Source organism: Desulfovibrio piger ATCC 29098, assembly GCF_000156375.1.
Classification (GTDB): domain Bacteria; phylum Desulfobacterota; class Desulfovibrionia; order Desulfovibrionales; family Desulfovibrionaceae; genus Desulfovibrio; species Desulfovibrio piger.
Genome location: NZ_DS996355.1, coordinates 317,990 through 419,861, shown reverse-complemented (window position 1 = coordinate 419,861; position 101,872 = coordinate 317,990). Strand labels below are relative to the sequence as shown.

Below are 101,872 nucleotides of genomic sequence, written 5' to 3'. Positions count from 1 at the left end.
CTTTCGCCGCCGCCGAGTTCGCCACCTTCGCCAGGGCCGGGCTGTTCGCGGACTGGGCCGCCGGCCAGACCTACGCCAAGGGCTACCGCCTGGCCCACAAGGGCATCGTCTATGAGGTGATGCAGGAAGTGACCGCCATCGAGAATCAGCCCCCAGATGCCACCGGGATGCTGGCCGTGTACCGTCCGCTGTCCGTGGACCCGGAGACCGGTGACGAACCGGATGGCAGCCGGGAGCATCCCTTCGCCTTCCTCTACGGCATGGACGTGAAGAACGGCAGCTACTACAGCTACGAAGGCAAGCTCTGGCTGGCCAGGGCCGACATGCCCGCCTGCGTCTGGACGCCTGGCACGGAAGGCCTGTGGCAGTGGGAAGAGGCGGGCGCGATCTGATCCTGCACGGATGCTGCCATCGCTCGCGTAAAAACTTAAAGTAAAACTTTATATTTTCCTGCCTGCAGGCAGGGCATCACCGGTCTCAGGCCGGATGCCCTGCCACACAAAAGGAATAACGCCATGCAGAACAAAACGTCCGTCCTCAACACGGCCCTTGTCCGGGTGGGCGCCCGGATGGGCAATGCGGGTTTTCAGGACACGCCCGCCATGCAGGTGGCGGGGGCCGTCTATGACAAATGCCGTACCCTGTGTCTGTCGCTGTACCCGTGGTCGTTCGCCCTGCGCCGCCAGCGTCTGGCCTTGTCGGCAGAGGCCGCTCAGGGGCCGTGGCCCTTCGCCTTCGTTCTGCCGTCCGACAGTGTGCGTGTGGTGGGGGCGGCACGTCCTGACCCATTCACGGCACGACCGGGCCCTGACGTCCGTTTCGAGATCGTGGGGGACAGGCTGGAGACCGATGCGGATGGGGTGCTGCTGACCTATGTGAGCGGCCTCGTGACGACCTTTCCCGATCTGTTCGCCGACATGCTGGCCTGGCGCGTGGCCTTCGAGATGGCGCCCTACATCTCCCAGGGCGGCGCGCAGGCGGAAGGCTACCTGCAGATGTTCGAACAGGCACTGGACAGGGCCAAAGTGGAGGATGACGCCCAGGCGTCCCCGCCCGCGGCGCCGTGGCCGTCCGTGTTCCTTGGGGAACGGAGGGTGGGCTGATGCCGGTCTTCCATACCCAGAACGTCCTCAACGGCGGCGAGATCTCGCCCCTGCTGCGCGGACGCGTGGACCAGCCCCGCTACAGCACCGGCGCGCGGGAGATGCGCAACTTCGTGCCCATGCCGCAGGGCGGTGTCACGCGCAGGCCCGGCACACGCTACCTGGGAACGGCCCTGGGCGACGGCGGCAGGCTGGTGCCCTTTGTCTTCAGCGCCACGCAGGGCCGCATGCTGGAGTTCGGCGACAGGGCCATGCGGGTCTGGCTGCCGGACGGGCGCGTGGTGGCGGACGAGGAGGGCGCTCCCAAGATATTCGAGTCCCCCTTCGCCGCCGCCGACCTGCGGGCGGTGCGTTATGCCCAGTCGGCAGACGTCATCTACTTCGCGCATCCTGGCTATGCGCCGCGCAAGCTCGCACGCCATGCCGACGACGACTGGCGCTGGTCCGAGCTGACCTTCATGCCCGCCATTGCCACGCCCAAGAAGCCCGCGCTCTCCACGGTGGGCACCCCGGAGGGGGACAAGAAGACGGACTACACCTATTGCGTCACGGCCATCGACGACAAGGGGCAGGAATCCTCGCCCTCCGAGCCGGCCAGCATCTCGGCCCAAGCCCTCAACAGCGTGGATTTCCACATCCGCATCAGCTGGGAGGCTGTGGAGGGCGCCACGGGCTACCGGGTGTACAAGAAAAAGATGGGGGTCTTCGGCTACATCGGCAAGGGTGGCGCGGACGAGACCTACATCGACGACAAGAACATCGGCGCGGACACCGAAGACACGCCCCCAGAGTACGAGGACCCCTTCGAGGGCGAGGGCAATTATCCCTCGCAGGTTTTCTTCCATCAGCAGCGCCTGGGCTTTGCCGCCAGCAACAGCCGCCCCATCACCATCTGGCTTTCCCGCTCCGGCGAGTTCGAGAGCATGGCCAAGTCCACGCCGCCCAAGGACGACGACGCCATCGAAGTCACGCTGGCCGCCACCCAGGCCAGCCGCATCGTCTGGCTGCAGCCTGACCGCAGCGCCCTGGCCTTTGGCACGGAAGGCAGCGAATGGACGCTGGAGCCTTCCGAGGGCGTGGCCCTGACCCCGGCCACGGCATCCTTCCAGCTCCAGACCACCAACGGCGGCAGCGATGCCGTGGCGGCCCTCTCCGTGGGAGGAAGCGTGCTCTATGTGCAGCGCGGCGCCGGGGCCATACGGGAGTTCGCCTACAACTACAGCGCCGACAAATACCTGGGGCAGGACCTGAACATCCTGGCCCGGCACATGCTCAGGGACGTGGACGTGGTGGCCTGGAGCTGGCAGCAAGAGCCCTATGCCGTGCTCTGGAGCGTCCTTTCCGACGGCACGCTGGCCGGACTCACCTACATGAAGGAACAGGAGATCGTGGGCTGGCACCGCCATACCACGGCGGGGGATTTTGTGGACGTGGCCGGCATCCCCGGCACGCCCGACGACCAGGTGTGGTTCCTTGTGCGGCGGGGCGGGCAGGTCTTCGTGGAGCGGCTGGAGCCCTTTTTCGACAGCGACGATCTGGCCGAGGCCTACTATCTGGACAGCGCCCTGGACTATCAGGGCGAGGCGGCCGCGCGCTTTGACGGCCTTGCCCATCTGGCCGGACAGGCCGTGCAGGTCTTTGCCGACGGCGGCACCATCGACGGGCTGGAGGTCTCGGCCGACGGCAGCCTGACGCTGGGGCAGGCCGCCACGTCCGTCCATGTGGGGCTGCCTTACGTCTCGCGCGTGGTGCCCAACCTGCCCGAGCTCCAGACGCAGCAGGGATGGAGCCTGATGCATGACCGCAAGATCCTTGCCGTGCGGGCGCGGGTCTACCGCAGCATGTCCTTCCTGGCCGGGGTGGGCGACAGCCTGGCCCCCATCATCGACCGCGACATCACCGGCGGCCTGTTCGCCACCACACCGTTCTTCAGCGAAGGAACGGATCTTGACCTCGATACCTGTGCCGGCTGGTCGGCGGCCTCTCCCCTGGTGTTCCAGGTGCAGAGCGCCACGCCCCTGACCATCCTGGCGCTGGTCACCACCCTGGAGATTTCTCCCTATACCGGAGGAGGGACGTTCTGATGGGAGCCATGACCCTGGCCCTGACCATGGGCGGCCTGTCGGCACTGAGCAGCATCGCCAGTACCAGCCAGCAGAACCGGCAGGCCCAGTACAACAAGAAGATGGCCGAGGCCCAGGCCCAGGCCGCACGCAACCAGGCCAAGGTCACGGCGGAGAAAGGCCGTATCGAGGCCGAGAACCTTGACCGCGAGCGTAACGCCCTGACACGGCAATATGCCGACCTGCAGGCCGGGAACGTGGCCAGCTTTGGTGCCCTGGGCGTGGACATGAGCAGCGGCAGCGCCATGGACGTGCTTTCCGGCAATGCGTCCCGCTATGCCGGGGATGTGGGCCTGAACCGTTACCAGAAGGCCGTCAACCAGTGGGAGACGGACGAGAACGTCAAAGCCAGCCTGACCAACGCCGCCAACTACGACGCGGCCGCCAGCTGGTACGGCAATTCGGTGAAGGGGCTGGGCAGCACCCTGCTGACGGCCGGTCTTTCCGGCCTGGCCAGCGGCATCGGCGCCTACGCCACGGCGGGAGGCTTTGGGGGCGAAGGCGGTTTCTTTGGAGACCTGTTCAATGATCCGGTCAAGGACGCGCTGGAGTTCTCGAAGAAGGCTCGCGGCACGGTGTGGAAATAGGGGGAGACATGGCCATCAGGGTACAGACCTACGACTCCGGCCCCCGGCGCATCCAGGCGGGCCCCATAGACCCCGGCGCGCCGCGCGGAGCCATCCGGGACGTGCGCGGTACGGCGCAGGACAGCCTTTTGGCGGACGTGCTGGCGGCGGGGAAGCAGCTCACCGGTATCGCCATCCAGGAATACGTCAAGGACGAGACCACGCGCGTCAGTCAGTCCTTGCTGGGGATGCAGCAGGAACTCAATGCGGAGCGCGACCGTTACATGGCCGAAAACAAGGGGCAGGATGCCATTGGGGCCGGGCAGCATTTCGAGCAGTTCGCCCGTGCGGCCGTACAGCGTCGCCTGCAGGATGACAAGTTTTCCGGCCGCTTTGCGGAGATGTTCATGAAACAGGCGTCCGGGGCGGCCCTGCACTTCACCGAACAGGGGCAGGCCTATGGCCGGCAGCAGAAAAGCGCCTGGGAAGAATCCGTGCTGCAGGGCGATATGGAGGAGTTCCGGAAGCTCGTAGCGCAGAACTACGACAACCAGGAACTGATCGAGTTCAACCGGGACGCCCTGCGCCAGCGCATCGAAGGGATGCGGCCAGGCATGGACAACCGGGCGCTGTTCTCCCGCCTGGACAGCCAGACGGCGGGCAGCATCATCGAAGGCTATCTTGCCCACGATGACATCAGCGGTGCCCGCGGGGCGCTGGACAAATATCGTGACCTGCTGGGCGGGGAGGTGAACCGGGTCGAGGCATCCATCGCTTCCCATGCCAGGGCACTGGAGAGCAGGGCGCGGGCCGAGGCGGAACGTGCCAGAGCCGAGGCCGTCACCAACAGGGTCGGGCAGTGGATCGCCGAGACAAAAGGGCTTGCGCCTGAAGAGCGGACGGCGGAACTGTACAGCCGCCTTGACGGCATTGCGGACATGAAAGAGCGGGCGCAGATGGCTGGTCTGGTCAATAGCGAGCTGGCTTTTGAAAAAAGGCGGGATGATGCCAAGGTCATGGGAGAAGCATACGAGCTGGTGCAGGCCGGGAAACAGGCCGGGGAATCTCCTCTGGTGTTCCGGCAGCGGGTGCTGTCCTCTTCCGCCTCTGAAGCGGCCAGAAAGCAGGCATTGGAAGACTACAATGGGGAGCTGAAGACCAATGAGCTTAACATGCGCGCCCTGGATGACCTGCGTACGCAGATAGACACGCGGCAGACGCTGGGGGATCCCATGACGCGGGATGAGGTCTATGCCTTCGCCTATGACAGACGCATGACGACGGAACAGACGAACAAAGCTCTGACGTATCTTGATGACGGCGGCAATGCCGGACAGCTCAGGCAAACATCGGTCAATGAGGCTTTCCTGACGCTGAATCCCGACAAAAAGAAAGCTGATGTCCCCGAATGGCTGTATGAGGCCGTGCGCATGCAGTTGCAGCAGGAGGGGGGAGGCAAAGCCCTGACACCGGCCCTGATACGGCAGTATGTAGCCCGTGCCATGATGCAAGGTACGCTGAAAGGTGGTGGCTGGTTTGGTGCCTGGGACAGTGGCGGCGTCCGTTACGGCAAGGCGCTGACGGAAGGTACAGCCCAAAACTGGGAACTTCCTGTGGAAGGAGATGATGCATGAGCCAGACCATGCCCCCCGAGCTTTTTCCGTCGCATGGACCGTCCATCCGTGCTGCCCTGGAAGTGGCCGATGCCGACGGCGTGACCGCGCAACGTGTGGCCTCCGCCCGCGCGACCGCCCTGCAGCTTGGCCTGCCCGACAGCGTGGTCGAGGCTGACCTGCAATACGCGCAACGCGAAGCCCAGGCCCGAAGGATAGAACAGAACAGCCCCTTTGCCCTGTGGGCCGCACGCTCCAAAGAGCGGGCCGCCCTTGCCCGTGACGATACGGACGGGCTGGCCGGTGTGTTCTCCACGGCCAAAGCCTTTGGGGAAATCAGGCAATATGAGCCAGGATTTTGGGAGGCCTTGGGAACATATTTGAAAGAAGGTGGCGAGGATACCGCTGAAAATATCGTTGCTACGGTTGGGGCTATCGCGGGCAAATTGGGCGCGAATGATTTTGCCGATCAAGTGGAGCGACTTGCGAAGCAACGTGAAAAGCGGCGGCCTGCCCCCCTGGAGTCTAACTCCGCCGTACAAAATTATGCAGGGGACGTAGTCAGAGCCCTGCCGCAGTTCGCTGGTGGCGTCTTGTCCTATATCGCCGGTGGCCCCTTGGGTGCCGTCATGTTTGGCGCGGCCCAGACAGGCGGTTCGCAATATCGCTCTTTGCGTCAGGAAAATGTCGAAAGAGACAGGGCTTTCATGGCCGCTGCGGCAACAGCCGGGCTTTCTGCTCCGCTTGATGCCCTTGGCACAGGGAAGTTCCTCAATATCTTCAAGGCATCAGGTGCCCGGCAAATTTTTCAGAATGCTGGCATAGCAGTCGGTACTGACTTCGTGACAGAATGGCTGCAAACCTACCCGGAAGAAGCCGCACGTATTTGGGGCCTTGCCGAGAAAAACGGAACGACTCTTGAGGAAGGGGTAAGGCTTTTTTTTGACAACTTCTGGGAGATGACCAGGCAAGGATGGTATGAGGGATTTGTCTCCATGCCTTTTGGCCTAATTGGTGGAGCTGGAAAGATTGCCGCCGATCGTCGCGCATCTAGGGATGCCCAGGCATTCGCCGAACAGAACACGGTCCTGCATGACGCCGTGGAAGCCAGCCAGACAAAACAGATAGCTCCGGATTACATGGAAGATGCGCTGGACCACGCTTCCGACGTTCTGGCGCAGTCCGTGTACATCCCGGCTCAGGCGGCACTCGATCTGGCCGGACAGGGGCGGGACGTGCTCACGCCGCTGGGCATCACGCTTGAGGAAGCGCGAAAGGCGGCCGCAAGCGGGGTCGATCTGGAAGTCAAGCTTTCCCGGGTGCATGCCCGTCTGGATTCCGCAGGGATGACGGCCGTGAACGATATCCTGCGCCAGACACCGGGCGCTCCGAACCTGCGGGAACTCAGCCTGATCGATGTCAATGACGAAGTGCAGGCGGCCCTTTCAGACGCGCGGCAGCGTCGTCGCAGGACGGATGCCGTACGGCAGGAAGAGCAGCGTCTGGTACGGGAGATGGTGCCACTGGTGGGCAAGGAGGCCGCAGAGATCTACGGCAAGCTGAACACCGCGCAGGCCCGTGCTTTCGAGGCGGCTTACGGCGTGGATGCCGCCGGATTGATGCGGCGGAGAAGCGTGGGGCTGGCGGGTGAAGACACGGATGGTGATGCCTTGAGGCAGGCCGCGCTGTACGAACAGACGCCCATGGGGGATGCTGCCCGCGCCAGCCTGGAACGTGACGTCCATGATTTCGGTGTGGCCGTGGACAACATCGTGGCGGCGGGGAAACTTCCGTCCGATCCGGTAAAGATGCTGGGGCAAACGCCGCTGGTCATGCAACTGCTGGGCAGGGATACCGTGACCGGCAAGGCCGCTGCCCAAGGCGGCATCTATGCCGCGCCGCACGTTTTTGACGGCACGCATCCCAACATGACGCCGGAGATGTGGAAACAGATCCCGGCGGCCATGGCTGACCCCATCGCCGTGTTCGATTCCGACAGCCCGGCGGGCAGGGCCAAGGGCGACCTGGTCTTCATGCTGGAACTCACCGACGCCAACGGAGCGACGGTGGTGGTGCCGGTGGCTCTGGATGTGGCGAAGGGAAGAAAGCAGGCGCATGTCAACATCGTAAAAAGTGCCTACAGCAAGGAAAGCGGCGGCGTACCTTCCAACCATTGGTTCATGCGGCAGCTCAAAAAAAATGCCCGTTATGTGAACGGGCAAAAAATGGAGCCTTGGCTGCGGGCCGCCGGGGCTGCTTCCCCTTTGGGGTCTTTGAAAGACGTAGCCGCAACCAATACTTCCGATAACAGGATATATACAGACGCCGACCTTGTCAATTTGCGGCAGGGCAATGCGGCGCTGTATCAGCCGTCTGCGGAGGCGCGAGACCTCAAGCAGCGCTTTGCGGCCATGCCCCTGATCGAGGCCGACAGCACGCAGTGGTTCGGGCCGGGAAAGGCTATTGATGCGGACAGCCGGAATATGCGCAAGGCCGTCCATGACTGGGCGCGTACCGCCTTTCCCCAGGGGACGACGGTCGCCAATGCGGATACCGGCTGGGGGGTGCAGGTAACGCCATCTGGTATCAAGGCCAGTCTTCATCATGGGTATGATGAGCTGCTGGCCCGATCCGTGCCCTTCATCCCGCAAATCATCGAGAGCGGTATCCATCTTGATTCCATAGAGAAAAAGCCTGGTCTTATGTCGCATATCTTTGCGAACAAGATCAGGCTGGACGGTCAGGATTATGTGGTTGGCTTCGTGCTGCGGGAAGACAGAACCGGCAACCGTTTCTACGATCACGAGCTGACAAAAATAATCAGCCCCGACTGGCTAAAGCCGGGCCGAGACACTTCCGAAGAAGCCTTGGGACACCGGACCAATCGGGGCATTTCCCCCGACTCGCTCAATGCGGACCGCTTTCCAGATGGTAGTGTGGTACACGCAGCCCGAGCGAACCGGGGTGATGTGATGAATATACTCCGGGAACGTTTGGGCGTCAATGACGGGACGGGGCAGATATTGTTCCAGCCTGATACCGCCGGAAAAGACCGTGCCCGGATCAGGCTCGATTCCCGGACAGCGGCCATCCGCATCTTCAAGGGCGCGGACATGTCGTCCATCCCACATGAGACGGCCCATATCTTCGTGGATGATCTGCGGCGCGTGGCGGCGGATGACGGCAGTATCGCCCGTGATCGTCTTCGGGCCGATCTTGAGCAGTCCGGGCGCGATGCGACGCCCTTTGCCACCATCCTGTCCGGTGAGGTGGACGCCGAAGGGGCCCGAGCCATGCTGCGGGATGTCCGTGAAGAGCTGGCGTCCCTGGAAGACAGCGAGGCCGGTCTGCGTGACGCTGCCGCGGCTGCCGGAAGGGGAGCTGACAGTGCCTCCATGCGTGAGGACATCGCCGCTGCACGCAAGCAGAACACGGAGCGCCGACGCGAGCTGCTGCCCGTGGAGCGGATGCTGTCCGGCTATGTGCGTCATCTGGATGGTCTGGCGCAGGCCCGGCGGGATATGGCGACCTTGCGACGCTTTGCCGGCATGGCCGAAGACGGCGGCCTGACCGCAGAACAGTGGCGCGAGGTACAGGAATACGCGGCACGTGGCTTTGAACAGTATCTTGGGGAAGGCAGGGCCCCTGTGAAGGAGCTGGACGGCGTGTTCTCCCGCATGATGCGCTGGCTGAAAAATCTGTATGCCAGCTGGCGCCAGTATGTCGGCGCTGACCTCGACGACGACGTGCGCCGCGTATTCGACCGTCTGCTGGCGACGGATGAACAGATCCGCAACGATCCTTCGCTGCGGGCCGCCCTTGAGCTGGAACAGGAGTTCCTTGCGGATGCCGGTTTGACTGCCGCGGAGCGCCGGGAGCTTGAAGACCTGCGTGACAGGGCCGAAGCCGAAGTGACGGCCAGGATGGACAGGGCCGTGGCCCGGGAGCGCGGCAAACGGTATCGTGCGGCGTTCGCGCAGGCGAAGGAGAGTTTGCAGGCCTCGCCTTTCTGGACGTTCATCCGGGAAGTGTCCCGCAGGGACAAACCCCTGACGGACGGCGAAGCCGGCACAGGCGGCATCAACCGGGATTCCCTCGTGGAATACTTGGGCGAAGACATGGTAAAGGACATCGCCAGAAAGATGCCCAGGCTGGTGAATGCCAGGGGGCGGGGGGATACGGTCGATTCTCTGGCCATGCAGTACCCCTTGACGGACGGTGATGCCGACGCTTTGGCAAACCTGATCTATGACGTCATCGTCGTGCAGGACGGCAGCGTGAACAAGCTGGCGGCACGTCAGGCGGAACAGGCCCTGGCGGAGCAGGACCGTGCCATATCGCCCGAGGACGGTCTGCTGGCCGGCGATGCCTACGGTCAGTACCTTGAGGCAGTGGAAAAGGCCATGCGCAGGCTGGGCAAAGACCGGCAGGCGCAGAACGAGCAGGACGCGGCGCGGCGCATGGAGCAGGAGAGCCTGCCCGAGCGGTACTACAGGGACCTTGCCCGCCGGGAAGTGGCGGACATGGCTGTGGCCCAGCTCGATGCGCAGCGCTTCGTGTCCGCCCTGCGCCGGGCCCTCAACGAGCGTTCCCGTGCCGTGCAGCGTGGCAAACCTGTTGAAGCCGTGCAAGCCATGCAACGGGCGCGCTTCGCCTTTGCCATGATGCAGGAAGTGCGCAAGGTCCGCGAGCTGGTGGACACAGTGCAGAAGAAGGCGCGCAAGGCGGCCCGCGTCAAGCCGGGGACGTATCCTGCGGCCCAGACGGAAGCCATCCGCAAGCTTGTGTCCGCCTTTGGCCTGCCCGCGCCGCAACAGGCCTGGGATGCCCAGTCCGGCGATATGAAGCTGCGCGATCTTGTGCAGCAGAGCGTGGACGATACGGAAGCCATCGACCTCATGCCCCTGTTCCCGGACTGGCTGCTGGATCTGGCAAATCCTGATCCAGCGGCAGCCCGGCGCGGCATGGCGCTGGACTGGAAGGCGCTGCGTCCGCTGGAGGTGGAGCAGGTGGGCAATCTGCTGGATTTCTTGGTGCATTCCGGGCGTGAGCAGAGCCGCACCGGCAAGGAGAGCCTGCGTGCCCGTGTGCAGGCCATCGCCGATGAGGCGGCGGCATCCATGAGCGGCATGAAGACCAACTACGCCAGTCGCCGGGATTCCTTGGGCGACGATCTGGACAGGGGCTTTTCCTCCATCGACACCATCGAATGGCAATGCCGCAAGGCCGACGGGTTCCAGAACGTCATGGGCCGTGACGGCAGCACGGAAGGCGTCATGGAGCGTGAAGTCTACGGTCCGTTGCGGGCGGCCACGGACCGTTACCATGCCCGCCTGAACAGCATGCACAAGGCCGTCATGCCGCATCTGGTGCGTCTGTTGCAAAGCGCCAAGGCCTGGGAAAAGAAATACGGCAGCAAGACCCTGAACGTCCGGGACGAGAAGGGGGCCGTAGTGCCTGTGCCCGAGGCCATCAGGCAGGCAGGCGATCCTGGATGGACGGCGGAAATGGTCATCGGCATGGCTCTGAACATGGGCAATACCGGCAACCGGGAGCGTCTGCGTTCCAGTTACATCGATGGGAACGGGAAGGGCGGGCTCACCTATGACATGGTGTCGCTGCTGCTGGGCGATGATGCGGCGGCCACGCTCTTTGAGCTGGACGCGGCGGCCATGGGGCAGATGACGGCCGGCAGGGCGCGCCGGGACGGTATCCTTTCCGCCGCTGACTGGCAGGCCATCCAGGGCGTTTGGGACGTGCTGGGCAGCCAGTGGGCCGATACGCAGGCCGCGCACAAAAGGCTCTACGGTTTCGCCCCACAGGGTATCGAGCCCGGGGCCTTCGCCGTGCGCGTTGGGGACGAGACCGTGCGGTTGCCCGGCGGCTATTATCCCATCAAGTACGATCCGCGTCTGGATATGAAGATGCGGGCGCAGGAAGGCAAGGAAGACGTGCTCGACCGTTCGGAAGGCATCTTCGGCATCCCGGCGGCCCGCAAGGGCTTCACCATGGGACGTGTCACGCATACGGGCCGTTCCCTGCGGCTTGGCGTCCAAGCGCTGCAGAAGCATCTGGTGGATTCCGCCCGTTTCATCGAACTGGGATACGACGTGCGCATGGCGGACAGGATCATCAATAATCCGACGTTCGCTGCCGAATACCAGCGGGTGTTCGGCATGCAGGATTACGACCGGTTCCGGCCCAACCTCAAAGGCCTTGTCGTGGATGAAGCCGTGCCTGACAGCTCGCTGCTGAAGGCGGCTGAAAAGGCCCGCAAGCACCTGGTCTACTATGCGCTGTCCATGAACCTGAATACGGCCCTCATGCAGCTGACGGCTGTCTTCCCGGCCGTTGGCGACGTGGGGCTGGTCAACGTCTCGCGCGGGCTGGCCCAGCTCGGTACACGGGGCATGGGCCTGGTGCGGGAGGTGTTCGCGGCCAGCCCCTACATGGAGCGCCGCTTCCGCAATATCGACGATGACCTGGCCCGCAAGGCCATGAAGTTCGAGCCGGGGCGGGGCATGACGCTGATCCGTGACGGCCAGGTCTATACCTGGGAGGACGTGGCGAATCTGGGCATGCTGCCCATCGCCGCGGCGGACTGTGCTGTCACCACGGCCATCTGGGCAGGGGCCTACCACAAAAAGATGAAAGAGCTGCGGGGCACGGCGGGCTGGAAGATGGACAGGGATTCCGAGTACCACAGCCAGGCCGTGGCCTATGCGGACAAGATCATCGCCCAGTCCAACCCGGACAACGACGCCCTGAGCAAGTCGGCCTTTGCCCGTGACAAGGGCATCGTCCGGCTGTTCAACGCCTTTTCCGGGGCCACGACGAAGTTTGCCCAGCGCACGCGCTACATGTGGCAGGGCGTGAAGCGGGGCCGGGTGACCAAGTGGGAATTTGCCCGCATGGAGCTGTACGACATGCTGCTGCCTGCTTTGGCCATGGTGGTCATGAAGGGACTGGCGCAGGGATTGTTCACCGGTGAGGATGATGACAACGAAGAGCTGGCCAAGCTGGCGCTGTCTACTACGATGGGGCAGTTCGCCATGGCTTTCCCTGTTGTTGGCAACCCCGCTGCCGACATGCTCGTGGCTGCAATGGGGGCAGGCGGCGGACGCCGGGCCGGTCTTTCGACGGCGCTGGATACGCCTCTGCAACTGGCGGGGAAGATGGCAGGGCTGGGCGGCAAGGCTACCCGTGGCGGAGATATTGACGGGGAAAAGCTGGTGATGTCCGCCCTTGATCTGGGCAGCTACATCTCGAAGATCCCTGTCGGTCCGGTGACGCGCCGGGCAGAGCGTGGCTATGAGCAATGGATGAAGGGCGAAGGAACGCCGCTGTCCCTGATCATGCCGCGTTCCGGGAATTGATAGAGGCTAGAGGCGGGGGCGCTGCAACGCCCCCACCGGCGCGGCGAATAGGCACCGCACCACGGCCCCACACGGGAGGACCGAACCCGTGCAGGGTATCCGCCTTTGATGTGCTCCAGTGGACCGAAGCGGAGACTTGATTGCGTTGCGGCGGCTGTGGCTTTTTGGTATCAGGCTTGTGTGGGCGCGTTCTCCGAAAGGAGGATACACCCATGAAGCACTTCCTCCGGGATGTGCTGGCCGGATTCCTGGCTAGCCTTCTCGCGGCGCTGGTAGCACATATGTTGACCAAATAAACGCCGCACCCCGGTAGAGGTGCCACTCTGCCGGGGTGCTAAAACCGATGTTGTGAAAATGTCGGGGGACGTGCCCCACGGGGCGGCGGGTGTTACCAGCACTCACCACCCCTTTCTTTTTAGATAGTCAGCTTCGGGAGAGAAGTCAACGGGGCCGTTGGAATGTTCTTGAAGGCCCCGTCGCTTTCCCCTATACTCCGTCTGCCTCCCCAGACAGCGCGAAGTCCTGCCCCGTGAGGAGGTGGTGTGCATGCTGAAGATCAGCGTGTCCATCAAGGTCACTGCCGGAGCTGTGGCCCTTCTCCTGACTGTCCTGCTGCGTTCGTGCAGCTAGCGATATTGGATAAGGTTCGGCCCCGGTAGTTTTTGCCGAACTACCGGGGCCGCTTGCTCAAATATGTTCCACCATGTTTGGGGAGGCGCGGGGTTCGCGCAGGGCGGATGGTGTTACCAGCACCTTCCGCCCTTTTTTTGTAAGCATCCTAGCAATATCGTGTCAAGTGTTTTTACTTTGGGTAGCTCTTGTCAAAACATTTAACGGCTAACGGCCTTCAGCGACAGCATGGCCCTTGCCGTGGATTCCAGGGCAGCATCCCGCCCCTACCTTCCCAGCGCCACGGCCATGTTAAGGCTCAGGCGCAGGTGCAGTCTGGCGTCATCCAATGCCTGGCTGAAGCGTTGTTCGGCTTCCGTGCGGCTCTGGAACAGGCTGTCCAGCAGGCACTGCGGGCTGAACATGGTATCAGCATTGCGGCCCAGGTCGGACACGGCGTAGCTGAACAGGTCGCCGCGGCGGGCGTCCAGTTCCCGCAGCATGGCCATGAACTCTTGCCGGAGGTCGGCTTCGCGCCGTGTCCAGTCCTGCCACAGCTCCAGCAGCGCGGCCTCCTGTGGGCCGGGGACGTGGCTCCGGTCGCGGTGCGGCGGGTAGAAGCAGCCGTTGCGGTACAGGGGCAGGCGCTCCGGCTGCGGCGGCAGGGCCTTGGGCAGCGCGTCGATCTTGGCCTGCACCCACGCCAACGCATCCGGTATCCACTCCTGCGGCAGCTCCTTGATGTTGGCGAGGTTGAAGGCGGCCTTGAGCTGGTTCCAGCAGGCATCAAAGGGCGCGTTGGACAGCTTTGCCCACGAGCCTACCAGCGCCCGCAGGGGCTTGCGGTCGGCCACGCTGGACGGCGTGATGGAGAGGGTGCCAGGAAAGTCCACGATGTCTTGGGTGATGTTGCGGGCGGCTTCCTTCTGCCGGGCCAGTTCCTCTTCCATGCGGTTGAAGGCTTCGATGTAGGCCAGCTTCATGGCCAGGGCCTTCTTGCCGGTATAGCCCATGACCAGCAGCATGAAGCCGTCGCGGTAGAGGATGAACATGGGCAGGGAGCGGCCTGTTTCATCGATGTATTCACTCACCCCAAAATTGGGGGCAGTAAATTTTCCCGGGCAGTTATCCATCAAATCTCTGACAGAGCGCATCACATGGTCGTGACGCTTTCCAAAAAACTGAGCAACCTCAAGGGACGTGGTGGCCGGGCGGCCGGAGTGGAGAGAGACGGAAGGGGAAAATGCTTCGGGAATGAGTTGGGCCTGTGACATGGTAAACCTCTGTGTGTTTTCTCATTGGCCCTTGCAGAATAACAAAGGGCCGGGAGCTGAGAACTGCACACAAACAGCCAGGCCTATTCCCCCGAAGGGTATTGTATTAGCCTACTCCCGACCCATGATGGTCATAGCATACACCACTCCCAAGGCGTTAGACAGCCTTGACAGGGCACAAAAATAGCCAAAGCTCACGGGTTGGCGTCCGTTGTGTGGGAGTTTCTCAGGCTCCGTAGGGAGAGGACGCCATAAAACGCTGGTGATGTCAAGGGTTAATAAGAGAATCTATGGATTTTTTATATCCTTCAAGACGCCATTGAGGTAACTCTTCTGTGGATCCAGGAAGTCGCATATTGATAAGGCTAAATATGTCTGCAACAATGATTATTATGGATAGCATCCATAAAATAGAAAAGAATTTTGCTATTGCTGCCCATATGAAATGGCCTGTATATTTATTCGCACTTCTCCATACACCAATACAAATAATTATTGTATATACAATTAAAAATGTATCATATGCTATTCCAACAACTTTTACTCCAATTAAATCATAATTATGATATATGGTTGCAAAAAATCTTTCTGCAAATTTTGATTTTATAAATATTTTACATATTGTTGATACAGCAACGCCGTATATCCAAAATATGATTGGAAGTGACACATCTCCATTTATAATTTTGTGAAAAAAATTTTTATCATTTATACAAATATCTATTTCACGAGCATCAACTTCTTTTGTATGTTTTTTATTTTTAAAGTAATTTTGAAATGATGATGTGACAAAAAAGGCTATTATGAGTGGTATATACCAAAAAAATAAAGCGATTGAAGGTATTAAACCTCATCCCCATGCATAATAGGCACCTGCGACACCGCATATACTGCCAATAAGAGGAAAATATCCAAGAATAAAAGCAAGGAAGCCAGCGAGCAGACCATCCCATCCCAACCAAGCATGGATGCCGTCTGCAATAGCGGATATTTGGACAATCCCCATTCCTAAATAGGCGATTCCTAGTATTATGCTAAAAAATTGCATTTGATCTTCCCCCTCAGGATAATTCTTGACGATAGCGGCAGGCTACCATGTCGGCTGGGCTGGGGCAATGGGCTGGGAGAGGAGAAGTGAAGGAAGGAAAAAAAGAAGGCGGCCCCGAAGAGCCGCCTCTCGTAGACAAAAGAGCTTGTCAACGCAGGTAGACAGCGAAGGCGAAACCTTCAGTAGTGGTAGCGGCACTGGAGGACGATCAGGGCCGCCCCCTGCTCGTCAAGGCGATACACGAGGCGGTCCTCCTGATTGATGCGGCGGGACCAGCATCCCGCAAGGTCAAAGCGGAGCGGCTCCGGCTTGCCAAGGCCTTCAAACGGATTGCGGAGCGCATCACGCAGCAGCTCATTGATGCGCTTCACTGTCCGTTTGTCGGTCACCTGCCAGTACAGATAATCTTCCCACGCTTGGGGCGTCCAGGTCAGCAGCATGGTCAGTCCTCAAGGTCATGCTGTACCGTCTTGCCCGCGTCAGCGGCGTGCAATGCTTCCCGCAACCGGGCGGCATTGGCCGGGGAACGCAGCAGGTAGGCTGTTTCCATGATGGCGTTGTAGTCCTCCAGGGACATCAGTACCACGGAGGGAGACTTCTGGCGCGTGATGATGACGGGTTCGTGGTGGTCACAAACCCGGTTCATGGTTTCTGCAAGGTTCTGCCGTGCCTCGGTGTAGGTGATGGCCTGCGACATATGCGCCTCCTTTTGTACAGATATAAGTACATATTTTATCAATTCTGTCAACACGCCATGGGGAGTCTGTGCTTAAGGCGCTTTTGACCCGCAGAAGTCCCTTTTGGGAAATTCCCAGAACTAAAAAAAGCCCATTTCGTCAAAGCGCTCCATATTTTCGTTCTAGGGAGTTTTTCGTATTTTTCCATACCACGTTGCAGAAAAATTTTTTTATGGGCTTAAAATCGAAATTTGAGCGCTGAAAAAAATTTTTCGCTCATTTCGATCACAGTTTCTTCCTTCGAAGGGGGCAGGGGAGTTGAACCCGTATAGCGGGCAAAGAGACGGGGTACATTCGGGGGTATCGAATTTGATATATTTTAAAGATATTCTTGTATTATAAATAGTTAAGCATGTTGTTCTATGTCCCCCGCCTCCACCATCAGCGCATGTCCCAGAGGCCCACAGTGCACCAAAATGCACCGTGGGCCTTTTCTTTTCGCGGGGTTACACAGTCCTTTGCCGTCATAGAGCATATTTTTCTAAGGCCCCTGGATAAGGCAGGATGAAGACGGTAAAGTCTTTGGGATATGCCCTCCGGTTGCCTATTATGGTTTGATGGATTTACCTACTGGCTCAGGCTGATTTTGCCCGGGATTACCTAGACACTGATAGGTGACTTCAGCTTGCATCTGGTAACAAACAACAGAGTATCCATTGTGCCCCATTTGAGTACAGCGCTGTACAATAGAGCCGAACGGTTCCGCTCCGGTATATCCCCATACTCTACACTTTGCCGCTGCCAAGGCGTCTGCTTGTTCACGATCTGCCTGCGGTATTTCCATTGCAGGATTCCACGTGATAGCCAATTTTACAATGGCATCAGAACGGCTTCCATCATGAGCAAACCAGTCCTTATGAACTTTTTGGGCACATCTAGCTCCTAAAGATACGCTTAGAAGTAGACAAACAAGTAACAGTTTTTTCACTCCTTTATGTATATAATTATATATGCACTTTATTTTACTCATTATTTGGGGAAGGGTGCTAGGGAATCTGAAGAGTTGCGTTCGTATCATCTTTTAACTCCGGAACAGATAATTCCGTCTTTTGGAAGGATCTTTGGACAGATTATCTTTCAAGGCAGATGTAAAGGTGATCGCATACTGCGATGGGGGATGATGTGAAACAAGATAAGATGCTCGTGGACATCCTGGAAAGGTGCGTCATACAGCTTGGCATCCTTGTAGCCCAGGGCCAAAAAGGCGGCCCTTTGACGACGCGGGAATATGTCCAGACGCAACTGGATATGTTGCAGGCTGTGGGAAGGATATATGCAACACGGCAGGAACGCAGGCAGTTTCCTGCATGGGAGGAAAAGCCGCATAGGGGACGACCTCGCCGTTTGCAGCATGCCGCAAGTGGACGGAGCAGACGGCGTCCGCTCCGAAGAGCCTCGTCTATCCCGGTATCTGCTTAGGAAGGAGGCAGGATTCTCAGGATGGTCCCACTCGTGCGGGCTGACGAAGCCGAAGAAAAAAGCTATGCTGTCCCAAAACTCCAGGAGCAGAATGTGCGTTGACTATCCTGGAGTGCCGGGAATGTGCCGGAGCTGTGTGTCCGCTTCCCGTGCAAACATTTTGAGCAAGGTTGGATATTATGTTTGAATCGGCAGCCCTTGGCAGAGCATGCAGTAACAAAGAGTTTGAAGAAAAAGCCCCCCAGCTGCGCATGCGTCTTTTCAATGCGCAGTTGCAGTGCATCGAGCGCAAGATCCCTGTCCTGATCACGGTGGCCGGCCTGGTCGGTTCCGGACGCGGCGCCATCATCAACCTCCTGTCGGAATGGATGGACAGCAAGCATGTGCAGAACCATGTTTTCTGGCTGGTGACCGACGAAGAAAAGGCCCGCCCCTGGCCCTGGCGTTTCTGGCGCCAGCTTCCGGCTGCCGGACAGACGGCGGTCTTTTACGATGGCTGGTACGGTGAGGCCATGCGGCAGCGCTGTTGCAAGGATGTGGGGGAAAACGAGTTCACCGCCAGCATGCACCGCTGGCAGGCCCTGGAATCCGGGTTGGCGGAATCCGGGATGGCCATCATCAAGCTCTGGCTCCATCTCAATAAAAAGGACCATGCCCGTGCGCTCAAAGAGCGGCAGGAGAACCGGGCCCTGGTGCATTTTTCGCCGTCCGACAAGAAGATCGCCGCGGATTACGATGGCATGGTCAGCGCCGCGTCCCGGGCCATCATGCTGACAGACCGGGACAACGCTCCCTGGAGCATCATCGACGCCGCGGATCCCAATTTCCGCAACCTGTCTGTGGTGAAAGCCATCATCGCAGGTATCGAGCGGACCATTGCCGCACATGATGCCCGCGCCGCCCGCCTCAAGGTGCTGGAATCCGTGCCCGAAGTGGAAGAAGATGCCCGTGAATCCCTGGTCTCCACCCTGGATGCCATCGACCTTTCCAGCGTGCAGGCTCCCGAGCATTACCAGAAAGAGCTGAAGCGCCTGCAGAAGGAGATCTACCAGCTCTCGTACCGGGCATACAAAAAAGGCATCTCGTCCACCCTCATCTTCGAAGGCTGGGATGCCGCCGGCAAAGGGGGAGCCATCCGGCGCCTCACGGCCGGGACGGACGCCCGTATCACGCGCGTCATCCCCATCAGCGCGCCTTCAGATGAAGAGCTGGCGCACCACTACCTGTGGCGTTTTTGGCGGCACATCCCCCGTGCCGGTTTCATCACCATCTATGACCGCTCCTGGTACGGCCGTGTCCTGGTGGAACGCGTGGAAAAGCTGACCCCCAAGGAAGACTGGGCTCGTGCCTATGCCGAGATCAATCATTTTGAGCATCAGCTGACCAACAACGGCAATATATTGCTCAAGTTCTGGCTGCACATCTCGCCGGAGGAACAGCTGCGGCGTTTCCGGGAGCGTGAGGCCATTCCGTGGAAACGCTACAAGATCACCGATGAAGACTGGCGGAACCGTGACAAGTGGCCCGAATATGCCCGTGCCGCGGACGAGATGTTCCTGCGTACCAGCACGGAAGATGCCCCCTGGCATGTGGTCCCTGCGGAGAACAAGAAATATGCCCGTCTGATGGTCCTGCGCATCTACAGGGATGCCCTGAAGCGCGCCCTGCGCGGATAGCTTCTTTGCAACGCTTGGATACAACGAGCCGGAGATCGCTCCGGCTCTTTTTTTATGTCCGGTGGCTGCGGCAGGTGGACGGCACGATGACAGGAAGGATGCCGATGGTTTGGCTTTTCTGGGGAAGGTTGCTGCGCGGCTCTTCCGGGAGACGAAGACTGGCTGGAGAGGGCGCATGGGAAAAGGTTTGAAAAGAGTTGCCCACCTTGCTGCACATGGAGCTGAATTGTCACCGGGCGCTCACAGCGTTGACGAAAGGACAGGGCAGTCTGAAAGCACATCCGGGCAGGAAGCAGACCGGCGGCAAGATGCCGTCTTTTGTCCTCCTTGCTCGATCCTGTCCGGCACCCAGCCCCTTTCAGGGAGGTGGCGCATGATTTCCTCATTTTGTCCCGTCATTTGCACCCGTTGTGGTCGTTCTTTCATTGCTCCCGGGCCCCGTGGGCATATCTGCCCCCAATGCCAGAAGGAACGGCGCATGAACCGGGAAAAAGCGTCGGCCAGAAACAGCCGGAGAATCCCCAGGACAGGAGAAAACCGAGGCCGGACGAGCAGGGAGGCCCGTCCTTCCAGGCCCGTGGAACCGGTGCGTGTGCCGGTGCAGCTTGTGGAGTCCCGCTGGCAGGATATGCTGGACCAGGGGATCCTGGCCACCTGCCCGCGCATGCACCTGACGGCATCGCGTCTTCCCTGCGGCGAGCGTTCCGAATGCTTTGGCCTTTCCCGCTGTCAGTTCGTCCCCCAGAACATGAACCGTCCTTTGCGGCGTAGCTTTTTCTGATATGTTCGAAAGCATCATGTCCCAGCCGGAATTCACGCGTGTTTCTGTGGAAAAGATGATGGCAGGCAGCCCGGATCTTCCGCCCCTGTATCGGGCCTGCCCGGATTATGAGCGCCGGTGCGTCATCTGCGGGCATGGCCCTGTGGTCGATTTTTATACTGCAGACGGCCGTTTCGTTGACAGTTCAGACATGTGCGGCGTCTGCACCTTCGGGCGGCAGGAATGCCGCGATCCCAGCCGCTGGTAAATCTGAAGCTTCTTTTATCTGACTGAAAACAAAAGGCATCCCTCCCTTCGTGGAAGGATGCCTTTTGTCGTTGGAGGGTACAGGGGATGCTTCCGAACCGTCACATTCCCTCTTGCAAACGGTGACGCAAACGTTGGGCTTTCATCATGGACGCGTCACCGTTTCGCCATGCGTTTCGCCCATTGTGAGCCAGTCAACTTCAACGGGAGCATTCGCATGATCCACATCAGCAATCTCAATAAAACGTTCGGCAGCAGCAAAGGTCTTTCCCACATCAACCTGCATGTGGCCCCGGGAGAGATGGTGGCCCTCATCGGCTCTTCCGGTTCCGGCAAATCCACGCTCATGCGCCACATCTGCGGTCTGACCGCCGCGGACAAGGGCGAGAGCCTGGTGCGGGTCGATAGCGAGATCGTGCAGAAAAACGGCTTCATCAGCCGGGACATCCGACGTATCCGCGCCGGTATCGGCATGATCTTCCAGCAGTTCAACCTGGTGGAGCGCATGAGCGTGGCCCGCAATGTCATGCTGGGGGCTTTGGCCCGTACCAGCCTGTGGCGCAGCCTGACCGGCGCTTTCCATACGGATGACAAAGAGCTGGCCCTCAGGGCCCTGTCCCGTGTGGGGATCGGGGAAAAGGCCTGGCAGCGCACCGGTACCCTTTCCGGCGGGCAGCAGCAGCGTGCCGCCATCGCCCGTGCCCTGGTGCAGCGTGCCCGCGTGCTGCTGGCTGACGAGCCCATCGCCTCGCTGGACCCCGAATCGGCCCGCAATGTCATGCAGACCCTGCGTGACCTCAACCAGAAGGATGACCTCACCGTTGTGGTGACCCTGCACCAGGTGGACTACGCCATGCGTTTCTGCCCCCGTACCGTGGCCCTGAAAAAGGGCGAGATCGTCTACGACGGCCCCACGGAACGTCTGACGCCCCAGTTCCTGGCGGAACTCTACGGCGCTGAAAGCGATGAGCTTTTTGCCGCCAAGACCAATACCCAGGAAACGATGCCGTTGCCCGGCAGCCCTGTCCGCGAGACGTCCCGCGCTGCCTAGTGCTCATCCTGATCCCTTTGCCTCACCATTTTATCCAAGGAGAAAATACATGTTTTCCCGTCTTCTTTCCGGCCTGCTGGTCTCTGCCATGCTGCTGGGCAGCGCGTTGACTGCCCAGGCCCAGCAGACCCTCAATTTCGGCATCATCTCCACCGAGGCCAGCCAGAACCTCAAGGTGCTTTGGGATCCTTTCCTCAAGGATATGAGCAAGGCCCTCGGCATGGAAGTCAAAGCCTTTTTTGCCAGTGACTATGCCGGAGTCATCGAAGGCATGCGCTTCAAAAAAGTCGACCTGAGCTGGATCGGCAACAAGGGCGCCATGGTGATGGTGGACCGCGCCAATGGCGAAGTTTTTGCCCAGACCACCGCTCCTGACGGCAGCAAGGGCTATTACTCCTGCCTGATCGTCAACAAGAAGAGCCCGCTCCAGAACCTCGACGACATGTTTGCCCAGGCCTCCAAGCTGAGCTTCAGCAATGGCGATCCCAACTCCACGTCCGGCTTCCTGGTGCCCGGCTATTACGTCTTTGCCAAAAACGGCAAGGATCCCCAGAAGATCTTCGCCCGTACCGTGTCCGCCAACCACGAGGCCAATGCGCTCTCCGTGGCCAACAATACCGTGGACGTGGCGACCTGCAACAACGAAGGACTGGCCCGCCTGGCTATCACCGCTCCCGAAAAGGCTAAGGAACTGCGCGTGATCTGGAAGTCTCCTCTTATCCCCAGCGATCCCCTGGTCTGGCGCAAGGACCTGCCTGACGAGACCAAGAAAAAGATCACGGACTTCATCTTCAGCTACGGCGTGAAGGGCGAGAACGTGGAGCAGGCCCGCAAGATCCTGACCGCCCTGCAGTGGGGCCCCTTCATCAAGTCCGACAACAGCCAGCTGATCCCGCTGCGCCAGCTGGAGCTGTTCCGTGCCAAGACGGTGCTGGAAGGCAACAAGGATATGGATGCCAAGGAAAAGGCCGCCAAGATCGCCGAGATCGAACGCAAGCTGGCCGAACTCGGCAAGTAAGCGGGGACAGGGCACAAGGAACGCATCGTTATGGAAGCTGAAATGAAAATGGCCCTGCAGCCGCCGCGCGATCTGCGCGCCGAGATCTTCCGCCTGGTCATCTGGGGCCTTGTCCTGGCCATGTTGGCCTGGGCTTGGCGCGGCGCCGAGATGAAGCCCATGGCGCTGGTGGAGCAGGGCGGCAACATCCTTACCCTGATATCCGATTTCTTCCCGCCGGACTTCACGGACTGGCGCATGTATGTGGAAGAAATGATCGTCACCCTGCATGTGGCGATCTGGGGCACCTTGCTGGCGGTCATCTGTGCGGTGCCGCTGGGCATCATGTCTTCCGAGAATATCGCCCCCTGGTGGATCTGCCAGCCGGTGCGCCGTCTCATGGACGCGGCCCGCGCCATCAACGAGATGGTCTTTGCCATGATGTTCGTGGTCGCCGTGGGCCTTGGCCCCTTTGCCGGTGTGCTGGCCCTTTGGGTGCACACCACGGGCACGCTGGCCAAGCTCTTTTCCGAGGCGGTGGAGGCCATCGAGGTCTCGCCGGTGGAAGGCGTCCGTTCTACGGGGGCCAGCTTTCTGGAAGAGATCATCTTCGGGGTCATCCCCCAGGTGTTCCCCCTCTGGATATCCTACTCCCTGTACCGCTTCGAAGCCAACGTACGCTCTGCCACGGTGGTGGGCATGGTCGGTGCCGGCGGTATAGGCATGGTGCTGTGGGAACTGTTCCGCAGCTTCAACTTCCAGCAGACCTGTGCGGTCATGGCCATCATCGTGCTGGTGGTGACCCTGTTCGACCTGCTTTCCCAGCGTCTGCGCAAAATGGTGCTGTAAGATGGCCGCCCGTTACGCTCTTTATTACGCCCCGCACAGGGACGAGCCCCTATACCGGCTGATGGCCCCCCTGTTCGGCCGGGACTGCCGGGACGGCAGCAGCCTGCCGGGCGGCCCCGTGGCCCCTGCGGGGGTGGAACACGGTTTGTGGACATCCCTGGCCAAAACGCCGGCCCATTACGGCCTGCATGCCACTCTCAAGGCGCCGTTTGAGCTGCGCTCCACCTCGGAGAGCATGCTTGCCGCCTTGAAGGATGTCTGCCGGAAGGTGGCGGAACGCCATGCATCCTGGCTGACGGCGCCGCTGGGTTTGCAGCGGCTGCCCGTCCACTCGGGTGCGCGCCAGGCCTATTTTCTGGCCCTGGTCCCCCGGCAGGGGGATGCCGCATCGGAATCGGCCATGGCCGCTCTGGAGCGGGATTGCGTGACGGAACTGGACCGCTTCCGGGCCCCTCTCGACCAGAGGGACGTGGACCGGCGGGAACCCCTGAGCCGTGATGAACGGCGCAACCTCCTGCGCTGGGGCTATCATCATGTGTTGGATCTGTTCCGCTTCCATATCACCCTGACAGGCCCTCTGCCTCCTGAGAGGGCCGCGCAGGTGGAAGCGGCCCTGAACCAGTATCTGGAGCCGGTCATCGACAAGCCCCTGGCCATGGATTCTGTGTGTCTTTTTTGCCAGACGGACCGGGCGTTGCCCTTCCGCCTGACGACCCGCTTCGCTCTGGCGCGAACCGGGAATGCCTAACACAACGACTATTGGAAGTATCATGAACATGAGTTTGCGGCAGGAACGCATGCGCCTGCTGGCGCTTGCCCCGGAGACCTGCCTTGCTGAGGCACTGTCCGGGATCAGCCTGCCTGGCTACCGCATCGTGCGCGGGCCCGAAACGGGGCTCGTGATGGCCCGGGGACGCGTCGGCAATGTCGGCGATGTCTTCAACATAGGGGAAGTGCTGGTCACCCGCTGTGTCGTCCAGCTGGAAGAAAAGACGTTTGGCCATGCCTGGATCATGGGGGAATCGCCCCGCCATGCGGAACTGGCGGCCCTGTGCGACGCCCTGTGGCAGCAGGAAAGCTACGCGGTGCTGCTGGACGAAAAGCTGCGGCCTTGCCTGGAACAGGCCATAGCCGAAAAAAGAAAGGCTGCCGCCCGCGACGCGGCAGGTACGAAAGTCAACTTTTTCACCTTTGTACGCGGAGAAGACCAGTGAGCGATCAGCAATGTTCCCGCCTGTCCTGGACGGATCCCGTAGGGCAGGCACAACAGGTGTTCCGTCTGGCCCTCACCGCGCTGTCCCGGCCTGCCCAGGCGCATACCTTCGAGCCCGGTCCTGTGGATGCCGCCGCGGACGAGCTGCCTGCCGGGCTGAGCCCGGAACTGGCGGCCCTGGCCCTTGCGCTGTGCGATAACGAGACCACGGTATGGTTGGCGCCCGGGCTGGATACGGAAGACGTCAGGACCTGGTTCCGTTTCCATTGCGGCACGGTCCTGGTGGCCGAGCCCGATCGGGCCGCGTTCGCCTTTGTCCCCGGTGTGGAAGCGCTTCCTGACCTATGCTGTTTTCATCAGGGAGAGGCTGAATACCCGGATCGCTCCACGACCATCTGCCTTGGCGGGGTAGAGGAGAGGGAAACGGCCGCCATCACCGCTTCCGGCCCCGGCATCGTGGGCAACTGTGATTTTTCCTGCCGTATGCCGGCTGGTTTCCTGGCCCAGTGGCAGCGCAACCATGAGCAATTCCCGCTGGGTGTGGACATGCTGCTTTGCGGGCCGGGCCGCCTGACCGGCCTGCCCCGTACGACCTGCCTGAGCCCTGCCGCAGACGAGGTGTCCCAATGTATGTAGCTGTAAAAGGTGGCGAAAAGGCCATTGCCGCGGCGCATGCCCTGCTTGCCCGGGAGCGGCGGGGCGATGTGCAAATTCCTGAAGTAACACTTGAACAATTGGCAGGGCAGCTCAAGCTGGCCGTGGACCGCATCATGGCCGAAGGCTCCCTGTACAGCCCCGAACTGGCCGCGCTGGCCTTCAAGCAGGCCCAGGGCGACGCTGTAGAAGCCATCTTCCTGTTGCGGGCTTACCGTACGACCCTGCCCCGCTTCGGTGTCTCCGAGCCCATGGATACTTCCCGCATGCGGGTGGAGCGGCGCATCTCCGCCACGTGGAAGGATCTGCCCGGCGGCCAGATCCTGGGATCCACCTTTGACTACACGCACCGCCTGCTGGATCGCGGTCTGGCCGTGCCCGGGACCGCTCCCCGGGACGTGGAGCCCGAAAGGACGGAGGAAGATCTGGTGATGGTGGCGGCCGACACGCAGGCCCTGCTGCAGGAACCGCTGCCCAGAGCCATGGAGGCTCTTGGGCGTGAAGGCCTGATGGAAGCCGTGGCCCCTTCGCATGAAGGCAATGACTGCCTGGACATCACCCGTCAGCCGCTGGAACTGCCGGCCGACGGCTCCGGAGACCGGGCCGTGCGCCTGCAATCCATGGCCCGTGCCGATGAAGGCTTTTTGCTGGGCATGGCTTATTCCACCCAGCGCGGTTACGGCGCCGTCCATCCCTTCACCGGAGAACTGCGCCGCGGTTTCGTGGAGCTGACCATCATCCCGGAAGAGCTGGGCTTTGCCATCACTCTGGGCGAAGTGGAGCTCACCGAATGCGACATGGTCAGCCGGTATACCGGCCGTGCCCTCGAGCCCTGCTTCACCCGCGGTTACGGGCTCGTCTTCGGCAACAACGAACGCAAGGCCCTGTCCATGTCCATCGTGGATCGCGCCCTGCGCGCCCGGGAATTGCAGGAAGACCAGATAGGCCCTGCCCAGAATCCCGAATTCGTGCTCATGCATGGGGACAACGTGGATGCGTCCGGTTTCGTGCAGCATATCAAGCTGCCGCATTATGTGGACTTTCAGGCGGAGCTTTCCCTGATCCGCCAGCTGCGGGAACGTAAGCACGCGGAAGAGCAGGCTGCTGCCGCGTCCGAAAAACATGCGGAGGCCAGCCATGCCTGAGAACCTGACGACCACGCCTGTGGCCTCCGGGCTGGAAGGCTACAATTTTGCCTATCTCGATGAAGGCACCAAGCGCATGGTGCGCCGGGCCCTGCTCAAGGCGGTGGCCATCCCCGGCTACCAGGTGCCCTTTGCCAGCCGTGAGATGCCCATGCCCTACGGCTGGGGGACGGGCGGCATCCAGGTCACGGCCAGCATCATCGGCCGCGACGACGTGCTCAAGGTCATCGACCAAGGCTCGGACGATACGACCAATGCCGTTTCCATCCGCCGCTTCTTCGAACGCACCGCGGCCGTGACCACGACCACCCACACCGGGGAAGCCAGCATCATCCAGACCCGCCATCGCATCCCCGAGCAGCCCCTGCGCGAGGATCAGATCATGGTCTACCAGGTACCCATGCCGGAGCCCCTGCGCTGGCTCGAGCCCAGTGAGAAGGAGACCCGTACCCTGCATGCGCTGGAAGAATACGGCATCATGAGCATCAAGCTGTATGAGGACATCATGCGGCATGGCGATATCGCCACCGGCTTCGATTATCCCGTGAAGGTCAATGGCCGCTACATCATGAGCCCGTCGCCCATCCCGCGTTTCGACAACCCCAAGATGCATCAGTGCCCGGCATTGCAGCTTTTCGGTGCCGGCCGGGAAAAGCGCATCTACGCCATCCCTCCCTATACGGATGTGGTCAGCCTCGACTTTGAGGACTACCCCTTCACGCCCCAGAGCTGGGATCAGTGCTGCGCCATCTGCGGTGCCACCGATACCTATCTGGATGAGATCGTCATGGATGACGCCGGGACGCGCATGTTCGTCTGTTCCGATACCGACAATTGTGCCCGGCGCGTGGCCGGACAGGGCGGCGCTGCCGCTTCCAGGGAGGAGAAATAGCCGTGAGCCTCTTGGATACCAATCTTGATCCCGTCCTTTCCGCCCGCCGGCTGACGCGGCGTTACGGCAGCCGCATCGGCTGCAGGGACGTCTCGCTGGATCTGTGGCCCGGGGAAGTCCTTGGCATCGTGGGAGAATCCGGCTCCGGCAAAAGCACGCTGCTGAACATGCTTTCCGGCCGTCTGGAACCTTCCGCCGGTCATGTCCATTACACGGCGGCTGACGGCAGCGTGCTGGATATCCACAGCCTTGATGAAGCCCATCGCCGCCGTCTGCTGCGTACCGAGCTGGGCTTCGTCCATCAGCATCCTCGCGACGGCCTGCGCATGTCGGTCAGCGCCGGTGCCAATATCGGCGAACGTCTCATGGCCAACGGGGCCCGGCATTACGGGAACTTGCGTGCCACGGCCCTGGACTGGCTGGAACGGGTGGAGATCCCCGTGCAGCGCGTGGACGATACGCCGTCCCAGTATTCCGGCGGTATGCAGCAGCGCCTGCAGATCGCCCGCAATCTGGTGACCACGCCGCGTCTCGTCTTCATGGACGAGCCCACCGGCGGTCTGGATGTGTCCGTCCAGGCCCGCCTGCTGGACCTGCTGCGCCATCTGGTGCGCGACATGGGGCTGGCCGTGGTGCTCGTGACCCACGATCTGGCCGTGGCCCGGCTGCTCTCGCACCGCCTGATCGTCATGTACCACGGTGAAGTGGCGGAGACCGGTCTGACGGATCAGGTCCTGGACGATCCGCAGCATCCCTATTCCCAGTTGCTGGTCTCTTCCATCCTGCAGTGCTGACAAGGAGCGTTCTCATGCATCAGTTCAATCATCCTGCCGGCGACGCTCCTGTGGTGGAGGTGCGCCACCTGTGCAAAACCTTTGTCCTGCACCAGCAGGGCGGCATCCGCATCCAGGCGCTGCAGAACGTCAATTTCGATGTACGTGCCGGGGAGTGCGTGGCCCTGCACGGGCCTTCCGGGGCCGGCAAGTCGACCCTGCTCAAGACGCTGTACGGCAACTATCTGCCCAGCTCTGGGCAGGTGCTCGTCTGCTGTGAAGGCTGCGAGACGGACATGGCCACGGCCTCCACGCGTGCCATCAGCCGTGTGCGCCGGGAATGCATCGGCTATGTCAGCCAGTTCCTCCGTGTCATCCCGCGCGTGAGTGCCCTGGATCTGGTGGCCGAACCCCTGCTGGACGCCGGTGAAGACCATGAGACGGCCCTTGATGCCGCGCAGGAGATGCTGGCCCGCCTCAACCTGCCCGAACGCCTCTGGCATGTGGCCCCGGCCACGTTTTCCGGCGGGGAACAGCAACGTGTGAACATCGCGCGCGGGCTCATCCGGCCCATGCCGTTGTTGCTGCTGGACGAACCCACCGCCTCCCTGGACGGCATCAATCGGCAGGTGGTCATCGACCTCATCCATGAGGCCCGGGAGCGGGGCAGCGCCATCGTGGGCATCTTCCATGATGACGTGGCCCGCAATGCCGTGGCGGACAGGATCGTCCCCATGGACAGGCCGTAAGCTGAGACGGATCCCCAAGAACCAACGATCAGAGAAGCATAATCGGAGATCATCCATGAAAGAATATGTGTTGCGTAACGCCCGGGTGGTGACGCCCACCACCGTGATGCAGGGGCATGTGCTGGTGCGCGACGGCCTGGTGGCCGATGTGGACGAAGGCGACATCCAGCCCGCGGCCGGTCTGGAATGCATCGACTGCGAAGGGGATTATCTGCTGCCCGGTTTCGTGGAACTGCATACCGACAATCTGGAAAAGCATCTGGTGCCCCGTCCCAAAGTGGTCTGGCCTCAGGCGGAACCCGCCTTTTTCGCCCATGATGCCCAGATCGTGGCGGCCGGTATCACCACCGTGTTCGACGCCCTGTCCGTGGGCGAATATCATGACAAGGGGCGCATCGCCATGCTGGGGCGCGGTGTGGACGCCCTGAACCACTGCCGCCGGTCGGGCATGCTGCGTGCCGACCATTTGCTGCACCTGCGCTGTGAAGTGGCCGATCCCCGCATGCGTGACCTGTTCTTCCCGCTGTCGGACACGCCTTGCCTGAAGCTGGTCTCCCTGATGGACCACACGCCCGGGCAGCGCCAGTGGCGTGATACCACGGCCTACCGGACCTATTACAGCAACATCAAGTCCTGGACCGATGAAGAGTTCACGGCCATGATGCACGAACTGGAAGAGGTCCGGGACAGCTGCGCCAACGACAACGCCGCCTCGGTCATGGAATTTTGCCGCCAGCACCACCTGCCCATGGCCAGCCATGACGATACGCTGGTGGAGCATGTGGAAGAGGCACTGAGCAACGGCATCTCCATCAGCGAGTTCCCCACCACCACGGAGGCCGCCTGCTGTGCCTCGGAAAACGGGATGCTGGTCATGATGGGGGCCCCCAATGTCGTGCGCGGCGGATCCCATTCCGGCAATGCCTCGGCTCTGGACGTGGCGAAGGAAGGGCATCTGGGGGCCCTGTCTTCCGATTATGTGCCCGCCAGCCTGCTGGCCGCGGTCTTTGAACTGGCCGCCAAGGAGATCATGCCGCTGCCCGCAGCCGTCAATCTGGTCAGCGCCAATCCGGCCGAAAGCGTGGGTCTGGATGACCGCGGCCGCATCGATACCGGGCGCCGCGCGGACATGGTCCGCGTCCACCATATGGACGACATGCCGGTGGTCCGCAATGTCTGGCGTCAGGGCGTGCAGGTGTACTGATGCGCGGCACCCTCATCTATGTCATGGGACCGTCGGGATCCGGCAAGGACAGCCTGCTGTCGGCCCTGCGGCCCCGGTTGCGCGGTCTGCCGGTGGCCTTTGCCCGGCGCTATATCAGCCGTCCGGCCTGCGCCGGAGGGGAACAGCATATGGCGCTTTCCGCCGGGAGCATCCTTTCCCTGGAGGCCCAGGGGCGTCTGGCCATGCGCTGGAGCAGCCACGGCTGCCAGTACGGCATCGGTCGCTCCATCGACGGCAGCCTGGAACACGATATCTGCGTGATCGTCAACGGTTCGCGGGAATATCTGCCGGAAGCCCTGCGGCGTTATCCTGACCTTATCCCCGTGCTGGTGGAGGTTGAGCCGGCCATACTGCGGCAACGCCTGCTGGCCCGGGGAAGAGAGCAGGGCAAGGATCTGGAAGAACGTTTGCAGCGTGCGCTGGCACCGCTGCCTGCCATTAGTCTGGAACGGCTCGTGCGTATCGACAATTCCGGGAAGCTGCCGGCAGCGGTCGATGCTCTGGAAAATGTCGTGCGGGCGGCCCTGCCGGTGCGCGGCATGGCGCATACGCTTCAAGGAACGCAGGGGAGTGCGGCCTAAAAAACTTTTGGGCCGGATCTGAAAAAAAAGGGCTCCTTCCCAACAGGAAGGAGCCCTTTTGCCGTATGTCTTCGTGCCTTGCCTGCAGCCAGATACGCTTCTTGCGAGCGGCGTGAAAGCCGGGCATGCGCTGGAGAAACTATGGAAAAAGTTCCAGCAGGTTATGATGATATCTTGCAAAAAACTTAAAGCTAAACTTTAAGAAATGAATGTTTAGAACATCGTCAGCTGATAGCTGCGCCCTTCAAGGCTGGCTGCCAGAGCCTCACCTTGCTGGCCCCCACCCGCCATACGCACCAGTTCCGCATGGCGCTGGCGGGCATCGAGCGGGACACAGGTCGTGAAGGTGGCGTTGTCCCGGATGGTCTTGCTGATCTGGAAGTGCTTTTGTGCCCGGGCCGCCAGCTGCGGCCAGTGCGTGATGACAAGCATTTGTCGCTGTTTTGCAAGATTTTCCAATTTTTCCGCCAGTTTGTTTAGCGTAAGGCCACCTACGCCGGCGTCCACTTCGTCAAAGATATAGGTCGCGCTTTCCGCCTTGGGGCGGACACTCATGAGGGCGAGCAGGAAGCGGGAAAGCTCGCCGCCCGAAGCGATCCTGTCCAGCGGCTGGGGGGCCTGCCCGGGGTTGGGGGCCCAAAGGATACGCACCTTTTCATCCATCAGGCCGGGCCAGACTTCCTGTGGCATGAAATCAGGGATGACCCGGACCTGCTCGGAGAATCCCAGCTGGCGCAGCTCCTCTTCCAGCTGCCGGGCGAAATCCGCGGCAGCTTCGCGGCGCTGGGGGAGCAGGGCGGAAAGCACTTCCTGCAGCTGGGCCGCCAGCTGTTTTTCTTCCTTGTCCAGCAGGGTGATATCCAGCGCGCAGGCATCGAGGAAGGAGATGTTTTCGCGGATCTCTTCGCGCAGCTCAAGGATCTCGTCCAGCGAGCGGTGCAGCTTGCGCTTGAGCTGGGCCAAAGCATAGAGCCGTTCCTCCATCTGCTCCACATCGGGCATGTCCTCCGGCAGGGGAGGACGGCGCAGGCGGCCGCTCAGATGGGAAAGCTGCTGACGCAGGGCCGTAACGGCATCGGCATCCTCGCTGACGGAGTCGTCTGTCCGAGCCATCTGGTGCAGGCAGCGCTCCAGCCGTCCCAGCATGTCGAGCAGGCCGGGTTCTTCCTCGCCATGCAGCAGGCCCAGTGCCAGCTCATACTGTTCGCGGGTCTGTTCGGCGGCACGGACGATGGCCCGCTGCTCTTCAAGGCGCTCTTCTTCACCGGCCTCAGGGGCGACGCGGTCGATCTCCTGCTGCTGCATCTCCAGGATGTCCCGGCGCTCCAGCAGGTGGGCCTCCCGGGCCCGCAGTTCCTTGCGGCGGGCCTCCACGGAGCGCAGCTGTTCAAGCAGTTCGTCACGCCGGCACAACAAATCGGGATCTTTCAGCGTGCTTTCCATGAGGCGGGCCTGAAAGGCAGGCTGCAACAATTGCTGCTGTCCGTGCTGGCTGGCATGGGCCAGCAATTGTTCCCGCAGGGAACGCACGCATTCCTGAGAGCGCAGGGCATCATCCACATACAGGCGGCTGCGGCCGCTTTCGGCCAGCAGACTGCGCCGGATGACGATCTCCCGTCCGTCCATCAGGAACTGAGCTTCGACCTGGGCCTTTTCCGCTCCCTGCCGTACCATATCGGCGCCCAGCCTGTCGCCCAGCAAAAAGCCCAGGGCTTTAAGGATAAAGCTTTTGCCTGCCCCTGTTTCGCCGGTGAGCACGTTCATGCCCGGGGCAAAGTCGAGTTCGGCGTCTTCGATGAGAGCGAGATTGCGGATACGCAAATATTCCAGCATGGATAGGACCTATTTTTTGAGACGGGGATCAAGGAGGTCACGCAGGCTTTCACCCAGCAGGTTATAGCCCAGCACGGTCACCAGGATGGCGACACCCGGATAAAAGGAAAGCCAGGGGGCATCTTCCAGAACGGTCTTGCCTTCCATGAGCATGTTCCCCCAGCTGGCCGTGGGCGGCTGAACACCAAGCCCAAGGAAGCTGAGACCGGATTCCACCAGGATGGCGCCGGCCACGCCCAGCGTGGCGGAAATGAGCACCGGGGCCAGCGTGTTGGGCAGGATGTGGCGCAGCAGTATCCGGCAGGTGGAGCAGCCGGACAGGCGCGCCGCCGATACGAAATCCCGCTGGCGCAGGCTCAGGGTCTCGGCGCGGACCAGACGGGCGACCCCCATCCAGGATGTCAGGCCGATGACGATCATGATGTTGGTCAGGCTCGGCTCCAGAAAAGCGATGACCGAGAGGATCAGGAAGAACGAGGGGAAGCAGAGCATGATGTCCACACCGCGCATGATCCCTTCATCCACCAGACCGCCGAAATAACCGCTGATCAATCCCAGCCCCGTCCCGATGCTGACGGAGATGCCTACAGCGACAAAGCCGACCCACAGCGAGATCTGGCCGCCGTAGAGCAGGCGGGAAAAAACGTCCCGCCCCAGGCGGTCCGTACCCAGCCAGAACATGGAGGACGGCGGCTCCAGGATGTGGTCCAGATGCAGGGCATTGGGATCATAAGGCGCGAGCAGGGGAGCGCACAGCGCTGCCAGCGACATGACCAGCACGATGCCAAGCCCCAGGCAGAGCATGAGATGACGGCCGAGAAAGCGACGCAGCAAGGGACCACACATATCAGCGAACCTCCCGGCTACTGCGGATGCGTGGATCGGCCAGACCGTAGCAGACATCCGCCAGCAAATTCCCCAGCAGGGTCAGCACGGCCCCCAGGACCAGATTGCCCATGATCATGGTATAGTCACGGGCCATGACCGCCGCATAGAACAATTGCCCCAGCCCCGGCAGGGCGAAGATGGACTCGATGATGACGCTGCCGCCGATGAGTCCGGGGACAGAGAGGCCCAGCAGGGTGATGACCGGGAGCAGGGCATTGCGCAGGGCATGGCGCCAGATGATCGTGCGGGGGGACAGGCCCTTGGCCTGGGCGGTCAGGATGTAATCCTGCCGCAGGACTTCGAGCATGCAGGCCCGCATGTAGCGCGACATGCCCGCCAGACTGCCGATGGTATAGACCAGGATCGGCAATGCCAGATGGCGTGCCAGGTCAAGCACCTTGTCCACAGGGCCGAGGCTGTCGAAATTCATGGAGGTCAGGCCTGAAATAGGCAGCCATTGCAGATGGATACCGAAAAACAGCATCAGCAGCAATGCTAGCCAGAACGAGGGCATAGCAAAGCCGAGATAGACGAAGACCGTCACGCCCCTGTCCAGAAGGGAATTCTGGCGGCAGGCCGAGAGGATGCCGATGGGGATGGCGATGACGAGCGTCAGGATCAGGGAGATGACGTTCATGCCCACGGTCAGGGGCAGCCGCTCCATGATCTTGTCCAGCACGGGGCGCCCGTCCGCTGACATGGACAGACCGAAATCCAGACGTACAAGGCGTGAGAGCCAGTCCAGATATTGTACATGCAGGGGTTTGTCCAGGCCGTACAGGGCCTCCAGGCGCTGGCGGGCCGCCTCGCCGGCCAGAGGATTGAGGGTCGTTTCCATATCGGTGGGCGAACCGGGCGCGAGATGGATGACCCAGAAGCTGATGAGGGTGATCCCCCATAAGACAAGCAGCATCCACAGCAGTTTGCGCACGATGCGCAACGTCAGCTGCAGCAGGGCCGCATTGCGGGATGAACAGACCGCCTGCACGCATATCCTCCGTTACTATTCCGTCCGGGTCATCCACTGCCGCATGTCGGCCACTTCCTGCTGCCATTGCGGCGAAAGGCGCAGCTGGAGGAACCGGTCATACAGGCTGTCCAGGAGGCCGAGGCAGACTTCCATCAAATAAATCTTTTCCAGCAACATGGCGTCCGGATCATCGTCCTCTTCAGGCTTTTCCACCTTGGGGGGCTTCAGGCTGCCCAGGGTGAAGTCCTCGGCCTTGAGGGTGAACTGGAAGGCCAGTTCTTCCTTTTCAAGCCGGATGAGGGCGCGAGTGACTTTCTTTCCCGTACCGAGACCGAAACGGGCTTCGCGAAGAGGGGAGAGCGTGCCGGCGACGGTGGCCGTTTCTTTGGCGTCGCCTTCACCGCCCTGGACGACGATACGTTGTTCCATGGATACGGAGAACGGCTGGCCTTCCTTGTCCACAAAGGCTCCGGGCGCCACATCGCTCTGGTACCACAGCCAGGTAAGGAACTCCTGGCCAAGAATGTTGTCCGTAGAATCCAGACAGGGTGTATCACTCATGGGATGACCTCGCGAATCAGGAAAGGGCGGCGAACTGGGTGGCCTCGATACGATCCAGGCGGCTCATGGCCGCTTCGTCGAGCATGGTCTCGGCCAAGCTGTACGGAGTGATCTGCTCAAGATGCAGTTCAAAGGAGTTAAGGAATGCCTCCATGAACAGATCGATCATCTTCCCCTGGGTGGAGGCAAACCAGACCTCATTGCGATCCGTTGCCCAGATGACGTTGAACTCGGCCGGGATGGGCAGGAAGCGCTGACGCAAGCGGAGCATGACCTGTTCTTTGAGCTCCTTCTTGCGTTCACGGGAAATGAACTTTTTGCCCTGTTCCTGCATTTTTTCCTTTTCGGCCTTCAGGGCCAGGGTCAAATGCTTTTTAATGACAGCGGCCGGGATGCGCCGGGTATCCAGGCGCAGAGAAAAGAGCAGGTAGGCTCCTTTATGTGGGGGGCCGTCCGCCATTCGGAGTCCAGCATATCCTCGAAGCATACCCAGCCATAGGCCTGCATCTCGGGCAGGTCGTCGATGTCCCGAAAGGCGAACTGGCGCAGCTTGTCGGGGATCTGCGTCCAGAGTTCCGAAGGGATGGGGTCGATGATCCTGAAACGGGTAAAGCTGCACGAAGCATTACAAAAACCCATACTGGCTCCTTTCTGTGATATCCGCCAAGAGGCGTGTCATTCTTGTACGCAGTGCGGCAGATTCTTGCAAGCCCGAAGCCGTGGATTTCTGTGGGGCAGGGCAGGTGCAACATTATATAATATACGCAGTGGATATGGCGGCAGGCAGCCTGCAGAGAAGATCCCTGACAGTATGGCCATGGGCCCCAGACCGGGACTGGGTGAGGGAAGTTCCGGCTATGGACATCGTGAGGGGCGCAAAATCCGGTAGGAAGTCTTTTTACCGCCAGGGAAGATGGAAATGTAGGAATTAATTTAGATAATATTTATTACTAATAAAATTGCATAAAAAAATGGAAAGATCGAAGGTTCCGCATGGATCAAGATCTCAGTCCTGCTTTTATCTGAAGGCATTGCATCGGCATGACCAGATCCGGGGAAAGGCACAGACGCAGGCGGTGCGTCAGGTCAGATGTCAGTATCCGTTCTTCCATGTCCCATATGGGAATCTCTGCTTTGGTCTTTATCCCGGCAGACACGGAGTTTGGGACGAGGACATCCTCGTAGAGACCCTTATCCAGTAAATAGCTTCTTACCATTTGGAATACCTATGAATTTTAATTGTCCCATAATGATAATTATGTAAACTTTTATCCATGTAAGAACGAAAACAGCACTCCTCTCTCCCAATCAGGCAAACAAATTTTTCGATAGCCATTTTTCTCAAGCAGCACTTGAAGGATACTTCCATGACACCAGCTTGAGCTGATACCTTGTTCGCATCATTCCCCCAGCTGCCCTCACAGGCATATTTCCTTGAGCTTGACATGGCTGTTTTTTTGCCACACCTCTAAGGCATGCACGCCAAATCCTCTTTCCATAGTCATGATGGACGCTCCCAACGCCGCTCAAGTCGGCCTGTATCCAGATCGCCCCAAGGCGGTCATTCCTCCCCTGCTCCACGGAACAAGCCGGTTCCATCCGGGCTGGAGGATGACCTGCAGGATGGGGTCCGGCTCAACAAATTCATCGCTGCCTCCGGTTACTGTTCCCGCCGCAAGGCCGATGAGCTCATTTTTGCCGGGGCTGTCCAGGTCAACGGGATGGTGGAACATTCTCCCGGCAGACGCATCCTTACTGATGATGTCATCCAGGTCGAGGGACAGCGGCTTGCGGCTCTGCCCACCTCTTTTTCCTATATCATGCTGCACAAGCCTATCCAGGTCATGTGTACGGCGCACGATCCGCAGGGGCGTCCTACGGTTTTGGATTGCCTGACCACAGAGATGCGGCGAAATAGAGTTTATCCTGTTGGAAGACTTGACTATTTTTCTGAAGGCCTGCTGTTGCTGACCAATGATGGCGAGCTGGCACAGCGCCTGATGCACCCTCGGCACCATCAACCCAAAACCTACGACGTCCTTGTGCGCGGTATTGTCCCGGCCTCAGCTCTGGCAACCATGCGCCGTGGCATGACGTTGGCTGAGGGAGAGCAATTGCGTCCGGTCGAAGTGGAAAGCCGCTTGCAGGCCAATGGCCATACGCGGTTGCGAATGGTGCTGCATCAGGGGGTCAATCGCCAGATCCGCCGAATGTGCCGGGATCTTGGGCTGACCATCCTGCGCCTGAAGCGCATCAGCCTGGGCCCCATCGGCCTTGGAGATCTTCCTGTGGGGAGCTGCCGTTTCCTGTCTGCTGCGGAAATCACTGCTCTGCTCCAGGCTGCGGAGATCCGGCGCTAAGTAAGGGACACCACGCCAGTTGTCGTTGGGCTATGCTTGCAAGACCGCCTGGGGAAACAACGTGGCTTGCTTGTGGGAAAGGCCGGATGGCAGATGCCGTGTGGGCCGCATGCAACATGATATGAAGCTAAAAAAGGACGCCTGACGGCGTCCTTTTTTTATGCGATCCCAATTTTCGTATCTGTTAGGCCAGCAAGCGCTGCAGCAAAGCCTGGGCTTCTTCATGCAGGGCATGCAAGTGCTGTTCTCCGAGAAAACTTTCCGCATAGACCTTGCAGATGGCCTCAGTTCCGGAAGGCCGGATGGCAAACCAGCCATTCTGGCTGCAAACCTTGACCCCGCCGATGGCGGCACCATTGCCCGGTGCCGTTGTCAGTATCTCGGTGACCGGGGATCCCGCCACTGTCCGCATCTGGACATCCTCAGCCTTCAGGGACTTGAGACAGGCACGTACATGATCATCAGCCGGGGCATCCTGACGCTGATACAGCGGAGCACCGAACTGCTCCGTCAGACTGCGATAGATCTCGTCCGGACCACGTTCTTCGCGAGCGGCCATTTCCGCCGCCAGCAGGCAGAGCAAGGGACCGTCCTTGTCCGTGCTCCAGGGGCTGCCGTCAAAGCAGAGGAAGGAGGCACCGGCACTTTCCTCACAGCCCATGCCGCAACTGCCGTCCGTCAGATAGGGCACGAACCATTTGAAGCCGACCGGGACTTCGATGACCTTGCGTCCCAGCTCCTGGCCTACTCTGTCCAGCATGGCACTGGTCACCAGTGTTTTACCGATGCTGGCATCGGCCTGCCACTGGAAACGGCTGCGGAACAGATGCCAGGCAACGGCGGCCAGGTAGTGGTTGGGATTCATCAGGCCGCTTTTTGCCACGATGCCGTGGCGATCCGAGTCCGGGTCACAGGCAAAGGACAGATCGAAGCGGTCACGCATTTCAAGCAGGCCGCTCATGACATACGGCGAAGAACAGTCCATCCTGATCTTGCCGTCCTTGTCGCAGGGGACAAAACGGAATGTGGGATCGATGGCCTTGTTGACCACGGTCAGGCGCAGTTTGTAGCGCTCGGCTATGGGTTCCCACAGCGAGAGGCTGGCACCACCCAGCGGGTCGACCCCCAGAGCGATGCCGGAAGCCGCGATACTGTCCATATCCAGGATGCGCGGCAGATCTTCCACATAGCGGGCAGTAAAGTCATAGCCTTGCACAAGAGAAGACCGGCGGGCACTGCTGTACGGCAGGCGGCGGACGTCGCAATTGAGGTGGTCAAGATACGCATTGGCCTGTTTCTCGATCCAGGCGGTCACCGCGGTTTCGGCCGGACCGCCATGCGGCGGATTGTATTTGAAGCCACCATCCGCCGGAGGGTTGTGGGAAGGCGTGATGATGATGCCGTCAGCCAACGCCTGCTCACCGTGTTCACTGTTCCAGCACAGGATGGCGTGGGAGACCGCAGGAGTCGCGGTGGCGGAACCGTCGTGGGAGATGCGGACCTGGACGTCATTGGCTGCCAGGACTTCAAGGGCACTGCGGAAGGCCGGTTCAGACAGGGCGTGCGTATCCCCCCCCATGAACAGAGGGCCGCTGATGCCGTGCTGTTTGCGGTAATCACAGACGGCCTGGGTAATGGCGTGGATATGGCGTTCGTTGAAGGTCTGTTTCAACGAAGAACCACGGTGCCCGGACGTTCCAAAAGACACACGTTGTGCGGCCTGATGCGGATCAGGCGATTCCGTATAATAGGCACTGACGAGCGCGGGAATGTTTTCCAATGTCTCGGGCGCCGGCAGTTTGCCGGCATGGGGATGTACTGCCATGATGTATCCTCCTGCCCTTTTCTATCGTTTACCCTATCGGCCCGCAAGCCCCGGGCAAAAAAAAGAGGGGGGCTTCAGCCCCCCTCTTTCGATCACATATCGGGATTATTTCCCGCTGCTGACAGGTACCGCGCGGAAGATGTTCTCCCCACGACGGTTGATCTGCAGCATGACAGCGCCGCGCTTGCTGCCTTCGCCTGCCACGATCTTGGACAGGTCTTCGGGCGAAGACACAGCCTGACGGTTGGCCTTGACGATGACGTCACCGGGGCGGACTCCGGCTTCGGCAGCGGGCTTGCTGGGATCCACATCCAGGACCAGCAGGCCTCCCTTGCCTTCCAGCTTCAGTTCGCGGCGCTCCTCATCCTTGATGGGACGCACGGTCAGGCCAAGCTGGCCCTGGTTCTGCTGCTTCTGGCCAGCTTCGGAAGGCTTGCCGTTGTTGACGCCGGACTGGCGATCGCCCAGCGTCACATCCAGATCCACAGCCTTGCCGTTACGCCACACGACCAGGGTCACCGAAGTGCCGGGCTTGTGGGCCGCGATGGCTCGCAGCAGGGCCGAGGCATCTTCCACGCTCTTGCCATTGACCTTGGTGATGACGTCACCGGCTTCGATGCCGGCCTTGGCCGCCGGTTCACCGTCCAGGACGCTGGCCACCAGGGCACCGGAGGGATGTTCCATGCCAAGGGCCTTGGCCGTGTTTTCATCCACGTCCTGGATGGTCACGCCGATCCAGCCGCGGCTGACCTTTTTGCCGCCCTTGATCTGTTCCACGATGCCGGCCGCCATGTTGCTGGGGATGGCAAAGCCGATCCCCTGCCCGCTGGCGATGATGGCCGTATTGATGCCGATGACCTCACCCTTCATGTTCAGCAGCGGCCCACCGCTGTTGCCGGGGTTGATGGAGGCATCCGTCTGCAGGAAGTTGTCAAACGGACCGGCATGGATATTACGGTTCTTGGCCGAAAGGATACCAGCCGTGACCGTGTGGTCCAGAGCAAAAGGATTGCCGATGGCCAGCAGCCACTCCCCTACCAGCAGGGCGTCGGAATCGCCGAACTTGAGGAACGGCAGATCCTTTTTGGCATCGACCTTGAGCAGGGCAAGGTCGGTGTCTTCGTCCGTTCCCACGACCGTGGCCGTCAGCGGGGCGGTCTTGCCGTTGCTTTCGTCCAGTGTCACCTGGATGCTGTCGCCGTCAGCCACCACATGGTAGTTGGTCACGATGTAGCCGTCGGGCGAGATGATGAAACCGGAACCACGCGACATCTGTTTTTGCGGAGGACGCTTTCCGCGCGCATTGGGACCGCCGAAGAATTCGAAAAAGCGGTCCGCTCCCGGCGGCATGCCACGGAACATCTCGCCGAAGAATTCCTCAGGACCGGCAGCAGCCGGGGAGGTACGCTCCGCACTGATGTTGACGACAGCCGGGCCGCATTTGGCAGCCAGTTCACTGAACTCAGGAAGGCTGGCCGCCTGGGCGAATTGCGCTGCCGTGAACAGGACCAATGTCAGCACGGCAGGGAGAAAGTGTTTAATCCTCATACAGGGCACACTCCTTAGCGTTTGTTTTGCAGAGCCTTCTGCAAAGCCTGTGCCATGATGCTCATACCGGCATCCTTGGGAGCGGAGCTAGTGTGCTGTTTCCAGGATTTGTCTTCAGCGGCGGAAGCCTCTTCCATACCTTCGGGGGCCAGGCTGATGCGGCGGGCAGCCGTATCCACGGACTGCACGACCAGGGTCACGCTGTCGCCCTTGTCCAGCTTGGAGAAGTCACCGCTGTTCTTGGCATTCTTGATGACGCCGGCGGGCAGCAGACCGGTGATGCCGGGAGCCAGGCTCACGAACAGGCCGAACTGGCTGCGGCTTTCCACCGTACCGGTCACCACGGTACCGGCAGCGAAGCGCTGGCCGGCATCCTGCCAGGGATCGCCTTCGGCGTCACGCAGACTCAGGGAGATGCGGCGGCTTTCCACGTTGATCTCCTTGATCTTGACGGAGATCACGTCGCCCACGTTCACCACGTCCTCGGCCTTGTTCACGCGCTTGGTCCAGGACATTTCGGAAAGGTGCACCAGGCCTTCCACGCCGGGCAGCAGTTCCACGAAGGCACCGAAGGGAGCGATGCGCACGACCTTGCCTTCCACCACGGTACCGGCGGCCAGACGGTCAGCGGCCTGCAGCCAGGGATCGCCTTCGGCCTTCTTGCGGGACAGGGAGATACGGGTGCGGCCCTTGTCGTCCTTGCTGACGGACAGGAGCTTGGCGCGCACCACGTCGCCCACGGCCACAGCTTCGTCAGCGCTGTTCACGCGGGACCAGGACAGTTCGGAAAGATGGATCATGCCTTCCACGCCGGGGGCCAGTTCCATGAAGGCACCAAAGGAGGCCAGACGGGTGATGCGGCCTTCCACGGTATCGCCCACATTGAGGGAAGCCAGGACCTTTTCCAGGTTTTCCTGACGTTCGCGATCCAGCAGGGCACGGCGGGAAACCACGATATTGCGGCCGCGGTTTTCCACACGGATGATGAGGAACTGCATGGTGCGGCCCACCAGGGCTTCGGCGTCGGCCACGCTCACGCTGTCCATCTGGCTGCCGGGGCAGAAAGCGTTCTTGCCCATCACGCTGACGGTGTAACCGCCCTTGCAGGTACCGGTCACGCGGCCGTCCACGGGCACACCGGCGTCACGGGCGTCTTCCAGGGCGGCCATGCCGGCGCCACTCATGGAGCGGGACAGACGGATCTCACCAGCGGAGGTACCCACCACATAGACTTCGATGCTGTCACCGGGGGCAACGCTTTCGTTGCCTTCGGCATCGAGGATGTCCTTGCGGTCCATGATACCATCCAGCTTGATGCCCACATCCACAAAGACAGAGTCACCGGTGATGGTGATGATGGTGCCCGTCACTTTCTGACCAGGCTGCAGGCGCACAGTGCCGGCTTCCTGGGCCGCGAACATGGCGGCGAAGTCTTCGCTGCCTTCTTCGAAGGTGGACAGATTCTTTTCGTCAGTCATGGTATATTTGCTCCTTAAACAAATAATTTCCTGTGAAGTCCCCTTGTATAGCGCATTCAGCGCCAGAAAACAACAAAGATGCTGACGGCAATCCCGGCACGGGATATGGCTAATTTTTGGACAGGTGGACAATTTTTGGACGCTGCTCTCTGACAGAGTGGCAGGAGGGAAAAATCCTCCATAAAGTTCATGTAAAGCTTTAAATAATTGGCTTTCAGGAGGTAATTTTTGCAGTATACTGCCTGTGCCTGCCTTTCGGAGGCTTTTGAAATAAATTATCAGGAATGACTTTCAAAAATGTACAGCTCAAATTTTGATTTTAAGCCCTTAAAAATTTTTTTTCGACCCAATAATCATAAACTCCTGAAAACGGCTTAAAATCGATTTTAAGCCGTTTTCAGGAGTTTTGTCATATGTCACGCTATTAACAGGATATATTATCAATTATCAAGGTCAGCTTTGTTCTGACATCCGGGGCCAAAGATACGACTTCTGCCACCACCGACGGGAAGGACTTCGATCTGGGTGGGGACCCGTTCCTTCAATCCCTGCACATGAGAGATGATGCCGATGAGCTTCCCCCGCTGTTGCAGACTGGCCAAAGTACTCAGGGCCGTATCCAGGGCATCTTCATCCAGCGTGCCGAAGCCTTCATCAAGGAACAGGGAGTCGACCCGCGTGGTACGGCTGGCCATCTGGGAGAGCCCCAGGGCCAAAGCCAGGCTGACAAGGAAGCTTTCCCCCCCGGAAAGATTCTTGGTACTGCGCAGCTCCCCGGCCTGGTAGTTGTCGTGGATATTCAGCTCCAGCGGCCCGTTGCCCACTTCCAGCACATAGCGGTCGGTCATTTTGACCAGCTGGCGGTTGGCATGGGCGACCATCAATTCAAGATTCATCTGCTGGACGATATTACGGAATTTTTTTCCGTCAGCGGAACCTATCAACTCTTGCAGCGCGGACCATTGCTCGAACACGCGTTCCTGCTGTTCGATGCGTTCCACGAGCAGGCGCTGCTCCTGCCGCACGCGCTCATTGTCCGCCAGCCGTTGCAGGCATGAGCCCTGTTCCTGTTGCAGGGCTGCCTGCTGGTGTTCCAGCGTTGCCAGCTCCTGCCCCAGCTCTTCCCTGTTTTTTGTCGTCAGGGCCTTGGCGGTCTCGGTGGCCAGATGCTCCCTGGCCGCCCTGCTCCGTCCTGCCAGTTCCATGCGGACTTCGTGCAACTCCTGCGACAAGCGCTCCAGCCCTTCTCTTTCTTCCGCAGGCAGACAGGCTTGCAAAAAGCTCCGTTCGTCGGTGAAGGCTTCCTGCTGCAGGCCCTGTGCGAAGGCCTGACCGGCGTGCACCGTCTGTTCGGCGATACTGGCCAGCAAGGCATCTTTTTCTCTGATGGCGGACTCTGTCATGGTGACCACATCCGACATCCTGCTGACTGCGGCCGTCTGATCGGCAAGCCGCTGCTCATCCCGCGTCACCGCCTGGGCCAGATCGGCCTCGACTTCCTGGACATCTTTTTCAGCAAACAGGGCCAGGCGCTGCTCGTGCAGCTTTTTCCACTGCCCTTCGCGCTCCCGGGCTTCCCGCTGTTGCGACTCCAGGTGCGCCTGTTGCGACTTCACTTCCTGGTCATGCTGGCTTGCCGCCAGCTCGAGCTCCTGCCGGGAAGCGGCCAGGCGTGAAAGGGCAGCCGTCTGACGTTCCCATTCCGTGCGGCGTGTCTTCAAGGCAGATGATATATGCAGGAGTTCCCCTCCGGCGATGCCGAGACCATAGGCAGCCAGCATCGTGTCGAGCGCCTGTCTTCCCTGCTCTCCCTCTTGCCGCAATTGCGCCAACTCCTGCCGCATGCGCTGCTGCTCGGCAGTGGCCAGAGCCAGCTCATGTTTGAACTGCTCGACGGCCTGATCCAGCATCGTCTTCTGTTCCTGCATGCGGGGAACATTGCTCTCCAGCATCCGGCAGGTTTCTTCAAGCTTGCCTGCTGCGGAGATCCGCTGATAAAGCTGCCGCAAAAGTTCGGTCAGCCGCTCCTGCTGTTCCCGCACGAAAGTAGCGGCACTTTCCGGAGGTTCCCGCAACAGGGAAGGCAGACCGGCCTTCTCTGCCAACTGGGCAAGATATTCTTGTGATCCCTGGAGCTTGTCCTGAAGCGAGCGGGCGTTCTCCATACCGACGAGCAGGTTTTGCTCCAGACCTGTCAGCCGTTCCCGCAAGGCGGCACACTGCTGATCCGTCATTGCGAAGCGCCGGCGGACGTCCTCCACCTGCTGCCAGTTATCGGAAGCCGGCAGCCCCTGCAAAAGGTAGGGATGCTCCAGCGAACCGCACAAGGGGCAGGCATGTCCTTCCTCAAGCGAAGCACGGTGCTGCTCCAGGCTGGCGATGCGCAGAGCCAGCATGCGTTCACGCTCCAGGCTGGCCAGTGAGATCTCCAGGGCATCCCGCAAGGCCTGTTGCTGTTCCAGCAAGGCTTTGCTTTGCTCGCGCTGCTCCTGCCATTGCTGCAGCTGCTGCCGCCAGCGCTGCAACTCGGCATGATACAGGAAAACATCCTTCAGGGATTTCTCAACAGCCTGCAACAGCAGGATCTTTTTCTGGATACCGTTGTATTCCTCCTGCCATTGAAGCAGGGAGCGCCCCTCCAGAAGTTTTTCCTTTTCCTCCACCAGCTGCTGGCGTCTGTTCTCCACCTGAGCCAGTTCTGCAGCGGCGACTTCCTGATGCCGGAGACGTTCGGCCAGTCGCGCGTTGCCCTTCTCCAGTTGCTGGCTGATCTGTCGCAGGGCCATATCCCGTTGCTGCTGCTTTTGCTCCAGATCATGCGCCCGCTGGATACCGGCCTCGATACCGCTCAGCTGCTCTACCAGTCCGGCGTCCGCCGCATGCTTTTCCAGCCAGCTTTCCACGGAGGCCTGCTGTCGAAGGATATCATCAAGCGCCTGCCGCCGACTGTCACAGCGAGCTTTCAATGAAGCAAGGGCCTGTTCCTGCTGGCGAACTTCCAGCAGAACACGGCGAACTTCCTTTTCCGAGCTTTCCAGCTGGATGTCGAGGGCCCTGACCTGGTGCAGCAACGGTGTCTGGCGGGCCTGCTCGGCCTTGGCCTGCTCGAGCTGGCGGGCGCATTCATCCTGTTTGTGCCGGGCTTCCTGCAATTTCTCCTGCAAGCGGGGCAGTTCCGTGGCATGGTTCTGCCGCTGTTCCGTCAGCAGGTTTTGCTGATGGCGCAGTTGCAGCAAGGCAGAGTAGCTGCCTTCCAGCCGGGCAGCCCTCTGCGCCTGCTCCAGCCGCAAAGCCTGCGGACGAAATGCCTGCTCCTTGAGGACGAGTTTTTCCTCTTCCGCTTCTATCTGGGCCAGTTGTCCCCGGGCCGTATCGAGCCCCTGCAACCACTGCAAGGCTTGCTGCAGCTGCTGCAGCCGGATTTTGGACTGGCGGCTCTGGTCTTCCAGGCGGGATAGCTGCTGCCGCAAAGCCTGTTCTTCGTCTACAGGCAGCAGGGGCTTACCGGCCAGTTCCTTGCGCATGTCTTCCAGCAGGAGCTTTTCCTGCCGGTGCCGCTCGTGTACCAGCATGGAGATACGGCTGTACTTCTCCGTGCCGGTGATGCTCTCAAGAATGGGGGCCCGGCTGTCGGCCGAAGCATCGAGGAACGCCGAAAAACCGCCCTGCGCCAGCATCATGGAGCGGGTGAAGCGGTCAAAATCCAGCCCGGTGATTTCGGTGACCACCCTGGCCATATCCCTTTTTTGAGCACAGATGATCTGGCCGCTATCCGCGTCCGCGATCTCGTGCCGGGCCGCCTGGAGCCTGCCTTCCGGGGATTTCCGGGCCCGGCGCTGGCTCCAGTGGCAGCGGTAACGGCGCCCGGAGGCGATCTGGAAGACCACTTCCGCCATGCATTCCCCGGTCTGACGGGACATGATCTCGTTCTCGCTGTCGCTCAGGGTCTTGAGCCGCGGCGTCCGCCCGTACAGGGCCAGACAGATGGCGTCCAGGATGGTCGTCTTGCCGGCCCCCGTAGGGCCCGTGATGGCAAAGATACCGGCGGAGACGAAGTCGGGTCTGGTAAGATCTATCTCCCAGACACCGGTCAGGGAATTGAGGTTCTGGAAACGTATGTTCTGGATGCGCATGGCGGCCTCTATTCGGCGTTACTGTCGGTTTCGTGCATGGCGGTGAGGATCTCGCCGTACAGGCGCATGAGCAGATCGGCCTGGGCGCCTTCTATCTTCCGGGCGGCAAGACAGCGCGAAAAAACTTCCGTCTCGCTCAGTTCTTCAAGGTTCCTGCCCGTATCGTCCAGGCCCGGCTGGCTGTCCAGCAGACGCGCATTGCGAATCTTCAGGACGCGCAGCCCGCTCCCGGCCACGGCCGTCTCCACCTGCTGACGCAGGCTGCCCTCAAGGTCATCGCCGGTATAGACCACTTCCAGCCAGGCGGAACTGCCGCTGTCCCGCAGCGCTGCCAGGCGGCTGCGTATATCGCTCATGGAACCGCTCACTCGCTCCAGCTTCTGGAATTCCGGCACAGGCAGCAACTCCACACGGGCCGAACGCCCGGCAAAGTCTATCAGGCAGACGCTTTTGGACTGCGAGGCTTCACCAAAGCCCATGGGCAGGGGCGAGCCGCTGTAGCGCATATGCTCCATGCCCCCTACCCGCTGCGGCACATGCAGATGCCCCAGGGCCAGATAATCGACGCACGGCGGGAAGATGGACGCCGGGACATGCGCCAGCGAGCCCACATAAAGATCACGCACGCCATCGCCATCAACGGTCTGGCCACCGGCAGTGAACAAGTGCCCCATGCAGAGCAGGGGGACATCAGGCGCCAGACGATCCCGCAGCGCCGCCGCCTCTTCCAGGACCTGCGCGTAGTGCCGGCGGATGGCCTCCTGCATCTTGCTTTCCTTGTCGCCGCTGCTCTCCCCTTCTTCCACCAGACGCATGTCGGCATCACGCAGGAAGGGGACGGCGCAGACGATGAGGGCGACCTTGCCCTGGGCATCACGCAGGACTTTGATCTCTTCCTCAGGATCTTCGGGAAGGTTGCCTACCACATGGACGTCCAGGACCTGCAGGATCTCGCGCGAAGCCCCCAGCATGGACGGAGAGTCATGGTTGCCGGCAGTGATGACCACATGCCGGCAGGAGGAAAGATAGACCTGCCGCAAAAAACCATAATACAGGCGCTGGGCCTTGTTGCTGGGCGTGCCGCTATCGAAGATGTCCCCGGAAACGACCAGGACATCCACTTCTTTTTCCTGCAATGTGCGGGCAAGCCAGTCCAGGAAAGCCGAAAATTCCTCGTAGCGTTTCTGGCCGAAAAGCGAGCGGCCAAGATGCCAGTCCGATGTATGAAGTACGCGCATGAGTAAAGGCCGGTTTGATCCCGGATACGGCAGTGTGGAAAAATGGCAAAACTGACCGCCATGCGGCGGTCCTTTTAGTTATAAGGCCGAAAAAAAGGCCTGTGAAGGCCCGGAAATGCAGAAAAAAGTATAAAGAAACGCCCTGCTTGCGCAGGGCGTCCTTGTTAGTAAGCGCTGATGTATTCGTCCAGGTTGCCGGCGGAACAGTTCCGGCTCACCCAGAAAGCCGAGGCCCAGACCATCAAGGCTGTGGCCTGGGTATCATCCAGGCTTTTGAGCTTGCTCTCCAGACTGGAGCGGCTGGCGCCATGCCGGGTGTGCAGGTTGTTGAGCTCACAGGCATCGCTGACCCGCAGCAGCAGATAGGACAAACGCGTGTGGTCAGGCAGCAGGCGCGTATCCTTGTGCGCTTCCACGATGGTCTTCAGTTCGCCCACGGTGAACATCTGCTTGATGTTGGCCATGGCGCGGAAAAACGTATCCACGGCCCAGGGCAGGATGAATTCAGCTCCGGCGCTCTTGGTACGAAAGTAATCCTTGAGCCAGCGTTCCTGCTCGTCGTTGATGCGTGCTGCTACCTGTGGCATGGGGCCCCCGTAGGCGTCTGCGACGCCATTTTCCTGCGTGATTTGTGTAGAGCCTACCGCAGGGCCCGTCAAAATTCAAGATATTTTCTAGAAAATGTCTTGCATTCCGTACAGACGTCCCGGCTGCTGTCCGCACAGCCAGGCAGCGGCCCGCAGGGCCCCCTGGGCGAAGGTCTCGCGCGAGTGGGCCTGATGGGTCACTTCGATGCGCTCGCCGGGGCCCATGAAGTAGACCGTGTGCACACCGACCACATCGCCGCCGCGAATGGCCTGGATGCCGATCTGCGCCTTGGGGCGCTCACCGATGATGCCGTCACGGGCGGAACAGCGGACGTCATCCAGATCCCAGCCACGGGCTTCGGCCAGGCATTCGCCCAGACGCAGGGCCGTACCGCTGGGGGAGTCCTTCTTGCGGTTATGATGCAGCTCCACCATCTCGATATCGTACTTTTCACCAAGGGCACGGGTCAGCTCGGGCAGGACCTTGAGCAGCACGTTGACGCCGATGCTCATATTGGGGGCCCAGAACATACGGCAGCTTTCGGCCAGCTTTGCCAGTTCCTGCTTCTGTTCATTGGTGAAGCCGGTGGTGCCGATCACATGGGCCGCACCGAACTTGGCCACACTACGGGCCGTGGCCAGGCTGACCTCGGGAGCGGTGAAATCCACGACGACAGCTTTGCCGTCCAGATCCTGCAGCAGATCTTCCACATTCTGGCTCACCGGGCACGGCAGCGCGGCCAGACCGGCAGCAAATTCGCTGCGTTCCACCACGCCCGCAAGCGTGAAGGCGGGGTCTTCCTGCACCAGCGTGCAGATGGTCCGGCCCATACGGCCATTGGCACCCATGACGATGATCGGCGTGCTCATTGCTTCACCTGTCCTGTTCTGTTGAAAGTTATGCGTCCGTCCTGTCAGCAAGCAGATCCAAAAAAGCTGCTTCATCAAGAACGGTGATCCCCAGGCTTTGGGCTTTTTCCAGTTTGCTGCCCGGATTTTCGCCCACCACAAGGATGTCCAGTTTTTTGCTCACACTGCCCAGCACCACGGCACCGGCCGCCTCGGCCAGCTGTTTAGCCTTGCCTCGCGCCATGGAAAGCGTGCCGGTGAAGAGGATGTTCTTTCCCTGCAGGGGGCCCTCCCCGGCTGCCTCGGCAGGTTCCGCCGCAGCCACGGGCCACAGGCCTGCCTCGCGCAAGCCGGCCAGCATGTGCTGATTGGCCGGGCTTTCAAAAAAGCTGCGGATGGAGCTGGCCACTTCGGGCCCCACGTCCGGCAGCTCCAGCAGACGCTGGGTATCGGCGGCCGCCAGGGCATCCATATCATAAAAATGCGCCGCCAGCATGCGGGCGGTCTGTTCGCCCACATGGCGGATGCCCAGAGCACTGATGAGGCGGGCCAGCGTGGCATTATGGCGGGCATCGTCGAAAGCATCCACGATCTTGCGGGCCAGCACGTCCCCCATACGGTCGAAGGGCAGCAGATCCTGTACCGTGAGCCGGAACAGCTGTTTCGGGCTGGTGACATGCCCGCTGCTGACCAGCTGCTCTATCCATTTCTGACCCACGCCCTGCACATCCAGACCGGCTTTGGACACGAAATGGCAGATGGAGCGCAAGCGCACCGCCGGGCAGGAGATATTGCCGCAGCGCCAGGCCGCCTCACCGGGTTCGCGATGGGCGGGCTCGCCGCAGACGGGACAGATATGCGGGAATTCGAACGGTCGTGCGCCCGAAGGACGCTCCTCCAGCACCGGGCCCACCACTTCGGGGATGACATCGCCTGCCCGCTGCACGATGACCGTATCCCCTACCCGTACGTCCTTGGCCAGGATCTCGTCCTCGTTATGCAGGGTGGCGCGGGTGACCATGACTCCGCCCACGGCCACCGGTTCCAGCTGGGCCACGGGGGTCAGGACACCGGTGCGCCCCACCTGGATCTCGATACCGGTCAGACGGGTATGCACCTGCATGGCCGGGAATTTGAAGGCGATGGCAAAGCGCGGTGCGCGGGCCGTAAAGCCCAGGGCCTCCTGCGCTTCCAGATCATCCTGCTTGGCCACGGCACCGTCGATCTCCATGGGAAAATCCGCCCTGCCCTGACGCACGCTTTCCACATAGGCTTCTACAGCGGCCGGATCGGCGCAGAGTTTGCCGTCAGGCGGCGTCAAAAAACCGTAGTCACGCAGCCGGGCCGCCAGTTCATGCTGGAAGTGGCAGGGTTCCGCCTGTCCCCAGCGGGCTTCGCCCAGGCTGTAGGCCAGGAATCGCAGGGGCATCTGCTGGGTGTTGGCGACATCCAGCTGGCGCAGGGCCCCGGCAGCGGCATTGCGCGGATTGGCCAAGAGCTTCTGGCCCAGGGATTCCCGGCGCTCGTTGATGGCGGCAAAATCTTTTTTATAGATGACCACCTCGCCGCGTACTTCCAGCCGTTCCGGGAAGGGGCCGGTCCCGCGCAGTCGCAGGGGGACCGTACGGATGGTACGCACGGCCTCGGTGACCACTTCGCCCTCCTCTCCGTCCCCACGGGTCAGCGCCTGTTGCAGGACGCCATCCTCATAGATGATCTCCAGAGCAAGACCATCCAGCTTGGGATCGCACCAGAAGGCCAAAGGTGCTTCGGGAAGGGCGCGCTGCATGCGGGCCACGAATTCCTGCCATTCCTCGGCGGAAAAGACGTTGTCCAGACCATACATGCGCTGACGGTGACGCTGTTTGGGCAGGCCGCCCAGCAAACCGCCGCCCACACGCAGCGTGGGCGAGTGAGGGCTGCGCCATTGCGGATAGTCTTCCTCCAGCGCTTTCAGTTCCCGGAACAGGGCATCGTACTGGTCATCGCTGATGACCGGTTTGTCCAGCGTATGGTACAGATAGTTGTGATGCTCCAGGATGGTCGTCAGCCATGCCATCCTTTCCTGGGGCCTGTCCCTGGGCGGTTCGGGCAGGCTCAAAGGATCCGCAGGCGCAGAGGCTGCGGACGCGGCAGACGACACGACGGCTTTTCCCGCCGTCTTCTTCTCGGCCTGTTTTTTAGGGGCGGGCGCGGCAGGTGCACCGAAAAGGGAAAGCTGTTCTGGACTCATGATCACTCCGGCAGGGCGATAAGGCGTTCACGCAGGGCCCGGATGCGGTCCCGCAGGGCAGCGGCACGCTCGAACTCCAGTTCCCGGGCCGCCTCGCGCATCTCTTTTTCCAGACGCTGGACCAGCGCCGCGGTATCTTCGGCAGTCAGGGGCACGGCATCGTCCTGACGGGACGCACGCCCCTTGCCCTTGCCCCGGGACGAAGAGCTGGTATCCACATACAGGGCATCCAGCGGAGATTCAAGACTTTTCCGGGTGCTCCGGGGGGTGATGCCGTGCTCCGTGTTATAGGCGGTCTGCTTGGCCCGGCGCCGTTCGGTCTCATCCATGGCCGCACGCATGGAGGCCGTGACCGTATCGGCATACAGGATGACATGCCCGTGGACGTTACGCGCCGCACGGCCAAAGGTCTGGATGAGCGAACCTGTGGAGCGCAGGAAACCTTCCTTGTCGGCGTCCAGGATGCACACCAGCGAGACCTCGGGGATGTCCAGGCCTTCGCGCAGCAGGTTGATGCCCACCAGCACGTCGAACTCCCCTTGCCGCAGGGCCCTGATGATCTGCAAACGCTCCAGGGTATCGATATCCGAATGCAGGTAGCGGGCATTGACGCCCATATTGCAGCAATACTCGGTCAGGTCCTCGGCCATGCGCTTGGTAAGGGTGGTCACCAGCACCCGTTCCCCACGCCGGATGCGTTCCCGGCATTCTCCCAGCAGGTCTTCCATCTGCCCCTTGGTGGGGCGTACCTCCACTTCCGGATCCACCAGCCCTGTGGGGCGGATGATCTGCTCGGAAATGATGCCCTGGGACTGGTCCATCTCGTATTTGCCCGGTGTGGCCGAAACGTAGACCACCTGATGCAGCAGGGAACGGAACTCGTCGAACTGCAGGGGACGGTTGTCCAGGGCCGAGGGCAGGCGAAAACCGTAGTCCACAAGGGTCTGCTTGCGCGAGCGGTCACCTTTGAACATGCCGCCCACCTGCGGCACGGTGATGTGGGACTCGTCCACGAACAGGATGAAGTCCTCGGGAAAATAATTGAGCAGGCAGGAAGGCGGTTCCCCGGCCTTGCGGCCATCCAGATGGCGGGAATAGTTCTCGATGCCGTTGCAGTAGCCCAGCTCCTCGATCATCTCCAGATCCAGCTGGGTCCGCTGCTCCAGACGCTGCGCCTCCACCAGACGCCCGCTGGCCTTGAAGGCCGTCAGCCGTTCCAGCAGCTCCTGACGGATGTCGGCCGTGGTCCGCTTGAGGTTGTCCTGGGCGGAAACGAAGTGGCTGGCCGGATAGATGACGGTCTTGCCCACTTCCGCCAGCACATCCCCGGTCAGCGGGTCCACCTCGCGCATGGAGTCGATGTCGTCACCGAAAAACTCGATGCGCAGGGCCCGTTCGTGATGGTAGGCGGGGATAATCTCCAGAACGTCCCCGCGCACACGGAAGGTACCGCGATGGAAGTCATAGTCGTTGCGTTCGTACTGGACTTCCACCAGACGGGTGATGAGGGCATCCATGGACATATGCTGCCCCACTTCCACCGGGATGATCATGCGGGCGTAGAACTCGGGCGAGCCCAGACCGTAGATACAGGAGACCGAAGCCACAATGATCACGTCACGCCGGGTCAGCAGAGCATGGGTCGCGGCATGGCGCAATTTGTCGATGTTGTCGTTGATGGACGAATCTTTCTCGATATATGTGTCCGAGGCGGGCACATAGGCTTCCGGCTGGTAGTAGTCGTAATAGCTGACGAAATACTCCACAGCGTTCTGCGGAAAAAATTCGCGGAACTCGTTATAGAGCTGGGCGGCCAGCGTCTTGTTGGGGGCCAGCACCAGCGCCGGACGGCCGCAACGGGCGATGACATTGACCATGGTGAAGGTCTTGCCGGAGCCGGTCACGCCCAGCAGGATCTGTTCCGGCACGCCGGCTTCCAGATTGGCCACCAGGGAATCGATGGCCTCCGGCTGGTCACCTGTGGGGACATAGGCGCTATGGAGCTTGAAAGGAGACTGGTTCATCATCGCTCGTCGGGAAGCCAGCCCAGGGCAGCATCATAGCGGAAAGGCATCCGCCACGGCTGCCACGGCAGCTGGGAGACAGGTTCAGGATCAGGGACAGGCACCGCCTGCCGCAGGAGCCCCAGGAATTCCTTGCGGGGGATGTCCCGCGCGCCCATGGCCAGCATATGGGGCGTGGCCTGCTGGCAGTCCAGCAAAAGGAAATCCCGCCCGCGCAGGAACGCCACCAGGCCCGCAAGGGCCGCCCGCGAGGCCTCGGGGCAGCGGTGGAACATGGATTCCCCGAAAAAGGCCCGCCCCAGGGCCACACCGTACAGGCCGCCCAGCAGCTCCCCATCCCGCCAGGCTTCCACGGAATGGGCATAGCCCAGGGCATGCAGACGTTCATAGGCCGCTATCATCTCGGGCAGTATCCAGGTCCCCTCTCCGTCGCGTCGCGGCGCCGCACACGCCCGGATGACGCGGGAAAAAGCCGTATCCATCCGCAGCTCGAACGGATGGTTGCGCAAGGCCCGTGCACTGCGCCGCGGCAGCTGGAAGGCATCCAGCGGCAGCACGCAGCGGGGATCGGGGCACCACCACAGCAGGGGCATGTCTTCACCGTACCAGGGGAAGATGCCCCGACTGTAGGCTGCCAGCAGACGTGCCGGCAGCAGATCGCCACCGGCACACAATATCCCTTCTGCGGTGCAGCATCCCGGCGAGGGGAACTGCGCCGCATACAGAGCTATCTGCTCACGCATCTTTGCGGCTGTCATCCCCCTCCTCCGCTTCCGCGCCCTGTGCAGGGGCCGCGTCAGGGAACTGGAGCACGAGTTCATTATCCTTGACCCCCAGGCGGACGAGACCGCCGTGGCGCAAACGGCCAAAGAGCAGCTCGCCGGCCAGGGCGTCTTCCACCCGGCTGCGCAGCAGACGCCGCAGCGGGCGCGCACCCATGGCGGGATCATAGCCCTTTTCCGCCAGCCAGGCACGAGCACGCGGCGTAGAGGCCAGCGTGACCTGCTGCTCCGCAAGGCTGTTCCCGATCTCGCGCAGGAACTTGTCCACGATGCGCTGCATCATGGCAGGCGTGAGGGCCCGGAACGGGATCATGGCGTCGAGACGGTTGCGGAATTCTGGCGTGAACAGGCGTTCCACCGCCCCCAGAGCCTTGCGGGCCGCATCTCCGGGCGCAGCCTTGCCAAAGCCTATGCTGGCCTTGGACATCTCGAACGTTCCGGCATTGGAGGTCATGATGAGCACCGTATGGGAAAAGTCCGTCTTGCGGCCGGAATTGTCCGTCAGGGTACCGTAGTCCATGACCTGCAACAGGATGTTGAAGATGTCGGGGTGGGCCTTTTCAATCTCGTCCAGCAGGACCACAGAATACGGGGCCTTGCGCACGGCCTCGGTCAGCAGACCGCCCTGGTCGAAGCCCACATAGCCTGGCGGCGAACCGATGAGCCGCGAGACCGTGTGCGGTTCCATGTATTCGCTCATGTCATAGCGCAGGAACTCCACGCCCATGGTCTGGGCCAAGCCGCGGGCCAGCTCCGTCTTGCCCACGCCGGTGGGGCCATAGAAAAGGAAGGCGCCCGTGGGCCGCTGACGCTGCCCCAGGCCCGCGCGCGAACGCAGGATGGCGCGCACGGTCTGCTCCACGGCTTCTTCCTGCCCGAAGACGATCTGCTTGAGGTTCTTTTCCAGATTGGCCAGGCGATTCCGCTCCTGGCCCGAGACCGTCCTTACGGGCACACCGGCCATGCGGGCCACGATGCGTTCCACGTCGGACACCGTGACGGCGGCCATCCGTTTTTCATCCTTGCGGCGCAGGTCAACGGCGGCCCCCACTTCGTCCATCACGTCGATGGCCTTGTCAGGCTGCAAACGGTCACGGACATACCGGTTGGAAAGGTCCACGATGCTGCGCAGCACGGTCTCGCTGTAACGCACGCGGTGATGGCCCGCGTAATGGGTCTGCAAGCCGTTGAGGATGGCAAAGCAGTCCTCGGCATTGGGTTCCCCCACGTCGATACGCTGGAAACGCCGCGTCAGGGCCCTGTCTTTTTCCAGATGGTTACGGAACTCCTCATGGGTGGTGGAGCCGATGCAGCGCAGCTCCCCGCTGGCCAGCACGGGCTTGAGCAGGTTGGAAGCGTCCATGGAACCGCCGGAAGTGGCCCCGGCCCCCACGATGGTATGGATCTCGTCGATGAAGACCACCGCATCCGGAATGTTCTTGAGCTCTTCCACGATGGCCTTGAGACGGCTTTCGAACTCACCGCGATAGCGGGTACCGGCCAGGATCAGGCCCATATCGAGGGCGTAGATCTTGACGTCCTTGAACTTTTTGGGGACCTGCCCCTGGGCGATGCGCAGAGCCAGACCTTCGGCCAGTGCGGTCTTGCCCACACCGGGATCGCCCACGAACAGGGGATTGTTCTTGCGGCGGCGGCACAGGACCTCGATGGCCCTGTCCAGCTCTTCCTGACGCCCTACCAGGGGATCGATCTTGCCGTCACGGGCACGGGCGGTGAGCTCGGTGGCGTATTTTTCCAGGACATTCTCCCCGGCCTCGCCCTCTTCCTTCTCCCTGGCGGCATCGGGGGCCACGCCCCGGGATCCGCCCCCTTCCGGCATACCGTGCGAGATGAAGGTCAACGCGTCCAGACGGTCTACTCCCTGACGCGTCAGGAAGTAGTGAGCGTAGCTGTCCTCTTCATCCAGGATGGCCACGAACAGGTCGCCCAGTTCCACCTGGCTCCGTCCCGAAGCGTGGATATGCCCCAGGGCCCGTTCGAGCACCCGCTGCACACCGGCGGTCTGGTGGACTTCGTGCTCACCCTGGTCCGGCAGCACCTGCATCTCGTTACGGAAAAAGCCTTCCAGCTGTTCGCGCAACACCGCCACACTGGCCCCGCTGCCTTCCAGCAGCAGGCGGCCGGGGGCCACGGTCGTCAATGAGAACAGGATGTGCTCCACCGTCAGCAATTCATGCCTGCGGCGTTGCACTTCCTGGACGGCAACCTTCAAAACTTCCTGAACAGCAGCACTGAGCATACGAGCCTCAACGATATTTTTCCATGGTACAGCGCAAGGGGAAGCCCGCTGCGCGGGCCCGCCGCCTGACGAGCGCCACCTTTGTTTCCGCTATCTCATGCGTATAGACGCCGCACTGGCCGATGCCCTGCTGATGGACGGCCAGCATGATGGCCGTGGCTTCTTCCGGTGTCTTGTGGAAAATGTCGCACAGGACGCCGACGACGAAGTCCATGCTCGTATAATCGTCGTTATGGAGCAGGACCACGTAACGGTCCGGTTCCTTGATTTTTTTCTTGACGATGGTGGCAGTGTCCGTTCCCGGCTCATTCCAGGTTTCATCGGCCATGAGGGCTATCCTCCACGATAGGCAGGCCCAGATCCCGGCGCCAGCGGGCCAGTTCTTCGGGCGTGAAAACAAACGACAGGTCGGGCGGCAGATCATTTCGCTTCCGCCATTCCTGATGAAGATAATGATAACTTTGAGTACTAACCGGGACGTCGTCAAGCCCCAGCAGGGCTTCCAGACGCAGGATCTCTTCCTCGGGCCCCTCCAGCTCAACCACGCGGGCAAAGGGGACGATATCCATGTCGATACTGGTATGCTCCAGCGTCCAGGTCTCCCGGATCTTTTCATAACAGGCACGGACCACATAGCCCAGACCTTCCAGGATGCTGTGCATCTGCGCGGCATCGGCAACGGGCGTCTCCCGCTCTTCACGCACCTTGAAGGCCGCATCCGGCGCGGAGACGGGCGGAAGTTTGAGGGTCAGCACGTTTTGCGCGTGATCCGGCCATTCCTGTGTGCGCAGACGCAGCAAATGATGCCCGGCACGCAAGGAACCGTCAGGCAGGTCATAGATGCGGTTCCGTTCCAGATGGACGTCCCCTCCCTGCGCGCCGCATTGACGCAGGCGATGGCGCAAGCTGTCGAAATCGACTTCGAGATATTTGCGTTCTATTTCAAGAGCCATGGTTATGCTCACTGTTTACGATGAAAAAGTTTCTGCTGCAGGTCCGCGATGGTCGCGATACCGCCCTTGCCGGGATGGATCACGGGCTCGAAACCCAGACGGCGCGCCTGGGCCAGACGGAGGTCGTGGGCGGCCACGGGCCGCACCTGTCCGTTAAGGTCCACCTCGCCCCACAGGACACATTTTTCCGGCAGAGGGACGTCATAATACGACGACAGCACCGCCGCCACCAGGGCCAAATCCAGCCCTGGTTCCTGCAGCTTCATGCCGCCGCCGACCTTGGCATAGATGTCCACCTGCCCGAAATTGAGCTTGAGGCGCTTTTCCAGCACGGCCAGCAGCAAATGCAGACGATTGGCATCGAAGCCGAGGGCCGCACGCCGGGGGATGCTGAGGAAGGTCCGGGCCACCAGGGCCTGCACTTCCACCGCCAGCGGACGCTGCCCGTCCACGGCCATGACCACCGCCGTGCCGGACAGGGAGGCGTCACGATCGCCCAGAAAAAACGTGGAAGGGTCATCCACCACTTCCATGCCCCGGCCTCCCATGCGGAAGACCAGCAGTTCTTCATTGGGGCCAAAACGGTTCTTGAAGACGCGCAACAGGCGGAACATCTGGCGGCGGTCCCCCTCAAGGGAGATGACGGTATCCACCATATGCTCCAGCAGGCGGGGACCGGCCAGGACCCCGTCCTTGGTCACATGGCCCACCAGCACCAGCGTGACGCCCAGACGGCGGCAGGCTTCCAGCAGGGCCATGCTCACGGCACGCACCTGATTGACGTTGCCGGGCAGGCCTTCGGCATCGACGCTGCTCATGGTCTGCACCGAGTCCACCACCAGCAGGCGGGGCGGCGCCAGTTCCAGAGCGGCGATGACCTCGTCCACACTGGAAGTGGACATGGCCAGCAGATTGTCATGCAGCATGCCGAGCCGCTGTCCCCGGGCCTTGATCTGCGGCAGGGATTCTTCGCCGCTGGCGTACAGCACCCTGCCCCCCTGGGCGGCGACCAGACCCGCCACCTGCAACAAAAGGGTGGACTTGCCGATGCCCGGCTCACCGCCGATAAGGATGGCCGCTCCCGGTACCAGGCCTTTGCCCAGCACCCTGTCCAGCGAGGCGATGCCGCTAGGATAGGGATGGTGCCCTGTCTCGGCCACATCCTGCAACGGCACGGGGCGGTTGCCCGCGGGGACGGATACCCGGGAAGTGCTGCGGGACAGGGCCTTGGGCTGGGCCGCAGCCTGCAGGGTGTTCCACTCATGGCAGCCGGGGCACTGGCCACGCCATTGCAGGGTCTGCGCGCCACAGGCTGAACAGATAAAGACTTCTCTCGTTTTAGCCATGGCATAAAAAATAAAAAAAAAGTGCAGCCCATGCAAGCATGTGCAGCAAACTTCGGCTCTTGTGTACGACACGTTGCAATATCGCGTCATCGCGGATGCAGTCATGATGCGGAATTGCGTCATGGATTTGCATCATCATTTGTGTTTTTTATCACATGCAGATCAGGATAGCCTTTCCCCACTCGCTCTTTCGCAACGTTGCAGCTTTCAGGACTGCAGCGTGGCCTTGCCGCCACCCCAGGAGCATTCCCAAGGCATAAAAAAAGCCCCTTACGGGGCTTTGAGGACATTTCGTCATGATGCCTAGCGCGGCAGGGGCACCCCCTTCTTCGCATCCACGATGGCGACGTAGAACTCGTTGACATCGTTGGGCGGGCTGTCGAACACGACCATGAAAGGAGCGCTGGCGCCGGGCAGCAGGGTCACATTGGCCCCCTGCTCCTTCTCGGGGTCAGCCAGGCGGCTGGCCATAGCTTCCTTGTCCAGCACGGAAAGCTGCAAAGGGGTCAGCTGGTTACCGGCGGTCTGGCGACTGGACGCGATGACCTTCTGGTCCTGTCCGTAAAGCACGGCTTCCACGGTGATCATGCTCACGGGCTGGGGGAACTCATTGACCACCCTGCCCTCGATGACCAGTATCTTGCCCATTTTCTCGTTGTTCACGTAGTACTGACGCACGTCCTTCATGGTCAGCAGGGCGATGTTCTCAGCGGTCGCTGCCGATCCCTGGACCGGCGTCAGGGGGCGTTCATGCCAGCAGTACCAGTAGACGGCGGCACCGCCGCAGGCCAGCAAAAGCAGCAGCATCAGCCAGAACAGCCAGCGCCGCCGGGGGCGGGGCTGCTCCACATCGTCCGGCAGAAGGTCCGGGATGGGCGCAGGGGCAGGAGCAGGCTCAGGCAATTGCAGGGCAAAGACCGTCTTGCATACGGAGCAGCGCAATTTCGCACCCGGCCGGGCAAGATTCTCCGGCAGGTTGAAACGGCTGGCGCAATGGGGGCATTGGATTTCCATCATTTGGCTCCAGGTGCGGACAGGGGCTAGTCCCCGGTGGACTCGAAGACCAGCTCTTCCACATCAGGCAGGGCCCGATATTTTTCAGCATAATCAAGGCCGTAGCCGACGATGAAGCCTTCCTCGAGCTTGAAGCCCGCAAAGTCGACGCGCACGTCCACTTCGCGGCGTTCGTTCTTGTCCACCAGCGCGGCCAAACGCAGGCTGCGGGCCCCGCGGGCCTCGAACTGGCGCATCAGGAACTGCATGGACAGGCCGCTGTCCACCACGTCCTCGACGATCAGCACATGCTTGCCGGTGATGTCGCAGTCCACGTCCTTGCTGAACACCACATGGCGGGAACTGGACGTCCCCTTGCCGTAGCTGGACAGGCGGACGAAATCCAGTTCAAGGTTCTCCGTACGCATGGCCCGGACAAGGTCGGTGAAAAAGAACACCGCACCCTTAAGGACGCAGACGGCCACCAGAGGCTCATCACCGTAAAAAGCATCGATCTCGGCGGCCATGGCTCGCACACGTTCGGCGATCTGGTCGGAGGTATAGACGATCTTGCGTTCCTTGATGGCGTTCATCTTACTCGAGCTCCAGGAACATGGCGGTTTCGTCGCAGTCGGGGTACTTGGCGCAGTGCACGCAGTCGGCCCAGATCTTCTGGGGCAGGACGCCCTTGTCCACCTCATGGAAGCCGATGCGTTCAAAGAAAGCCGCCTGATAGGTCAGGGAGAAGACTTTTTTGAGGTGCAGGATGCGACAGTCATCGACGCAGGCCATCACGATCTTGCGGCCCAGGCCCTGCTTGCGCAGATCTTCGCGTACGGCCAGGGAGCAGACTTCGGCCAGGTCTTCCCAGACAGGCGCCAGGGCGCAACAGGCGGCCAGGCCGCCCCGGGGATCGTCGATGACCAGGAAATTACGGACATGGCCGTACAGAAAGATCAGCGCACGGGGCAGCAGCAGGCCCTTGCGCGCATTTTCCATCAGCAGGGCATGGATATCCTTCACATCGTCCATGGTCGCACGGCGTACCGTGTAGGTGTCGCTCATTACTTTTGCTCTCCGAGAGAATCAAAGATTTCCGTCAGTTCTTTTTTCGAGACCATGCCCGACCCCATCAGGGCCAGACGCCCGTTCTTGCCGTAGAAAACATTGTGCGGGATGGTGCGCACGTTGAAGGCACGGATCACATCATCACCGGCCCTGTATACAGGGTAGTCGACCTTCAGACGTTTAAGGAAGGCCGGGAGCGTGCTCGCGTCCTCATCCACCGAGAGCCCCACGATGACGACCTTGCCCTCATATTTGGGCGCCAGGCTGACGAGATCCGGGATCTCCTCACGGCAGGGGGGGCACCAGGTGGCGAAGAAGTTGAGCATGACGACCTTGCCCTTGTGCTGGGCCACGATGGAGGTCAGGTCCTTGAGCCCCACGGTCTTGTACTCCTGGGCCTGCGCCAGGCAGGGCAGGAACAGGGTCAGAAGCAGCAGGGGCAAAACAAATCGCTTCATGGGATTATCCTGTGACAAACTGTTTGGCGGCCCGCACTGCGCTGACCGCATCTTCGCAATAAGCGTCCGCACCGATGGCATCGGCAAAGGCCTGGGTCACGGCAGCGCCGCCCACCAGTACTTTAATGGGGAGATCGCGCTCCCGCACCAGGCGGATGGTATCTTCCATCCGTACCATGGTCGTGGTCATCAGAGCCGACAGGCCGATGATACGCGCCTTATGTTCCAAAGCGCAAGCGACAATCTGCTCCGCCGGGACATCCTTGCCGGCGTCGATGACGTCGAAGCCGTGGTTGCCCAGCAGCAGGCAGACGATGTTCTTGCCGATATCGTGGATGTCCCCTTCCACGGTGGCCATGACGATCACGGGGCGTTCCTCGGGACCGCGGCTCTTTTCCAGCAGGGGCTTGAGGTGGGCGAAGGCCTTCTGCATGGTCTCCGCCGCGCGGATGAGCTGCGGCAGGAAGTACTCCCGGCGCTCATAGCGCGTCCCCACCTCGGTGATGGCCGGGATCAGGACGTCCTGCACCAGGGCGAAAGGTTCGGCACCGGCGGCCAGTTCCTTTTCCAGCAGGGGCAGCACGTTCTCCAGATCGCCGAAAAGGACGGCATCCCCCAGGGTCTCGGCAGCGGCGCCCGGTCCCGTGCCGGCCCTGACCACACCGCCGCTGGCTTTCCAGTCGGCATAGGAGGCGATGAATGAACCGGCGTTGCTGTCGCTCCCCTGCAGCACGGCTACGGCATCACAGGCCTCATGCAGACGGGGGGCGGAAGGATTGGCGATACAGGAAGACAGACCGGCACCCGCGCACATGGCCATGAAGGTGGCATTGAGCAGGTCGCGGGCAGGCAGGCCGAACGAGACATTGGAAAGCCCCAGCGTGGTCGCCAGGCCCTGGCTGCGGCACCAGCGGACCATCTCAAGGCATTGCAGGGCGCCCTCAGGCTTGGAGGACACCGACAGGGCCAGGATGTCCACCATCACCAGACGGCGGGGGATGCCCAGGGCGTCGGCCTGCTCCAGCAGTTTTTCCACGATGGCGATACGCTCGGAGGCCCGGACGGGCAGCTTCGTCCCCTGCAGGGGAAGCAGGATGAAGGGCGCGCCGAAATCGCGGCAGACCGGCCCCAACAGCTCCATGCGTCCGGCTTCGCCGCTGATGGAATTGACAAGGAAGGAGCCCGGACAGTAGGGCAATGCCCGGGCGATGGCCTGGGCATTGGAAGAATCCAGCGACAGGGGCACGTCCACCCGGGAGACCAGACGCTGCACCAGATCGGGCAGGAGCACGGTCTCGTCCACCAAGGACGCGCCCACGTTCACGTCAAGGATACGGGCCCCGGCCTGCAGCTGCTCATCGGCCAGACGGAAAGCCTCGTCGAACTGCCCGGCCTGCAGCTGACGGGTCAGTTCCTTCTTGCCCGTGGGATTGATGCGCTCGCCGATGACGCTGAACGGCTGCCCTTCTCCCAGGCGCAGGAGCTGCGAACGACTGGTCAGGCAGATGCCCGCGGGGCTGACCACCGGACGCTCGTCGCAGGACACGCTTTCCAGGGCCTGGCGCAGGGCCGCCAGATGCCGGGGCGTGGTACCGCAGCAGCCGCCCAGCACCCGTGCTCCACGGGCCGCGAACGCCGCCGTTTTTTGGGCAAAGGCTTCCGGCCCCAGCGGAAAAACGGTCTCCGAGCCGCGCAGTTCCGGCAGCCCGGCATTGGGTTCCGCGACGACGGGACAGGCACAGACGGACAGCAGCTCTTCCACCACGGGCAGCATCTGGTCCGGCCCCAGACTGCAGTTGGTACCCAGGGCCGCAACGCCCATGTTCTGCATGGTCTCGGCAAAAATGGTGGGAGAAGAGCCCGTCAGGCTGGCGCCCTGTTCGAAGGTCATGGAGACCATGACGGGCAAGTCGCAGACCTGACGCGCAGCCGTCACGGCGGCCCTGGCTTCGGCCAAGTCGAACTGGGTCTCGATGAAGATGAGGTCCGCACCACCGGCCACAAGGCCGCGGATCTGTTCCGAGAAGGCCTTGATGAGCTCTTCAGGCTCCATATCGCCCAGAGGACGGGCAAAATGGCCGCTCGGGCCCACGTTGCCGGCCACGAAGACGGGACGTCCGGCCTGGGCGGCAGCGGCGCGCGCGGTCTCCACCATCCGCTTGTTGAAGGTAAAAACATCCAGGGAGGCCGGGAGCTTGCAGGGATTGCCGCCGAACGTGCACGAAGTGATGATGTCCACTCCCGCATCGAGATAGGCTTTGTGGATACCCTGAAGGATATCCGGTCGCTCCATGCAGAACTCTTCCGGGCTCACCCCGGCCGGCAGGCCGGAAGCCTGCAACATGGTCCCCATGGCGCCATCGAGCAACAACGGGCGCCTTTCCGCAAGGCGCTGAACAAATTTCATTCCTGTACCCAGCCTTTGTAATAAAATGTGGCATCTGCCCGTCAAAGGGCCGGCCGCAAGGCAGCCGCAAGGCTTTTACTACTGAAAATCATTGAAAAGGACAAATCAAAACTATAGCATGGGGCTACACCGACATCAGGGATGTCATCAGCCCCCTGAGGAAAATAATGAAGAAAAACAACAAGAATGTCCCCGATCACCCTTCTTCCGCGCCTGTGGCGGACGTGGAAGTCCTGGATGCCGCAGACGAAGACAGCTCTCTGGACTCGCTGGAAGAACTCGATGAGGACAGCCTCGACCAGGGCGAGATACTGGATGTGGGCGACGACGGCCCCATGCTGCTCACCGAAGGCAGCCATGACGAATCCAGCCTCCCTGCGCCGTCCATGCCCCGCCTGCCGTCCACCGGCGGCCGGGACAGTTTGCAGCTTTACCTGCGCGAGGTGAGCCGCTTCCCCATGCTCAAGCCCGAGGAAGAACACGAGCTGGCCGTGCGGGTCCGCGATCATAACGACCCCGACGCGGCCTTCCGGCTGGTCTCGTCGCATCTGCGCCTTGTGGTGCGCATCGCCATGGATTTCCAGCGCCGCTGGATGCAGAACGTCCTCGACCTCGTCCAGGAAGGCAATGTGGGCCTCATGCGGGCCGTCAACAAGTTCGACCCCGACAAGGGCATCAAATTCTCCTACTACGCTTCCTTCTGGATCAAGGCCTATATCCTCAAGTTCATCATGGATAACTGGCGCATGGTCAAGATCGGCACCACCCAGGTGCAGCGCAAGCTGTTCTACAACCTCAATCGAGAACGGCAAAAGCTGATAGCCCAGGGCTTCGATCCCGATGCCGCCATGCTCTCCGAGCGTCTGGGCGTCAGCGAGGAACAGATCACCGAGATGGACCAGCGCCTTGCCGCCAACGATCTTTCCCTCAACGCCCAGGTGGGGGAAGATGCCGGCGGTGCCACCCGCATGGACTTCCTCCCGGCTCTTGGCCCGGGCATCGAAGACAGCCTGGGGGATTCCGAAGTGGCGGAGCTGTTGCGCGAAAAGCTCAAGACCATCCTGCCCAAGCTCAACGAAAAGGAACTCTATATCCTGCAGAACCGCCTGCTGACAGATGACCCCGTCACCTTGCGCGAGATCGGCGAACGATATAACGTGACCCGCGAACGCGTGCGCCAGCTGGAAGCCCGTCTTCTGGAGAAGATCCGCCAGCATCTGGCCCTGGACATCAAGGACTTTTCCGACGCCTGGATTCAATAATCTATGAAAAACAAGACCATCCTCCTGCTCTGCTCTGCCCTGCTGAGCGGTTCGCTGTCCCTTTCCCTGCTGGGATGCGGCGGCTGTGCCTCCACCCAGCCCCGGAGCGGGGCCGCTTCTCCCTCCTTCCAGGGCATCGAGATCCTGCCCGAGGAAAAAGAGCTTTCGCCGGCCGCCAAGGATACCTACGCCTACCTCCTTTATATGCAGGCCCTTGCCGACGAGGATGAAGAACTGCTCCTGCAGGCGGCCCAGCAGATGACCGGCGGCACCCTGCCGGCCAAGGCCTGGCTGGAAGGTGCCCTGTGGCTGGACAGCCGCCGTTCGGAAAAGGTGCTGCCCCTGCTGGAGCTGGGCCTGCAGGTCTGGCCCGACGATCTGCCCCTCAATCTGTTCAGCGCCGAGGCCCTGGCTGCCCACGGCAAGACGGAACAGGGCCTGGAACAGATCCAGGCCTTCGTGGCGCGGCATCCCGATTCCCTGGATGCCCGCATGGAGCTGATCCTGCTGCTGGTCAAGGCCAAAAGATTCGATGAGGCGGAAAAGCACATCGGCAATATCGCGGCCGGTGAGCGGACGCCCATGGTGGATTATTACCATGCCCGGGCTCTGATCGGGATGCAGCGCCGTGCGGAAGCCATCCCGCTGCTTCAGAAGGCCATCCAGGCCATGCCGGACTTCGTCGAGGCCCTGGTGGAGCTGGCCTATGCCTACGAACAGCAAAAACAGTGGAACGAGGCCCGCACCATCTACGAAAAGCTGCTCAAGCTCCAGGTCTCCGAGCAGGACGTGTGCCTGCGCCTTGTCCATCTTTCGCTGCGCCTCAACCAGCCGGAAAAGGCCCTGAAATATTTCCGCAAGGGCCCGGATGCCGCGGCGTTCAAGCTCACCGCCATCAGCATGTTCCTGGAAAGCCGCCATTATTTGCAGGCGGAACGGCTGCTCAAGGAGATGCTGGACGAACCGGGCGTGCCGCCCGACGTTTTCCTGATGCTGGCCGGGATCGCCCGCGACCAGCGCCGCGATACGGAACTGGCCCTGAGCTGGCTGGCACGTATCCCGGCCACCAGTCCCACGGCCGTGCAGGCGGAAGGTCTGAAGGCCCAGATCCTGGCCGATGCCGGCAAGGAAAAGGAAGCCCTGGCCTCCGTACGCGATCTGCAGCAGCGCCACGCCCGCAACGAGACCCTGCTGTTGCTGGAGGTCCGTCTGCTGGCCCGTCTCAAGGCCATGGACGAGGCCCTGGCCAGGGCCCGCCAGGCCGTGGAGATCGTCCCGGAAAGCTCGGAACTGGCCTTTACCCTCGGCAGCCTTCTGGACAGCCTTGGCAAACGCGATGAAGCCATGAAGGTCATGCAGGGCATCATCGCCAGCCACCCGGAGCACTATCAGGCTCTGAACTATGTGGGCTACAGCCTGGCCGTACAGGGGAAGGATCTGGAACACGCCCTGGAGCTGCTGCAGAGGGCCGACCGTCTGGCCCCTGACCAATTCTTCATCGTGGATTCCCTGGCCTGGGCCCTGTTCCGCCTGGGCCGTACGGAAGAGGCCCTGCAGACCATACGGCGCGCGGTGGCTCTCGTCCCCTCGCCTGAAGCCGAGATCCTGGAACATTACGGCGACATCGCCACCGCCGCGGGCCAGAAAGAAGAAGCCCGCAAGGCCTACGAACAGGCCCTGAAACTCAAACCTGCCAATGCGGATTCCTTGCGCCAGCGTCTGGGGGACCTATGAAAAAGATCCTTTGTCTCATCGTCCTGATATTCATGGCTTCGGCCTGTGCCCGCCAGCCTTCCACCGTGCCCCCTGCCGACAGCGCCGACCGCTGGCAGGCCTTCGTGGCCCGCAGCGGGGCCGTCAAGGAGGCCCCTTACCTTTTAAATGCCAGTCTGCGTTTTGGTACGGAAGGCGACACCCGGCGTGTCACGGCCCTGCTCTGGGGCAATGACAGCCGGAGCCTGCGCATGGACGTCATGGCCGGTATCGGGGCCGTGGTGGCCAAGATCTGGGAATCCGGCGATGAATTCCTCGTGTACAGTCCTACGGAGAACCGGGCCTTTTTCCATCAGGGCAGCAACAAGCCCCTGCTGCGCGTGGGCGTACCGGTGCCCTTTGCCCTGGATGAGCTGGCGGCCCTGCTCAACGGCCGTCTCGTGACGGTCTTCGGCGACCGCTACTCCGGCAGTCAGGCTCTTGCCAACGGCCATGTCGGTTTTACCCTTTCTTCTGCCGTGGGCGGCCTTCTGGAGATCGACGCCCAGGGCCAGGCTGTGGCCTGGCAGGAAAACGGCAGCCGCGGCTGGAGCATGGCCATCGCGTATGACGAGGCCGGTCTGCCCCGCCGCGTGAGCCTGCGCCACCCCGACGGCCAGACGGCCGTGCTGCTGGTCAAGGAGCGTCAGGCCCCGGTTCCTTTCAGTAACGAACAGCTGAGTCTGCTTCTTCCGGACAGCACCCCGGTGCTGCCCCTGGAACGCTACACGGCTCCCCAGCAATAACCCTAAGGAGAGATCATGAAATCCATCCACATGGCCTGTGACCACGCCGGTATCGAACTCAAGGAAACCCTGCGCGCCCATCTGGAAAAGATGGGCTATACGGTCACCGACCACGGCACCTACAGCAAGGAAAGCTGCGATTACCCCGTGTTCGCCCATGCCCTGTGCAATGCTGTCGAAGCCGAAGATGTGCCCGGCATCCTGATCTGCGGTACGGGGATCGGCATGTCCATCGCGGCCAACCGTCACAAGGGCATCCGCGCGGCCCTGTGCACCACGGAGCTGCATGCCCGCTTCACCCGCCTGCACAACAATGCCAACGTGCTGTGCCTGGGGGCCCGGGTCACGGGCGTGGAGCTGGCGCTTGCCATCGTCGATACCTTCCTGTCCACCGAATTCGAAGGCGGCCGCCACCAGCGCCGTATCGATCTCCTCAACGCCTAGTCTGTGGGACCCGTCATGCAGCTGTACAATACCCTTACCCGTAAAAAGGAAGAATTCGTCCCTGTCCGGCCCGGCAAGGTCAACATGTATGTTTGCGGCATCACCGCCTATGACTATTGCCACATCGGCCATGCCCGTTCCGCCCTGGTTTTCGACGTGCTGGTGCGCCACCTGCGCGCCCTGGGGCTGGATGTGACCTTTGTCCGCAACTTCACCGACGTGGACGACAAGATTATCCGCCGCGCCAACGAGGAAAAGCGTGACTGGCGTGAAGTGGGACAGACCTATATCGATGCCTTTCATGAAGACATGGACCGCCTGAACGTGGTGCGTGCCGATCACGAGCCCCGCGCCACCGAATACATCCAGCAGATGCAGGATCTCTGTTCCGAGCTCATCGCCCAGGGCAAGGCCTATGCCGTGCCGTCCGGCGACGTGTACTTCCGCGTGCGTGCCTATCCGCCTTACGGCAAGCTCTCCGGCCGCAGCCTGGACGAATTGCAGGCCGGTGCCCGTGTGGCTCCCGGTGAAGAAAAGCAGGATCCGCTGGACTTTGCCCTGTGGAAGGCGGCCAAGCCCGGCGAGCCCTTCTGGGAAAGCCCCTGGGGCAAGGGCCGTCCCGGCTGGCATATCGAATGCTCGGCCATGAGCAAGGAATACCTGCCCCTGGATATCCACGGCGGCGGCCAGGACCTCATCTTCCCCCATCATGAGAACGAAATCGCCCAGACCGAAGCCGCCTGCAGCTGCCAGCTGGCCCGCTTCTGGGTGCATAACGGCTTCGTGCAGGTCAATGCCGAAAAGATGTCCAAGTCGCTGGGCAACTTCAAGACCATCCGCGACATCCTGGCCAGCTACCTGCCCGAGACCCTGCGTTTCTTCCTGCTGGGCAAGCATTACCGCAGCCCCATCGACTTCACGGCCGACATCATGGACGAGTCCGAAAAGGCCCTGCAGCGCATCTACGAATGCCAGCTGGAAGCCGGCAAGGCTCTGGAACGGGCCAAGTGGAAGAAAGTCGATCTGCCCGCCGACATCCTCAAGGAATGGGACGAACACGGCCAGGGCTTCAATGCCGCGCTGGACGACGATGTGAACACGGCCCAGGCCCTGGGCCACATCTTCTCCCAGGTGCGTCTGGTCAACCGCGTGCTGGAAGACAAGGCCCTGCGCGCGGGCGAAGGTGCCCGCCGCCTGCTGGAAGAATTCTTCGAACGCCACAATGACTGGTCGGCCCAGCTGGGCCTGTTCGGTCAGGACCCGGCCACCTTCCTGCTGGCCCTGCGTGACCAGCGGGCGGCCCGCCTGAACATCGACGTGCCGCGCGTGCAGACCCTTCTGGACGAGCGTGCCGCGGCCCGTGCCGCCAAGGACTTTGCCCGCTCCGACGAACTGCGCGCCGCGCTTGCCGAACTGGGCGTGGCCGTGCGCGACACCGTGGAAGGGCAGGTCTGGGATATAGCTTAGCGAGGTGACGATGCTGCATCGTTTCGGGAAGTTCCGTCGCCCTGTGGCGCTGGTGATGTTGAGTGTCTTCCTGGTCGCCCAGCTGCTTCTGCCGTTGACGGCCCGGGCATTCTTCTTCGGAGGGGTCTCCCTCAAGGATGAGAAGGAGATGGGGCACAAATTCGATGTGGCCATCCGCTCCAGCCTGCCCATGGTCGATGACCCCGAAGTCAGCAAATATGTGGATGGCCTTGTCCGTCGTCTGGTCAAGGCCATCCCGCCCCAACCCTTCACTTTCACGTCCGGCGTCATCCTGCATAACGCCATGAACGCCTTTGCCATCCCCGGTGGCCATGTCTATGTCTTCACCGGGCTGATCATGAATTTCGAGGATGAAAGTCAGCTGGCCGGCGTCCTTTCGCATGAACTGGCCCATGTGACCCAGCGCCATGTGGCCTCGCGTCTGGAGCGGGCCCAGTATCTGTCCGTGGGCAGTCTGCTGCTGGCCATCGCCGGCGTGGCCGTGGGCGGGCCTGCGGGCGGCGCCGTGGCCGTCGGAGCCCTGGGCGCAGGCCAGTCCGCCATGCTCAACTACAGCCGTCTGGACGAGAACGAAGCCGACCAGATCGGCCTGCAATACCTGACCAAGGCGGGCTACCCTCCTTCCGGCCTGGTGGGCGGCTTCAAGATCATGCGCCAGAAAAGCTGGATGGCGGGAGCCAGTGTGCCCGCCTACCTGTCCACCCACCCGGATATCGGTGACCGTATCAACGGCATCCAGGCCCGGCTGAGCTCCTTCCCTGCGGCCATCCGCAACCGCTCGTTCGACAATCGCCGTTTCAAGAGGGTCCAGACCGTCCTTTGGGGACGCTATGGAGACAGCCAGGCGGCCCTGCAGCGTTTTTCCGGCAAGGATGCCCTTTCCTGCATGGGCCGGGGCATGGTCCTTTCGCGCAGGAACAACGTGCGTGAAGCTGCCGCCGCCTTCGATCAGGCCCTGCAGCTGGCCCCCAAGGACCCCCTGGTACTGCGCGAAGCCGGGACCTTCCACTACCGCAAAGGCGACATGGCCAGGGCGGAAGGCCTGCTGCGTCAGGCCATGCAACTGGACAAAAACGATTTCATGGCCAGATTCTTTTATGCGCGCATGCTGGATGAGACCGGCCGTGCCCAGCAGGCCCAGCCCTATTATACGGAAGTCCTGCGGGCCGTGCCGGAAGCCGCCGATGTCCACGAAGCCTACGCCCGTTCGCTGGGCTCCATAGGCAAGACCGGGCTGGCTTACATCCACATGGCCTACAGTGCCATTTACTCCAACAACCGCAAGCTGGCAGAGCGCTACTTCAAGCAGGCCAAGGCAAAGACGGAAAAATCCGCCGACAGTGCGGCTTTCCGCAAGCTGGATGCGGTGTACAAAGAACGCAAGGAAATCTGGGAAGACCGATGATAGAAACGCACGCGACGACGATCCTGGCAGTCAAGAAGGACGGACAGGTTGCCATGGCCGGGGACGGCCAGGTCACCCTGGGCCAGTCCATGATCATGAAGCATACCGCCCGCAAGGTGCGCCGCTTGTACGACGGCAAGATCGTGGCCGGCTTTGCCGGTGCCACGGCCGATGCCTTCACCCTGTTCGAGCTGTTCGAAGCCAAGCTCAAGGAATTTCGCGGCAACCTGCAGCGTTCCGCTGTGGAACTGACCAAGGAATGGCGCAAGGACAAATATCTGCGCCGTCTGGAAGCCATGCTCCTTGTTTCTGACGGTGAGCATATCCTGCTGCTCTCCGGTAACGGGGACGTGTTCGAGCCCGACGACGACGTGGCAGCCATCGGCAGCGGCGGCCCCTATGCCCTTTCCGCAGCCCGCGCCCTGCTGCGCCACAGCACCCTCCCCGCCCGGGAGCTGGCTCTGGAGTCCATGAAGATCGCTTCGGAAATCTGCGTCTATACCAATGATCATTTCGTGGTCGAGACCCTGTAGGGGGACAACGTGGAGATCCGCACCGGTTGCAAGATCAATCTGGGGCTGGAGATAACCGGCGTCCTGCCCAACGGCTATCACACCCTTGATTCCGTGTTCTATCCGCTGGCCCGGCCGTTCGACGTTCTGGAAGTGGAACGGAGGGAAGGAGCAGGCATCCGCGTGTTCTGCGATACCCCCGGCATCGATCTGGAGCACAACACCCTTACCAAGGCCTATGCCGCTTTTGCGGCCTTGCTGCCGGAACAGGCGGCCTGCCCGGGCGTGGATGTCACTCTGCGCAAGGGCATCCCCCACGGCGCAGGCCTGGGGGGCGGCAGCAGCGATGCCGCGGCCCTGCTCCTGTGGCTCAATAGCTGCCTGGAGACGCCTCTGACGCTGGAAGAACTGGAAAAAGCCGCCATCAAGGTCGGAGCGGACGTCCCCTTTTTCCTCCACGGGCGACCCCGGCGTGTGACCGGTATCGGCGAAGTGCTGACGCCTGCGGCAGTTGAGCTGCCCGGCTGGTGGCTGGTGCTGGTCTGCCCGCCCGTGTCGGTCTCCACCCCCTGGGCCTACCGCGCCTATGATGATTTGACGGCAGAAGCGGAAAAAGCTGGTGATAAAGGCTTGACAAATCCGGAGAGCAAGGATAATGAAACGCTTCTCGTGATGGGTAAATATGCCGGGACGGGAACGACGTTCCGCATCACCACAGAAAACGTGCTCCAAATCCGTAACGATTTGGAGTCCGCCGTTGTGCGTGAATACCCGCAGCTAGAGACAATCCGCCAACATCTGCTCCATTCAGGAGCCGCTTGTGCACGCATGAGCGGCAGTGGATCAAGCATGTTCGGTCTGTTCTCAGCCCGTCACGCAGCCGAGGCGGCAGCGCAAAGCCTGGAGTCACAGTACGGGAAGGTCTTTGTGCTGCCCATGAATGCTGGGATGTAGCCAAGTGGTAAGGCAACGGGTTTTGGCTCCGTCATTCGAAGGTTCGAGCCCTTCCATCCCAGCCACACCCAAACCATAACTGCTGCCGCTATCGGCAAGGTGAACGGACCATGTTCAGCGATCTCAAGATTGTCACGGGTTCTTCCAATCCCGAGTTGGCCAAAGCCATTTGCGACCACCTCGGCTGTCAGCTTACTCCCACTCTGGCAACCACCTTCAGCGATGGCGAGCTGCGCATTGAAATCGGCGACAACGTGCGCGGTGATGACGTGTTCGTTGTCCAGCCCACCTGTCCCCCGCTGGTCAACCGCAACCTGATGCAGCTCTGCCTCATGCTTGACGCCCTCAAGCGCGCCAGCGCCGGCCGCATCACGGCTGTGATCCCCTACTACGGCTACGCCCGCCAGGACCGCAAGGTGAGCCCCCGTGCCCCCATCAGCGCCAAGATGGTGGCCGACTTCATCAGTGTGGCCGGTGCCGGCCGTGTGGTGACCATCGACATGCATGCCGGTCAGATCCAGGGCTTCTTCAACTGCCCTGTGGACAACCTGTACGCCGCTCCTGTCATGATGGAACCCCTGCGCCAGATCGAAGGCGACATCGTCATCGTCTCTCCTGACGCCGGCGGTGTGGAACGCGCCCGCTCCTACGCCAAGCGCCTGAACGCTCCTCTGGCCATCGTGGACAAGCGCCGCGACAAGCCCAACCAGGCCCAGGCCATGCACGTCATCGGCGACGTGGAAGGCAAGACCGCCATCATCGTTGACGACATCATCGATACCGCCGGAACCCTGTGCGCCGGTGCTGACGTGCTGCTCAAGTACGGTGCCAAAAAGATCATCGCCTGTGCTTCCCACGGTGTGCTGTCCGGCCCTGCCATCGACCGCATCAATGCCACCGAAGCCCTGGATCGCGTCATCGTGACCGATACCATCCCGCTGGGCGACAAGCTGGCACAGTGTCCCAAGCTGCAGGTGGTGTCTGTGGCTGCTCTGCTGGGCAAGACCATCCACAACATCCACACGGGTTCCTCCGTCAGCGTTCTCTTTGTATAATGCCGGGTTTTTCCCGACTCCATAATAAGAAAACTTCCCGCACTTTCATGCGGCACTAGGTAAGGAGTTAAACATGACCATTGAAAAGACGTTGAGCGTGCAAAAGCGTGAAGGTAGCGGCAAAGGCCCTGCGGGCCGTGCGCGCACGCAGGACATGATCCCCGGTGTGTTCTACACCGCCAAGGGTGACAACATCGCCGTGCAGGCTCCTGCTCTGCCTCTGGAAAAGATGTACACCGAAATGGGCCGTACCGCCGTGTTCAACCTGGAAATCGACGACAACGGCACCAAGACCGTGCATCCCGTCATGTTCTGGGAAGTGCAGAAGCACCCCTACAAGAAGGCCTTCACCCATGTGGACTTCTACGGTGTGGATCTGGACAAGGAAGTCAAGGTCGACGTGCCGATCGAATTCGTGGGTGTTGCCCGCGGCGTCAAGCTGGGCGGCGTGATGGAAACCTATCGTGAAAGCGTGCGTCTGTGCAGCAAGCCCCTGGACATGCCCAAGAAGGTGACCATCAACGTGACCGACATGGGCATCAATGACAGCGTGACCGTGGAGACCCTGACTCTCCCCGAAAACGTGAAGGCCGTGTTCGACAAGAACTTCGCCATCGTGAGCGTGTTCTCCAAGAGCAAGGACGCTGCCGAAGCCGCCGAATAAGGCGCCTTTCACCGCAGTTTTTTTCAGGCCGGTCTCTTTTGAGGCCGGCCTGATTTTTATACCCATGTCCACTCTCCCCCCCCTGCAGTACCATACCCTGCGCCACGGCAACCGGCAGGTAAGTATCGAATTATGGCCCCGTCCGGGTGCCGCCTGCCTGGTGTTTTATCCGGGGACCATGTTTTGCCCGGTCCAGTACCGGACCTTCCTGCACTGTCTCTGGAAAAACGGGCTTGCCGTCGCTGCCCTGCATCTGACCGGGCACGGTATCAATCCCCACCGCTGCCGGTTCAGCTTTGACGATTTGCTGCGGGATGGCCTGGATGCGGAACAGTGGCTGCTCGATAACGGTATGGGGCCTCTGCTCCTTGCCGGACACAGTCAGGGGGGGATTTTGGCCATGGCCCACGCCTCCCGCAGTGGGCGGATGCGCGCCTGTTTCGCGTTCAGCGCGATCTTTCCGCAAAGCCGCCGGGCCATAGAGCTGACCCGTTTTGCCCCCTGGGCGGCACAGCGCGAACGCCTGCTGGCCGGGCTGAAGGTACTTGCCACCTGTTTGCCCCGGTTACCTTTGCCGGTGTTCAGCTATCTGGCGGTCAAAAAGATCCTTGCCGGTTGTCTTCGTCTTCCTCTCGATCGCCGGCAAGCCAGGACCAGCTACCCTCTGGCCTACCTGTATTCCCTGTTCAGCGCCTCGGTGGCGTCCACGGTCCACTGCCCGTTCTACCTTTTCAACGCCCTCGACGACGCGCTGTTCACCAGACCTCTGATCGAGGAAACGTTTGCCGCAGTGACGGCCCCGGAAAAACATTGTATCTGGCTGCCTCGGGGTGGCCATCTGGCCCTCCTCTCCCCTGCCGTGGCCGCCAGGACAGCTGCCCATGTGGCGGCCCTGGCCAGTGGTCACGGCCTGCCACTCTCTCTTCATCTGTAAGGAAACTGTCATGGATTTTGGTGGTGTCGTCGTTGGTTTGGGCAATCCCGGCAATCAGTATGCCGGGACGCGCCATAATTGCGGCTTTGCTTTCGTGGAAAGCCTGCTGGACCATGCCCGCCGGGAAGGCGGGCAGGTACAGAGCCAGAACGGGGGCAAGTTCTCCTGTGAACTGTGGCGGCTGCGCTATGGCGGTCTGCCCGGTGACTGGCTGGCCGCCATGCCCCAGACCTTTATGAATCTGAGCGGCCAGTGCGTCCAGCCCCTGCTGGCCTGGCACAAGATCCGCCCCGATCAGCTGGTGGTGGTGCATGATGAGCTGGATATCCCCGCCGGGGAGCTGCGCTTCAAAAAAGGTGGCGGAAACGCCGGGCACAACGGGCTCAAATCCATCACCCAGATGCTGGCGACGCCGGACTTCTACCGTCTGCGCATCGGCATCGGCCGTCCTCCCCAGAAAGGGGACGTCATCAACTGGGTGCTGGGACGTCCTTGCAGCGAAGATGCTGACAAGATACGGACCGCCACGGATAAAGCACTTGAAGTACTGGAGATTTTTGCAAAAAAAGGATTGGAGGCCGCTGTACGGGCGACCCGTTCCTGATCATGAGCCGGCCGCAGGCCGGCTTTTTTATTGTCATGAGACCAGCAAAAAATTTTTTTGCTGGACTAATGATTGGTTGTGCGCTATGTTCTTTTAACAGTGGAAAAGATTACCTGAATCTTTTCCACATTTGCTATTTTTCTTCGCGTTTGGCGCGGGCACTTCAACCCTTGGACGGAAATGTTTACATCCGAACAGCTTGTAGTGTACCCAGCTCAAGGAGTGGGCCAGATAGAGCGCATCGACAGCCAGAATATTGGTGGTTCGGCGTGCGATTTCTATATCGTGCGCATTCGGGCCAACAGTATCACCCTCATGGTTCCTGTCAAAAATGCCTCTAATGTTGGTCTGCGCACTTTGGTCAGCACCAAGGAAGCAGAACACATCTGGGAAGCGCTGCGCAACAATCCCCAGCAGACCGTCCATACGGGCCAGAACTGGAACCGCCGTTTCCGCGAATACTCCGAACGCCTCAAGAGTCCCGACCTTTCCATCGTCGCCAACGTCCTGCGCGAACTCCTCCTCATCGGCCGTACCAAGGATCTTTCTTTCGGTGAACGGCGCCTTTTGGAACAGGCCATGAGTCTTGTGACCGGAGAACTGGGCGAAGTCCTCAAGACGGAACAGCGGGACTTGCAGTCCGAGCTCATCTCCCTTTATTCCCCGCCTGCCAAGCAGCCTGCGACTACTGCGCATTAACTATTTTTTACTTGCCTCCGGCCACAAGATAGGCTACACGCTTTTCACACGCCTTTTTTCTTCCAATCCCATAACATCTTTTTGCATCGCATTGCCGTTTTTCGGTAATGCGTGTTTTCTACGCCCATGGAAAAAGCACCCCGTAAATATGTCCGTAAAAAAAAGGCTGCGCCTGCCTTACTTTCAGATAGCGGCCTGAGCCTGACAGAACTGAAAACCCGCAGCATGCAGGCCCTGATGGAACTGGCTGAACAGTACGAAATCGAGAACGCCAGCTCCATGCGCAAGCAAGAACTCATCTTCGCCCTGCTGCAGGCCTGTGCCTCCCAAAACGGTGCCATCTACGGGGATGGTGTCCTGGAGATCCTGCCCGACGGCTTCGGCTTCCTGCGCTCTCCCCTGTGCAGCTACATGCCCGGCCCGGACGACATCTATGTTTCTCCCTCCCAGATCCGCCGCTTTTCCCTGCGCAAGGGCGATATCGTTTCCGGCCAGATCCGGCCTCCCAAAGAAGGCGAGCGCTACTTCGCCCTGCTCAAGGTGACGGAGATCGGCTTCGAACCGCCGGAAAATGCCAAGAATCTCGTCCTGTTCGACAACCTGACGCCCATCTATCCTGATCACCAGCTGATCATGGAAAACGGCGAAAAAAATCTCTCCAACCGCGTCATCGACATCATGTCGCCCATCGGCTGTGGTCAGCGCGGTCTCATCGTGGCACCGCCGCGTACCGGCAAGACCGTCCTCTTGCAGTCTTTGGCCAACGCCATCAATGCCAACAATCCCGACGTCTATCTGATTGTCCTGCTCATCGACGAACGCCCCGAAGAAGTCACGGATATGGAACGTACCGTGAAAAAGGCCGAAGTCATCAGCTCCACCTTTGACGAACCGCCGCAGCGCCACGTGCAGGTCTGCGAAATGGTGCTGGAAAAAGCCAAGCGTCTGGTGGAACGCAAGCGGGACGTGGTCATCCTCATGGACTCCATCACCCGCCTGGGCCGCGCCTATAACGCCGTGACCCCCTCGTCGGGCCGCGTGCTTTCCGGCGGTCTGGACGCCAATGCCCTGCAGCGCCCCAAGCGTATTTTTGGTGCCGCGCGCAATATCGAAGAAGGCGGCAGCCTGACCATCATCGCCACGGCTCTTATCGACACCGGCTCCCGCATGGATGAAGTCATCTTTGAAGAATTCAAGGGCACCGGCAACATGGAGATCTATCTGGATCGCCATCTGGCGGAAAAGCGTATCTTCCCGGCCATCGACATCAACCGTACCGGCACCCGCAAGGAAGACCTGCTGCTTTCCGACGATATCCTCAACCGTGTCTGGATCCTGCGCAAGATTCTGGCTCCCATGTCCTCCATCGACAGCATGGAATTCCTACTGGACAAGATGCGCGGGACAAAGTCCAACAAGGACTTCATGGACGCCATGGGCAAATAGCCGCATCATACAGCTTTTCGAAAAGGCGCTCTTTGGAGCGCCTTTTTTTATGGGCTTTGGCCGTATTCCATGGCTCCCAATAAAAAACTCTATGCGGGTGATTTTGATTTGCGGGCCAGGGCATCGTCATCCCTGCCCTTTTTTTCTTCCTCGGATCATGACAGGAACGTTCATAAAGTGCGCTTTTCTTGAGGCGCATGTCCCTGTCTTTTGGCGTCACTTTATTGCCTTTTTTGCAGTATGGACATCACTCTCCCCATGTGCATCAAAAGACAAAGGGCTTAACCTGCATCCGTAACAAGCGGAAAGGAAATACACAAACAAAAAGGGCTCCCCGAAGGGAGCCCGGAAGCATCAGAGCAATGGAAGGGACCCGTTAGGCCAGCTTCTTCACCGCTTCCAGAACGGCGTCGTAGTCAGGCTCGTTGGTCACTTCGGGCACCAGCTGGCTGTAAGCCAGCGTACCGTCAGGGGCCACCACGAAGATGGCACGGGCCAGCAGGCGCAGTTCCTGGATCAGCACACCGTAGTTCTTGCCGAAATCCACGTCCTTGTAGTCGGACAGGCTTTCCACGGCCTGCACGCCGGCAGCACCGCACCAGCGGGCCTGGGCAAAGGGCAGGTCGCAGCTCAGGGCCAGGATCTGCACTTTGTCGGACAGGGCAGCGGCTTCCTTGTTGAAGCGGCGCACTTCCATATCACACACGGGCGTATCCAGAGAAGGCACGCTCACCAGCACCACGATCTTGCCTTCGTAGTCTTTCAGGCCGCGGGGCTCGAGGCCGTTGTTGCACACCGTGAATTCGGGGGCCTTCTGGCCAACGACGGGCAGGTTGCCTTCGAGGTGGAGAGGATTACCCATGAAAGTGACAGTATTCATAAAAAGCTCCTTGCGGCTTTTGCGTTCAAGATGCCTTTATTTAGCAGGAGGCTCCGCTCTTGTCAAGAATATTTCCTATTTAATGGAATCCCAGACCAGAGCCGCCCACTCGCCGTCGATGATGCGGCGCGGTTCGGACAGGCCCTGGGCCTTGTAGGCCGCGGTCACGCCGTCAGCCTGGATCTCCAGCAGGCCGGAAAGGACAAGGCAACCGCCGGGGCGGCAGGCGCGCACGATATCGGCCGCCATCTCGGTCAGCGGACGGGCCAGGATGTTGGCCAGCACCAAATCGAACTGCTTGCCGGCCACGGCACCGATACTGCCTTCGGCCACCGTGAAGCTCTCGGGCGCGATGGCATTGAGAGCACGGTTTTCAAGCGCGTTGTCCACGGCCAGCGGGTCGATGTCCAGACCTTCGCCCGTAAGGCCGAACTTGCAGCAGCCGATGCCCAGCACCCCGGAACCGGTGCCCAGATCGAGGAAATGCTGTCCCTGCTGCAGGCGTCCGGCTTCCAGCAGGTCGCTGACCACACGCAGGCACAGGGCCGTGGTGGCATGATGGCCGGTGCCAAAGGCGCTTTTGGGCTCGATGAGGATGGGCGTCCGGCCGGGGAAATCCGGCGTATCCGCCAGCCACGGCGGCAGGACCACAAAATGGTTGCCGCAACACACGGGCGTGAAGAACTGACGCCAGGCCGCCAGCCAGTCGGTCTCTTCCAGCTCGGAAAGAGCGCTTTCCGCAGCCGGGACGGTCTGCTTCAGCAGCAGCTGCAGCCGTTCCAGAAAATCTTTCTGCTCGCAATGGACCCGGAAGCGCGTCTCACCGGTGGGCAGGCTCTGCTCTTCCCAGCCAAAGGGCACTTCCAGGGCCAGCAGGCCGGTGGCGCAGTCGTAATCACTTTCCGCAACAACAATTTCGAGGCGATGGATGGTTTTCATGCATTCTGCCTAGCCCGCACACCGGGCCCTGTCAAGCCGGCATGTTGATTTACGGCGCAAATGCCTGTATGGATTGTCGGCATCGGCCTTTTGCCGTCTGCTTCGTGAGTGCGTCCCCGGGCGGGGCGCCTCCTTTTTTTCAGCTTTTTAGATTTTCCTAGTGATCCCCTGAGAATTCCACAAGCCTTTTCCGGCCAGCCGGAACGTATCCGGCCCAGGCGGAAAAATATACGGGAGACGACGATGCTGGACCAGATCCTTGCGGACATCCGCAAGACCTTCGATGTGGACTTTGTCCCCCTGCAGCTGGATGACGGTCAGCTGGAGGTCCTGAACATCAACAATATGCAAAGCCATCTGGACGGGCTGCTGGCACGGCACGCCATCCATGACCCGCTGAAGGACCTGCCGCTCTGGGCCAAGGTCTGGCCGGGTTCCTTCGTGCTGGGACGCTTCCTGCGCAAGCTGGAGCCCGAGGGCAAGACCATGCTGGAGCTGGGCGGCGGTTGCGGCGTGCTCAGCCTGGTGGCCTCCCGTTACGGCTTTCGCCATATCGTGACCAGCGACATCGTCAACGATGCTCTCCAGTTCGCCCGGGCCAACGTGCTGCGCAACAAGCTGCAAGATCTGATCGACGTCTGCTATCTGGACGTTTCCCGCCCCGGCAAGGACGAACGCTTCCCCGAAGGCTTCGACCGCATCGTCGCTTCGGAACTCCTGTATCTCGATGACCTGCACCGGCCGCTGCTGAAGTTCGTGGACCGCCATCTGGCCCCGGGCGGCAAGGCCGTGTTCTGTACGGACATGGCCCGCGCCAAGCCGCATTTTGCCAAGCTGGCCGCCAAGACCTTCCAGGTGCAGGAAGGCCATATCGGCGTCAAGAGCCAGGATGCCGACGGCAAGGAACAGCGCCGCATCTACGTCCTGCATATCCTGGAGCGCAAGCAGTAGCCATGAGCACGACCACTCTTCCCGTCATCCGTCTGCAATCCTGCCCCAAGGGCTATACCCGCGACCTGGACAAGACCATCTCGCCCCAGGAGACCTATGAACGCGTGCAGGCCCGCATGCAGACCGCCGGTCTGGACATCCTGGCCGAAGTCCGCCGCGTGGACGTGGGCCGTCTGGGCATCCCGGTCTATCTCAGCGTCTGCGGCAGGGACGCCCGCGGCATCATGCCCACCCGCAAACAGATGGGCAAAGGTTCCTCGCCGGAACAGGCCCGGGCCTCCGCACTGATGGAGCTGATGGAACGCTTTGCTTTCTTCAGTTTCTGGCAGCGCCTGCCGCACATGGTCAGCGCCACCTGGGCCGAGGCCGAAGAGCGCTTCGGCAAGGATCTGCTGCCCATCGAGGAGATCTGCCGCTCCGTGGACGACAGCCTTTCCCCGGAACAGGCCCGCGAAGCCATGAGCACCCTGCGCTGGAACTTCTTCCCCGCCACGCATCTGGCCGACGGTCGCACCGTCTGGCTGCCGCTGGACTGGTTCAAGCTGCTGGGGGAATTCAACGGCACGTCCGCCGGCAACAGCCCGGAGGAATCCCTTCTGCAGGGCCTTTCCGAGCTGGTGGAGCGCCATGTCTGCTGTCGCATCGACCGGGAACGTCTGACCACCCCCACCATCGATCCCCACGAAGTGGACGATCCCACCCTGCGCGATCTGCTGGCCGCCTTTGAGCGGGAAGGCATCCATATCGTGCTCAAGGATTTCTCCCTAGGCATGCCGCTGCCCACCGTCGGCGCGGTGGCCTGGGACCCGGCCACCTTCCCGGCCCGCTCCGAGATCGTTTTCACGGCCGGCACCGCCGCCTCTCCGGCCAAGGCCGCCATCCGTGCCGTCACGGAAATCGCCCAGCTGGGCGGCGACTTCTGCACGCAGGCCTGTTACGAGGCCTCCGGCCTTTCCAAGTTCGAGCGTCTGGAAGACATCCAGTGGCTGCTGGAAGGCCCCGTCTGCCGCCTGTCCGACCTGCCTAGCGTGGAAGCGCCCGACATCCGCGACGAACTGCTCCGGGCGCTGCGTGGCCTGGAGCCGGTACAGGTCTATGCTGTGGAGACCACGCATCCCGATCTGGGCGTCCCGGCCCACTACTGCATCGCTCCGGGGCTCTCTTTCCGCGAGCGTGACCGCAACCAGAGCATCGGCCTGTTCGTGGGCCGCAAGCTGGCTGAAGAAGCGGACGAGGAAACGGCCCTTCGTGGGCTGGCCGTGCTGGAGCGCTGCTACCCCGGTGCGCATTTCCTGCCCTTTTTCCGGGCCATGCTGGCCCTGCGCGCGGAACGTTTCGAAGAAGCCCGCGACCTTTTCGCCCAGGCCCGCCCCCTGCAGCCCGAAAACGACGCCAAAGGTCTGGCCGCCTTTTACGAGGGCTATGTCTCCACGCTGACCGGTGACTGGGAAAGGGCCCTGTCTCCTCTGCGCGATGCAGTGGCCCTGTGCCCGGACATGAAGGAATACGGCAATCTGCTGGGCGTCTGCCTGTTCAAGCTCAAGCGCTATGACGAGGCCGCCGCTGCCTTTCGCGCCGTGCTCAAGGTGGACAAGGGCTCGGTGATGGATCTGGCAAATCTGGGCCTGTGCGAGAAATTCCTGGGCCAGAAGGAAGCTGCCATGGAACATCTGGCAGCCGCGCTGGAAGTGGATCCTTCGCTGGACTTTGCCCGCACGCATCTGGAAGAACTTAAAGCATCGCTTTAAGCTTCATCACATCCCATGACTACCGGGGAGGAAGTCCTGCACAGGGCTTTCTCCCTTTTCTGTTCTCCTTGCCGACGGCTGCCGCGCCATCCCCCGCTCCCTGAAAAGACAGGGGGAAAGCGGCTTTACAAGCCCGGCCGGGGCGCGTACACCTCTTTTCCTGATACGATTTTTTACCGAGGTACCCAATGACCCGTTTTCTTCTGCTGCTTTGCGCGGCCTTCCTGCTGGCCGGTTGCGGCGCCAAGGGCGTGACCGTCGTGGACAAGTCCGGCTTCGTGACCATGAGCCAGCGCATGCCCCAGGAAATGAAAGCCCACGGCCTGCTCACCGACGATGGCAGCTATATCTCCCTGCCCGGTGGCGGTGGCGAGAACTATGGCGAGATCCTTTTCCGCCAGCTTTCGCCCGAATTCCTGTTCAACGACAGGGGCCATGTCTATCTGGGCAGCACCTTTGCCGCCACGCGCACGCCTTCCAGCCATGCCACCGTGCGCAAGACCGGTTTCACCATCGTCCATCCTACCCAGACCATCAATCTGGCCATGCTGGGTATCGTGGACTGGAACAACGACGAAAAGGACGAATGGCTCATCGCCTGCGATGTCCGCCCGCACCTGGGTTCCGAAAGCCGTACCTATTATGTGCTGGTGCCGCCGCCGCTGCGCAAGGGCGAGCCCCTGCAGGCCACTGTGGTCGCTGTATACGAGTGTTATGGCCTGGCCTGCAAGCTCACCGTGCGTGACAGCCGCGCCATCCCCCGCGTGGGCGAAGGCGAACTTCCCCCCACGGACGTGCATGATGCCCTGCCCGGCATGGAAGGCGTGACCGAACCGCCCAAGCCCGACAGTACGCCCCGCTCCGGCCTGCAAGAACGCTCGCTGTAGGCCGAGCCATAGGATAATAAAGTATAAAGCAAGCGGGCCCCTCCCAAAAGGAGAGGCCCGCTTTGCTTTATATGTCCTCATCCCCTGCCAGCTCGCCTGCAATGAGTTCAGCCTGCCGCAGGACTGTCTCCGTAGCTAGTTCGGCCATATCAGGCGGATATCCATAACGGTTCAGGATCCGTTTGACGATGGCCCGTATCTTGGCCCGGGCGCTGCTCTTGATGGTCCAGTCCAGGGAGGTGTTCTCCCGTACCTTTTGCGTCAGCACCACGGCCAATTCCCGCAATTTGTCCTTTTGCATCAGCTGACGGGCCGAGTCATTGTCTGCCACAGCCAGATAAAAGGCATACTCGTATTCGCTCAGGCCCAGTTCCTGCGCCTCCTTGTTGGAGTCGCGCATCTCCTTGCCCATGCTGATCAGCTCTTCAAGGACTTCCGCAGCGGAGAGCGCCTTGTTGTGATAGCGCTTGAGCGTATTCTCCAGCCGTTCCAGCAATTTTTTGCTCTGGACAAGATTTGTGCGTGCCCGGCTGTGCAATTCGTCATTCAGCAGTTTGCGCAGCACTTCCAGCGCGATGTTCTTGCGCCGCATCTGGCGCACTTCCAGCAGAAATTCCTCGGAAAGAATGGATATATCCGGCTTTTTGATGCCCGCTGCATCATAGATGTCCACCACCTTGTCCGAAACAAGCGCCTTGTCGATGACTTGCTTGATGGTGGATTCCAGATCCTCGCGCCGTCGCCCGTCCGGGCGGCCTCCGCCATCAAATTTTACCAGCCGGGCCTTAACCGCCTGATAAAAGCCTACCCTGTCGGCCTGTGCCATGGCCTGTTTATTGGGCACTGCCAGGGCAAACGCGGCGGAAAGTGCGCCCACCACTTCCAAAAAGCGTTTTTTGCCGTCCTCAAGGCCCAGGACAAAATCCGTGGCTTCCAGGATCAGCCTTAACTTACTGGACGTATCCGCCGTAAAATAGGCGTCCACATCGAAACCGTGAAACATGGCCGCCAGCACGTCCAGCTTTTCCAGCAGTACGGCCACGGCCTGCTCCTGCATACGCGCAGGGTCGCCCTTGCCGCCTGCGTCGCCATAAAAAGCCAGCGCCTGCTTCAGATCCGCCGCAATGCCCAGATAGTCCACGATCAGGCCGCCGGGTTTGTCGCCGTACACGCGGTTCACCCGGGCGATGGCCTGCATCAGGGTGTGGCCCTTCATGGGTTTGTCCAGATACATGGTGTGCAAACAGGGCACGTCAAAGCCCGTTAGCCACATGTCGCAAACGATGACCAGCTGCAAGGGATCGTGCGGGTCCTTCATGCGTTCGGCCAGTGTGCGCCTGTCCTCCTTGCTGGTCTGAAAAGCCGCCAGCGCGGGGCCATCCGCCGAGCTGCCGGTCATCACGACTTTGATGCGCCCCTTGTGCAGATCGTCGTCATGCCAGCCAGGCCGCAACTTTTTGATCTCGCCGTACAGGGCGGCGGCAATGGGACGCGACATGCAGACGATCATCCCCTTGCCCTCGAACACAGCCTGCCGTGCCTCAAAATGGGTGACGATGTCCTTTGCCACGGTACGCAGGCGTGCGGGGCTGCCCACCAGTGCCTCCAGGCGTGACCGGCGGCTTTTGGCCTCTTCCGCCTGTTCCTGGTCTTTCTCGTCCAGCATGTCGTCCAGCTCGCGGATAAGCTGCTTGCCCTCCTCCGGCAGCTCGATGGTGGCCAGGCGGCTTTCATAATAGATGGGCACAGTGGCGCCATCCTCCACGGCCCGGGCGATATCATAAATGTCGATATAGTCGCCGAACACGGCGGGGGTGTTCACATCGTCCATCTCGATGGGCGTCCCCGTAAAGCCAAGGTAGGTGGCATTGGGCAGGGCATCACGCAGATATTTGGCCAGCCCGAAGACCTGCCGCTTGCCGATGACGGTCTTGCGGTCTTCGGCCTTCACATCCAGCGTGCGCACCTTGAAGCCGTATTGTGTGCGGTGGGCCTCGTCCGCCATGACGACGATGTTTCGACGCCCGGAAAGGCATTCAAACACGTTGCCTTCCTCGGGCTGGAATTTTTGCATGGTGGAAAAAATGATGCCCCCGGATGCCACCTTGAGCAGGCTGCACAGGTCGGCCCGGCTCGATGCCTGCCGGGGCGATTCGGGCAAAAGCTGGGTGCAGGCGGCAAAGGTGCCGAACAGCTGGTCGTCCAGGTCGTTCCTGTCCGTCAGCACCACCACGGTCGGGTTCTGGAAGCAGTGCATGATCTTGGCCGTATAAAACACCATGGACAGCGACTTTCCGCTGCCCTGGGTGTGCCATACCACACCGCCCTTGCCCTGTTGCTCATCATCCCGTGCGGCAGCCCGCAGCGTGGAGGCCACGGCCTTGTTGACCGCATAGTACTGGTGGTAACCTGCCACCTTTTTGGCTGTTTTGATGATGGTTTGGCCGCTGGCGTCCTCGCTGCGCGCTTTTTCAAACACGGTAAAAAAGCGGATCATGTCCAGCAGCACCGCGGGCCGCAACAGGCCCCGCAGCAAGACTTCCAGCTGGCTCGTGTACTTATCCGCCTCCTTGCGGCCGTCCTCGCTCCGCCAGGCCATGAAGCGGCCGTAGTCCGCCGTCAGCGAACCGGCCCGCGCCTCCAGCCCGTCGGAGATCACCAGCAGGCTGTTGTACCGCAGCAGCGAGGGGATGGTGGCCTTGTAGGTCTGCAACTGATTGTAGGCATGATGCAGGGTGGCTTTTTCGTCCACGGCATTTTTCAGCTCCAGCACCACCAGCGGCATGCCGTTGACGAACAGCACGATGTCCGGCCGTTTGGTGACGTTGCCCTCGGTCACGCTGAACTGATTGACGGCCAAAAACTCGTTATTTTCCGGCCGGTCAAAGTCCAGCAGCCGCACCAGGTCGCCGCGCTCCGCACCATCCTGCAAACGGCTGACCTTGATCCCTTTGACAAGCATCTGATGGAAGGCCTCATTGGCACTGACAAGCTCCGGCGCGTGTGCCCGCCGCACCATGCGCAAGGCCTCTTCCCGCAATGCCGGCACCAGACTGGGGTTGAGGCGCGCCACGGCCTTTTCCAGCACCGGTTCCAGCAGCGTTTGGGACAGCGATCCGCGCAGCTCCCGCGCCCCGCTCGGCCCGATGTCCTGACCGTGCGCATATGCGTAGCCCAGCTCCCGCAGGCGCTCCAGCGCCAGCTCCTCGATGTCCGCTTCCTGCATCTTTGCCATGACTGCTGTCCTTATAGGGAGAGGGGCGAGGGGGCGAAACCCCTTTTGGCTGGCGCGACAAAAGCGGGTTCGCCCCCTCGCGCTCCCCCACTTCCCCAAAACGCGCTATCCGTCCACCCGTACCCGTACTTCACCACTCATCAGTTTGGGTAATAAAGTATCGCGGAGTTTTTCCAGAGTACGGATTTGCCGACAATTAGAAAACATTTTTTGAAAAAATGGTGATATCATATTTTCAAAATTAACAATATAATTATCAGTAGGGCAATTAAATTTTATCTCTTCAAATGTGGAACGTGTTATAGTATCAAAAACACTTCCATAAGCTGATTGTTTAAGATAGCAAAGAAGATCACTCATTAAGAGAAATGTAAAAAAAGGCGTTCCTGCTATTCTTGGCAAAATGCCATAATTTGTCTGACTAAAGGCTGCCTGTTCTCCTAATAAACAAATTTTTCCAACAGTTCCTCGTGCCGTAATGACAGTAGAAAACTTTGGTAATAGATTTGCAGATGAATTTTCTAACCCTTCTGAACTTATTTTTTTATCAGTATCAAAAATAAATGACTTATGTGAAGATGCAATATCCCCTCCTGACATCCATAGTATATCTCCGTGCCAATAGCTCTCTTCCGAAGTCTTTGGAGTTCCTCCTCCAATAATCTCTATAAAAGAAGATAACGGATATTCCTCCCAATCCTCCTGTGCCTCCTCAATGAACCACTGCCGGAACAGGGTCTCGGCCATGGCTTCCAGGGTGGCATTCTGCCGCTGCAACAAATCTATTTTGTCGTCCAGGCTGCTGAGAACACCCACAATGGCTTTTTGTTCGTAAAGAGGAGGGAGAAATATTATATAATTAGATATAATACTGACATTAAGATTTTGTTGTGCAGCTCCAGATGCTAATTTTATTATTTTTTCATACTCATTCACTAAATAATAATATATAAAATTAAAGTCAGCAACTTTTTCATTTATAATTAGATTGCAGCATGCTTGATTTGTTGTTAGCGGTATTTTATTTATTGCAACTTTCCCTGCTGTTGCACCGTACATAGCAACAATAACACTATCTCTAGGTATCCACTTTGCGGAAGAATTTCTTAATCCATCTTGGTTTATATAGTTTTCCGTTTTGTATATTCTTTTAAAATTTATTTCCTTTGTATTCAGCCAAGGAATATCTCCGTTATAGTAATATCCTTTATTTTTTGTTGACGGAGTACCGCCAGATAGTATTTTTTTTGAAATTTCTCTAATATGAATGTACTTTCTCGTGTTCATAATTATTATATATGTTGAAGTAGGTTATTCTTTTAAAAATTCAACGCTGGATAGCGCCTCGGCGATGGCGGCATTCAGGCGCTGTTCTTCTTCCAGCTGGGCGGCCAGCTCCTGTTTCAGACTGGCGAAACGCTCGGCAAAGTCGAAGTCGTCCTCCTCATCCGGCAGGCCCACGTAGCGGCCGGGGGTCAGCACGTAGTCCAGTTCTGCCACGCGGGAGAGCGGCACGGCGGCGCAAAAGCCCTTGACGTCCTCATAGGCACCGTCAGGGTTGCGCCAGTTGTGGTAGGCATTGCTGATGGTGGCGATGTCTTCCGCGGTAAGGATGCGGGTCCGGCGGTTGATGAGCTGGCCCATGTTGCGGGCGTCGATAAAGAGGATCTCGCCGCTGCGGTCTCGGAAGGGGCCGTTTTTGCGGTCACGGGCCAGGAACCAAAGGCAGGCCGGTATCTGGGTATTGAGAAAGAGCTTGGCGGGCAGGTTGACGATACAGTCCACCAGATTGCCTTCCTCGATCATGCGGCGGCGGATGTCGCCTTCGCCGTTAGTTTTACTGGTCAGCGAGCCTTTGGCCAGCACAACGCCCGCCTGCCCCCGGGGGGAAAGATGGTGGATGAAGTGCTGCATCCAGGCAAAATTGGCGTTGCCTGCGGGCGGCACGCCATATTGCCAGCGGGCGTCGTTTTGCAGCAGGTCACCGCTCCAGTCGCTATCGTTGAACGGCGGATTGGCAAGGATGTATTCCACGCGCACGTCGGGGTGGGCATCGTGCAGGAAGGAGCCTTCGTTGTTCCACAGTACCTGCGAGCTGTCGATGGCCCGGATGGCAAGGTTCATCTTGGCCAGCCGCCAGGTGGTCTGGTTGCTCTCCTGCCCGTACAGGCTCAGGTCCTCAAGCATGCCCTGATGCTCGCGCACGAACTGCTCGCTTTGGACGAACATGCCGCCGCTGCCGCAGCAGGGGTCCATCACCCGACCACGGAAGGGCTCCAGCATGGCCACCAGCAGCTCGACGATGCTGCGCGGCGTATAGAACTGCCCCCCCTTCTTGCCTTCAGCCAGGGCGAACTCACCCAGAAAATACTCAAACACATGTCCCAGTACGTCGGCGCTCTGCTCCGGCGTATCCCCGAAAGCGATGTTGGATACCAGGTCGATGAGCCCGCCCAGGTTGGCCGGGTCGAGATTGGGCCGGGCGTAGACCTTGGGCAGCACGCCGGCAAGCTCGCTGTTCTCCTGTTCGATGGCTTCCATGGCCTTGTCCAGCAGCACGCCGATGTCCGGCTGCTTGGCATGATCGCGCAGGTGCGACCAGCGGGCGGATACGGGCACAAAAAAAATGTTTTGGGCCAGATATTCGTCGCGATCCTCGGGGTCGGCCCCCTCGTACTCGCCTTCCCCGGCGGTCAGCGTGGCATGCAGGGCCTCGAAAGCATCGGAGATGTACTTGAGGAAGATCAGCCCAAGTACCACATGCTTGTACTCGGCGGCATCGATATTTTTACGCAGCTTGTCCGCCGCACTCCAAAGCTGCTTTTCCAGCGGCTCCTGCGGCTTTTCTTTTTTGGGACGTGCCATGGGATATCCTTGTGCAAAGTGATGAAACGATATGCATAGGACGATAGCAGAACTTGTGTGGGGGGAAAAGCGTTTTCAAAACAGAAAAGAAGTGACGGGCGTGGAGGGACGCACGTAAAAAAACGGCGTATATCCGACACGAAACACGGCAATAAAAAAGGCACCTGCATCACTGCAGGTGCCTTGATTTCCTGTTGGCGTCCCCAAGGGGATTTGAACCCCTGTCGACGGCGTGAAAGGCCGTTGTCCTGGGCCGGCTAGACGATGGGGACGCGATGAGGTGTATCTACGGGAAAGACGGGCCGTCGTCAAGCAAAAAATCGAGAACTTCCTTTTTTCATTTTCACACCTTCCGTCTGGCCTGTCCTGATGCGCTGCGTGGCAGGCTTTTCCCGCCAATCCAGGGCAGCCCTTCCCCCTGCCCTTGCTTCCAGCACAGGCAGAAAAGACCAGTCCCCTGTACGCTGTTACCCTAACGTTGATAACAGCAAACAGCCCGGCAGCCCCCAAAAACGGCTTCCCCTGACGGGCCTGCCCGCACAGGAAAAGCCGTTCGCGACCAGCTCTCGGCGTGTCCCTAGCCCTTGCAGACCTTGCAGGGGCGGTAGCCGGCGGCCTTGGCATCCGCCGGAGAAGCAAAAGTTTTGCTGACGCTCTTGCTCTTATAATAGCGGCAGGAAGAGTTGTGGTAGATCTTGCTTTCCGGGTTGCCGCGATAGCCTGCCTCCACCTTTTGGGGCGCAGCCTTGGGGGCGGGTTTGGCGGCAGGGGCCGGAGCCGTGGCCGCCGGAACGGCCTGCTGGGCAGGCGCGCTCAAAGCGAGACCGGAGGAAGAACAAACGAGCCCCAGGACCATCAGGATAGCGATCATTTTTTTCATGGCAGATATTCTCCGAAATGGATGTTGAGCTGTCCGCAGCCGGGCCAGACATTACAGCATCCGGCCCGTACTTGCAGGATACATCATTCCGCCAGAAGCATAAAGGCTCTGTACCCTTTATTGTCGCTGCATTCTTGCCGACAAGCCCCGTGTGCCTGACAGGTTGAGCACCGAAAAGGTTTGGCGGAATCAGGATGTGGCGCGCCCCGACTTCCCGTCCTGGCCTTTTGCGGAAGCAGCCATGCATCCGTCCCGATAAAACAGTTGTAGTCAAATGGTCGCCTGGTCTATCATGATTGGGAACCATTTCAGGAGGGATTCGATGAGCCATCAGCATTCCCACCCGCAAAGCATGGCGGGGAAAAATTTTGCCAATGCCAGCCTTGCCGGCAAGGATTTTCGGGGCGTCGAGCTGCGGGGGGCCAATTTCGCCGGGGCCGATTTGCGGGGCGCCGATCTTGAGCTGGCCGACCTGGCCGGGGCCAACCTTGTCAACGCGGAGCTGACAAAGGCCAACCTTTCCTGGGCCAATCTGGCCGGAGCGGCGCTCAATGAAGCAGACCTGAGTGGTGCCGACCTGCGGGAGGCCCGGCTGAATGGCGCCATTTTGGAGAACGCCCTGCTGGATGGTGCGAACCTGACGAGTGCCAGTCTGCGGGGCGCTGACCTGAGCGGGGCCAGCCTGCGCGATGCCTGTCTGGAAGGGGCGTGGCTGGACGGCGTCACAGGCCTGTCGGACAAGTAAGCCAATCTTCCGGACAAGATGTTTCCTGAAAAAACAGGGGACAGCAGCCGCTCCTGATAGTGCCTGCCAAGGCAGACACACGGAGGCCACTGTCCCCTGCCCTGTTTTGCCTGCCAAAAGATCCGGCAGACAAACACATCCTCTAACGGATGCCCCTGCCCATGTCGCGGGCAGCTTCCAGAGCCGCAGGCGTTTTCCGAATGTCACCGGATTCCGTCACGCCAAGCGCCTGCACCACACCGCACAGCCGGGTCTTTTCAAAGCAGACCACCCAGCCTTCCATGGCTTTCTTGGGGCCTTCCATGGTCTTTTCGTCCGTATCGGCAGCACTGGCCAGCAAATAGATGTCGCGGAAAGCATAGTCCGCGGCGAACAGGGGATTGGTGCGGTCCAGCAGGGTCTTCAGCTGACCGCACAGCGAGTAAAAATACACGGGGCTGGCAAAAGCGATCACCTCGGCCTGCTGCATGCGCGGCAGGATGTCATCCATATCGTCCCGAAGGATGCAGTGCTGCGTTTTCTGACACCCGAGACAGCCCTTGCAAAAGCCGATCTTTTTGTCATGCAGGCTTATCTTCTCCACGGTATGACCGGCTTCCTGCGCCCCTTCGATAAAGGCATCGGCCAGCTGATCGGAATTGCCCCTCCGGCGGGGGCTGGAAGAAATGACGAGGACTTTTTTCCCACTCATGGATCTTGCTCCTTTTAACTCTGACCGGGACACAGACAGATGGCAGTGGCCGGCCTCGTGAACGGGCAGATGGTCTGCTTTGATGGAGCGTTCGTCAACCGTTTTTCATAAAAAGTTCCGGGCACGTCCGCTGGCCCCCTCTCTCCTCCTCTCCTTCCTGCCTGGGCAAAGAGACCTTCCCGACGCCTGCCCTGCACCTCTGGAATCCGGTATGCCCGACAGACAGGTCTTTCGCCATGGTTTTGCCCGATCCCGCAAACGCCTTGCCCGGGACCGCAGGATACAAAAACAGCCCCTTTTCAGGGGCTGTTCTGGAATCCGGTTGCAGCTGTCTGGGCAGGCTAAGCTTTGTTGCCGCCATCCAGCTTGTTGCGGACCTGACGGCACAAGCCCATCAGGGCGTCGTATTCATGCCGCCGCACCTGGGCCCGGGCCAGCAGACGCCGCCACGGCATCAGGAAGTAATCCGGGTTGTCCCCGTGCAGACAGTCCAGACGCAGCAGCATATCCTTCAGGTTGTCCAGCAGGCGTTCATAGTCTGCCGAAGAGATAACGCGGCCGGAGCCGCCCTCCGCCGGAGTCTTTTCCCCGGCAGCCTCATGCTGACGGGCCCGCACGGCCTTGGCGCACTCATAGAGCAACAGCAATACCGACTGCGCCAGATTGAGCGAGCTGGCCTCGGGATTGGTGGGGATGGTCACCAGCCGCTGGCAGTGCTGGATGGCATCGTTATCCAGGCCCCGGTCCTCAGGGCCGAACACGATGGCCACCTTTTCTCCCCGCTCCAGGGCCTGGGCCACTTCGCCCGCGGCCTGCTCGGGGGACAGCAGGGAACGCCGCCAGCCACCCGTCCGGGCCGTCGTCCCGATGACCAGCGAACAATCCGCCACGGCAGCCGACACATCGGGCAGGACCTGCACATCATCCAGCACGCCCTGTCCTTTGGGGGTGGCCAGGGGACGGGCTTTTTCCCTGTCCCAGCGTTCCGGTGCCACCAGACGGATGCTGCGGCTGCCCATATTCACACAGGCGCGGGCAGCCATGCCGATATTCTCGGGAAAGCGCGTCTGTACCAAAACCACTTGTAACAAATCCAGTGACATGATCACCTCAACACAGCCAGTTCTTCAGCAGCATCACGACCTGTCCGGGCTCCGGGGCCACAGGACGCAACGGCGGCGGCACCGCGGCCATATCCGGCCAGATGCGGTGGGCCGTCAGCACGACCATGGCGCTGCCCGTGCCCAGTTTGCAGACCGTCCCCAGAAAGCGCCCCATCATGGTGCCGAAGGCCGCATCAAAGGCCTCCTTGCCGGGACGGCCACGCAGCAATTCCATGACCAGGCAGCCCAGCCAGGCACCCACCAGGGCCCCGATGAACGCCCCCAGCCCGAAAAAGAGCGGTGCCAGGAAGATGGCCCCGGCAATGGCCCCCACCATACCGGCCACGGTGCCGGACGTGCTGGAGCCGTGCCGTTTGGCATTCATGACCTGTACGCCCATTTCCAGGACCTCGCCCAGGACGGCCAGCCCCAGGAACATGATCCAGAACCAGACATCCAGAGCCCCGGCGGCCGGGTGCAGGAATTTCCACAGCACCACCAGCAGCACCACCACCCAGTTGGCGGGCAGGCCAAGGATGTTGAGCAGCAGGATCAGCCCCAGCAGGACGATGAACGCATAGGCCAGGCTGAACGAGGCCAGCGCGATGAATCCTTCCATACAGGCTACTTCTTGGCGCGGTTGTCGTACACGCGCACGGCCTTGCCTTCGCTGCTGGGCAGGCTGTTGCTCTGCACCAGTTCCACGCGCGGCGTCACCAGGATCTCGTCACGCAGCCGCTGGGCGATGGTCTTCTGCAGGCCCTGCAGGCAGCGCATGTCTTCCACAAAGTATTCGTCGCGGATCTCCACCTGCACGCGCATGACGTCGCCGATACCGTCGTTTTCCAGCAGGATGCAGTAGTTCTGCCCCACTTCGGGGAAGGTCATGATGACCTGTTCGATCTGCATGGGGTAGACGTTGACGCCCTTGATGATGAACATGTCGTCCGCGCGGCCCAGGATGCGGTCGATGCGGCGATGATGACGGCCGCAGGAGCATTCCCCGGGCAGGAAGCGGGTCAGGTCGCGGGTGCGGTAGCGCAGGATGGGCATGCCCTGACGGCACAGGCAGGTCATGACCAGTTCGCCGATCTCGCCGTCGGGCACGGGCTCGCCGGTCTTGGGATCCACGATCTCGGGCAGGTACGCGTCTTCCCAGACGTGCAGGCCGTTCTGATTCTGGCACTCAAAGGCCACGCCCGGGCCGTTCATCTCGGAGAGGCCGTAGGAGTTGTAGGCCTTCATGTCGAAGAGCTCTTCGATGCGGCGCCGGAATTCCACCGTATAGGGCTCGGCCCCCACCACGGCGATGCGCAGGGGGAAGTCGCGCGGGTCCTCGCCCATATTGCGCAGATGTTCGCCAAGGATGAGCGCGTAGGACGGCAGGATGTGGGCGACCGTGGTTCTGAAGTCCTTGGCCAGCTTGATCTGGCGGCGCGAGTTGCCGGGACCGGCAGGGATGGTCATGCAGCCCAGACGCTCGGCACCGAAATGGATACCCAGGCCGCCGGTGAACAGGCCGTAACCGGACATGTTCTGGAACACGTCGTCACGGCGCACGCCTACCATATAGAGGCAGCGGGCCATCAGGTCGGCCCAGCAGTTGATGTCGTTCTGCGTATGGCAGATGGCCACAGGACTGCCCGTGGTACCACTGGAGCAGTGCATGCGCACGATCTCGCTGCGCGGTACGCACAGGAGCCCCGTGGGATACTGGTCCCGCAGATCCTGCTTGGTGGTGAAGGGGATACGCCGGATGTCGTCCAGCGACGTGATGCTCTCGGGCGTCACACCGGCTTCATCCAGACGGCGGCGATAGAACTCGCTCTTGCGCACATGGGCCACGGTGGCCTTGAGGCGCGTCAGCTGGGTGTGTTCGATCTGGTCCCTGCTCCACAATTCCGCTGCATCGAAAACTTCCATGTCAAAACCTTATTGCTGCTTGTCCATCTTGAATTACAAACGCCCGGCGGCGTCGCCCCTGTGCGCCCATCCCCAGAGCAGGCCAAAACAGCCTGCCAGCATCATATCGCCATACGGGGCCAGGAACTGTCCCTGTCCCTGCAAAAATTCCCGCTTCGGCCCCAGGATGTAGGTGGGCTCGTAGCCTCCGGCCTCCTCACAGTAGGGACCGAACGCCGTACCGTGCCCCCCGTGCGCAAGGACTTCCTCGCACGGCAGCCAGGAGCGCCGGAACTGCTCCAGATCCGCAAGGTATTCCTGCAGGGTGCGCATGCCGGTATGGTGCTCGTAGATACCACGGACCTGTCCCTGATAGACCAGCGCCGCCACCGTATGGCTGTTGCCCACATTGATGATGGTGATCCCTTCGCGCCAGCTCCGCTTCATGACTTCCGGCACGCACAAGGCGCCCAGCAGGGCGCAGGTCCCGGTATCCGCCACCGGGCCGCCGGTCCTTTTCTGCAAGGCCAGCAGGCGGGTGCACTCCGCCGGCGGCTGCTCATAGATCCAGTTGGCCGGCAGGGCCGAGGATTGCAAAAGGGCCGTCCAGGCCTGCATGCGTCCCATGCGGTTGCCGTTGGGATGGAAACCATGATCCTGACAGCCCGCCAGTACCAGATGCGGCAACGGGAGCCCGGCCTGCCGCAGCAGTCCGGCAAAAAATTCCGGGGAATAATCGGAAAGAGGCACCGGCACGGCGCCGGAGGGACACTGCTCCGCTATCTGGACGCCCATGCTGCGGACGACCTCGGGATTGTCGTGCAGGGCGCTGGCAGCGCTGGCGGTACTGTAGACAGCGAACCCCGCCTTGATATGGTCGCGCACGGCAAGACCAAAACCGCCGCCGATGTTCTCTCCATAGAGCCATACCGGCTGCTTGAGCAGAGTCAGCTCACGAATGCGCTGCGCGGCCAGACGGGCCGGTGAAGGCAGGACGAAGCGTGGCCAGTTGTGGACTTCCAGCCCCGGACGGGCCAAAAGGACGTCCTGCGTGCCGCTGCCGATATCGACACAAAGGACGGGACCTGTTTTTTGTAAAAAAGTGCGAACACCGTCATCCATGGTTTTTCTCCAGGCCAAACGATAGCAAAGTTTGCCGTTTCTTGGTGTACCGGTAAGCCGTGCCCAAGGCAAGCCCCCAGCCTTTCCGGCAGGGCAGCTCAAAAAAATTTTTCCGAAATGAAAAAAAGTTCTTGCCAAGCCCCCCGGTTTTCTGTATCACTCCACTTGTGCCGAGGTGGTGGAATTGGTAGACACGCTATCTTGAGGTGGTAGTGGCAACCGCCGTGCGGGTTCGATTCCCGCCCTCGGCACCAGCAAGACATCAAGGGTTGTGGCAACTAGCCGCAACCCTTTCTTTTTTGTTGTTTCGAGCAGTGCAGCAAGCCCATCCTGTCCCCTGTTTTTCCTGCCTTTACGAATTTGGGTCAAACAGGTGGTACAAAAGGTGCCTCAAATGCCATCCGCTGCCGCTTCTTCCGCTCACCCGCACGGCACTTGCCACTCCCACCCAACAACCCGTCGTTCCGGCCATCATCTTCTTTGCGTGGGCCGCATCTTCTATTTTCGTTGTGCTCTGCCTGCTGCTGCCAAAAAACGTCTGGGGAATGCCGAGATACGCCTGAGCCTGGGAACCTGTTTTCGTCAGGAAGCCAAGCTGCTTGCCTGCCAGCTTTTTGCCTTGCTGCATGCTTCGTTACCTGGCGTACCTGATCTTCCTACGCTGCGGCATATCCTTGTCCAACATCTGTCTTCCATGCAGGGAAAGGATGTCAGTGAATACGGGAAACGTGGTCCCCGAAAAACGGCTCTGCCCTGTTCTATTTCTCAAGCACCAGCAATGACGGTCACAAATAGCATGGATGCAGGAGATGCAAGAGGCTTCACGGCTCCTTCTTTTGCTTGTGATCGGCAACCAGCATATTCGGCAACAGGGTTCACCCCATCTGCCAGGAAATATGTTTGTCAGGATACCTGTCTTCACCCACTATCCCAACCAGTTACAGCAAACATTTCCCCACTTTCCACAGCAAGATTTCCTGGGAAACACGTAGCTGCCATATCACCTGACGGGGCTTTGGCTTCCTCTTCGGTGACTTCCTGTTCCGCTGAAAACAGTATCAGGACAGACCATCCTCACGGGATGCTCTGCCCTGATACCTTGCTGTTATTGTGTGAAGAACTTTTGTCCCGAAATGACCTGAGCCCGGATACCATCCGTGAAATATTCAAGCGATACTTGAATAAATATCCCCCTACCACTGTACCTGTGGAACCTGAAGCCTCACCGGTACACGTTTCCCGTAAAAAACGTGGGATTCGACTTTCTACCTTCATCCGGCGCTATACAGAGAGCAAACTGGCGGATAAGCGTTGGACGGCGGATAATTTGACTACTCAGCAAGGACGGCTGGAAACCTTGATAGAGATCCTAGGAGACAGGGATATCCTTCAGCTGCAACGAGATGACCTGCGATATTATCGGGATACGCTACGCAAACTTCCGCCCAACAGGAAAAAATCTCCACTGTACAAAGGGAAAAGCATCTCGCAAATACTGGCCATGTCTCCTGCAACCACTTTGAGCATCAAAACCGTCAATGTGACTGTGGAAGCTGTCGCCAGCATGTTTGAATGGGGCATCCGTGAGGGACTGCTCACTGCCAACCCTGCGAAAGCCTTGCAAATCAAGGATACACGACGAGATATCGATTTACGGGAAGCTTTCACACAAGAGGACATCACCCTGCTCTTCTCTCCCCAGACATTCACGGAAAGCAGCGTCAAGCATCCTTCCTTTTATTGGGCTCCACTTATTGGGCTCTATACCGGTATGCGTCTTGAGGAGATATGCCAACTTCACTGTTCAGATATCCGACAGGAGCAGAACATCTGGTATATCGATATCAACACCGACCATCACGACAAGCGTCTCAAGAATAGAAATGCATTCCGCAAGATACCTGTACATAGTGATCTGCTAGCCTATGGTTTTATCAAATATGTTGATAGGATGAAGCTGAATGGGCAGGAACGCCTTTTCCCTGAGCTGCGTAAAACCGAAAAATGCCCAAAGTACGGCCATATGGTCAGTAATTTCTTCAGTCGATATATCGAGCGTTGCGGAATCACAGGAAAAAAGAGTTTTCACTCTCTACGCCATACGTTTAGTGACTTCTTCAAACGCCTCAACCTGCATACAGATGTGTTTCGACAGATCTTCGGTCACGAGATTCCCCACCTGGCTACACGACAATACGGGAGCGAGTTTCCTGTCAGCCAATGCTATCAGGAGATAATCAGCCATTTGGATGTACACAAAAAATGAAAGCCAGCCCGGGGAGGGGTATTCCCTCCCCAAGCAGGCTATAATGGTATTTATCCAGACAGTTAGTTGCTATCCTTGCACTCGTCCATGATGACTTTGATAGCTCTCAGCACAGCAATGGCGATAAGGACCCATCCTGTTGCGGAGATAGCTTTCACTTCCTCAGTCATAACGCGTCTCCCTGAGCAAAGCATGTTGCAGCACTTCGAAAAGGGCTGGTGAAAGTTCCTCGAATCTGGAGATGACCCTGCTGCTGGTATCCGGCAAGAGACTTGAAATACAGTCGAATTTCATGCCTATGCCGTAAACCTCCACACCAGTCTTCCTCAGTGCTTCCAGTGCCTGCAAACATTGGGTCACGTCATCAGGAACACCATCTGTCAGGATCAGCACGACCTTTCTGGTTTCCCTGAGTATGAGCATCTGGCGCATGACCCACCAAAGGGCTTCCGCCAGAGGAGTTCCTCCATGAGCCTGCATCTGCATCCTGTCAGTCATTTTCTGCCCATGTCTGACCAGAGGGAACACACCGATCTTCCCATCTCTGTAGGCTGGAAAGGAAGTGATCCCAAGGGATATACCGGACAGATGTTCCAATGCCTTACCCACAGCATAGCAGGCTTGTACTGCCAGTTTGATGGATTCACCGTGCATACTCCCACTACTGTCCAGGAGGATATGCACTGCGGTATCAAGTTTGTGTACGCTGGCCCTTTTCTGGAAAACCCTGGTACTTCCCGTACTCAGTCGGTACAGCTTTCCTGTCTCCAGTTTACCCTGCCTGCCGGAAATAGCATGACGCAGAGTATGTGCCTGAAGCAGACCCAGCATTCTGGCTTTCAGAGCCGTTGCCATGCGCACAGCTTTTTCCCTGTCCTGATCCGGTAACAGATGCACCTCACAGAAACCTTCCACAGCCATCTCGACCTTTCTTCCAGACTCTCCCGCTGCATGTACTTCCAGTTGCTTCCCCAGCCAATTCCCCATGTCTACTGGCAAAGTGTCCACGATTGACGGGATACCAGAAAGAATATCCTGTCCTGTTTCCCCTGCCGGTGAGCATGAGTTTTCCGCAGATGATGTCCCATGAGTTGAAGCCTCGGGTGTGCTTACTTCTCTGGCTTTTTCCGATGCGGAGGTGTTTTCCGTCTGGGTTCCACTCTCCTGGTGTTGTTCCTCCTGAGACGGGGATTTCCAGGACGTGAGGCAATGTGCCAACTGGCGGGCATAATGGATGGCACTGGACGTATCTGGGCATCCCTGCCTGATCTGTGCAAGGATGAAATCCAGAGACTGTCGCATACCGGGGAAGTGAGTATCCAGAGAGGTTATTTCCTCTCTCAGTGGTTGTGACACTTCAGGGACATCCCAGGAACGCACTGTCAGCAGCACATAGTTCAAAACAGAAAGAGCGAAGGATATTTCCCCCGCTCTTTCTCTGGTCGCATCTTCCACGAAGAACCGGCGTATCAGCTCGTGGAAATTGTGCCTGCATCCCGGGAATACCGCAGCCAGTCTGTTTTCCACTCTCCAGTCTTCGATGGCATTGAACAGATTTTTCGTTACCGCATCCAGAGCAGCCTCCTTGAATGCCTTGAAATCCGTATACCGGATATGGGCGGATTCATGGTCGATAAAGCCCCTGACCAGAAGCAGCAGCTCTTCCCCACAGTCTACAGGCAATGACGGTAACTGGATCATGTTCCCATTCGTACAGGCATCAGACCCACCAATACGCACATGCACACCATAGGTATTTCCAAGTACGGAAGCCAGAAGAGGCAAACAGCCCAGGATGTCTTTCTCTCGCAGCTGCATTACCACAACCCCATGCTGGGAATCTCAGGAAGTACCGGTGCGGAAACGACTTCCGGCAACACAGGCAACTCAGCAGTCCCGAAAGGATTGTCCTCATCCGGCTGAACGCTTTCATCCTTTTTGAGCAACGCATCCAGAACGGAACAGGTCGAATTTCCTTCGATGACTTTCTGGGCATGGAGGATGAGCGCATGACTGTCCTTGAGAAGACAGACAAGACCTTGCAGGAGGATCAAATCGCTTCCTGTGATATTCCCTCTTTTGGGCATTCTATCCAGAGCGGACTGGATGATATCAGCCACAGGGCTCACATGAGGTTCCACAAAGCTGAGGCCTACCAGTTTGGATTGGAGAGTGCGCAAAGGTGACAGGGCCTTGTGAGTCACTTCTGTCCTTCCCTCATAAACACGCTTCCAGATATCCTTTGCAGTCCGGGACAGATCATCGAAAAGAGTGTTACCGAGCCCTTCCACTTCTTCCGCCAGACCAGATTCCAGAACTGCCTTTTCATCAGGATGCTGCTCCAGGGGGGATACCTTGTACAGCTGCCAGCGAAAGTCCATGCGAGCCCGGACATATTCAGGACTTACCGTGGAATCTCGGATGATTTCCGACCACTGGGAATGCTTGTCTATCCAGGCTTTGACGGATTCATCATAATCCGCCAGGAATGCTTCTTTTTCCCGCAGGAATTCGTCTCGGATGGCCACCAGTTCCTGAATGATGGCACCAGCTTTCTCTTCCGGGATAGCCCAACCAGACATGAAACGTACTCCATGCCTGTCCAGAAAACTGAAAGCACGGGCTTTCAAGGTGGAGAAGATCTTCAACGAACTGGGATCGGCGATACGCTTGGAACCCAAAGAAGCCAGGTCTTCGGGAGGGAGTTCAGCGCCACCAAAGTCTTCCACGGTCATTTTTTTCCGAGCTGACCAGAGACTGATATCCAGGTTCAGAGCCAGCAGATTGTCCAGGATGCGGATATCGGAAATGATCTGGGTCATATGATCCTCCTAAATGGAGCTTTTGGTTTTGATGAGGGCATACCCTTCACGCAACTTTTTGGCGGCTCGGGATGTCAGTTCCAGTATAGGGCTTTTGTCTTTGCAGGTATCCACAGGAACAAAATGCTGCTGTCCGCTTTGTCCAGTACGTCCCCAGGTAATCGTCAGTCCTTCAGCACCAGCATCGCCTACCCAATCCTTGGTCAGAGTTTGCCCATCCAGTACGTATTCCTTGCGCAGGAAGATACGGGGATAGGGAACAGCACTACTCCGCTGGCAATGCAGCTTCACGAACCCGAGTGCTTCCTCTCCCATGAGCAGATCGCTTCCATTCCCTGTCAGATGCGGAAACATGCGTTGAGCCAGTTCATGCAGCATGGCTCTGGTCTCACGTGAAGCCCTGTAGGCAAGAGCTCTGTCCAAAGCATATGTCACCGGCTGGATTCCCTGTTTTGCCAGTGGCTGGAAACGCAAGGTCAAAGCGCCCCAGCGCAAAAGACTGCGTGTGGAGAACGTGATCTCGATGCTGCCGCTCAGACTGCTTCCACTCACCTCTCCCATGAACAACCTGCGGACTTCATTGGCATAGTCCACCATCGTTTCACACAGGGATACGGGCAACGTCGGATAGCGATCCCGTAAGAGCTTCTTTTCCACAGAGGAATCAGGGTAGCCCATCTCGCAAAGGATGAATCGATCCGTGAAAGCCAGGTTCTGTCGCTGAGTTCCCTGGTAAAGACCGGAGTCATCCCCTGCGCCATTGGTATTGGCTGTAGCCACGAATCGGAACATAGGATGAGGGATGATGAGTTCCCCACCATTTTCCGGGATACACAGAGGAGAACCGTCCAGGATACCATGCAGTCCTGCTGCGACTTCCGGTGAAGCCATATCCAGCTCATTGACCAGACAGATGCCTCCGTAACGCATAGCAAGCGCAAGTGGTCCGTATTCGTAGGACATGCTCCCTTCATGCACGGTCAAATGTCCTGTGAGATCAGCGAACTCCAACCTGCCGTGTCCCGTCACTTCGAACAGGGGATAGTTCAAGCGTGCAGCCAGTTGTTTGACACACGATGTTTTCCCGCAACCGGAAGGGCCAAAGATATACAGGGGTTCCTCCGGGGAAAGCAGCCAGACGATGATGTCCCTGCTGGATTCATGGAACAGGTAATTGGGGTCCAGCCTGGGGGTATACAGAGAGGGGGTGGCATATCCCTTGATGGGAGTACCGGAAGGATTGCCGCTAAAAATCTGGCCAGCATCCAGTTCGATGACCTGAAGCCGGCTCAATTCGTCAGATATGGTTTGCATCGTCATCTCCTTGAAAAAAGATCCCTGGCCTCCGTATGGGAAACCAGGGATCTTGGGGTGAAT

General features: G+C 60.2%; 84 protein-coding genes, 3 tRNA genes and 2 pseudogenes. 44 read left to right on the top strand and 45 right to left on the bottom strand.

What is annotated here, in order from left to right; all coding sequences use genetic code 11:
- From DESPIG_RS05240 to DESPIG_RS05215, 7 genes and pseudogenes are all read left to right on the top strand, one after another.
- On the top strand, positions 1-392 hold a 392-nt coding region (locus tag DESPIG_RS05240; protein ID WP_006005880.1), incomplete at its 5' end, for a hypothetical protein.
- A gap of 123 nt (positions 393-515) precedes the next feature.
- Positions 516-1,103 carry a phage connector family protein gene (locus tag DESPIG_RS05235; protein ID WP_006005879.1) on the top strand — a complete coding sequence of 196 codons (588 nt, stop codon included), beginning with the start codon at positions 516-518 and terminating at the stop codon, positions 1,101-1,103.
- The gene (locus tag DESPIG_RS05230) at positions 1,103-3,187 is read left to right on the top strand and encodes a phage tail protein (RefSeq protein WP_006005878.1); all 2,085 of its coding nucleotides are present in this window, start codon (positions 1,103-1,105) and stop codon (positions 3,185-3,187) included. Before DESPIG_RS05235 ends, DESPIG_RS05230 begins: the two co-directional genes overlap by 1 nt.
- Positions 3,187-3,813: a virion core protein, T7 gp14 family gene (locus tag DESPIG_RS05225; protein WP_006005877.1), complete on the top strand. Its 627-nt coding sequence runs from the start codon at positions 3,187-3,189 to the stop codon at positions 3,811-3,813. The genes DESPIG_RS05230 and DESPIG_RS05225 overlap by 1 nt, the downstream gene beginning before the upstream one ends.
- A gap of 8 nt (positions 3,814-3,821) precedes the next feature.
- Positions 3,822-5,426 carry a hypothetical protein gene (locus DESPIG_RS05220; RefSeq protein ID WP_006005876.1) on the top strand — a complete coding sequence of 535 codons (1,605 nt, stop codon included), beginning with the start codon at positions 3,822-3,824 and terminating at the stop codon, positions 5,424-5,426.
- Positions 5,423-5,728 (top strand): annotated as a pseudogene (locus DESPIG_RS14530) (hypothetical protein); the annotation flags it as partial. The gene DESPIG_RS05220 and the pseudogene DESPIG_RS14530, both read left to right, overlap by 4 nt.
- A 672-nt stretch (positions 5,729-6,400) precedes the next feature.
- Positions 6,401-12,781 carry an LPD3 domain-containing protein gene (locus tag DESPIG_RS05215; RefSeq protein WP_246118374.1) on the top strand — a complete coding sequence of 2,127 codons (6,381 nt, stop codon included), beginning with the start codon at positions 6,401-6,403 and terminating at the stop codon, positions 12,779-12,781.
- Between the two features lie 896 nt (positions 12,782-13,677).
- Here the strand turns inward: DESPIG_RS05215 and DESPIG_RS12790 are convergent.
- The 6 genes from DESPIG_RS12790 to yecR all read right to left on the bottom strand — a co-directional run bounded on the left by DESPIG_RS12790 (position 13,678) and on the right by yecR (position 17,419).
- The gene (locus DESPIG_RS12790) at positions 13,678-14,664 is read right to left on the bottom strand and encodes a Rha family transcriptional regulator (protein WP_006005873.1); all 987 of its coding nucleotides are present in this window, start codon (positions 14,662-14,664) and stop codon (positions 13,678-13,680) included.
- 268 nt (positions 14,665-14,932) lie between these two features.
- Positions 14,933-15,334, bottom strand: a complete 402-nt coding sequence (locus DESPIG_RS13670; protein ID WP_006005871.1) for a hypothetical protein — start codon at positions 15,332-15,334, stop codon at positions 14,933-14,935.
- A gap of 180 nt (positions 15,335-15,514) precedes the next feature.
- Positions 15,515-15,712, bottom strand: a complete 198-nt coding sequence (locus DESPIG_RS13665; protein ID WP_147589103.1) for a hypothetical protein — start codon at positions 15,710-15,712, stop codon at positions 15,515-15,517.
- Between the two features lie 179 nt (positions 15,713-15,891).
- Positions 15,892-16,152 carry a Txe/YoeB family addiction module toxin gene (locus DESPIG_RS05205; RefSeq protein WP_006005866.1) on the bottom strand — a complete coding sequence of 87 codons (261 nt, stop codon included), beginning with the start codon at positions 16,150-16,152 and terminating at the stop codon, positions 15,892-15,894.
- Positions 16,153-16,154: 2 nt separating this feature from the next.
- The gene (locus DESPIG_RS05200; protein WP_006005864.1) at positions 16,155-16,409 is read right to left on the bottom strand and encodes a type II toxin-antitoxin system Phd/YefM family antitoxin; all 255 of its coding nucleotides are present in this window, start codon (positions 16,407-16,409) and stop codon (positions 16,155-16,157) included.
- Positions 16,410-16,996: 587 nt separating this feature from the next.
- A complete protein-coding gene (gene yecR / locus DESPIG_RS14525) occupies positions 16,997-17,419 on the bottom strand; it encodes a YecR family lipoprotein (RefSeq protein ID WP_370684898.1) in 423 nt (140 codons plus the stop codon).
- A 628-nt stretch (positions 17,420-18,047) separates the two neighbouring features.
- Here yecR and pap point away from each other — a divergent pair.
- The 15 genes from pap to phnN all read left to right on the top strand — a co-directional run bounded on the left by pap (position 18,048) and on the right by phnN (position 30,700).
- Positions 18,048-19,544, top strand: coding sequence for a polyphosphate:AMP phosphotransferase (gene pap / locus DESPIG_RS05195; RefSeq protein WP_006005857.1), 1,497 nt, complete (start codon positions 18,048-18,050; stop codon positions 19,542-19,544).
- Positions 19,545-20,136: 592 nt separating this feature from the next.
- Positions 20,137-20,325 (top strand): hypothetical protein, encoded by a 189-nt coding sequence (locus DESPIG_RS05190; RefSeq protein WP_147589101.1) that lies wholly within the window; start codon positions 20,137-20,139, stop codon positions 20,323-20,325.
- A 1-nt stretch (position 20,326) separates the two neighbouring features.
- Complete coding sequence (locus DESPIG_RS05185; protein WP_006005851.1) at positions 20,327-20,572, top strand: hypothetical protein; 246 nt, start codon at positions 20,327-20,329, stop codon at positions 20,570-20,572.
- Positions 20,573-20,788: 216 nt separating this feature from the next.
- Positions 20,789-21,622 (top strand): phosphonate ABC transporter ATP-binding protein, encoded by an 834-nt coding sequence (phnC, locus tag DESPIG_RS05180; RefSeq protein WP_040369442.1) that lies wholly within the window; start codon positions 20,789-20,791, stop codon positions 21,620-21,622.
- Between the two features lie 49 nt (positions 21,623-21,671).
- Positions 21,672-22,640, top strand: a complete 969-nt coding sequence (phnD, locus tag DESPIG_RS05175) for a phosphonate ABC transporter substrate-binding protein (RefSeq protein WP_006005847.1) — start codon at positions 21,672-21,674, stop codon at positions 22,638-22,640.
- 30 nt (positions 22,641-22,670) lie between these two features.
- A complete protein-coding gene (gene phnE / locus DESPIG_RS05170; RefSeq protein WP_006005845.1) occupies positions 22,671-23,468 on the top strand; it encodes a phosphonate ABC transporter, permease protein PhnE in 798 nt (265 codons plus the stop codon).
- A gap of 1 nt (position 23,469) precedes the next feature.
- Positions 23,470-24,216 carry a DUF1045 domain-containing protein gene (locus tag DESPIG_RS05165; RefSeq protein WP_006005844.1) on the top strand — a complete coding sequence of 249 codons (747 nt, stop codon included), beginning with the start codon at positions 23,470-23,472 and terminating at the stop codon, positions 24,214-24,216.
- A gap of 22 nt (positions 24,217-24,238) precedes the next feature.
- Positions 24,239-24,682, top strand: a complete 444-nt coding sequence (gene phnG, locus DESPIG_RS05160; RefSeq protein WP_006005842.1) for a phosphonate C-P lyase system protein PhnG — start codon at positions 24,239-24,241, stop codon at positions 24,680-24,682.
- Positions 24,679-25,317: a phosphonate C-P lyase system protein PhnH gene (phnH, locus tag DESPIG_RS05155; protein ID WP_006005840.1), complete on the top strand. Its 639-nt coding sequence runs from the start codon at positions 24,679-24,681 to the stop codon at positions 25,315-25,317. Before phnG ends, phnH begins: the two co-directional genes overlap by 4 nt.
- Positions 25,308-26,480 (top strand): carbon-phosphorus lyase complex subunit, encoded by a 1,173-nt coding sequence (locus DESPIG_RS05150; protein ID WP_006005839.1) that lies wholly within the window; start codon positions 25,308-25,310, stop codon positions 26,478-26,480. Before phnH ends, DESPIG_RS05150 begins: the two co-directional genes overlap by 10 nt.
- Complete coding sequence (locus DESPIG_RS05145) at positions 26,473-27,372, top strand: alpha-D-ribose 1-methylphosphonate 5-phosphate C-P-lyase PhnJ (RefSeq protein WP_006005837.1); 900 nt, start codon at positions 26,473-26,475, stop codon at positions 27,370-27,372. Before DESPIG_RS05150 ends, DESPIG_RS05145 begins: the two co-directional genes overlap by 8 nt.
- 2 nt (positions 27,373-27,374) lie before the next feature.
- Positions 27,375-28,166, top strand: coding sequence for a phosphonate C-P lyase system protein PhnK (phnK, locus tag DESPIG_RS05140; RefSeq protein WP_006005835.1), 792 nt, complete (start codon positions 27,375-27,377; stop codon positions 28,164-28,166).
- A gap of 14 nt (positions 28,167-28,180) precedes the next feature.
- Positions 28,181-28,894: a phosphonate C-P lyase system protein PhnL gene (gene phnL / locus DESPIG_RS05135; RefSeq protein ID WP_006005833.1), complete on the top strand. Its 714-nt coding sequence runs from the start codon at positions 28,181-28,183 to the stop codon at positions 28,892-28,894.
- A gap of 55 nt (positions 28,895-28,949) precedes the next feature.
- Positions 28,950-30,098: an alpha-D-ribose 1-methylphosphonate 5-triphosphate diphosphatase gene (locus DESPIG_RS05130; protein ID WP_006005831.1), complete on the top strand. Its 1,149-nt coding sequence runs from the start codon at positions 28,950-28,952 to the stop codon at positions 30,096-30,098.
- Complete coding sequence (gene phnN / locus DESPIG_RS05125) at positions 30,098-30,700, top strand: phosphonate metabolism protein/1,5-bisphosphokinase (PRPP-forming) PhnN (RefSeq protein WP_006005828.1); 603 nt, start codon at positions 30,098-30,100, stop codon at positions 30,698-30,700. Before DESPIG_RS05130 ends, phnN begins: the two co-directional genes overlap by 1 nt.
- 213 nt (positions 30,701-30,913) lie before the next feature.
- Here the strand turns inward: phnN and DESPIG_RS05120 are convergent, their stop codons facing one another.
- The 5 genes and pseudogenes from DESPIG_RS05120 to rdgC all read right to left on the bottom strand — a co-directional run bounded on the left by DESPIG_RS05120 (position 30,914) and on the right by rdgC (position 35,591).
- Positions 30,914-32,533, bottom strand: a complete 1,620-nt coding sequence (locus DESPIG_RS05120) for a DNA repair protein RecN (RefSeq protein WP_040369300.1) — start codon at positions 32,531-32,533, stop codon at positions 30,914-30,916.
- 9 nt (positions 32,534-32,542) lie between these two features.
- Complete coding sequence (locus DESPIG_RS05115) at positions 32,543-33,379, bottom strand: ABC transporter permease (RefSeq protein WP_040369298.1); 837 nt, start codon at positions 33,377-33,379, stop codon at positions 32,543-32,545.
- A 1-nt stretch (position 33,380) separates the two neighbouring features.
- On the bottom strand, positions 33,381-34,409 hold the full coding sequence (locus DESPIG_RS05110; protein WP_006005817.1) for an ABC transporter permease: 1,029 nt from the start codon (positions 34,407-34,409) through the stop codon (positions 33,381-33,383).
- Between the two features lie 15 nt (positions 34,410-34,424).
- A complete protein-coding gene (locus DESPIG_RS05105) occupies positions 34,425-34,952 on the bottom strand; it encodes a hypothetical protein (RefSeq protein WP_006005815.1) in 528 nt (175 codons plus the stop codon).
- A 16-nt stretch (positions 34,953-34,968) separates the two neighbouring features.
- A pseudogene (gene rdgC / locus DESPIG_RS05100) lies at positions 34,969-35,591 on the bottom strand (recombination-associated protein RdgC).
- 965 nt (positions 35,592-36,556) lie between these two features.
- Between rdgC and DESPIG_RS05095 the strand changes: the two are divergent.
- Positions 36,557-37,312 (top strand): pseudouridine synthase, encoded by a 756-nt coding sequence (locus DESPIG_RS05095; protein WP_040369432.1) that lies wholly within the window; start codon positions 36,557-36,559, stop codon positions 37,310-37,312.
- Positions 37,313-37,496: 184 nt separating this feature from the next.
- Here the strand turns inward: DESPIG_RS05095 and pgm are convergent, their stop codons facing one another.
- From pgm to DESPIG_RS05000, 19 genes are all read right to left on the bottom strand, one after another.
- Positions 37,497-39,137 carry a phosphoglucomutase (alpha-D-glucose-1,6-bisphosphate-dependent) gene (gene pgm / locus DESPIG_RS05090; protein ID WP_040369296.1) on the bottom strand — a complete coding sequence of 547 codons (1,641 nt, stop codon included), beginning with the start codon at positions 39,135-39,137 and terminating at the stop codon, positions 37,497-37,499.
- A gap of 105 nt (positions 39,138-39,242) precedes the next feature.
- A complete protein-coding gene (locus DESPIG_RS05085) occupies positions 39,243-40,685 on the bottom strand; it encodes a DegQ family serine endoprotease (protein WP_006005799.1) in 1,443 nt (480 codons plus the stop codon).
- A 14-nt stretch (positions 40,686-40,699) separates the two neighbouring features.
- Positions 40,700-42,163 carry a 30S ribosomal protein S1 gene (locus DESPIG_RS05080; RefSeq protein WP_006005797.1) on the bottom strand — a complete coding sequence of 488 codons (1,464 nt, stop codon included), beginning with the start codon at positions 42,161-42,163 and terminating at the stop codon, positions 40,700-40,702.
- Between the two features lie 440 nt (positions 42,164-42,603).
- Positions 42,604-46,296 carry an SbcC/MukB-like Walker B domain-containing protein gene (locus tag DESPIG_RS05075; protein ID WP_006005795.1) on the bottom strand — a complete coding sequence of 1,231 codons (3,693 nt, stop codon included), beginning with the start codon at positions 46,294-46,296 and terminating at the stop codon, positions 42,604-42,606.
- A gap of 8 nt (positions 46,297-46,304) precedes the next feature.
- Positions 46,305-47,534: an exonuclease SbcCD subunit D C-terminal domain-containing protein gene (locus tag DESPIG_RS05070; RefSeq protein ID WP_040369295.1), complete on the bottom strand. Its 1,230-nt coding sequence runs from the start codon at positions 47,532-47,534 to the stop codon at positions 46,305-46,307.
- 164 nt (positions 47,535-47,698) lie between these two features.
- Entirely contained in the window at positions 47,699-48,121 is a 423-nt protein-coding gene (locus tag DESPIG_RS05065) for a hypothetical protein (RefSeq protein ID WP_006005790.1), read from the bottom strand.
- A gap of 87 nt (positions 48,122-48,208) precedes the next feature.
- The gene (gene dapB, locus DESPIG_RS05060; protein WP_006005788.1) at positions 48,209-48,991 is read right to left on the bottom strand and encodes a 4-hydroxy-tetrahydrodipicolinate reductase; all 783 of its coding nucleotides are present in this window, start codon (positions 48,989-48,991) and stop codon (positions 48,209-48,211) included.
- A gap of 28 nt (positions 48,992-49,019) precedes the next feature.
- Positions 49,020-51,029, bottom strand: a complete 2,010-nt coding sequence (gene ligA, locus DESPIG_RS05055) for an NAD-dependent DNA ligase LigA (protein ID WP_187119502.1) — start codon at positions 51,027-51,029, stop codon at positions 49,020-49,022.
- A 176-nt stretch (positions 51,030-51,205) separates the two neighbouring features.
- Positions 51,206-53,227, bottom strand: coding sequence for an excinuclease ABC subunit UvrB (uvrB, locus tag DESPIG_RS05050; protein ID WP_040369293.1), 2,022 nt, complete (start codon positions 53,225-53,227; stop codon positions 51,206-51,208).
- Positions 53,227-53,970 carry a leucyl/phenylalanyl-tRNA--protein transferase gene (aat, locus tag DESPIG_RS05045; protein WP_006005783.1) on the bottom strand — a complete coding sequence of 248 codons (744 nt, stop codon included), beginning with the start codon at positions 53,968-53,970 and terminating at the stop codon, positions 53,227-53,229. The genes uvrB and aat overlap by 1 nt, the downstream gene beginning before the upstream one ends.
- Positions 53,963-56,269 carry an ATP-dependent Clp protease ATP-binding subunit ClpA gene (clpA, locus tag DESPIG_RS05040; protein ID WP_006005781.1) on the bottom strand — a complete coding sequence of 769 codons (2,307 nt, stop codon included), beginning with the start codon at positions 56,267-56,269 and terminating at the stop codon, positions 53,963-53,965. Before clpA ends, aat begins: the two co-directional genes overlap by 8 nt.
- Before the next feature lie 7 nt (positions 56,270-56,276).
- Positions 56,277-56,597, bottom strand: a complete 321-nt coding sequence (gene clpS / locus DESPIG_RS05035; protein ID WP_006005779.1) for an ATP-dependent Clp protease adapter ClpS — start codon at positions 56,595-56,597, stop codon at positions 56,277-56,279.
- The gene (locus tag DESPIG_RS05030) at positions 56,587-57,222 is read right to left on the bottom strand and encodes a class IV adenylate cyclase (RefSeq protein ID WP_006005777.1); all 636 of its coding nucleotides are present in this window, start codon (positions 57,220-57,222) and stop codon (positions 56,587-56,589) included. Before DESPIG_RS05030 ends, clpS begins: the two co-directional genes overlap by 11 nt.
- A gap of 8 nt (positions 57,223-57,230) precedes the next feature.
- Positions 57,231-58,568, bottom strand: coding sequence for a DNA repair protein RadA (radA, locus tag DESPIG_RS05025; RefSeq protein WP_040369428.1), 1,338 nt, complete (start codon positions 58,566-58,568; stop codon positions 57,231-57,233).
- 303 nt (positions 58,569-58,871) lie between these two features.
- Positions 58,872-59,585, bottom strand: a complete 714-nt coding sequence (locus tag DESPIG_RS05020) for a DUF3426 domain-containing protein (protein ID WP_006005771.1) — start codon at positions 59,583-59,585, stop codon at positions 58,872-58,874.
- A gap of 23 nt (positions 59,586-59,608) precedes the next feature.
- A complete protein-coding gene (gene hpt, locus DESPIG_RS05015; protein ID WP_006005770.1) occupies positions 59,609-60,154 on the bottom strand; it encodes a hypoxanthine phosphoribosyltransferase in 546 nt (181 codons plus the stop codon).
- A gap of 1 nt (position 60,155) precedes the next feature.
- Entirely contained in the window at positions 60,156-60,626 is a 471-nt protein-coding gene (locus tag DESPIG_RS05010; protein ID WP_006005768.1) for an N-acetyltransferase, read from the bottom strand.
- Positions 60,626-61,087, bottom strand: a complete 462-nt coding sequence (locus tag DESPIG_RS05005) for a TlpA family protein disulfide reductase (protein ID WP_006005765.1) — start codon at positions 61,085-61,087, stop codon at positions 60,626-60,628. Before DESPIG_RS05005 ends, DESPIG_RS05010 begins: the two co-directional genes overlap by 1 nt.
- 4 nt (positions 61,088-61,091) lie before the next feature.
- Positions 61,092-63,494 (bottom strand): homocysteine S-methyltransferase family protein, encoded by a 2,403-nt coding sequence (locus DESPIG_RS05000; RefSeq protein ID WP_006005764.1) that lies wholly within the window; start codon positions 63,492-63,494, stop codon positions 61,092-61,094.
- 167 nt (positions 63,495-63,661) lie between these two features.
- Here DESPIG_RS05000 and DESPIG_RS04995 point away from each other — a divergent pair, with 167 nt between their 5' ends.
- The 15 genes from DESPIG_RS04995 to rho all read left to right on the top strand — a co-directional run bounded on the left by DESPIG_RS04995 (position 63,662) and on the right by rho (position 77,459).
- Positions 63,662-64,756, top strand: a complete 1,095-nt coding sequence (locus DESPIG_RS04995; protein WP_006005762.1) for a sigma-70 family RNA polymerase sigma factor — start codon at positions 63,662-63,664, stop codon at positions 64,754-64,756.
- Positions 64,757-64,759: 3 nt separating this feature from the next.
- On the top strand, positions 64,760-66,490 hold the full coding sequence (locus DESPIG_RS04990; protein ID WP_006005758.1) for a tetratricopeptide repeat protein: 1,731 nt from the start codon (positions 64,760-64,762) through the stop codon (positions 66,488-66,490).
- On the top strand, positions 66,487-67,254 hold the full coding sequence (locus DESPIG_RS04985; RefSeq protein WP_006005756.1) for a hypothetical protein: 768 nt from the start codon (positions 66,487-66,489) through the stop codon (positions 67,252-67,254). Before DESPIG_RS04990 ends, DESPIG_RS04985 begins: the two co-directional genes overlap by 4 nt.
- A 15-nt stretch (positions 67,255-67,269) precedes the next feature.
- Complete coding sequence (gene rpiB, locus DESPIG_RS04980) at positions 67,270-67,698, top strand: ribose 5-phosphate isomerase B (RefSeq protein ID WP_006005754.1); 429 nt, start codon at positions 67,270-67,272, stop codon at positions 67,696-67,698.
- Between the two features lie 15 nt (positions 67,699-67,713).
- The gene (cysS, locus tag DESPIG_RS04975; protein WP_006005752.1) at positions 67,714-69,165 is read left to right on the top strand and encodes a cysteine--tRNA ligase; all 1,452 of its coding nucleotides are present in this window, start codon (positions 67,714-67,716) and stop codon (positions 69,163-69,165) included.
- Between the two features lie 10 nt (positions 69,166-69,175).
- On the top strand, positions 69,176-70,591 hold the full coding sequence (locus DESPIG_RS04970) for a M48 family metallopeptidase (RefSeq protein ID WP_006005750.1): 1,416 nt from the start codon (positions 69,176-69,178) through the stop codon (positions 70,589-70,591).
- Positions 70,591-71,124 (top strand): ATP-dependent protease subunit HslV, encoded by a 534-nt coding sequence (gene hslV, locus DESPIG_RS04965; protein ID WP_040369424.1) that lies wholly within the window; start codon positions 70,591-70,593, stop codon positions 71,122-71,124. The genes DESPIG_RS04970 and hslV overlap by 1 nt, the downstream gene beginning before the upstream one ends.
- Before the next feature lie 9 nt (positions 71,125-71,133).
- Positions 71,134-72,057, top strand: coding sequence for a 4-(cytidine 5'-diphospho)-2-C-methyl-D-erythritol kinase (gene ispE / locus DESPIG_RS13190; protein WP_081446824.1), 924 nt, complete (start codon positions 71,134-71,136; stop codon positions 72,055-72,057).
- A tRNA-Gln gene (locus DESPIG_RS04960) sits at positions 72,048-72,122 on the top strand. Before ispE ends, DESPIG_RS04960 begins: the two co-directional genes overlap by 10 nt.
- A 45-nt stretch (positions 72,123-72,167) precedes the next feature.
- On the top strand, positions 72,168-73,112 hold the full coding sequence (locus DESPIG_RS04955) for a ribose-phosphate diphosphokinase (protein WP_006005745.1): 945 nt from the start codon (positions 72,168-72,170) through the stop codon (positions 73,110-73,112).
- Between the two features lie 73 nt (positions 73,113-73,185).
- Complete coding sequence (locus DESPIG_RS04950) at positions 73,186-73,776, top strand: 50S ribosomal protein L25/general stress protein Ctc (RefSeq protein WP_006005744.1); 591 nt, start codon at positions 73,186-73,188, stop codon at positions 73,774-73,776.
- Between the two features lie 64 nt (positions 73,777-73,840).
- Positions 73,841-74,710: an alpha/beta fold hydrolase gene (locus DESPIG_RS04945; protein ID WP_006005742.1), complete on the top strand. Its 870-nt coding sequence runs from the start codon at positions 73,841-73,843 to the stop codon at positions 74,708-74,710.
- Positions 74,711-74,720: 10 nt separating this feature from the next.
- A complete protein-coding gene (pth, locus tag DESPIG_RS04940) occupies positions 74,721-75,314 on the top strand; it encodes an aminoacyl-tRNA hydrolase (RefSeq protein ID WP_006005739.1) in 594 nt (197 codons plus the stop codon).
- Between the two features lie 180 nt (positions 75,315-75,494).
- Positions 75,495-76,013 carry a CarD family transcriptional regulator gene (locus tag DESPIG_RS04935; RefSeq protein WP_006005737.1) on the top strand — a complete coding sequence of 173 codons (519 nt, stop codon included), beginning with the start codon at positions 75,495-75,497 and terminating at the stop codon, positions 76,011-76,013.
- Between the two features lie 195 nt (positions 76,014-76,208).
- Positions 76,209-77,459: a transcription termination factor Rho gene (gene rho, locus DESPIG_RS04930; protein WP_040369422.1), complete on the top strand. Its 1,251-nt coding sequence runs from the start codon at positions 76,209-76,211 to the stop codon at positions 77,457-77,459.
- A 376-nt stretch (positions 77,460-77,835) separates the two neighbouring features.
- On the opposite strand, the gene tpx is transcribed toward rho, so the two are convergent.
- Positions 77,836-78,339: a thiol peroxidase gene (tpx, locus tag DESPIG_RS04925; RefSeq protein WP_006005728.1), complete on the bottom strand. Its 504-nt coding sequence runs from the start codon at positions 78,337-78,339 to the stop codon at positions 77,836-77,838.
- 75 nt (positions 78,340-78,414) lie between these two features.
- Positions 78,415-79,278 carry a 50S ribosomal protein L11 methyltransferase gene (locus DESPIG_RS04920; protein WP_006005726.1) on the bottom strand — a complete coding sequence of 288 codons (864 nt, stop codon included), beginning with the start codon at positions 79,276-79,278 and terminating at the stop codon, positions 78,415-78,417.
- A 243-nt stretch (positions 79,279-79,521) separates the two neighbouring features.
- On the opposite strand from DESPIG_RS04920, the gene DESPIG_RS04915 reads away from it, so the two are divergent.
- The 3 genes from DESPIG_RS04915 to DESPIG_RS04905 all read left to right on the top strand — a co-directional run bounded on the left by DESPIG_RS04915 (position 79,522) and on the right by DESPIG_RS04905 (position 82,864).
- Positions 79,522-80,229, top strand: coding sequence for a class I SAM-dependent methyltransferase (locus DESPIG_RS04915; protein WP_006005724.1), 708 nt, complete (start codon positions 79,522-79,524; stop codon positions 80,227-80,229).
- A gap of 2 nt (positions 80,230-80,231) precedes the next feature.
- A complete protein-coding gene (locus tag DESPIG_RS04910) occupies positions 80,232-81,977 on the top strand; it encodes a YcaO-like family protein (RefSeq protein ID WP_006005723.1) in 1,746 nt (581 codons plus the stop codon).
- Between the two features lie 188 nt (positions 81,978-82,165).
- Positions 82,166-82,864 (top strand): hypothetical protein, encoded by a 699-nt coding sequence (locus tag DESPIG_RS04905; protein ID WP_006005722.1) that lies wholly within the window; start codon positions 82,166-82,168, stop codon positions 82,862-82,864.
- Between the two features lie 67 nt (positions 82,865-82,931).
- Here the strand turns inward: DESPIG_RS04905 and DESPIG_RS04900 are convergent, their stop codons facing one another.
- The 5 genes from DESPIG_RS04900 to DESPIG_RS12785 all read right to left on the bottom strand — a co-directional run bounded on the left by DESPIG_RS04900 (position 82,932) and on the right by DESPIG_RS12785 (position 89,844).
- Positions 82,932-86,099, bottom strand: a complete 3,168-nt coding sequence (locus DESPIG_RS04900; protein ID WP_006005721.1) for a type I restriction endonuclease subunit R — start codon at positions 86,097-86,099, stop codon at positions 82,932-82,934.
- A gap of 105 nt (positions 86,100-86,204) precedes the next feature.
- Positions 86,205-87,386, bottom strand: coding sequence for a restriction endonuclease subunit S (locus DESPIG_RS13185; RefSeq protein WP_006005720.1), 1,182 nt, complete (start codon positions 87,384-87,386; stop codon positions 86,205-86,207).
- 24 nt (positions 87,387-87,410) lie between these two features.
- Entirely contained in the window at positions 87,411-88,964 is a 1,554-nt protein-coding gene (locus DESPIG_RS04895) for a type I restriction-modification system subunit M (protein ID WP_006005719.1), read from the bottom strand.
- 195 nt (positions 88,965-89,159) lie between these two features.
- Positions 89,160-89,236 (bottom strand) — tRNA-Glu (locus DESPIG_RS04890).
- 305 nt (positions 89,237-89,541) lie between these two features.
- A complete protein-coding gene (locus tag DESPIG_RS12785) occupies positions 89,542-89,844 on the bottom strand; it encodes a sunset domain-containing protein (RefSeq protein WP_006005717.1) in 303 nt (100 codons plus the stop codon).
- A 322-nt stretch (positions 89,845-90,166) separates the two neighbouring features.
- Between DESPIG_RS12785 and DESPIG_RS04880 the strand changes: the two genes are divergently transcribed.
- On the top strand, positions 90,167-90,589 hold the full coding sequence (locus DESPIG_RS04880; protein ID WP_050760265.1) for a pentapeptide repeat-containing protein: 423 nt from the start codon (positions 90,167-90,169) through the stop codon (positions 90,587-90,589).
- Between the two features lie 142 nt (positions 90,590-90,731).
- Here DESPIG_RS04880 and DESPIG_RS04875 read toward each other — a convergent pair whose 3' ends face one another.
- The 5 genes from DESPIG_RS04875 to DESPIG_RS04855 all read right to left on the bottom strand — a co-directional run bounded on the left by DESPIG_RS04875 (position 90,732) and on the right by DESPIG_RS04855 (position 95,407).
- Positions 90,732-91,280: a flavodoxin family protein gene (locus DESPIG_RS04875; RefSeq protein ID WP_006005715.1), complete on the bottom strand. Its 549-nt coding sequence runs from the start codon at positions 91,278-91,280 to the stop codon at positions 90,732-90,734.
- A 341-nt stretch (positions 91,281-91,621) separates the two neighbouring features.
- Entirely contained in the window at positions 91,622-92,383 is a 762-nt protein-coding gene (locus tag DESPIG_RS04870; RefSeq protein WP_006005713.1) for an RNA methyltransferase, read from the bottom strand.
- 7 nt (positions 92,384-92,390) lie between these two features.
- The gene (locus DESPIG_RS04865) at positions 92,391-93,002 is read right to left on the bottom strand and encodes a DUF456 domain-containing protein (protein ID WP_006005712.1); all 612 of its coding nucleotides are present in this window, start codon (positions 93,000-93,002) and stop codon (positions 92,391-92,393) included.
- 5 nt (positions 93,003-93,007) lie between these two features.
- Entirely contained in the window at positions 93,008-94,306 is a 1,299-nt protein-coding gene (locus DESPIG_RS04860; RefSeq protein ID WP_006005710.1) for a phenylacetate--CoA ligase family protein, read from the bottom strand.
- Positions 94,307-94,339: 33 nt separating this feature from the next.
- Positions 94,340-95,407 carry a DUF1786 domain-containing protein gene (locus tag DESPIG_RS04855; RefSeq protein ID WP_040369291.1) on the bottom strand — a complete coding sequence of 356 codons (1,068 nt, stop codon included), beginning with the start codon at positions 95,405-95,407 and terminating at the stop codon, positions 94,340-94,342.
- Positions 95,408-95,576: 169 nt separating this feature from the next.
- Here DESPIG_RS04855 and DESPIG_RS04850 point away from each other — a divergent pair.
- Positions 95,577-95,661, top strand: a tRNA-Leu gene (locus tag DESPIG_RS04850).
- Between the two features lie 17 nt (positions 95,662-95,678).
- Positions 95,679-97,673, top strand: a complete 1,995-nt coding sequence (locus DESPIG_RS13180) for a site-specific integrase (RefSeq protein WP_147589091.1) — start codon at positions 95,679-95,681, stop codon at positions 97,671-97,673.
- Between the two features lie 162 nt (positions 97,674-97,835).
- On the opposite strand, the gene DESPIG_RS04835 is transcribed toward DESPIG_RS13180, so the two are convergent.
- Genes DESPIG_RS04835 through DESPIG_RS04825 form a run of 3 tightly spaced genes read right to left on the bottom strand, consistent with a single transcriptional unit; the run spans position 97,836 to position 101,809 of the window.
- Positions 97,836-99,491 carry a cobaltochelatase CobT-related protein gene (locus DESPIG_RS04835; RefSeq protein WP_040369288.1) on the bottom strand — a complete coding sequence of 552 codons (1,656 nt, stop codon included), beginning with the start codon at positions 99,489-99,491 and terminating at the stop codon, positions 97,836-97,838.
- Positions 99,491-100,495, bottom strand: a complete 1,005-nt coding sequence (locus DESPIG_RS04830; RefSeq protein ID WP_006005699.1) for a DUF3150 domain-containing protein — start codon at positions 100,493-100,495, stop codon at positions 99,491-99,493. The genes DESPIG_RS04835 and DESPIG_RS04830 overlap by 1 nt, the downstream gene beginning before the upstream one ends.
- Before the next feature lie 9 nt (positions 100,496-100,504).
- A complete protein-coding gene (locus DESPIG_RS04825) occupies positions 100,505-101,809 on the bottom strand; it encodes an AAA family ATPase (RefSeq protein WP_147589089.1) in 1,305 nt (434 codons plus the stop codon).
- Positions 101,810-101,872: the final 63 nt, after the last annotated feature.

Coding starts and splice junctions, on each gene's coding strand:
- DESPIG_RS05235 (WP_006005879.1), top strand. CDS start 516: ATGCAGAACAAAACGTCCGTCCTCAACACGGCCCTTGTCCGGGTGGGC.
- DESPIG_RS05230 (WP_006005878.1), top strand. CDS start 1,103: ATGCCGGTCTTCCATACCCAGAACGTCCTCAACGGCGGCGAGATCTCG.
- DESPIG_RS05225 (WP_006005877.1), top strand. CDS start 3,187: ATGGGAGCCATGACCCTGGCCCTGACCATGGGCGGCCTGTCGGCACTG.
- DESPIG_RS05220 (WP_006005876.1), top strand. CDS start 3,822: ATGGCCATCAGGGTACAGACCTACGACTCCGGCCCCCGGCGCATCCAG.
- DESPIG_RS05215 (WP_246118374.1), top strand. CDS start 6,401: ATGCCTTTTGGCCTAATTGGTGGAGCTGGAAAGATTGCCGCCGATCGT.
- DESPIG_RS12790 (WP_006005873.1), bottom strand. CDS start 14,664: ATGTCACAGGCCCAACTCATTCCCGAAGCATTTTCCCCTTCCGTCTCT.
- DESPIG_RS13665 (WP_147589103.1), bottom strand. CDS start 15,712: ATGCAATTTTTTAGCATAATACTAGGAATCGCCTATTTAGGAATGGGG.
- DESPIG_RS05205 (WP_006005866.1), bottom strand. CDS start 16,152: ATGCTGCTGACCTGGACGCCCCAAGCGTGGGAAGATTATCTGTACTGG.
- DESPIG_RS05200 (WP_006005864.1), bottom strand. CDS start 16,409: ATGTCGCAGGCCATCACCTACACCGAGGCACGGCAGAACCTTGCAGAA.
- yecR (WP_370684898.1), bottom strand. CDS start 17,419: ATGAGTAAAATAAAGTGCATATATAATTATATACATAAAGGAGTGAAA.
- pap (WP_006005857.1), top strand. CDS start 18,048: ATGTTTGAATCGGCAGCCCTTGGCAGAGCATGCAGTAACAAAGAGTTT.
- DESPIG_RS05185 (WP_006005851.1), top strand. CDS start 20,327: ATGTTCGAAAGCATCATGTCCCAGCCGGAATTCACGCGTGTTTCTGTG.
- phnC (WP_040369442.1), top strand. CDS start 20,789: ATGATCCACATCAGCAATCTCAATAAAACGTTCGGCAGCAGCAAAGGT.
- phnD (WP_006005847.1), top strand. CDS start 21,672: ATGTTTTCCCGTCTTCTTTCCGGCCTGCTGGTCTCTGCCATGCTGCTG.
- phnE (WP_006005845.1), top strand. CDS start 22,671: ATGGAAGCTGAAATGAAAATGGCCCTGCAGCCGCCGCGCGATCTGCGC.
- DESPIG_RS05165 (WP_006005844.1), top strand. CDS start 23,470: ATGGCCGCCCGTTACGCTCTTTATTACGCCCCGCACAGGGACGAGCCC.
- phnG (WP_006005842.1), top strand. CDS start 24,239: ATGAACATGAGTTTGCGGCAGGAACGCATGCGCCTGCTGGCGCTTGCC.
- DESPIG_RS05150 (WP_006005839.1), top strand. CDS start 25,308: ATGTATGTAGCTGTAAAAGGTGGCGAAAAGGCCATTGCCGCGGCGCAT.
- DESPIG_RS05145 (WP_006005837.1), top strand. CDS start 26,473: ATGCCTGAGAACCTGACGACCACGCCTGTGGCCTCCGGGCTGGAAGGC.
- phnL (WP_006005833.1), top strand. CDS start 28,181: ATGCATCAGTTCAATCATCCTGCCGGCGACGCTCCTGTGGTGGAGGTG.
- DESPIG_RS05130 (WP_006005831.1), top strand. CDS start 28,950: ATGAAAGAATATGTGTTGCGTAACGCCCGGGTGGTGACGCCCACCACC.
- phnN (WP_006005828.1), top strand. CDS start 30,098: ATGCGCGGCACCCTCATCTATGTCATGGGACCGTCGGGATCCGGCAAG.
- DESPIG_RS05120 (WP_040369300.1), bottom strand. CDS start 32,533: ATGCTGGAATATTTGCGTATCCGCAATCTCGCTCTCATCGAAGACGCC.
- DESPIG_RS05115 (WP_040369298.1), bottom strand. CDS start 33,379: ATGTGTGGTCCCTTGCTGCGTCGCTTTCTCGGCCGTCATCTCATGCTC.
- DESPIG_RS05105 (WP_006005815.1), bottom strand. CDS start 34,952: ATGAGTGATACACCCTGTCTGGATTCTACGGACAACATTCTTGGCCAG.
- pgm (WP_040369296.1), bottom strand. CDS start 39,137: ATGGCAGTACATCCCCATGCCGGCAAACTGCCGGCGCCCGAGACATTG.
- DESPIG_RS05085 (WP_006005799.1), bottom strand. CDS start 40,685: ATGAGGATTAAACACTTTCTCCCTGCCGTGCTGACATTGGTCCTGTTC.
- DESPIG_RS05080 (WP_006005797.1), bottom strand. CDS start 42,163: ATGACTGACGAAAAGAATCTGTCCACCTTCGAAGAAGGCAGCGAAGAC.
- DESPIG_RS05075 (WP_006005795.1), bottom strand. CDS start 46,296: ATGCGCATCCAGAACATACGTTTCCAGAACCTCAATTCCCTGACCGGT.
- DESPIG_RS05070 (WP_040369295.1), bottom strand. CDS start 47,534: ATGCGCGTACTTCATACATCGGACTGGCATCTTGGCCGCTCGCTTTTC.
- DESPIG_RS05065 (WP_006005790.1), bottom strand. CDS start 48,121: ATGCCACAGGTAGCAGCACGCATCAACGACGAGCAGGAACGCTGGCTC.
- dapB (WP_006005788.1), bottom strand. CDS start 48,991: ATGAGCACGCCGATCATCGTCATGGGTGCCAATGGCCGTATGGGCCGG.
- ligA (WP_187119502.1), bottom strand. CDS start 51,029: ATGGCATGGCTGACGACCATCCTGGAGCATCACAACTATCTGTACCAT.
- uvrB (WP_040369293.1), bottom strand. CDS start 53,227: ATGAACCAGTCTCCTTTCAAGCTCCATAGCGCCTATGTCCCCACAGGT.
- aat (WP_006005783.1), bottom strand. CDS start 53,970: ATGCGTGAGCAGATAGCTCTGTATGCGGCGCAGTTCCCCTCGCCGGGA.
- clpA (WP_006005781.1), bottom strand. CDS start 56,269: ATGCTCAGTGCTGCTGTTCAGGAAGTTTTGAAGGTTGCCGTCCAGGAA.
- clpS (WP_006005779.1), bottom strand. CDS start 56,597: ATGGCCGATGAAACCTGGAATGAGCCGGGAACGGACACTGCCACCATC.
- DESPIG_RS05030 (WP_006005777.1), bottom strand. CDS start 57,222: ATGGCTCTTGAAATAGAACGCAAATATCTCGAAGTCGATTTCGACAGC.
- radA (WP_040369428.1), bottom strand. CDS start 58,568: ATGGCTAAAACGAGAGAAGTCTTTATCTGTTCAGCCTGTGGCGCGCAG.
- DESPIG_RS05020 (WP_006005771.1), bottom strand. CDS start 59,585: ATGATGGAAATCCAATGCCCCCATTGCGCCAGCCGTTTCAACCTGCCG.
- hpt (WP_006005770.1), bottom strand. CDS start 60,154: ATGAACGCCATCAAGGAACGCAAGATCGTCTATACCTCCGACCAGATC.
- DESPIG_RS05010 (WP_006005768.1), bottom strand. CDS start 60,626: ATGAGCGACACCTACACGGTACGCCGTGCGACCATGGACGATGTGAAG.
- DESPIG_RS05005 (WP_006005765.1), bottom strand. CDS start 61,087: ATGAAGCGATTTGTTTTGCCCCTGCTGCTTCTGACCCTGTTCCTGCCC.
- DESPIG_RS05000 (WP_006005764.1), bottom strand. CDS start 63,494: ATGAAATTTGTTCAGCGCCTTGCGGAAAGGCGCCCGTTGTTGCTCGAT.
- DESPIG_RS04995 (WP_006005762.1), top strand. CDS start 63,662: ATGAAGAAAAACAACAAGAATGTCCCCGATCACCCTTCTTCCGCGCCT.
- DESPIG_RS04990 (WP_006005758.1), top strand. CDS start 64,760: ATGAAAAACAAGACCATCCTCCTGCTCTGCTCTGCCCTGCTGAGCGGT.
- DESPIG_RS04985 (WP_006005756.1), top strand. CDS start 66,487: ATGAAAAAGATCCTTTGTCTCATCGTCCTGATATTCATGGCTTCGGCC.
- rpiB (WP_006005754.1), top strand. CDS start 67,270: ATGAAATCCATCCACATGGCCTGTGACCACGCCGGTATCGAACTCAAG.
- cysS (WP_006005752.1), top strand. CDS start 67,714: ATGCAGCTGTACAATACCCTTACCCGTAAAAAGGAAGAATTCGTCCCT.
- DESPIG_RS04970 (WP_006005750.1), top strand. CDS start 69,176: ATGCTGCATCGTTTCGGGAAGTTCCGTCGCCCTGTGGCGCTGGTGATG.
- DESPIG_RS04955 (WP_006005745.1), top strand. CDS start 72,168: ATGTTCAGCGATCTCAAGATTGTCACGGGTTCTTCCAATCCCGAGTTG.
- DESPIG_RS04950 (WP_006005744.1), top strand. CDS start 73,186: ATGACCATTGAAAAGACGTTGAGCGTGCAAAAGCGTGAAGGTAGCGGC.
- DESPIG_RS04945 (WP_006005742.1), top strand. CDS start 73,841: ATGTCCACTCTCCCCCCCCTGCAGTACCATACCCTGCGCCACGGCAAC.
- pth (WP_006005739.1), top strand. CDS start 74,721: ATGGATTTTGGTGGTGTCGTCGTTGGTTTGGGCAATCCCGGCAATCAG.
- DESPIG_RS04935 (WP_006005737.1), top strand. CDS start 75,495: ATGTTTACATCCGAACAGCTTGTAGTGTACCCAGCTCAAGGAGTGGGC.
- tpx (WP_006005728.1), bottom strand. CDS start 78,339: ATGAATACTGTCACTTTCATGGGTAATCCTCTCCACCTCGAAGGCAAC.
- DESPIG_RS04920 (WP_006005726.1), bottom strand. CDS start 79,278: ATGAAAACCATCCATCGCCTCGAAATTGTTGTTGCGGAAAGTGATTAC.
- DESPIG_RS04915 (WP_006005724.1), top strand. CDS start 79,522: ATGCTGGACCAGATCCTTGCGGACATCCGCAAGACCTTCGATGTGGAC.
- DESPIG_RS04910 (WP_006005723.1), top strand. CDS start 80,232: ATGAGCACGACCACTCTTCCCGTCATCCGTCTGCAATCCTGCCCCAAG.
- DESPIG_RS04905 (WP_006005722.1), top strand. CDS start 82,166: ATGACCCGTTTTCTTCTGCTGCTTTGCGCGGCCTTCCTGCTGGCCGGT.
- DESPIG_RS04900 (WP_006005721.1), bottom strand. CDS start 86,099: ATGGCAAAGATGCAGGAAGCGGACATCGAGGAGCTGGCGCTGGAGCGC.
- DESPIG_RS13185 (WP_006005720.1), bottom strand. CDS start 87,386: ATGAACACGAGAAAGTACATTCATATTAGAGAAATTTCAAAAAAAATA.
- DESPIG_RS04895 (WP_006005719.1), bottom strand. CDS start 88,964: ATGGCACGTCCCAAAAAAGAAAAGCCGCAGGAGCCGCTGGAAAAGCAG.
- DESPIG_RS12785 (WP_006005717.1), bottom strand. CDS start 89,844: ATGAAAAAAATGATCGCTATCCTGATGGTCCTGGGGCTCGTTTGTTCT.
- DESPIG_RS04880 (WP_050760265.1), top strand. CDS start 90,167: ATGAGCCATCAGCATTCCCACCCGCAAAGCATGGCGGGGAAAAATTTT.
- DESPIG_RS04875 (WP_006005715.1), bottom strand. CDS start 91,280: ATGAGTGGGAAAAAAGTCCTCGTCATTTCTTCCAGCCCCCGCCGGAGG.
- DESPIG_RS04870 (WP_006005713.1), bottom strand. CDS start 92,383: ATGTCACTGGATTTGTTACAAGTGGTTTTGGTACAGACGCGCTTTCCC.
- DESPIG_RS04865 (WP_006005712.1), bottom strand. CDS start 93,002: ATGGAAGGATTCATCGCGCTGGCCTCGTTCAGCCTGGCCTATGCGTTC.
- DESPIG_RS04860 (WP_006005710.1), bottom strand. CDS start 94,306: ATGGAAGTTTTCGATGCAGCGGAATTGTGGAGCAGGGACCAGATCGAA.
- DESPIG_RS04855 (WP_040369291.1), bottom strand. CDS start 95,407: ATGGATGACGGTGTTCGCACTTTTTTACAAAAAACAGGTCCCGTCCTT.
- DESPIG_RS04835 (WP_040369288.1), bottom strand. CDS start 99,491: ATGCAGCTGCGAGAGAAAGACATCCTGGGCTGTTTGCCTCTTCTGGCT.
- DESPIG_RS04830 (WP_006005699.1), bottom strand. CDS start 100,495: ATGACCCAGATCATTTCCGATATCCGCATCCTGGACAATCTGCTGGCT.
- DESPIG_RS04825 (WP_147589089.1), bottom strand. CDS start 101,809: ATGCAAACCATATCTGACGAATTGAGCCGGCTTCAGGTCATCGAACTG.